This is a genomic window from Lentimonas sp. CC4, assembly GCF_902728235.1.
GTDB lineage: Bacteria > Verrucomicrobiota > Verrucomicrobiia > Opitutales > Coraliomargaritaceae > Lentimonas.
Genome location: NZ_CACVBO010000001.1, coordinates 1,666,046 through 1,778,219 on the forward strand (window position 1 = coordinate 1,666,046; position 112,174 = coordinate 1,778,219).

A 112,174-nucleotide genomic window follows, 5' to 3' on the forward strand; every position below is an offset into this window, starting at 1 on the left:
GAGCTTATCGATCGTGCCGTCGCTGTAGCGAAACATGCCGCTTTGAGAGCCGATCCATACGGTGCCATCCGCCTCTGTTAGCATGTCACGGACTTGTCCGCTTTTAGCGAGTAGATTGTTTTGGTAGAGTTGCCAGCTGCCCGATTGGTAATGGAGTAGGTCGTTGCTGCTGGTGATCGCCCAGATGGAACCGTTGAGGCCTTGCTCGAAATTGACGATGCGATTCGAGCCGGCACCCATCTCTCTAGGAGAGAAGGCTGTCACTTGGCCATTGTTGATACGGCTTAGGCCTTCCTGTGGATCGGCGATCCATAGGCTGCCATCATCCGCAAAGAGTGCGTGGTGGACGGATTGCCCGTTGAGCCCTGGAATTGGATATTCCGCGATTGCGTCATCGGTGATGTAGTAAAATTGATTTCCTCCGAGGAAGACAATATCGCCCTGCCAATCTTTAAATAGTGTGTAGTCGACGACTTTGGTGTGCGTGCTGGTTTCCCAGTGTGACATCTCGCCATCTTTGTAGCGGAAGAGGTAGCGGTGGTTCGTGTCGAAGGCCCATACACTGTCGTGTCGATCGACTAATACGTCAAAGGCGCCGCCTTTTAGTTCGGCATAGTCTTGGTGTGTGATGGCGTCGAATTCGACGCCATCGTAGCGGATCAGGCCCTCGAAGCTTGCAATCCAGAGGAAGCCACGTTCCGAGCGAGCCAGATAGTTCAACTGGTTCATCGGCAGTCCATCGTCGGACGTCAGGTTCTTGATGACGTAATCTTCAAGCGGGGTGATTGCGGCAACTGAGAGTGTTGACGAAACGATCGCTAGGAGCGCGACAATGAGCGTGCTACGCAAATGCCCGAGAATGCAGTGGATAAAGTGTGAAGTGGATAGTTGACTGGCAAACATGTGGAGTAGCCTGAGCGGTGCAGAGTCGGCCGATCACTGGGTGGGGATTTCCAAGTAGAACACATTGCCTTCGATGTCATCTCGTCCGTAGACGCCGATCTGGCCTTTATACAGGCCGACTAGACGTTTTACAATTGCGAGGCCAATGCCATGTGAAGAGCTGTTGCCCAGTGGGGCTTCGGGGCCTTTCTGGAATTTTTTGAACAGGGCATCCCTTGTTTCTTCAGGGATCGGCGCGGCTTGGTCATGGACTTCGAAGCGAAACCCCGTTTTGGATGAATTTAACGGATCCAGTCGGATGGTGATTTCCGAGCCATGTCGTGAGTATTTCACAGCATTACAAATGATGTTATCAAACATCTCGGTTAAAATACGGCGGCTGATGCGCACCAAGGGCTCGAATGCTAGATCATGCTTGAGTTGAATTGATTTTTCCTTCGCTGAAATCGAATTGAGTCGAACCAAATGGGAGATGACTTCGCCTGCGTTGGTCCGTGCTTCGGTGAGTGGAGCCGCTTCACCGTGCTTCTGTGTTTCTTCGTTGAGGATGTCATTCACTAGCTCAGTCATGCCGCGGGCACTTTCGCCCATAAGTTCGAGCATGGAGCAGAGCTCATCTGTGCTGCAGTTCCCGCTTTTGATGTCTTCGATCATTATCGGGGCCAGACCCTGAATCGCACTAGTCGGGTTCTTTATGTCGTGCGCGAGTGTGGTGAGTAGCTCCGTTTTCGTCTGGTAGAGCGTGCTGAGTTGCTGCTGGATGACGTGCAAGTTGATGTGCGTGCGCACACGGGCTAGCAGTTCTTCGCGGATAAAGGGCTTTTTGATGTAGTCCACGCCGCCAGCAGCAAAGGCGCTGACCAGATCGGTGACTTCTGTGGCTGCCGTTAAGAAAATGACAGGAATATGCTCGGTTTGCTCTTCGGCCTTGAGTTGTTTGCAGACACCCAGCCCATCAATCCCAGGCATCATGACATCAAGCAGGATGAGGGTGGGTTGTTGTTCTTTAGCGGCTTCGAAGGCTTCTTCGCCATTGATCGCAAAGATAAAACGCATGCCCTCTCGTCGTAGAATTTCGCCAACCAGTTGCAGATTTTGTGGCTCATCATCTACAATCAGGATTTTGGTTTCTTCCGTGGCTTGGGGGGAGCATTCCATCCTATTCGTGTGTTTTAAATACTAAGTAGTGGGTGGTATTCCTTAGTCTTAGGCCGAATCTAAGCGAATTACGAGGGTTGATTCTGGGTATATTACGTTAAGTTTTTTGCCCATAACGTTGAGTTTGTGCTATTTTTTCCGGGCTTCAAACTCGGCGGAGTCCTTTAGCGATGTTTCGGCTAAGTTTTTCTTAATCTCGCAACGCGTTTTTTTCCAGAAATGGTGGTGTGGGCATGCGCGCTCGTCAGAGCATTGTGCCATCCCGAGCAGGCACCCTTCAGTCCACTGCTCGCCGTCGATTGCACGGCTCACATCCAGTAGGCTGATCTCTTCTGCTGGGCGTGCGAGTTGCACGCCACCGGTGTAGCCACGTTTGCTTTTGACCAGTCCAGCTTCGCTGAGGCGGCTAATGATTTTCGCTAGATAGAAGTTTGAGACATCGGATTGCGCTGCGAGGTCTTTGACCAGCATCGGTGGGCCATCAGGGCCTCCGAGGCAGCTCAGTGCGCGTATTGCATAGCCAGTTGTGGTTGAGAGTGAAAGCATGGTAGGTATTGTTTGGAAAGAAGAGTAAGGACGGACTGTCTGAGGTCGATGTGAGGCATTCCAGCAAAAAGTGCACCGTTATTGAAGACGCATTACAATTTTTTTCATAGTAAACACAGCTCCAACCGTTTGTCTATCACTAGCTTGATTTAGGGTTTTTCGGGGGGATTGTTTTCTTTTTTCAAAGCGTTGATCTTGTGGAACCGAGCTGTTGGACTTCTGTCGAACTCACTGAACCAATCTTCTATTATGAAACCTACCTTATTTCTATTCTTTAGTGGTGTCATTGTCTCGTCGTTGTTTGCGGCGCAGAAAAATCCAGAACTTCGAGTCGTCGAAGACTCTAGGGCAGTGGCGTCCATTGGTGAGACGCCAGTGGTTTCCTATGCAGATGTGCTTGATAAAGCCACGCCGTCGGTCGTGGCAGTCTATACGTCGCGACTCGTTCAGCCCTCATATTATCAACGTGCCCCTCAGGGCTTGCAGGACTTGTTGCGTCAATTTGGTCGGCCAGCACCACAGTCTCAGTCAGACGGATCGAAAGAGCGTATGGAGCAAGTCGGGGTCGGTTCGGGGGTGATACTTTCGGAGGACGGCTACATTGTAACGAATTATCACGTGATCCAAGTGCAACGTGGGCGAGCTGCGGATGAGATCCGTGTGCGCCTGAGTGATGATGTCGAGTATGTGGCCACGCTGGTTGGATCGGATGAAAAAACAGATGTGGCTGTCTTGAAGATCGAGCCAGAAGAGTCGCTGCCGGTTGTGACAATTGCGGATAGTGCAAAGCTACGCGTGGGTGACATCGTATTTGCGATTGGGAATCCGCTGGATGTTGGGCTGACTGCGACGCAAGGCATCGTTTCTGCACTCGGGCGTGACTCAGGAGGGGAAATTTTGGGGCCTGGTTCGTATGAGAATTTCATTCAGACAGATGCGTCGGTAAATTTGGGTAATTCCGGCGGTGCGTTGATCGACGCTGCGGGGCGCTTGATCGGGATCAATACTGCGATTGTGTCTGGCTCCGGCGGGAGTATCGGTATTGGGTTCGCGATTCCTTCGAACATGGTGCTAAACGTGGTAACGAATTTGATCGAGTCGGGCGAAGTGCCACGCGGGTTGCTGGGTTTGATCCCCGTCAATTTGACTCCGGATTTGGCAGATGCCTTTGAATTGCCATCCACGCGTGGCGCTTTGGTGAATCAAGTAATCGTGGATTCGCCGGCAGAGATGGGGGGCATCCGCCATGGCGATATTATTATGCAAGTTGATGATGTTGATATCAAATCGGCTCCGCAGCTTCGTCTGGCAGTTTCTCAAATGCGTCCAGGCCGTAAGGTCGAGGTGACGCTGATTCGTCAGGGCGAGACGCTGACGTTGCCTGTCGTGTTAGGCAGTTTGACTGGTTCCGTCGCCAGTTTAGAAGTGGAGCAAAGTATACTCGAAGGCGTGCAGTTGCTGTCGATTGATAGTCGACTGCGCAAAGGTTGGTCGCTGCCAGATGACGTCGATGGCGTCGGCATTGGTGATGTGCTGCCAGAGTCGCCATACTCCGAGTTATTGGCTCGTGGCATGGTGATCGTCGAGGTGAACGGAAACGCCGTGACGACTACCGAGGACCTTGAAGCGCAACTGCAAGTGGGAGCGAATCGCCTCTATATCTGGAGCTCTGGCACGAATCACTTCATCGCCCTGTATGTTCAGGAATGATGGGGGGAGCTGAGACTTGAGAGCTGAGACTTGAGAGCTGAGACTTGAGAGCTGAGGCTTGAGAGCTGAGTCTTGAGGAATGATGGTGAGGCTTGAGAGCTGAGACTTGAGGGGGGAGCTTTGAAACCTAAAAACGGCTGCGGCTCATGCGGATCTGTTGAATGTGTGGGTTTCTTTGGGAGGGATGGCCTCCGCGCCGTCTGCCGAGCCTCAGCACAGAACCAAATCACTCAACCCATGCAGCAGCACACTGCAAGACGAGGCAGAGCTCGTCCCTCCCGAATGTGTTGGGCGAAAAATCAGAATTCTTGATGCGCGGTCGTATAGCACTCTGGACGAAATCGAGGAGAGCAGATCGCGTAGAAGATTAAGTCAGCGTCACCTGTATTAGTTATCCGTTGCCGGGTGTCTGCTGGGATGCGGACGACGTCGCCTGCGTGCACGTCAGTCGGCTCTAATTCGCCGACTTCGACGCGGCCTTCGCCGGAGATTATGAGATAGCGCTCGGCGGTGCCTTTCAGCTTGTGCCACTCGGTGGTGACATTTGGTGCTACGCGTGCGCGGGCGATGGACACCGCAGGATCATCCGGATCGTTGGATACTTCCAGGATCGAGCAACGCTCGGCGGTTTCAAATTCGTCGGACTCGTCGCTTCGCTGGATGGTCGGCTGCATCCGATTATTCCGCACCGACGGTTTTCCAGAGTCCTTCGACCATTGTCGCTTCGACGCCGTCGGTGGTCACTGCTTTGCCGAGGGCTTCCATGCTGACGAAGCGCAGCTTGCCAGCGCGGTTCTTTTTGTCCTTCTGCATGGCTGCCATCAGGTCAGTGATGGGCAGTGGTGCGTTTAGACGAGTCGGTAGGGCGCATTTTTCGATGAGCGCATTGGCGCGATCGATGTCAGCTGCGTCGACTTGACCGAGTTGCACGGAAAGTTGGGTGGCTAGGTTGAGGCCGATTGCAACAGCCTCGCCGTGTAGGTATTGACCGTAGCCTGCGACGTTCTCGACGGCGTGAGCAAAGGTGTGTCCTAGGTTGAGCAGGGCGCGGCCACCGCTCGCTGCGGTTTCCTTTTCGTCGTCAGCAACGATCTCCGCTTTGATCGCGCAGCAACGACGAACGATGCCGGCCAGCTCTGGGGAGCTTGCGGTGAGTGTGTTGACCTCTTCGAGTTCTTTGAAAAACTCAAAATCGTAGAGCATGCCGTATTTGATGACTTCGGCCATGCCGGCTGCGAATTCACGTGGTGGCAAGGTCTCGAGGAGTGCGGTCTCGATATAGACTGCTTTGGGCTGCCAAAAGGCGCCGACGAGGTTTTTGCCTTCGGGCAGGTTGATCCCTGTCTTACCGCCCACCGAACTATCGACCATCGAGAGCAGGGTGGTGGGGATTTGATAAAAATCGATGCCGCGCAGATAGCTGGCTGCGACGTAGCCTGTGAGGTCGCCGATCACGCCGCCACCGAAGGCGAACAGTGCGCAGTCGCGGTTCATTGAGTCTGCCGCGAGAAAGCTGAGCGCTTGGCTGTGGAACTCCACCGACTTTGTTTGTTCGCCTGCTGGCAGGTTGAGGATTTCGTCGGGCAAGAAGCCTGCATTTGCAAGCACATCGGGCTGTGCTGCGAGCACGTTGGCGTCGCTCAAGACACGAACAGTGCGGCCTGCGGCGCGCAGTGCAGCCACGTCATTTTTCAATGCTGTCAGGCTATCGCTAAAGTGAATCGGATAGGCTCGCTCGGCGAGTTCGACGGTGAGTGGTGCGGTGGACATGTTGGGCTTTGGCGGTGACGAAAGATTGTCTAGAATGTGGGTGTTTTGGGCGTTGCGCGGTCTTCGCAAGCAAAGCCCCTACGAATCCTCTTCAGTAATGCCAAAGATAGCGTTGGCGTAGTTCTTCGCGGAGAAGGGCTGTAGATCGTCGGGCTGTTCGCCGAGGCCGACGAAGTAGATCGGTAGCTTGAGTTCGCGGTAAATACCGACGAGTGCGCCGCCGCGGCTGGTGCCGTCGAGCTTGGTGATGATCAAACCGGTGAGTGGGAAGCTTTCGTTGAAGACGCGTGCTTGCTCGATGGAATTCGAGCCGAGACTGCCGTCGACGACCAACCAACTGTGGTGGGGCGCTTCGGGGTCTTGCTTCTCGACGACGCGCTTCAGCTTTTCGAGCTCCTTCATTAGGTTGCTCTTGGTGTGGAGGCGACCAGCGGTATCGAGGATCACGATGTCGCGTCCACGATTTTTGGCGGCTTCATAGGCATCAAAGGCGACAGCGGCGGAGTCCGCGCCGTGGTGACTGGAGACGATGTCGATGTTGAGCTTTTCGGCCCAGTGCTTGATTTGCTCGTTTGCCGCTGCGCGGAAAGTGTCACAGGCGCCAATCAGCAGGCTGTATCCTTCGTTCTGATACAGGTGCCCGAGCTTGGCAGTCGTAGTGGTTTTGCCAGAGCCATTGACGCCGATCAGGGCAATGACTTCGGGTTTGTGTTGACCCACGGTGATAGTGCCCTCGGCACCTTCGAGCACACGGGTAAGCACAGTCGCGCCGATCTTGGCGGCGTCTTCGCCACGGATTTCTTTGTCGGCCTTATACGCAGCCTGGATCTCTTCGATGATTTCCTCTACGGTTTCGACGCCAAAGTCGGCGGTGTAAAGGGCTTCCTCGAGTTGATCGAGCGCGTCTTGATCCAGCTTCGCGCCGGTGAAGACTTGATCAAACGCCTTGTGGAAAGTAGGGGTCTGGCGCTTGAGCCCCTCTTTGAACTTTTTAAAGAGACTACGCATCGGTCGTGGTATTAGTCCGCTGCTTTACGCAGTGGTCGTGTGATTTTGCCCTTCATCTTGTCGAGGATGCCGTTGATGAAGCGCTTGGAATCCGGATTCGAGAAGACCTTAGTCAAATCGATCGCTTCATTAATGCTGACGATTGGCGGGATGTCGTTGCGGTAGAGCAGCTCGTAAATGGCGAGGCGCAGGATCGCTAGATCGACTTTGGCAATGCGGTCGAACGTCCAGTTGTTGGCATGCTCGGCGATGTGCTTGTCGATTGCTTCGACATTTTCGATGGTTCCGAGCGAGAGCGCTTCGGCAAATGCGTAGTAGGCGCGGTCTTCCTCTTGGTTCTCAAAGAACTGGCAGATGTCGTCCGCAAGGACTTCCGGCTTGTTCGACTCCCATTGGTAGAGGAACTGCACGGTGCTCATGCGGTTTTCACGGCGTTGTGAGCGGCGGGTTACTGGTGGTTCGTTGTCTTCCATTTTTTTGTAAATTGAGCCATTTCGAGGGCTGCTTGGGCAAATTCTTTGCCACGGTTGATGGTGTCTCCGGCGCGTGCCTCGGCTTGTGCGAGGTTGTTCACGACGAGAATGCCGTTCATGACGGGCACCTTTTGATCGATGCTGATATTGAGTAAAGCGGTGGCGGTGCTGTCGCCGATAATTTCGTGGTGATTGGTATCACCTGCAATGACGACGCCGATGACGATGATCGCGTCGAATTGAGAGTGGTGTGCGAGCGTAGAGGCTGCGAACGGGAGTTCGGCGGCACCAGGCACGCGTTCGACGATGGGAGCGTCGGCACCTGCGGCAGTCAATGTGGCCGTGGCGTGGTGCACGAGCGAGTCGACCAGCGCTTCATTATAGCGCGAGGCAATGATGGCAATGCGTAGGCCGCTGCCGTCTATTTTTTGGATGCTTGGAATGTCGAGACTCATAAGGGTGGATCACTAAGAACATCGAACATCGAACATTCAACGTCGAACTTCGAATACCTCGCAGCGGATTTGTAGACCTTCTGTGACACACTGCACCCCTTGGGCTCAGGGGGTGGCTGGCGTTTCAGTGTTATTCTGAAAAACAGACTACTTCGATGTTCGGCGTTGAATGTTCAACGTTCAGCGTTCGAATGTCCTTGCGGGCGGATTTTGAAAAGAGATATGATTTTTGGTTCATTATATATTCAGGATCTAGAAGTGAGGAGTCAGTAGTTAGTCATCGGTCGTGAAGCGCGTAGAGTGTTGATCGCTTCCGCTAAGTTGACGAACGATCAATACTTCAGAAAGCATTGATACTCAGCTTCTAACTCCTGTCTTCTAACTTCTAACTACTCTTTTAAGGTTCATTATCTCTATGTGTGCCCGTGCCTCCAGTCGTGTTTATAATCAAGCCGCTCTCGAACAGTGGTTCGACAATGTTGGGCTCGATTGGGAGGCTTCGTTCTCGAAAGAGGCACTGCGCTGGGGACGTGAGATCTATCATAAAGGACAGATCTCTGGTGTCGAACTCGCTGATCAGGATGCGATCATCAATTGCACCTTTGCGCGTAAGGATACGTGCTACGCGGTGGTGGAGTGGAGTGCCGAGGGGCCGAATGTGCGTTGCTCGACTGATGATGATGCACTGGGTGATGCCGTCGCGGTAGGCGGGTTGTATGAGATTGAAGAGCTGATCGCGGACGAGATTGACCCGCTGCCGTATGAGCCTGCGCCGAAACCTTCGGCGAAAGAGCTAGAGGATTTAGAGATTGTGGAGGCGGCGATTGCTGCTGGCATTAAGAAGAATAAGCCTGCGGAACCCGAAGAGCCGGCTGCGCGTCGTTTAACCCCACGCCTGGAAGGACTAGGCTCGGGGATGCGGATGACGGCGTATTGGGTGAATCCTGACTTTAGTCGAGAGGCCGCCTTTCAAGCTGAAGGTGCGAAGATGAACAGCTCTGAGCGTGAGATGCTGGTGCGTCTCACGGCGCTGGGCAAAGAGGTGGGGTTTAAGTTTCGTCGCGAATCGAGTGACTTTTTAATGCGGGATCCTGAGCGGATTGCGGCGTTCTTCTCGCATGCCCGCAAGCGTTGGGAAGAGGTGTTTGGGTATATGGATCTCGATTTGGATGCGCAGAGCCTGGCCGAGGGCGTGAAGCAGGTGAAGATTATCGGACGCGTGGAATCCGCGGGTAAGGCGGATATGCGTGTGGACTGGCGGCTGAAGTTGGGCAAGCGTTGGTTAGATCCCGAAGATGCGGAGCGCTTGGCCAAGGCTGGTCGCGGCACGCATATTGTGAAAGGGCTCGGGCTGGTGCGAATTGCCGACGAGCAGACTGCAGCGCTGGCTGAGTGGCGCGTGGCGGCGGCTTCAGGATCCGAAGCGGCGCAGACATGGCCGCGGTATATGGTCTTTTCCTTGTTCGGAGAACGCGGCGCTGAGTTGGACTTGGAGCAAGAGTTGCAAGAGTGGCGCGCTGCGTTGGGGCCGAAGCAGGCAGAGTTTGATGGCTTGCTCGAACCAGCCCCCGGCGAGGTCGTGTTGCCTGATTTCTTGCGCTCGTATCAAAGGCATGGTGTGCGTTGGATGGCTAATTTGCGCGCGCAGAGTTGCCATGGTTTGTTGGCAGATGAAATGGGCTTGGGTAAAACGCTACAGGTGTTGACCTTGCTCAATGCCTATCCGTTTGAGGATAAAGATAGTTTGATCGTCTGTCCTGCGAGCGTGGTGCCGGTGTGGGAGAGCGAGGTGGCGCATTGGTATCCACATCTGGATACAGCAGTGCTGCGTAGCGGCGAAACCTTTGAAGGAGGGGCGGGACAGAAACCGAAGCTGTGGATCGCCAGTTATACGCAGTTGCGGCGGCATAAGCATTTACTCGATGCCACTGAGTTTGGCTATGCGGTGCTGGATGAGGCGCAGCAGATTAAAAATCCCGAGGCGAAGGTGACGCATGCCTGTTGCGCGATTAAAGCGGAGTGCCGCATCGCGCTCACGGGCACGCCGATTGAGAACCGTTTGCTCGATATGTGGACACTGTTCCGCTTTATTATGCCTGGCTTATTGGGCTCGCGTCGGCGATTTGAGGATGCGGCAACTTCGCTGGATCTGTCGGTGCGTAAGACACTGGAGCAGACGTTGCGTAAGCAGATTGCGCCGTTCTTGCTGCGCCGTAAGAAGGACACGGTGGGTAAGGATCTACCGCCGAAGGTAGAAATGGATTTGATCTGCCCGATCACTGATGTGCAGCGTCAAGTCTATGAAGGCCTGTTGAATAAAGGCCGCGAGGATATGGGCGATGATTTACAGGTCGCGATGCAGGCGAGCTCGATGAATTTCTTTACTTTGCTGACACGCTTGCGGCAGGCTTGCTGCGATCCCGGTTTGATACCAGATGTGACTGCTGATCCGGTGCATAGTGGTAAGATCCAGATGTTGCTGACGCGTTTGGGCGAGGCGCTGACGGGCAACGGTGCGCGTAAGGTGGTGATTTTTAGTCAGTTCGTGCAGTTGCTCAAGCGGGTGAAGCCGCTGATTCAGCAAGAGTTCCCAGAGGTGGCACTACTGGAGCTGAATGGGCATACGAGGAATCGCGCGAAGCCAGTGGAGACATTTCAGACGAAGGACGGGCCCGCAGTTATTTTGGTCAGCCTGAAAGCGGGCGGCACGGGGATTACACTACACGCGGCAGACTACGTGTTTTTGCTCGATCCGTGGTGGAATCCGGCGGTGGAGAGCCAAGCTGTGGATCGCGTGCACCGTATTGGGCAGCGCAAGCGGGTCTTTGTATATCGTATGATCACACAGGGCACCATCGAAGAACGTATCCAGCATTTGAAGTCGGAGAAGCGCGAATTGTTTGAAAATACGCTAGGCAATCTCGGCAGCGCGAAAGATTTACGTGAGCACTTTACCGATCTTCAGGAACTGGCGAAGTTATTGCCGACGGAGTAGTGGCGGAGGGCTGAGAGTTGAGACCTGAGACCTGAGACCTGAGACTTGAGACCTGAGACTTGAGACCTGAAGGGGGAGGCTTTGAGAGAATACGCGTTAAGTGGGAATGTGTGTTACTTTGGGAGGGACGGCCTCTGCGCCGTCCGCCGAACCTCAGCACCAGCACACTGCAAGACGAGGAGCTCTTGCCTCCCGAATCGCTTGAGGCACGAGATGTTGCAAGACTCCATGATTTTAAGGCCTTTGCGCGGTTTTCGCAAAGCAAAGCCCCTACGTTTGAGTCTGAGCGTCTTCGCTTGTCTCGGTGCTGGCTTTGAGGGCAGCGGCTTTTTTTGCGACGTTGTCTTGGCGCTTTTTCTCGAAGAAAGCTTTGAGGATGTCGTGGTTGAGCTCTTGGAGCACGCCGCTGACGGATTCGAAGTTGTGATTACTGTCGGGGAGGGCGCCGAGGTCGAGGGCTCCGCCGACGCAGCCCATGCGAGGGTCGGGGAGTCCGTAGTAAACTTTACCGATGCGGGCGATGACGAGCGCGCCGGAGCACATCGGGCAGGGCTCTTTCGTTACGTAAAGGGTGCATTCGTTGAGTCGCCAATCGCCGATAAAACTAGCCGCCTGCGAGATTGCGAGAATTTCGGCGTGGGCGGTGGGGTCATTGGTGGAGCGGGATTGATTGTGCGCGGAGGCGATGATCTGCCCCTTGTATTCGATCACTGCGCCGATGGGCACTTCGTCCTTTTTCCATGCTTCGATCGCCTCGTTGTAGGCGTGCGTCATGAAGTATTCGGCATCGCGCTTCAGGGCGGATGGGTAGATTTTTTCGAATGGGCAGTCTATTTGCATGGTGTGATGGGTGGGAACGGTGGACGGTTTGGTGTGTCGGAAAAAGTGACAGAAATGTAGGAAAAATGTGCTAACTTTCCTGTCTTCAAACTTTTAACTCGTCTATCAGTTAGAGAGAGTCCTTGACTTTCGGTGTCAATCCGCTTCCCTCCCCGATTTCTTATTGATCATTTATGGCTAAAGCACAAAGCGAAGACTACGTAGAAGTCGAAGGCAAAATCGTTGCCGTTCTACCAGGCACCATGTTCCGCGTGGAGTTGGCAAACGGGCACCAAGTGCTCGCGCACATCTCTGGAAAGCTGCGTAAGCACTTCATTAAGATCACGACCGGTGATACTGTGAAGATGGAGATGAGCCCATACGATCTGGATAAGGCACGCATCGTTTACCGTCTGCGTAATGCTCAGGTGGCACGTAATGCTCCACGACGTAGCTTCGGCCCGCGTCGTCGATAGTCTTCATTCAATCTCGAATATTCAGAAAGCAACGTATGTCGGTGCTTTTTTTGTGTCTGTAGGTTGCTTAGTAGCTCTCGTGGCCTCGGTTCTTGGAGCCGGGGTCGAGCGGGGGAAACCCCAACACGGTGTCTAAGCGTGTGCTAGCAATGGTGAAGCAAGATAGACCTCGTTGGCACGAGTTCTCTACGCAAGGTGAGAATTTTTGTAGAGATGTGTCGCGAGTCACGTCTACGTGTGTGCTAGCAGTGGTGGCGAGGTGAAGCTTATCGTCACGTGCTTCCCCTGTCTGTGGCGATGGGTTGTGTTGATCGGGCGGTATTTGGTGCCGAGCTTTAAGGCTCGACGTGAACCGGCATGCCAACGTGTGTGGCGTCGAGCACGGTTTGGGCGTTCCAGTTGGCTAGGCGGAAGCAGCCGCTGGATTCGGTGCGGCCGACTTTTTCAGGTTCTGGTGTGCCGTGCATTCCATAACTTGGTAGGTTGAGGCCGATCCAAGCGGTGCCGACCGGGTTGTTGGGGCCGGGCTGAATGATGAATTTACTGGTGATGCCTTCGCGTTGCGCCGTGCCGGTGAGAATATTGGGGTTGAACGTGTAGTTGGGTTGATCGACGCGGACTTTGACACGCAGCTCGCCACTCGGGCGTTTATCCACGCGCCGGGCGATGCTCACTGGGCAGTGAAACAAGAGACGATGCTCGGCGCTGAAGATGCGAAGTGTGCGTGTCGATAAAGTGATCTGAATATAGGCGGCAGGTTGGCCGACACGGAAGGGCGGCACGTGGGGGATCTGGATGTGGTCGCCCGCTGAAAGCAGGTCCCAATTGACCTCAGGGTTGAGACTGACGATTAAGTCGGGGTCGGTCTGTGCTTGTTCGGCGATCATCTCCAAGGTCGAGTTGAAGCGCATTTTGTCGAGTTGGCCGCGTGCGCGCCAGCTCTGGGGCTTGGCGCCGACCTGGGCAAAGTCTTCTATGGAGAGGGTGCGTTGAATCAAAACGGGATCTTCGATTCTGAGCAATTCGGCAGTCGCCTCGTCGAAGGTGCCTGTTTGTGGCAAGTCGTGGGCAGTCTGGTAGGCGAGTAGGGCGCGTTTCGTTTGTGAGCCGGTTGCGCCGTCGATAGAGCCAGGGGAGAATCCCTCGCGGGCGAGCGCGATTTGTAGTTCGGTGGTGCCTACGATGGCGCGTGATGTGATGATTGGCTGGCTCTTTGTTGCGTTCTCGACGAAGGTGCGTAGCTGTGGCCAGTAGTAATAGAGGGCGACCGCTATGCCGAGGATGACGAGTATTCGTATGAGCGAATACAGAATGCCGCGGCTTTTCTTCTTTTGGGTCGGGCGGCGTCTTGCTTTGGAGGCGCGCTTGGTTGTTCGTTTCTTAGCCAAAATGTGCGTTTCGGGAGTCGTTTTATGAGAGCGATCGCCAGCGTGGGTGCAATTTACCTTTAAAGCAAGGCCCTCAGATGAGCGGTGCTGAAATTACGTGTTTTTAGAAGTAAATAAAACTCATTCAACGAGGTTGCATTTCTTGGTAAAATCACAATGTTGTTACTGAACCCTTCTATTAACTAAATGAATATTATGAAATTTATAAATCTCTTAGCTCTTCTTTTTGCAGCACTCGTATTCGCAGGTTGCGCTTCAACTGATGATGCGGCACCTGCTGCGGATGCTGCGGCACCTGCTGCGGATGATGCGGCTCCTGTAGCAGAAGCTCATACAACGGAGACTGATGGTTTGCTGATGGATCGCTACAAATCTGGTGAGATCCCTGGCTACCGCGATGAGCACAAGCCTAAGACTGACGCAAACTAGTTTGTAGTCATCATCTTTATACTAAAACGCCGTCTTTCAGCTGAAAGACGGCGTTTTTTTGTAAATATAACGATCGATCAATCGGGCGAGCCCTGAGGCTCGCCCGAGGATCGTGGAGACTATTTCGAGCTAAGCTGCTCGAGAATCTTGTAATTGCGCTGAATCATTGCGGACGGATCTTCGAGCTGGCCTGCGGCGACGCGGGCGTTGTCTAGTAGTTGTTCGCTGATGAGAGTCGCGAGGGCTTCATCGGAATCACGTAGCCCAGCGAGGTTCTTGACCAGTGGGTGACGTGGATTGATCTGCAACTTGACGGGAGGCTCTGCACCCAGCGCAGCGGCATCGCCGGCTTGCTGTTGCTGCATCGCCTTCATCATCTTACGCATTTGAGCGGTCATCATCTTGTCCGCGTTGACGATCATCGCCGGGCTACCGACGAGGCGGTCGCTGGCTGTCACTTCGCTGACGTTTGCACCGAGCTTTTCTTTGATGAAGGCGCAGAGTCCTTCGGTTGCGTCAGTCGCGAGTGCTTCTTCCTTCTCGGTGTCGGTGTCTGGCGCGATGGCGTCGAGATCGATATCTTCAGAGTCGGCAGAGATGAAGTTCTTCTCTTCAAAGGCACGAGCATGGCTCATGACGAACTCATCAATCGGCTCGTAGAGGTAAAGCACTTCGATGTTACGCGCCTTGAAGGCTTCGAAGTAAGGGCCAGACTCAATTGCTTGGCGAGTTGCGCCAGAGAGATAGTAGATCTCCTTCTGACCTTCAGGTGCACGTGAGAGGTAGTCGGCGAGGCCAGTCGTGGTGCCTTCTTCAGTGTAAGAAGATTCGTAGCGTAGGAGCTTGAGCAACTGGTCGCGGTGTGTGAAGTCAGTGGTCACACCTTCCTTGAGGAAGACGCCGAAGGACTTCCAGAAGTCGTTATACACTTCAGGCTCTTTCTTGGCTTTTTCTTCGAGAGTCTTGAGGAAGCGCTTGGTGATGACCTTATTGAGCTTCTGGATCAGCGCGCTGTCCTGCATGGACTCGCGGGAGATGTTGAGTGGCAGATCCGCACTGTCGACCACGCCGCGCACGAAACGGAGCCAATCGGGCAGTAGATTCTTTGGATCGCTGTCGATCAGCACCTTGCGGCAGTAGAGCGCGACGCCTGGTTCCATGCGGCCGAAGCCGAAGCCTTCCATGTTTTCCGTTGGAGCAAATAGGAGGGTGTTGATTGAGATCGGTGCGTCCGCTGCGAAGTGCAGGTGGAAGCGCGGCTCGTCAAAGGCGTTGGCCTGGAATTTGTAGAATTCAGTGTATTCCTCGTCGGTGATCTCGTTCTTGCTCTTCAACCAGAGTGCTTGGACGGTCTTGAACTCGTCGCCATCCACCTTGATCGGGAATTGAACGAAGCTGGAGTAGCGTTTGATGATGCCTTCGAGCTGATCCTTCTTGGCGAAGTCTTTGTATTCGTCCTTGAGAGTGAATACAATGCGTGTGCCGCGGCGTTCGCCTTCGACCTCTTCGATTTCGTAAGCGCCATCGCCGTTACTAGACCAGCAGAGGCATTGGCCTTCTGGTTGCCAAGTGCGGGTGTAGACTTTGACCGAGTCAGCGACCATGAATACTGAGTAGAAACCCACGCCGAACTGACCGATTAGGTTCTCATTGTGCTCGCCGCCTTCTTTGAGGGCGTTGAGAAAGGCCTTTGAGCCTGAGTGTGCGATGGTGCCGAGGTTCTCGATCAGCTCATCGTGTGTCATGCCAATGCCGAAGTCTTGAATGCTGATGGTGCCAGCTTCTTCGTCGGAAGTGACTTGGATCTCTAGGTCGAGATCAGCATCGAAGACGTCTGCCTCGGAAAGTTGGGTGTGGCGCAGCTTCTCAGTGGCATCAGATGCATTCGAGATCAGCTCACGGACGAAGATTTCTTTGTCCGTGTAGAGGGAGTGAACCACGATATCGAGGACTTGTTTGACCTCCGCTTGGAATTCGTGGCGTTCAGGTGTTTGTGTGCTCATATGTATGTTTTCTTGTGTGTTCGTAAAAAATGAAGTGGGGGACGCTAATCAGCTCTGTGCAAAAATCAAGAGCTCAGCTGGAGATCTTTGTTCCGTTGTTTTGTGCGTTTAGTTTAATCGCGAATCGAGCGAGAAATCCTGTGGTTCACCAATTGTGAGGCGATCAAAGCTGGGGTGGCTCGGGTTGAGCAAATAGTTCTGCTCGTGAGGCACGATGCTGCTGGGCACTTGTAGGGCAGGTGTGGTTTGTGATTGCCTCCATGCGTCGCCCCAAGCACGCGTTTGCCCAAGGTGCCACGGCAGGCCGCCTGAGATATGATCGAGTTTCGAGTAGTCTTCAACCTGTAGTCGTTTGACTGGCAGATCGATGGAGAATGCGCTCAGTTTTGGTAGATGCCCTGCTGGATCGATATGCACGAGAATTTCGAGCGTGGCCAGTGAGAGGCTGCCACTTGCATAGACCACGCGTTGCCCGCGGCTATTCCAGCGCCCGCCAAAGCGAAAGGCTCCTTCGCCGTCGAAAGCACTTTTGATGTGCTCGGTTTTTACCAAGCGCCAAAGGCGTATTGTGCTAGATGTAGACACCGTGCTCGATGCGCCCGATCAAATCTTCGACCTCGCGTGCGCCCATTTCAGTCTCGGCGAAATCAAGTGGTCGTTGCCCTCCTAGGGCACGTGCTGGACGTGTCAGCCAATCGCGCCCCGTCGGTTGATCGCCATTAAACAGTGCAGCACTCAACCAAAAGAGGCGGGCATAGCGCATCAATCGATCGCTGTGGTCGCTGCCGAGTGGCTCCTTCTTTGCGCGGCGACGGCTCAAAGTCGCTGTGGAAATACCAATTTTTTGTGCCATTTCCTCGACAGTGAGCCCCAGCATTTCACGCAGACTGTCAAATTCTTCGACGGGCAGGCCTGCTATGATTCGTTCCACCCACTGGGTGGGGCTGTCTTGGTAAGCCGCTTGCGCTTCTTCGACTAAGAGATGGTCGATTTCGCTTTGCTTGTGTTTCATGTGAAATAATTAAGCGTATCATTTGATGGGTGTCAAGCCGATGAGTCTCGATATTCTTTGGGGGTGTAGTCGGAATTTTGGGCGTAGCAAAAATATGCAGTGTTCCGCAGCCCGATGGTTTTCTAGCTATCTAGAGAATCGAGACTGATTGGACTTGGTTTGTCTATAAGTTCGAGTATCTCAAAGACCATTGAAAGGCGACTTGCCCTTAATGTAAATACGACAGCATGTCGCGTTGAGTCGACCTCGATGTCTTCGTTGGCTGCAACATCGACCAACGGGTATAATCTATTCATGACTTCCTCTGGTTGAAGATGGGTCGGTTGAATTGCTATCTGTCTCCGGGGTTCATTGATTAGGCTCTTGGTTGGGGATATTTCAATGGTCTTGCTTCCTTCCAAGTGTGAGTAGGATATTGATCCGCAACTTAGGGCAATCTGAAATAGCTGTCTCCAGGTTAGATTGCCTAGTTTCAGGGCTGTGTCGAAGTCCTTGAAGTTTACGAATTCGATGAGAATGCCTTCTTGCTCCGCTACTTGTTGGATTAACTCTTTAACCGAACCGACATGATCCACAGAAAGGCTGGAGCCTTCAGGGTAGATATACCCAATAGGGACCTCTTCTTTGGGAAGTAAGACCTGCTCTACCTCGCAACCTGCAAAGAGAAGTAATGAGATGAGTATCAGGAGGTGTTTCATTTTATTTCCCGAAGCGCGCCGCTCACTATTTGATTCGATCGAGCTAGCGTTTTTCAATTTTAACTGCAGTGCCGTAAGCCAGCAGCTCGCACATGCCTTGTGCGATTGCACTGGTCGTGAACCTCACATTCACAATGGCATCCGCTCCTTGTGATTTCGCTTGGTGAATCATACGGCTCTCTGCTTTCTTTCGTGCGTCGATCAGCATTTCTGTGTAGCCCTCGATTTCACCGCCCACAATCGTCTTTAGGCCGGCCATGATGTCGCGTCCAATGTGTTTTGACTGCACCATGTTGCCACTGACGAGACCTAGTGTGTGGGTGATTTGGTATTCTTCAATTGTGGGTGTATTTGTGAGTATCATAATTGTTTTTTTAGGTGATGCTGGCGTGTCAATCATGTTTAAGTGAAACGCGAGCGTATGGGGATTACTTGTCTAGTTTGTGTTTGGCTGCTTCCAACTGGCGAAGGCGACAACGTAGAGCATCACAAAAATTGCACCGGGAATGACGGCTAGCAAGGCGAGTGCCGGAGGCCATCCAATTCTCTTGAAAATCTGCCAAAATGGGATCACTCCAATAATCAACCAGATTAAATTGAGGATCAGTATTTCAGGGCCACTTATGTTCTGTATGAAAGCTAGTGTGTTCATTTTTGTCTGAGAGTTAAATCGCGCGAGGCTAAGTCTCGCACATTATCGTCGGCCTTCATTGAAAGACCGTTTAAGGGCTTCCTCTGAAAGGCCTTCATTCTTTTCTTTTGGGCCTCCTATGAGGAATAGCACCATCCCTAAGGCGTTCAGCATGAGCAAGACGAGTGTCCAACAAATCTTATCGGTCGGATTGCAGTCTTTGTTGTTTAAGTGAGCGAGTAATGTCCAAAGCCACGCTAGCTCTAGCACTACGATGATCGTGATTATCCAAGAGTTATCCATGTAGATTTCATTTCTCCGTTTGGCATGACCAGCATTCGGATAGATATCCGTCGACGACACTTTTGCATACGGGGCATTCCCATTCTGGGTGTTCTGTAACGTCGTGATTTAAGTATTCTTCGATGATCCGTTGTGCTTCAGGTGCATTGGCGTCATCCAAAACATAAATGCTTGGGTATAGGATGGGGATCGGGATTTCTGTAATATTTGAACCCGTCCAGTTTTTCAAAAGTGTCGGGATTCCAGCGCCGTTTAAAATTCCGTCGATGAGTCCGACGGTTGAGCTGTCATGGTGGCTGTATACTTTTTTCATAGAGGGTGCTTTCTTGGGGTGGGCGTGCAGGGTATCAATGAGTGAGTGGAAGCGGAACTCATTGGTTGTCCGATTCGTTGGGTTCTTTTATTTCTTTTAAACTGACCTCATCGACTCATTTCTCATTATTCATTTTCACTGCGACTTCCGTCTGAATCGTGGGTTATGAAAAATGGATAGCCGGGCATGTTCATTGTCGTCGTAATCGAGCCTCCTACTAGTTTCTGGATATAATTCCTTCTGCTCAGGCTGTTATTCGAGCCTTTAAGCTATATTCCTCGTTGGAATCTTGTCAAACGTTTTTAAGTTCATGTAGGGGTGGTGAACTTATTACATAGTATTCTGTTTTGGATGATCAGCGATTTTGAGATGTCATGCTTCAGTGGTTACTGAAGGGGGGAGACCTGTGTTGCTGCGGGGAACAGACAGGACGTAGGTCTTCCGGAGATGGCGTAGCAATGTCTGTGTCACTTCGCTTGAGGCGCTATTTGTTTGTGAAACGGGCAAGATGCGGGACTGTGGTGAGAGATGCGTTCACTCTTACAGGAAAATCGGAAAACTTTGTTGTTGGCAGCGCCTATTGTGGCGGGGCAGCTGAGTCAGATGCTTCTGGGCTTGGCCGATACGGTGATGATTGGACAGGTCGGCACGGTGGAGTTAGCGGCTGCGGCATTTGTGAATACGATTTTTCATGTGGCTTTTGTGCTGGCGTTTGGGCTGTTTGTCGCGATCTCGATCCAAGTGGCGCATGCGTATGGAGGGAGTCGGCTGGTCGATGCGGGTGAGTCACTGCGGCATGGGCTGTTCGGGTCTGTTCTATTAGGCGTGGTGTTGGCGGGCTGTTTATTGGTGTGTTTGCCGTTTCTGGATCACTTCGGTCAGCCTGAGGAAGTGGTGGCACTGAGTCCGTCGTATTTGGTATGGTTGTCGCTGTCATTGATCCCGATGGTGCCGATGTTGGCGCTGAAGAGTTATTCGGAGGCCTTTCACAATCCGTGGCCGTTGCTGTGGCTGATGCTGGGGACGGTGCTGCTGAATATTGGATTGAACTATATGCTGATATTCGGGCATTGGGGAGCGCCTGAGATGGGATTGACCGGTGCGGGGCTGGCGACCTTTTTAGCGCGAATCGTCGGTGTGGCTGTGGTCGTGTGGTATGTGCTGTGCTCGAAGCGATTGTCGGTAGGATTGCCGGAGCGCTGGTGGGCTCCGCTACAGATGGCGAATTTTAAGAGCTTATTGCGGATCGGAATGCCTGTTTCGGTGCAGATTGTGATCGAGTTTTCAGCATTTGCGGCCTGCGCGTTATTGATGGGGCAGTTTGGTAGTGCTGCGTTGGCGGCGCACCAGATCGCGCTGACGTGCGCGACCACCACCTTTATGGTGCCGCTGGGCTTGTCGATGGCGCTGACGATCCGCGTGGGGCATGCGCTGGGCGGTGCGAAGAAGGCGACTTGTGTGCGTATCATTCTCGGGGCGGCGCTGATGGCTGTTGGAGTGATGACTATCTCGGCGAGTTCGTTCTTTTTCTTTGGCGAGGCGATTGCGGGTCTATTTACCAATGACGTGAAGGTGATTGCTTTGGCTGCGTCGTTTTTGACGCTGACGGGCGTGTTTCAGATTTTCGATGGGGTGCAGGTCACTGTGATGGGTGCGTTGCGTGCGATGCATGACGTGCTGGTGCCGACGGGGATCAATGCGGTATCGTTTTATGTGTTATCGATTCCGATTGGGATATATCTAGCCTTTTATTTGAAAGTTGGGGCCGTTGGTTTGTGGATCGGCTTGGCAGCGGGCTTGTGTATTTCGGCGTTTATTTTGTCAGCTCGCTTAGGGTATCAATTGAAGAAGCTGTAAGAGTGGGGGCTTGTCTGGGGCGAAGGAACGATTCAAGTTACTGGCATGGCACGTTATCGATCATTTTTATTTCCAGAGGCTACGGTGGGTGAAGGTTTCCTGACCCTCGATGCTCGTGAGAGTCATCATTTGGTGCGAGTGTTTCGTGCAAAGGTTGGTTCGACGATCGAAGTGCTAGATGGTAAGGGCACGCGTTATCTCGGCACGATTGAGATCGCGAATGGTAAGGCGGTGCGTGTTGCGGTGGAGTCGGTCGAGTCTGTGCCCGTGCCGAGTCCGCGTGTGACTTTGCTCCAGTCCGTGCCGAAGGGGAAGGCGATGGATCTGATTCTGCGTATGGCGACGGAGATCGGTGCGTCGGTGATTCAACCAGTGTTTACCGATCAAGGGGAGCATGGTGCACCGAAAATGGAGAAGTGGCAGCTGACGGTGATTGAGGCCTGCAAGCAATGTGGGCTGAGTTACGTGCCTGAGTTGCCAGAGCCGTGCCGTTTGAAGGATTGGTTGGAGGCGAGTCCAATCAAAGACGGTGAGTTGCGTGTGGTGGCGAGTTTGGAGGAGGGCAGTCGGCCTTTACTCGAAACATTGCAGCACGCGGGCTCATTGGACGAGATCGTGGTGGCCGTCGGACCGGCAGGTGATTTTTCCGTGGCGGAGTATGATCTGCTGCGCGAGTCCGGATTTAAAGCCGTTCGCCTGGGAGCCAATGTGCTGCGCACCGAGACGGCGTCGGCCTATATCCTAAGTGTGGTGGATCAGGCGACGCGCATCGAATATTGAACGCTCACTTCGAACGTCGACGGAGGTCTGCGGCACGACTGAGCTCGCCGAAGTCCGGAGGTGGCGTAGCAATGAAACTCTCTGTCGTCAGTTGCGGTGAACCTGGGCAAATTGAATGAATGCGCTTTGTTATTCAAAATTGGACGTTCAATGTTGAGCGTTCAATGTTTGTGCCGCTCAACGCTAAAGGCGCTTCAGGTTTGGGCAGTTTCCCATGAGCGTCGGTGATGTGGAATCATGCGAGATAGAGGCACTAGGTCAGCTCGAAGGCGAGCAATGTGATGTCGTCCTGCTGATCGGTCGTTCCTGTGAATTCCTCGACAGTTTTGTAGAGTATGTTGAGTGTCTCTTGGATTGGCTGATCGGCATGCTGCAAGAGGCAATCTTCGAGTCCTTGGCGTGAGAATTCTTCGCCTGCTGGATTACTCGCTTCGAGGATGCCGTCGGTATAGGTGTAGAAGCGGTCACCTTTTTCCAGTTTTAGGTTGAACTTGTCGGACGCCGTGCCACCTGGGAGGCCCATGACCATACCGGTGGGGAGAAATATCGATTCGATTGTTTTAGTAGCTGCTCGGTAAACGAGGTTGAGTGGATGTCCACAATTCGAGAGGTGCAAGGTGCGGCTGCCGTCCTCCTCTCTGCGGCTAAAGTGACCTGCCATGCCGGTGACGAAGCCAGATTTTAACAGGCCAGTTATCTCTTTGTTGACTGCATTGAGGAAAGCGGCCGGATCGTCCTGATAGACTTCGCCTTGATGCGCAGTTAGATATTTTAGCAGCACGGTGTAGAATGCGGCAGTCACACCATGTCCACACACATCGCCTAAGTAGAAGAGTAGGCAGTTGTTCGGGTTGCGGGGGAAATTGACGAGGTCGCCGCCGACGGCTGTCATCGGTTTCCAGAGGTAGGCGATGTTAATGTTTTTTATCTTAGGCACGCGACCTGGGATCATCACGCTTTGCACCTTATGAGCACTTTCGTAGTCGGCGCTCATGATCGCGTTTTGCTCGCGTAGTCGCTGCTCGCTTTGCGCTAGTTTCTCTTGTGCGAGCTTTTGATCAGTAATGTCGCGTGAAATACCGAGAATCCCTGCGAGTTTGCCAGAGTTCAGGTGTAAAGGTGCTTTGCTGGAGGTGACCCAAGTGGTGCTGCCATCGGGCCAAGTCTCTTTTTCCACGATGTTAATTAGTGGCTTGTCGGTCTCGATGATCTTTTGTTCGTCGTCGAACGCTTGTTGCGCGTGTTCGATTGAGAATAAGTCAAAGTCTGTCTTTCCCTCCAGTTCATGGCGATCGGCGAAGCCGTGCATGTCGGCGAGTGCCTGACTGACTGCTACGAATCGACTCTGTTTGTCCTTAATGTAGATGCGATCTGCCGTTTGCTCCATGAGGCTTTCAAAGAGGCGCTTGGGGGACGCTTTGAGGAGCATACTATTTTCGTCGAGTTCTGTATTTTCCGGCTTGTTCATCTCTGGGTGCTAAGCCTTGCGGTTGTTCATTCGCTTGGCAATGTTTCCTGACGGATCATTTGTATTATTTCATTTAAAATTCTGCTGGCCATGAACTGTTGTTTGGGTGCATTTGTTGAACCTTATGCGAGCAGTCATTCAACGCGTCTCTCAAGCTTCTGTTGTGGTGGAAGGCACTACGGTGGGACAGATCCATGCGGGTGTCTTGGTGTTCCTCGGAGTGGGGCAGGATGACAGTGCCGAGGATGTATTATGGCTGGTCGGGCGCATTGTAAAATTGCGTATTTTTGAGGATGATTCAGGGCGGATGAATCATTCGTTACTTGATATCGAGGGTGAGGCGCTAGTAATTAGCCAGTTCACCTTATTTGGGAGTTTAAAGAAAGGAAATCGACCATCCTTCAACCGTGCGGCCTTACCTAAGCAAGCGGTTCCGCTCTATGAACAGTTTGTCCAGGAATTGTCGGCTGCTCTGGGTAAACCAGTGCCCATTGGGTGCTTTGGCGAGCACATGGATATCGAAGCGCATCATGACGGGCCGGTGACGCTGGTGGTCGATACTAAGGAGCGTAGTTTCTAATGGCACGCGTGATCGGTAAGGCATTTTTTAATCGGCCAACGTTGGACGTTGCCCGCGAGTTGCTTGGTAAGCAGCTTTGCCGGCGCTTGGATTCAGGTAAAATTATTCGTGCACGAATTTGCGAAACTGAGGCGTATGATGGCTTCGAGGATCGCGCTTCGCATGCGAGCCAGGGACCTACGACGCGCAATGTGGTGATGTATGGCCCCCCGGGACGTGCCTATATCTACCTTTGCTACGGTGTGCATTGGCTGCTCAATGTCACCACTCGAGAGAAGGGTTACCCTGCCGCGGTTCTTATTCGAGGAGTCGAGGGCGTTGAAGGGCCCGGGCGTTTGACCAAGCACTTTCAGATTACCAGCGCGTTTAATGACAAGCTACTGACTCGCGTCGGCGGTCTGTGGATCGAAGATGTCGAAGCAGAGGTGAGCGCCGACGAGATCAGCGCGACACCCCGTGTGGGAGTCGATTATGCGGGAGCTGAATGGGCGGCGATGCCGTGGCGTTTCGTCTGGAAGCCTTAAAGGAGTCGTTAGAAGTCAGGTGGTAGGAGCCTACTATCAGTGACCGATGCATACGATGCAGTTCGCCAAATTAGGGTCGACTACTCCACCGTCACCGACTTCGCCAAATTACGTGGCTTGTCTACATCGCAACCACGCTCAAGTGCGACGTGGTAGCTTAAGAGTTGAACCGGAATACTCATGAGGATCGGTGTGACGATTTCGTGGCACTCTGGGACGATGATGGTGTCGTCGGCCAAGTCTTCCGGCATTTCGCAGTCTTCCGTTGCGATGCAGATGACCTTGCCCTTGCGCGCTTTGACTTCTTGCAGGTTGGCGAGGCTCTTCTGGAAAATTTCACCACTGGTAGCGAGGAACACACTCGGGCACTCTTCGCAAATCAGAGCGATCGGGCCGTGCTTCATTTCAGCTGCAGGATAACCTTCGGCGTGAATGTAGGAGATTTCTTTCAGTTTGAGTGCGCCTTCCAGAGCGATCGGGAACATGAGTTGGCGGCCAAGGAAGAGGCAGTCTTCGTATTTTGCGTATTTCTTCGCGATCGTTTTGATTTTCTCGTTCTGCTTGAGGATCTCTTCGACCTGCTCGGGCACTTTCTTGAGTGCTTTGACGATGTCGATACCGTCGCCATAGCTCAGGTCGCGCAGGCGGCCTAGATAGAGGGCGAGCATTGCGCAAATCATGATTTGCGAGGTAAATGCCTTGGTCGACGCTACGCCGATTTCAGGTCCAGCATGTTGGTAAATGCCACCGTCGCTTTCGCGGGCGATGGTGGAACCGACGCTGTTATTGATTGCAAGTGTGCGGTAGCCCTTACGTCTGGCTTCGCGCAGTGCGCCGAGTGTATCAATCGTCTCGCCTGATTGGCTGATCGCGATGACGAGGGTATTCTTATCGAGCGGTGCGTTGCGGTAGCGGAACTCGGAGGCGTATTCGACTTCGACCGGAATGCGGGCAAAGCGCTCAATCAGATATTCCGCGACCAAGCAGGAGTGCCATGCGGTGCCGCAGGCTAGAAAGAGGATACGGTCGACTTGGCGCAGTTCTTGCGAGTTGAGGTTCAATCCGCCAAAGACTGCGGTGCTGCCGTCGTCTGAGAAACGTCCGCGCATGCCGTTGTTCAATGAATTTGGCTGCTCGAAGATTTCCTTCTGCATGAAGTGATCGTAGTCACCGAGCTCAGCTTCGGAGGTATCCCAGTCCACTTCGTGAATGACTGCTTCGACGCTGGCGCTGCTGACGGTGGTGATGGAGAAGTCGTCTTCCTTGAGGTGCACGACCTCGTTGTCGTTGATGTAGACGACGTTTTGTGTGCAGTGCGTGATGGCATTGACGTCACTAGCGAGGAGGTTTTCGCCTTTGCCTAGGCCGAGAATCAGCGGTGAGCCCTTACGAGCGCCAATGAGTTCTCCCGGGAAATCGGTGCAGATGACGGCGATACCGTAGGTGCCTTCGACGTGGCGGAGGCTCTTGCGCACCGATTCAAGGAAGCGGTTTTTATCTTTAGCCTCGGTTTCCTTCGCATAGTGATAGGCGATCAGGTTGCAGAGTGCCTCGGTGTCTGTCTGAGATTGAAAGCTGTAGCCCTTCCCGGTCAGGAATTTCTTCATGCCGTTGTAATTCTCGATCACGCCATTATGCACGAGTGCAATTTTTCCATCGCTACTAGTGTGTGGGTGCGCGTTGGCTTCGGTGACATCTCCGTGGGTCGCCCAGCGTGTGTGGCTGATGCCGAGCGTGCCGCCGAGATCATCGCCCAGAGCCGTTTCCAGCTCGACGACGCGCCCTGTGCGCTTGGTCTGTTTGATGCCGTCATCTGTCCAGACTGCAACGCCGGAGGAGTCGTAACCACGGTATTCCAGACGCTTGAGTCCGTCTAGCATCACACTTCCCGCTCGATCGCGGCCGATATATCCAACTATTCCACACATAAAGCTTCAATTCAGCGCCAGATACGCTACTAATCAAGATAATTGGAAACTCTATTAACCCCGAATACTTATATATGAAGAAGCGTAAGATTATCTGCATTATCATGGGAGGCGGCCGCGGCTCTCGTCTAAGCCCTTTAACTAAAGAACGTTGCAAACCAGCTGTCCCTCTCGCTGGTAAGTATCGCTTAGTCGATATTCCAATTAGTAACTGTTTGAATGCGGGAATGAACCAGATCTACGTGTTGACGCAGTTCAACACCGCTTCGCTACACCGACACATCCAAGAGTCCTACAAGTTCGACTATTTCGGCGGTGGGTGCGTGGATATTTTGTCTGCGGAGCAAACTGATTCGAGTGATGGTTGGTATCAAGGCACTGCGGATGCAGTTCGCCAAAACATGAATCACTTTGGAGGCACCAGTGATGACGATTTGTATGTGATTCTTTCTGGCGACCAACTGTTCCGCATGGATCTTGCAGATGTTGTGCGCGAGCACGATGCGTCTGGTGCGTCGATTACGATTACTGCCAAGCCGCTTGGACTCGATGAGGCAGAAGGGCTCGGCTTGATGCGTATCAATGATAATCTTGAGATCACAGAGTTTGTTGAAAAGCCGACAGACCCAGAAGTGATCAAGGGACTTTCGGTGGGTGATAGTGTGCGTCAGAAAATGCACAACCCTGGTGATAAAGATTACTGCTTGGCCTCGATGGGCATTTATGTGTTCAACTCCAAGGCGCTTAAGGATGCGCTTGCGACTGATTCGACTGACTTTGGTAAGGAAATTATCCCTGGGCTGCTTGGTGAAGAGAAGATGCACAGCTACGTCTTTGATGAATACTGGGAAGATATCGGAACCGTTAAGGCGTTTTTCGATACGAACTTGAGCCTCACTGATGCGATTCCTCCGTTTAACTTCTTTGATGAAGAAGCGAAGATCTATACACGTGCTCGTCTGTTGCCTGCTTCGAAGTTGAACTCTTGTAAGGTTGATCGCGCAGTGGTGGCTGACGGTTGCATCGTGACGAATGGTTCGCTGACGCGTTGCTCGCTCGGTGTGCGTTCGGTCGTGCATAGCGGAGCGGCTTTGGAGAACGTTGTGATGATGGGCGCTGATTGGTTTGAAACCACAGACGAGTTAGAGGAGAATGCCGCGCTTGGTCGCCCTTCTATCGGCGTCGGCGAGGGCAGTGTCGTCAAGCATGCGATCCTTGATAAGAACGTCCGCATCGGTAAGAATGTGGTGCTTGATCCAGCTGGGCTTCCTGATAAATTTGGCGAAGGCGTGGATATTGCGATTCGCGATGGTGTGCTGGTCGTTTGCAAAGGGACTGTCGTGCCCGATGGTTTCGTGTTGAAGGCATAAATTTCGGTCACTTTTCGTTTTTTTTACTAAGCCGCGATTCGTAAGAATTGCGGCTTTTTCGTTGCTATTTAGGGCATTCGATTGCATGATTTGTATCGCAGTAAAACGAACGATTCTTGTTTTCACCCCAACCCCATATCGACGATGAAGAACCTACTTATTTGCACTGATGGCTCAAATTATTCTCAAGAGTGTTGCCGTTATGGTGCATGGCTTGCCAAGCAAACGGGAGCCAGCGTCGAGGTGCTGTATGTCACGGATTTACGGCAGTTTGAGGTGCCCGTGGTGGGTGATTTGAGCGGTAGTTTGGGGATTCAGCCATATGAGGGAATGATCTCGCAACTTCAGGAGGTGGAGGAGCACAAGGCTAAGTTTGTCGAAGAGTCTGCGATGGGCGTGTTCGAAGCGGCGGGAATGACGGAACGCGTCACGTTTCACCATGAGACTGGCATGTTAACCGATGCGATCGAAAGCTACGCCGAGCGGACGGATCTAATATTGATTGGTAAGCGTGGCGAGAATGCGAATTTTGCGACTGAGCACTTGGGCTCGATGTTGGAGCGTGTGGTGCGTGCTGCGAGTAAGCCGTGCTTAGTCACATCGCGGGACTTTCGGCCGATTGATAATGTGGCGATTGCGTATGATGGTGGCGATAGTTGTCAGAAGGCACTCGAATTTATGGCCAAGTCTGAATTGTTCAGAGCGTTTAATTTACATGTGGTGACTGCGGTCGAAGGGCATAAAGAAGACGAAGCCGCAGCACAGTTGGCCGAAGCAGAGCGCGTTATGAATGCGTCTGGCCTGTATCCTAATTGCCAAGTGCTGAGTGGCGAGCCCGAGGTGGCGATCGCAGACTATGTGAAAAATTCGAAAATCGATTTGTTGGTCGCAGGAGCCTATGGACACAGCCGGATTCGTGACCTATTGATCGGTAGCACAACGACTACATTACTGCGTCGTTGTCATGTGCCAGTGCTTTGCTTCCGCTAAGCGCTGGTCGATGTCTGCTTGCGCCGTGCGATTCGAATGATCAGTGCGCCTGCGATAATCATAAAGATCGAGTAGAACTGGCCGCGACTGAGCCCCATGATGAGTGCGGCGTCTGGCTCACGGAAGAGCTCTCCGACGATACGGACGATGCCATAGCCGATGAGGAACTCGCCGCCGAGTTGTCCTGCAGGCGGGTTCGTGCGCCAGAAGCGCCATTGCGCGTAGGCAAAGAGTAGGGCGCCTTCGAGCACTGCCGCATAGAGTTGTGACGGGTGGCGTGGTTCCGGCGCGAAGATATGCAGTGCCGCATTATAAACCGCTGGGCTGTCCGGGAAGATGACTGCCCATTTGACGTCAGTGACACGTCCCCAGAGTTCGCCGTTGATGAAGTTGGCAATGCGCCCAAAGCAGAGACCCAGTGGTGCGAGGGTGACGATGACATCGCCGAGCTTGAAAAAAATATATTTATATTTTCGTGCAAACCAGACCACCGCGAGTAGCACACCGAGGAAACCACCATGGCTGGCCATGCCGCCTTGGTTCACTTTAAGGAGCAGGAGCGGATTTTGTAGAAATGCCTCCAAATCGTAGAGCAGCATGTAGCCGAGACGACCGCCGACGATCACCCCGAGTATCACTGCAGTCATGAGCGTGGCACGCGCATCTGCGTCGATGGCGAACTTACCTTTGGCATTATAGATGCGCAGGAGCGCCCATGCGGCGAGAAATCCGAAGAGGTAGGAGAGCCCGTAATAGCGGATGCCATCCAGCCCGATTGAATTCTCGGGGAAGCGTATAAGGAAGGGGCTTAGGTCGTGCACCCAGTAACTGCTAGTCGTGGCCATGGTTGAATTTGTATAGGTGCTGCGCCGCTGAGGGCAAGCACCGCGACTTTCTCGGCCACATTCTTTTCTGGCTTTGACTTTTCCCTGTGCGCTTCAATCTTCAAATGACATATGATGACGCAATTTCGCGTGGCTCTCGCGATCCTCTTAGGAGCCCTCTCAGTTAATACTACTTTATCCGCGCAGTCTGATAACTTGCGCGTCTCCGTTGCGAACTTGAGCCAAGATGTGAATCTGCTCGCTCAGCAACTCAAAACCATGCGCCTCGAAATGGAAGACATGCGCCGTGAGAACGCAAAGCTACGTGCTCAAGTCGCCGCGGCCTCGTCGAACCGCGACACGCAAGCACAACTCTCTAGTATGTCCTCTGCGATTGAATCGCTGCGTCGCGAGTATCGCCAAGCCGATGAAACGCAGAAGAAACAGATCATCTCTGAGGTGACGCGCCAAATCAATGTGCTGGGCAAAGAGGTGGATACGAATTTCAAGAACATGGCCGAGGTGGTCGGTAGCACGCCGAATGTGGCGCCTCAGGTTCATTTCTCCGAAGACTATCCGCAGACTGGTAAGCCCTATGTCGTGCGTAGTGGCGACACTCTCAGCGGTATCGCACGCAAGCACGGCTCAACAGTGAAGCATATTCAGAATGCCAACAAAATCACAAATCCCGCAAAGGATCTACGTGTTGGCGAAACCATTTTCATCCCGATTGCACAATAATTATGGCAAGTTCTAAAAGCAGACTCGGCCGTGGCCTAGGTGGCCTCATTTCTGGCACGACTGGTGCAACCGCCAAAAAGGCGGCTCCGACCAAAGCCGCCCCTCCAGTAAAGAAGGCTGCAGCAAAACCAAAGGTTGAGCTTTCGGCACTGGCACCTGAATCCGCGAAAACTCCAGCGCCAGTGGTGGCCACAGCTGCGGTGTCTGCGCTCGGCTATCGTGATATTTCGATTAAAGATATCGTTGCGAATCCGTATCAACCGCGACGTGAGATCGATCCGAAGCATGTTGAGGAGTTGGCGAAGAGCATTCAATCTGAAGGCTTGCTGCAACCGATCGTCGTGCGTGCCAAGGGCAAGCAGTTTGAGCTGATTGCTGGCGAACGCCGTCTGCGTGCATTTGAGTATCTTAAGGAAGCGAATGTGCCGGCGCGTATTATTGAGGCCAGTGATGCATCGTCTGCGACCTTAGCACTGATTGAGAATTTGCAGCGTGAAAATCTCAACCCGATTGATGAAGCATTGGGCTATGCGAGCCTTGTGCGTGACTTCGATTTGACGCAAGAGGCAGTGGCTGAGCGTGTCGGTAAGGGGCGCGCATCGATTGCCAATGCGCTGCGCTTACTATCGCTAGGTAATGAGATACAAGGGTTTCTAAGTCGTCGTCTCATTTCGACTGGCCATGCGAAGGTGTTGCTCGGGTTGGAAAGTGAGGAGCATCGTCAATTGCTTGCGCGCCGTATCATCGAGACCGGCATGAGTGTGCGTGAGGCAGAGAAGCAAGTTCGCAATTTGAAGGAAAGCTCCGGCACCACCAAGCAGGCAAAAGCTAAATCGGCGGAAGCCCAAGCAACGGTGATCCGTGATCTAGAGAAGCGTATCGGTGAACACTTTAATACGCGTTGCATGCTCAAGCACGGCGCAAAGAAGGGGAAGTTGACGATCGAATATTTTGGCAACGAAGATCTCGACCGCATCCTCGAAAAGCTGGGGATTCAGGGGTAGGTCGATTGCTAGGAGCGGCTGCCGTCGTAGGATCAGTCATCGAGTATCCATCGACAGCACTGGCGTGCCATCGCTACAGCCGCTATAGGATCTGTCGCGAACTCGCGCGAGGTCTGTCACTCTCTTTGCGCGCGCTACTCAATTGTTCCCAAAAAGTGGACGATCAACCAAAAAAAAGCCACGGCAGTCATTGCCGTGGCTTTTTTGTAAATTTGAATACGTTACGAAGTTGGACTATTGCTTGATCGCTTCGATGTTGATCGTGATGTCAACGTCTGTGCCGACTGCTGGCTTGCCGCCGTTGATGCCCCAATCGGTGCGGTCGAGTTCGGTTTCGATTTCCCACCCAGAAAGCTGTGCGCCTTTCATACCTTCGCCTATGCCGAGTAGTTCGACCTCGAGTTTGATTACTTTGCTGACCCCAAGCATTGTGAGTAAGCCGGTGACTTCGAACTCATCCTTGTCGTCATCGTCGGCCACCCATTTTGTGGACTTGAAGGTGATCACTGGGAATTTAGCGGCATTGAAGAAGTCGTCTTCTTGCAGATGTGTGTCACGCTTCTCATTCGCGGTGTTGACGGATGGCACTTTAATAGTGGCTTCGACGCTGCTCTTGCTTGGGTCTTTCGCATCAAATAAAATGGTGCCTTCGAATTGATTGAAGGAGCCCGTGGTCTTTGAGACGAAGTGGCGAACCTCAAAATTAACCGAGGAGTGAACTGGGTCGATTTTGTAAGTTTCGATTTCTGCGTTTGCAGAGACTAGCGCAACTGAACTGGCGAGTATCGTGAGAAGTGCTTGTTTCATATTTATTGGGCAGCGTTTGGTAGGTTTTCCTGCGTGCCATCGACGCAGATGAGGAAGATCTTGTCACCTTGAGACCATGTTTTGAAGCTTTTGCCACCGTGCTCGTAGACGGCTGGCTGCTGCGAGTAAGTCTTTGGGCAGGTGTCTTTGCCTGTAGTGATCAGGTGGTAGACCGAGCCGTCTTGCTTGAAGCAAATCATGCTGACGTCGCAGTCGTTGAAATTAAAGGTGACGCAACCGAGGCTGGGCATGCCTTCGAGTTCGGTTGGCAGTTGGCCTGGACTGGGCTTGCCGGATTCGTCCAAGTATTGTTGGAGATCGGAGTGCTGCGGAGCCTTTTTCTCGAAGGGCGCGGTTTTCTTGAATTCAGTGATTTGATCCGCGAGGAAATTGACGAGACTAGGCACGCCAGCGGTGGCGATGACTGGACCGTTCTCGGGTGTATCGCTGTTGGCGAGCTGGGAAGGTGCTTTGCGAACTGGTAGCAGTAGGACGACGCCTGCGATGGCAATTGCCGCTGCGACTCCCATCCATGGGCGCAATGCGGAGCTGTGGTCTGAGCTGTTGGCAGGGCGTGGGAACGGGATGATATGCTCGTGTTCTTCTTCGTCTTCGACGGTATCGCCGATGAGTAGCTCCGCTTGAGCTGCGTGGGCACGCATGCCTACCAAGATCGATGCTTTCAGATCAGCTGGTGGCTCGATCTGGTCGAACTTGGCGGTGATTTCGCTATCGAGGGCTTGTTGCTCTGCAAACCATGCGTTGAGTGCGGCGTCTTGACTGAGCAACTCGAGTGCTTCCGCGATTAGCGGGTCGTTGCGATCCTCGATATTATCGGGGCGGCAGAGCTGGAGAATGTTTTGTGCTTCTTCGCGATCCATAGCTTAAAGTGTGTTGGCGGACGTTTCAGTCTCTTTGCGTTTAAAAATCTCACGAAGCTGGGCTTTGCCGCGAGAGAGACGTGACATGATGGTGCCAATGGGCACATCGAGGATCTCGGCGATTTCTTTGTAGGAGAGGTCTTTGAGATAGAAGAGCGAGACTGGCTCGCGGTAAATAGGGTCGACTTCTTCGAGGGCTTCGACGGCGAGATTGCCATCCATGGTCCGGCGCACGTGAGGCTCAATGGCACCTCCCGCATTTTCGAGCATTTCGGGCTCGTAGCTGTCCATGCGAGAGTCCTTACGTTTACGTTTTAGGAATTCGCGGTAAAGTGTGGTGAAGAGCCAAGACTTGACCTTCGATTTATCGCGCAGCGAGCTACCTTTTTCAGCGTATATGAAAAAGGCCTGTTGGGCTAAATCGCCTGCCTCATGCTCGTTTTTAGCTAGACTATAGCCGAAACGATAGAGCGGTTGGTAGTAGGCACTCACTATTTCTTCGAAGTTCAAATTGGTTTCTGTTGTCATGTGAGTGGCACCTATTGCAGCTTATTCCTAAAAAAAATGAAGTAACTGAAATAGAGGGCATTAAGGGGTTATAAAATGAGCATGGCATCGCCATAGCTATAAAAGTTATAGTTACGCTTAATTGCTTCTGCGTAAAGTTCCAATAGCCACTCGATTCCCTTGTCGTCACCAGGGCTTAAAAATGCTGAAACGAGGCAGAGTAGCGTCGATTTTGGAAGGTGGAAATTAGTGATCAGCGCATCGACTGCCTGTAGTCGGGCGGGCGGGTAGATGAAGATGTCGGCCTCCGCCTGCACTGAGCCAGAGGGTGTGAGGCAGGTGTCAGGCGCGGTTTTTGTGCGAGCCATGGCGTCTTCGATTGAGCGCACCGAGGTGGTGCCGACGGCCACGCGTGGGCCGGGCTCGGTTTGTTTGAGTGACTCGTAGGCACTGGCCGGGATCTCATACCACTCGTGGTGGATGTTGTGGTCGAGGATATTGTCTACCTGGATCGGGTGGAAGGTGCCGATGCCGACTTGCAGGGTGAGGTCGTGGAAGTGCGCGCCGCGGGCTTCGAGTTGGGCAATGAGGTCGGGCGTAAAGTGGAGTCCTGCGGTCGGTGCGGCCACGGCGACGCGTTTATCGTAGTCGGCGTAGACGGTCTGGTAGCGCTCGTTGTCGTTGTCGCGGCGTGGATCGTCGAGTGTGCGCTCGATATAGGGCGGCAGTGGCATAATGCCGAGACGCTCGGAAAGATCGGTCACCGATTCGTCGCGCACGGGGTGGAAGCGGACACGGTAGTTGCCATTTTCGCCAGCATTTAGCACTTCTGCGGTGTATTCACCTTCGATGCCGAAGGTGCCGCCTTGCAGTGTCTTTTTGCCTGGGCGCAGCAGACACCACCATGTGACGGCGTCCTCGGCTGGCTGTAGGAGCAGGCATTCGACCTTGCCGCCTGTCGGGCGCTTGCCGAACAGGCGCGCCTTCAGCACCGCCGCGTTGTTGCGAAAAAAGCGCGCGTTCGCGGGCAGATGCTCGCCGATTTGGGCGAAAGTGGTGTGTGTGACCTGTCGAGTCTTGCGGTCGACGACCATCAAGCGTGAGGCATCTCGCTGAGCCGCGGGCTCTTGTGCGATGCGTTCCATGGGTAGGTGATAATCAAATAGGGCGCTGTCCATTTGGAGGCTTTTAGAGAGGGAAATTGAAAGTGGAAAGCTGAAAGAGGGCGGCTGAAGCGGGAACTTTGTTTTTTACACTGTTTGGTATGATACCATTGAGTGTCATATCGTGTAGGTGTGTGTATTCGAGGGCTTTGTCGTTTTTTGAATAAGTCGCAAGTGGATTGTCCTTGTTGTAGGTTGATTTTTAGGCTAAGCATTTGGGCGATATTAAAATGAGAGTCGCAAAATCTATAACTGATTCAATCGCTGCCGTTCCGGGGGTTGTGCTAATTATTTTGGTGGTGATAGCACTGATTATTTGGAGCGATTCTGAATCGTTGCAGATGAGTGTGGACGATCTGACGCTTCGGGAGGTGACGCTCAGCATTGTAGATGCTGAGGGCGCTGCGCTCCAGGAAGTGACGGTCGGGGTCGAGCCGATGTATTCGTTCGATGAGATAAAGCCGCAGTATCAGATGACGATTTTGGGCGAAGGGCGTGTGCGTTTATCGATACTGTTTTCGTGGCAGTGCAAGATTCGAGTGGGAGCGGCAGATTATAAAACGATCACTCATGATTATGAAGAGTCGGATCCATCTGATCTGACGATCACTTTACGCCCTGCAAAGTAAATCGAGCCCTATGATCAATCAAATATTTAGCCTATTGGTGTTGTTCGCGTGCGGCGTGATTCTAGTCTTTGTCTGTGGGGTGTGGCTGCATTTCAGTATGAAGAAGGACAATGAAAAGAACCGCGATAAAGCGCTGAAGGTGCAATCTTCAGAGCCTGGTTCGGGCGACGAATTAAATTAATCAATACAAGGGAACGATTATGGGCTGGGGACGAACACTTTTATTGGGCGATGTCGGTAATCGCTTAGACATTCAGGATACGGAAGATGAGATTCGCCGTTTAAAGGGCGAGTTGCGCTCAGCGTATCGCAAAGATATGTCGCAGGATCAGAAGCTGGATGCGCTGGTGCAGGAGAATGCAGAATTAAAATTATACGTGGCCTCTATGATTCGAGTGCTCACTGCAAAAGGGGTGATGAGCCACGAGGAGCTCAACCATATGGTGGGCGCGATTGATGCTGAGGATGGCCGATCCGATGGTCGTTGTGATGGACCGATCGCTTAGTCCTTAATTGTATGACGAAGCAGCATCCATCATTACGAGCTGCAGGGCATCGTCCATGGCCATTGCCAGAGTTTGGTTGGCAATGGCGGCAGTCTTGGGTGGATTTGGGATTCATACATTACCGAGTGCCTGCGGCGGCGATTGAGTCGCGTTTGCCTGCTGGTGTGACAGTGCAGGAGTATGATGGTTCGGCTTGGTTGGGGGTGGTTCCCTTTCGAATGCACGATGTCATGTGGCGGTCGTTCCCTGCGATGCCATTGTTTTCCTCGTTTGGTGAACTGAATGTGCGAACCTATGTCGAGGTTGGTGGGAAGCAGGGTGTGTGGTTTTTTAGCTTGGATGCGCAATCATGGCCTGTTGTTTTCGGCGGGTGCCTGCTGTATCACCTACCTTACCATAATGCGAAAGTCCTGCATCAGTGCGTGGCGGGTGGTTTTGATTTTAGCAGTCGTCGCCTATCGGACGGTGTTACTTTTGACGGGGAGTTTCGTCCGTGCGGAGACGTCTTTTATGCGACTGCCGGGACCTTTGAACATTGGGCGACGGAGCGCTATTGCTTTTATTCTGCGACTAGAAGTGGTGCGGTCTTGCGCTTAGAGGTGCATCATGCGCCGTGGCCATTGCAAAGGATGGAGGCAGAAATGGATGCATCGGCTTTATTGGCATCAGTTGGCTTTACGCTCGAAGAGGATCAGCCGCGTTGTCATTTTTCGACCGGTGTGGATGTGGTTTCGTATCCGAAGGAAGTGGTGCTCGGCGGCAGCTAAAGCACTGGTCGTTCATGCGGGAATTTTCGGACAGAGCGCCTGTTCGGCTTAGGTTCATGTGTTCGAAATGGCTTCGCCAGTCCGCTACGAATGATGAGATTCTTTTGTAGCGGAACCCGCGAAGCGGTTTCGATCCGTGCGTGTGTGAGGCTTGGGTTGCTGTGTTCGAAATGGTTTCGCCAGTCCGCTACGAATGATGAGATTCTTTTGTAGCGGAATCCGCGAAGCGGTTTCGATCCGTGCGTGTGTGAGGCTTAGGTTCATGTGGTCGAAATGGCTTCGCCAGTCCGCTACGAATGATGAGATTCTTTTGTAGCGGAACCCGCGAAGCGGTTTCGATCCGTGCGTGTGTTCGGCTTAGGTTCATGTGTTCGAAATGGCTTCGCCAGTCCGCTACGAATGATGATATTCTTTTGTAGCGGAATCCGCGAAGCGGTTTCGATCCGTGCGTATGTTCGGCTTAGGTTGCTGTGTTCGAAATGGTTTCGCCAGTCCGCTACGAATGATGAGATTCTTTTGTAGCGGAACCCGCGAAGCGGTTTCGATCCGTGCGTGTGTGAGGCTTAGGTTGCTGTGTTCGAAATGGTTTCGCCAGTCCGCTACGAATGATGAGATTCTTTTGTAGCGGAATCCGCGAAGCGGTTTCGATCCGTGCGTGTGTAAGGCTTAGGTTCATGTGTTCGAAATGGCTTCGCCAGTCCGCTACGAATGATGAGATTCTTTTGTAGCGGAATCCGCGAAGCGGTTTCGATCCGTGCGTGTGTAAGGCTTAGGTTCATGTGTTCGAAATGGCTTCGCCAGTCCGCTACGAATGATGAGATTCTTTTGTAGCGGAATCCGCGAAGCGGTTTCGATCCGTGCGTCTGCTTTAGCTGCCGTGTTCACTGACCCACTTTTTAATCGTGCGCTGATCCACATCGAGTCGGCGGGCGGCTTCGCGGTAGCTGCCGGCATTTTTGAATGCTTGTTGCACGTAGATGTGATTCCATTCGGCGAGCGTGTGGTGGCTGCCTTGCAGGATGTCGTCGATCGATTCCGCTGCATGGCTAGGCACGGGAGTATATTCATCGCGCACGACGATGTTGCGCACGGCTTGCTCTAGTTCGCGGAAGTTTCCGGGCCATGTATAGTTGTTTGGAACATCGCGCTCAAGTGTATTCAAAATTCGACTACAAAGGTGTTGCGCGCCTTCGCTGCCAAAGAGTTTTGTGCAGATGTAATTGACGGATGTGCTTAAGTCTTCGGGGCGATCGCGTAGGATGTCGTGGAGTGCGACGGTGCTGACTTGGTCGCCGCAGAGTCGGTAGTAAAAGTCTTCGCGGAAACGTCCGTCGCGCATTTCAGCATGCAGGTCGCGGTGTGTGGCGGCGATCACTTTGCCGGTGAAGTAGGCTGGTCGATTATCGCCGATTGCTTGGAATTCGCCGGACTGTAAGAGTCGTAGTAAGCGCACTTGTGTGGCCTGGCTGACTTCACCGATCTCGTCGAGAAAGACGGTGCCATAACTACCAGCAGTGGCGAACAGTCCTGCGCGGTCAGTCATTGCACCAGTGAAAGAACCTTTGCGGTGCCCGAAGAGTTCGGACTCGATCAGTGTTTCCGAGAGTGCCGCGAGATTAACGGGGTGGAAGCTCGCTTGTGCGGATGTGATGAAGCGACCTGCTTTGATGTCGTAAGGGATGAATCGGGACAGTCCGATGGCGCGTGCGACGACTTCTTTGCCTGAGCCCGATGGGCCGAGAACGAGTGTCGGGAAGCGTCCGACTGCATCATACATCCATTGCTGATAACTCATCATGTCTTTGGTAAAGACACTCTCCCAAATCTGCATACGCATTTTTTTGATTGGCTGGCTTTGCCCTGCGATTTCGTGGTGGATGAAATAGTAGGCGCGTCTCACTTGGTAGAAGCAGGCAAGTAGGTGCTCGGGTCTGTTCCAAATGCGATCGGGTGCGTGGGCGATCAAAGTGTGGCGCTCGGCTATGCCGTCTTGAACTTTACGGAAGAGTGCGCGGTTCTTAGGGAGGTCTTCTTGATTACGCTGAATGAGTCGATCGAGGTCAGCGGCGACTTGGTGGTAGAGGCTGAAGAAAGCGAAGGACGGCAGCGCGTCGTTCCACTTCTTGGGGAGTTTACCAGCACTGCCTAGTTTGAGTAGTTCGGGTTCGGCCGCTTCAAGCCAACGGATCAGTGTGTGGAGTTGTGGTGAGAAGGTGGGCGCTTGGCTGGGTTCGGTTGGCGGTGGACCAAGTTCGGCTAGAATTTCGGCTTCTTTATCGGCCCGTGCATCGCTGAAGGGGTTGAGCACAAAGAGCGCGTGCACCCCTCGTAGTAGGGTATTTAGTTGGTCGCGAGTCATGGCTTTTTATGTAATGAATAATGACACATAATGCTATCGTAAAATGATGAATCGTTTCGGTGTGTTTTTATTGTAAAGCTTAAGTGTCTTGTTGTCAGCGCTTTGTGGTTTTGTGTGCGATAGTTGGCACGGGGCATGTTTAGAGAGTGTTGTTATGAAAAATAATACATACCTATCACTCACACGCACCGGACGTCGTTGGATCAGTGGATTACTGGTCGCTACCGTTTCGGTTTTTCCTGTTATTGGCTCAGCTGCTGGTATTCTAACTCCTGTCGGGAGTGCGGATCAGCCAGTTGAGATTCTCGATCATCATGTGGATGTTCGCATCACGGATGGGTTTGCCCGCACTGTGGTGCAGCAGACATTTTCAAATCCAAATCCACACGATGTGGAGGCACTGTATGCCTTCCCCGTTCCGGAATCGGCGAGTTTGTCTGAGATTACGATTCACTCAGGAGAGACTTTGTTGGAAGGTGAAGTCATTCCGCGCTCTGATGCCGAGCGGATCTATGAAGAAGAGAAATCCAAGGGTAATGACGTGGGGATGGGCTCGAAGGAAAGTTATGAGCGCTTCGAGTTTCACGTCTTTCCAATTCGACCAGGGGTGGAGACTTTGATCGAGGTGGTTTACTATCAGCCATTGAAAATTGATTTAGGAGTGGGACGTTATGTCTATCCTATCGAAGAGGGGGGCACGGATGATGAAGGTGAGTCGTTCTGGACACGTAATGACAAAGTGAAGCGCTCGTTCTCGGCTGAAGTCACAGTGCATTCCGGATATCCGTTGGAGGATGTGCGGATCAAAGGCTTTCCCGGTGATCCTGTTCCTGAGGGCTCCAATGCATTTAAATGGTCCTTTGATTCACCAGACGGCACACTCAATCAGGATCTGGTCGTGTATTATCGTTTAGCTCAGGATTTGCCGGGACGTGTGGATCTATTGACCTATAAGCCGGAAGGCGCTGAGCCGGGCTACTTCTTGATGACGCTGACTCCAGGCGTGGATCTTGAACCGATCACACAGGGGGCGGACTATATGTTTATTCTAGACTTATCGGGCAGCATGAGTGGCAAACTTGCAACGCTGAGCGCTGGTGTTGAAAAAGCGATCGGGCAGCTGCGTCCCGAAGACCGCGTGCATGTGGTAACGTTTGCGAACCGCGCTCGAAATGTGACACGTGATTGGGTGAGTTTGACACCTGACAATGTGGATGAGTTACTGAAAAAAATAGCGAACCTACAAGTGAATGGTAGCACAAATTTGTATGATGGACTGCGCCTTGGTTTGAAATCGATCGATAATGATCGCCCGACGAATGTGATTCTGGTGACGGATGGCGTGACCAATACTGGCTCGATTGATCCCGCTGATTTTCATGCCTTGATGAAGCAGCATGATGTGCGTCTGTTTGGTTTCCTCATGGGGAATAGTGCAAACTGGCCGTTGATGCGCACGATTTGTGAGGCTTCGGATGGTTTCTACACTTCGGTTTCGAATGCCGATGACATCGTGGGAAAGATTCTGATGTCGAAGGAGAAGATCGCTTACGAAGCCTTGCTGAATGTGGATCTGAAGGTGAAGGGACTACGCGTGAGCGAATTGACTCAGGACTTTTCGGGTAAAGTGTTTCGCGGACAGCAGCTCTCGGTGTTTGGTCGCTATGCAGAGGGCGGGCCGGCTGACCTAACATTGAAGGCCAGCAAGAGCACGGGCGATCAGGTGTATGAAACCACCGTGGATTTCCCGAAGCAGAGCATGGAGTATCCTGAACTCGCCCGGTTGTGGGCAATGAGTCAGATCGAGCAAATCGAGCTCGACCGCAGTATCGGTAAGGTCAGTGAAAAGGAATCGAAGGATAGTGTGCGCGATCTTGGCGTCGCCTATCAATTGGTGACGGATGAGACCTCCATGATTGTGCTGTCGAGCGAAGGCTTTCAGCGTCATGGGATTGATCGCAAGAATCAAGAACGTGTGGCAACGGAGCGTGCCGCTCAGGCTCAGCGTCAGCAAACTGGGGGGGAGTCTTCGACTGTGACTTCTACGCGCGTGGATCAATCGAAGCCGATGTTTAAGACGAAGGCTCCACGGATTGGTGGCGGCGGAGGCGGCGGTGCCTTTGGTATCGAGTCTGTGTTGCTAGTCGGCTTTGTCGGAGCTGGGGCTTGGATGCGCCGACGTGGGCGTAAGTGCTAATCATACTCAAACGCATCGTAATTTGTGAAAAGTGGCGCGGTTGATACGGATTTGCTGAGTGTGTGGGGAGGGACGGCCTCTGCGCCGTCCGCCGAGCCTCAGCACTCAACCACAGCACTACCACACCGCAAGACGAGGCGGAGCTCGTCCCTCCCTCACCGTTTTAGCTAAAGATCTAAGCATGCATCGCTCACAATACATCCTGCCCCGAGCTCCAGTTGGAGTTCGGGGCATTGCTCGTCAATCGGCTATCTGGGGCTGGTTGGCTTGTTTGCTGCTGCCGTTCATTGGTCTGCTTGTTTTACAGCCACTGGAAGGGTGTGCGCTGACGGTCGATGCGTTGGCGTCGCATCAGTGGCACACCTTGTGGACGGGACATTTGCTGCATTATACGGCCGAGCATTTTATTTGGGATGCGCTGATGTTTGTCGTCTTTGCTGGATTGCTGTGGAGGCAGGAGGGCATGCGTCTGTGGATTTGGATGCTGTTGGCTGCGCCGCTGATCTCGATCTTTGTGTTTTGGGTGGAGCCAGGCTTGCAGGAGTATCGTGGCTTATCCGCTTTGGATACGATGCTGTTTACTCGCTATTGCTTGGGACTGTGTCGCGGTGGTAGTTCGATGGATCGCTGGTTGTTTGGTGTGCTGCCAGTCGTCGGGGTGGCTCTAAAAATAGGCTATGAGTTTTGGAGCGGCGCGACTTTGTTTGTCTGCGACCTTGGGGTTGGGGTGGTGCCTTTACCGTCGGCTCATTTGGCGGGTCTAGTGCTCGGGTTAGTTTGGGGGCTACTTTCGCATATCACGTATGGTGAGTGAAGAACCAGTAGGGGCGCTGCTTGCGGCGCCCGCGAACGTAGGAGGCGTTACAGGACTTCGCTTGCTTGTGGCCTTTTCGCGGGCTTCGCAAGCAAAGCCCCTACAAATTACGACGCTTGCGAGAATCATACCCCTCAAAAAATGACCGCTCTTTTTGCTTCTCACTTCTGGGTTCAGGCTTCTAACTCCTGCGCCATGTTCACATTGCTCAAAGAATCCGGTTCGGCCCGTCGTGGTGTCCTCAAAACACGTCATGGCGACATTCAGACTCCGATTTTCATGCCGGTCGGCACACAAGCCACCGTCAAAGGGATGACGCCTGCGCAGATCGAAGAGGTCGGTTCGCAGATCATCTTGGGCAATACCTATCACCTTAATATCCGTCCTGGTTCGGATCTCGTGAAGGAGATGGGTGGGCTGCACAAGTTCATGAACTGGAAGGGGCCGATCTTGACCGACAGCGGCGGCTTTCAGGTGTTTAGCCTCTCGAAGCTTCGTAAGATCACCGAGAAGGGGATCGAGTTTCGCTCGCACTTAGACGGGCGTAAGTTGTTTCTTGGGCCGAAGAACTGTTTTGAAATTCAGAAGAACCTGGATACGGACATCGCAATGGTGCTGGACGAATGCCCTCCATACCCCTGTGAGCGGGAAGAGTGCGAAGCCGCAGTGGCACGCACGATTCGTTGGGCAGGTGAGTTCCTCGAGCATGCAACCGAAGATGGCTTCATTGAATCGGGGCACCATGTGTTCGGAATTATTCAAGGCTCGATCTATGATGACCTGCGTCAGCATTGTGGCCGTGAATTGGCGAAAATGGATTTCCCAGGCTATGCGATCGGTGGCGTGAGTGTCGGCGAGCCCGAGGAGGAAATGATTCGTCAAGTGGCAGCAACTGCGCCGGTCATGCCGAAAGAGAAGCCACGCTATGTGATGGGAGTCGGCACGCCGCCACAGCTTTTGAAGATGGTCGGTCTGGGAATGGACATGTTTGACTGTGTGATGCCTACGCGTCTTGCGCGTCATGCCTCGGTCTTTACTCCAGACGGTGTGTTGAATCTTAAGAATGAGCGTTTCAAGCATGATCCGAATCCGATCATGGAGGCGGATAATTATACGTGTAAGAATTTCAGTCGCGCGTATTTGCGGCACCTCGTCATGGCGAAGGAGTTGTTGGCGCACACGCTACTGTCGATTCACAACACCCACTTCTTCTTGGATCTAATGGAGCAGGCACGCGCGCATATTGAAGCCGATGATTACGCAGAGTGGAGCGCGGCTTGGATCGAACGCTACAACGCGGGCGGAAAGTAGGGTAGAAGCGTGCTTCCAGCCGCTTGCAGTGCATAAGAAAAGCGGCTGGAAGCCGCTTCTACGGTTGCTTGATTTGCCATCTGATTCTTTGATTGTAGCCGATGGACTACCAATATCTGAATCCATTTGTCGAGGTGGACAAGACTGCTGCAAATTTGCCGCATTGGAGGCAGGAGCACGTGACCTATTTTGTAACTTTTCGCCTGGCTGATTCGGTGCCTCAATCCAAATTGAGCGATTGGAAGTTGGCGCGGGATCGGTGGCTTTGTAATAACCCGAAGCCACATGATGATCAGCAGCGGGCTGAGTATTATGAATTGTTTTCAGCTCGTATGGAGCGCTGGCTTGATGCTGGAGAGGGTAGTTGCGTGTTAAAGCGGGAGGCGTGCCGCCGAGTCGTTGAAGAGGCTTTGAGGCATTTTGATGGTGAGCGTTATGACTTGGGCGAGTCAGTGGTCGCGGCGAACCATGTGCATGTTTTAGTTTGTCCTCGTGAGCCGCATTTCCTGTCGGAGATTCTCCACAGTTGGAGGTCGTATTCTGCGAATCAGATCAATCTATTGATCGGGCGTTCAGGTGCTTTATGGCAGAAGGAATATTATGATCATATTCTCCGTTCTGCGCATGCTGCATATCGTATCGAGCAATATATACAAAGGCATGCCGAGTATCGGTAGAAGCGGCTTCTAGCTGCTTGCTGTTATACTGGGAACAAGCGGCTTCCAGCCGCTTGCTGTTTCAGTAGAAGCGGCCGGAAGCCGCTTCTACTGTAGCACACTTGGCAACATCAGATCTGTTTCGCGACGGAGCCAATGGCACAGGTGTCGTGTAATCTGGGTGCAGGCTTCGAGGTGTTCGGGCTCGGCGGTGTTAGGTGTGGGTTGATTGATGAGTTGCTTGGCAACTTCGCGTAGGTGTTGCGGCAGTTGTGGCCACCAGGATTCGCGGACGGGATAGCCTTCGTCTTTGAGCAGTATGTAGACTGCTTTGAGAAAGACGATGCTTGGTAGGTCGCGTTCGGCAAAGGCATTGAGGGTGCGCTCGGTGATTTGGTAAAGCGCAGCGTGGTCGGCCATGTGTGGACCGTTCTGGGCGATGAGTGCGCAGAAGTCGGAGGCGTGCTGCAGTTTGCGATAGGATTGGCCGATGTGGCTGCGTCGGTGCACGAGTTGGTAGTCGTTGACGAAACGAGCGGTGCCTTGTTTCGATGTTTCCAAGTGGATGTCTGCAGTGTCGAACAGGTCGGGCGCGGCAGTTTGGTGCTTCGCTTTTGAGAGTCGCTTGAGGCAGAGAAAGGTGCCGCTCTCTGCTGTGAGGATGTCGACCTTTAGGTAGGACTCTCCGCTGGGAGCGATACGCAGCACGAGGGCGCGCTCGGTTACGGCAGGCTTGCTCATTCGGTGCCGCTGGCTTCGGCGGGATTGTTGATCGTCACGGCTTCACCATTTTCGCCGTTGGGCACGACTGCACCGCCTGAAATGATGAGCTTCATGCCGTCGGCAATGGTCATTTGCAGTCGTGTGACATCCTCCTCAGGTAGCATGAGTAGAAAGCCGCTGGTTGGGTTCGGCGTGGTGGGAACAAAGACGTTGACGATGTGCTCGCCCGTGACGTCCTGGGTTTCGCCTTTTGCGGTGCTGGTGAGAAAGCCTAGAACATAGCAATGTTTACGCGGATATTCGATTAACACGACTTCTTGAAAGACGGCTTTCTTTTGTTGGCTGAAGGTTTGGACGATTTGTTTGACTGAGCGGTAGACGGTGTTGATGAAGGGGACGCGGTCGAGTAGGTGCTCTATGCTGTTGAGAATAAAGCGGCCGATGAAAATGCGTGAGCTATAACCGAGTAGGGTGATCAGCAATAAGACGACGAGCACGGACAGCATCTCTAGTCCCATTTCCACGATGGGCATGTCGCGCAGTTCGGGGTCGAGGAACCAGAAGAAATATTTACTAGTGGGTGTGCCGATTCTATCGAGAAGGAATCGGATGACGATCATCGTCACGCCGAGTGGCAGAATGACGACGATGCCTGTGATGAATGCGTTTCTAAGAGAGCGTAACATATTGAACAGAAGGATGTCTGGAAACTGAAAGCGGAATATTCATGGCTGGCGAGCCTTCTTGAGCGCGTCCAAGGGATTGGTTTACCTTGCCATGTGGTTTTTGAGCTTTCTAGTGGGCGGTATGGAAAACCTGCACCACGATTACGATGGCCTGATTTTTGATATGGATGGCACGCTTGCTGATACGATGCCAACACACTTTGAGGCGTGGTCGCGCTCAATGAAGGAGCATGGGCTGGTGCTTCCTATCGATCGGTTTTATGCGCTTGGTGGTGTGCCTGCTTCGGAGATCATTGAGATGCTTGCAACAGAGCAGGGCAAAGAAGTCGATGCAGTGGCAATCGCGGAAGCGAAGGAAGATTTGTTTCTAGAGTTGCTGGTCGATGTGCAACCTATCGTGCCAGTTAAAGCGATTGCAGAATTTCACCGCGAACACATTCCTATGGCGATTGCGACTGGCAGTCCGAAGTGGGTGGCTGAGAAGATTCTTAAGACGCTGGGTATCCGTGATTGGTTTGACGCCATCGTAGGAGCTGAGTGTGTGAGCAACTCAAAGCCTGCGCCGGATACATACTTGCGCGCAGCTGAGTTGATCGGAGTGGACCCGAAACGCTGCCATGCGTTTGAAGATACGAAGCTGGGTATGGAAGCGGCGCAAAATGCGGGTATGGTGGTGATTGACATCCATACGCTGCTTTAGGGTTACGATTTACTTGGCTGGGCGCTTTTTAGTCGGCCAGGTATCGATGGCTGCTAGTTCAGTGAGCTTTGCGTTTAGGAGTGCTGCGAGTTGCTTGCAGCGTTCCGGTTGGCTTTTGGATAAGTCCTGGTTTTCACCTGGGTCGGTGGTGACGTTGTAGAGTTCGTAATGCACCTCAGGGTAATAAAATTTGAGGAGTTTATAATCGCCGTCGCGTAGTGCGCTGGCTGCGCGATCACCTGTGCTCTCGGGGCGTGGGCGCGGACTGTGCCATACGATAGGCGAGCGTTCAAACGATTCGCCTTTGATGGCAGGCAGAATGCTGACGCTATCAATCGCGTGTTCCGGTTCCGCTGGGAGCTCAGCGGCTTCAAGTAATGTGGCATAGACGTCTGTGCCTGTGACGAGTGCGTCGCTTTGGCTGCCAGGAGTGGTGACCCCTGGCCAGTTTATGATAAAAGGCACGCGTGTGCCACCTTCGTAGAGGTGCCCCTTGCCAGCGCGGAGTGGGAGGTTGCTGGTCGGAAGTTTACGCTTATTGCTTGCACCGCGGTTGGAGAGACCCCCGTGGTCGGATGTAAATAGGATGAGTGTATTGTCGGCAATGTTGAGTGTCTTGAGAGTTTGCATTACACGTTCCATACTCTCGTCTGTGCTACGGATCATCGCGGCATAGATGGCGTTGTCTTGCTGTGTTTTGGTTGTGCCGTCGCGTTGGATGAATGCTTCTTTGCCACGCTTACCGAGCTTGCTGGTGAAGTATGCCGTGTAGTCTTCTTTTGCTTCGATGGGAGTGTGCACAGCATAATGAGCGAGCACTGCGAAGAAGGGCTGGTCTGGGTCCTCCGCGACGTGGTTCTTTAGGAATTGTATGGTTTCGTCGGTGAGGCGATCTGTGAGGAATTCACCTTCGGGGGCATCTTCGAGGCCGGGGAGATTTCCACCGTGATGGTGCGGGTCTTTAGAATTGTTGTAAGGTGCGAAGTAGCTACTAGGGGCGCCTGCATGGCCACCGCCGATGTTGATATCAAAGCCTTGGGCTTCGGGCATTTCCTCGGGTGTTTTAGCGAGGTGCCATTTGCCTGTGTAAAAGGTGCGATAGCCGCCTGCTTTGAGCGCCTCGGCGAGCGTGAGCTCCTCGGGAGCTACATTGTAAGTGTTACCGGGGCAGCCGTCGCGTGCTGGGAATCGTCCGGTAAAGAAACCGTAGCGTGAGGGCACGCAGCGTGGGTGCGCGGAGTAGGCCTGAGTGTAGCGTTGGCCTTGTGCGGCCAGTGCATCGATAGCTGGTGTCTCGTAGAAGGATGAGCCGTAGCAGCCGACATCATAGGTGCCTAGATCATCGACGAGGAAGACTAGGATGTTAGGTTTCTGCGCCGCGGCGACAGCGCTAAGAGCGAGCGTGAGCAGGCCAATCGATAGGTGTAGGGTGCGTCTCATATAACGTGACTCTGACAGATTCGACTCTATCAGTGAATGCTTTCTCGCACTGATTTAATCACCGCGTTCAGTGTGAATGCGTCCTGCTGGGTTAGTCGATGTCTTCGGCAGGTTTACTGTATTTTACACGGTAGGTGCGTGGAGACATCTGCGTGTCGCGACGAAAGGCGCAGCTCAAGTTGGAGCTGTTGCTGTAGCCGCAATCCAGTGCGATGGAATCAATTTTTTCGTTTGTCTCAGTGAGTAAGCGTTTGGCCTCGTCGAGTCGTATGCGGCGCAACTCGCTGGCTGGTGTGCGGCCGAGGTGTTTCTCGAAGGCTTTTTCGAGGCCACGTTTGGAGAGGCCCGTGTATTCGATAATGTCTTCGATGGTAATTGGCTCGCCATAATGCTGTTTGATATAGCGGACTGCGGTGGCGACCGCGGGGTGCTCAATTGCGAGCATGTCCGTGCTTTGTCTGCTGACAATGCCGTGCGGCGGTATTAGTAGTGGCGCCTCTTTGTTGGTAATGTCTCCATTCATGAGACGGTCTAATTGGCGTGCGGCTTGGTAGCCGACTTCGGTGAGGCGTGTGCGCACACTCGAGAGTGGCACGGGCGATCCTTCACATAACAGCTCAGTGTTATCGACTCCTAAGATGGCGATCTCTTCGGGCACATGTATGCCAACTCGTAGGCACATTTCGATGAGACTCGCTGCCAGATTGTCTTGCCCTGTGAATACCGCAAGTGGTCTGGGCATGGCATTGATCTGCTTTAGGATGTCTGCGATGTGGCTTTCCCAGTCACCAAACATATTAGGCGGAGACTGTCTGATTTCGAAGATATGCTCATCCGGAATGCCATTCTCTTTCAGGTGCTTAATGAAGTATTCATGGCGTAATGAGTTCACCGCAACGGCCGGCCATTTGTAGTAGGCAAAGAATTTATACCCTCTTGCTAGGAAGTGCTCTGCCGCCAACTTGCTGATTGCATCGTTATCAACACGGACTCGGGGGGCGTCGCGTTGCATGTCCAAATAGCTGATGTCGACGACTGGCATGTTCAGGTTGTCGATGTAGCTGGCGGTGTCGTTGCCGTAGCAAGTAATGGCCCCGTCGCCTGGCCATCCGTGTGGAACGAACTGTCCGGAGATTAGGTAGGGTGAGATGTGCCAGTTCTTTTCACGGGAGTAGTTATAGATGCCGCGAACGACTCGTTCATCATACCAATCGAGGGCAATGATAATCGAGCGCTGGTTGAGCTTCGGGGCTTCGATATTAAGGGTAATATTCTTTTGTGAGGCTTTTTTTTGAGGGGGCATATTGGTGGTATGGGCACTTTCGCATGATATATCAATTGAAAAAGATGAATAAGCGCTTTTTTGCTGTCTGTGTCTTTTGTGCCGCTTTTACTTGTGGGCGCTTTTTCAGTCAAAATGGATATATTTTGATTGGAGAGGTGTCTTGATCGGGCGGTGGGGTATTGGCAGGGTTGAATGCATATCCTCGCCTCATGTCTTTGTGAGGTGCTGCAGCTATTTGCTAATAATAATACCCAGAATACCTAGAATATGAAATACGGCCACTTTGATGACGCAAACCGCGAATATGTAATTACGGATCCCCGCACGCCAGCGAAGTGGGTGAACTATGTGGGGACTTTGAATTTCGGAGGTTTGGTGGATCACACCGGTGGTTCGATGATTTGTGCTAAAGATCCTGCGTTGAACCGCATGCTTAAATATATTCCGCAGATGCCAGATTCGGATTTTAAGGGAGAGACGCTCTACCTACGTATTCGCCAAGCGGATGGTTCGTATAAAGTCTTTTCGCCGTTTTATGTGCCGACTCTTGATGCGCTCGATAGTTACGAGTGTCGCGTTGGTTTGTCGTATCAAAAGATTATTTCACGCTTTAGCGGTATCCGCACTGAGGTGACGATTTTTGTGCCTCGCGATGGTGAAGTGGTGCTTCGTGATGTTAAGATCACCAATGAAAGTGATGTAGCGCAGACTGTGGATGCGATTCCAGTGGTTGAGTTTAGTCACTTCGATGCGTTGAAGCAGTTGATCAATGCGGACTGGGTGCCTCAGACCATGCAGGTCGATGCAGTTGAGCAGGCAGGCGGATTAGTGATGCTGAAGCAGTTCGCGTTTATGAAACGTGAGCGTTTGGTTAATTTTGTGACTTCGAATTATCCGGTGGATTCCTTTCAATCGGATCGTGAGCTATTTTTGGGGAACTCTGGTTATGGAACATGGCGTTCTCCAGGTGAGCTGCAAAACGAGAGCCTGTCGAATTACGAGACTCGCCGCGGTAATAATATAGCAGCGCTTTTACACAAATTAGGAACTTTGCAGCCCGGTGAATCACGTCGGTTCATCACTCAACTCGGACAGGGCAAGCCGGACGCATTAGGGGATATTGCGGATCGGTATCGCGACGAGTCGGAGGTTGATCAGGCATTTGCCGAGCTGCATCTTTTTTGGAAGGATTACCTCTCGCAGATTCAATGCGACACGCCGGATGCGGCTTTCAACTCGATGGTCAATATCCATAACCCGCGCCAATGTCATACGACGCTGAACTGGTCGCGCTACTTATCGCTCTATCAACTCGGATATGGGGCACGTGGTATCGGATTTAGAGATTCTTCGCAGGACGTGATGGGCTGTTTTTCTAGTGCGCCAGATGATACAAAGGCGCTCATGCGTAAGCTGCTAAGTGTGCAACGCCCTGATGGTTCTGCGATGCACCAATTCTTCCCTCTAACTATGGAGGCGAATGAGGGCGACTCTCGTGAAGAGGGTGACAAGCAAGTGTATGGCGACGATCATCTTTGGATCGTTCAGTCTGTCTGTGGCTATGTGAAGGAAACTGGCGATTATGGATTCCTTGATGAGCAGATCACCTATTATGATAAAGTCCTCCCGCTCGCAGAGCGTGAGAGTGCGACAGTATTGGATCACTTGATGCGTTCGGTTGCCTATACGAAGGCAAATGTTGGGCAGCATGGTTTGCCGCTACTCGGTTTTGCTGACTGGAATGATACCGTCAATTTACCTGGCGAGGCGGAGAGTCTCTTCAATGCGAATCTTTATGGCGTGGCACTTCGCGAGTTGATCGAGTTACTTCGCCACCTTGGGCAGGACGCTCAGGCCGATACACTACAGGACGACTGGGAAGTTATGTGTGGGCGTGTGAATGAGCACGCTTGGGATGGTGAGTGGTATACTCGTTACTTTAAAGAAAATGGTGATCCCATTGGCTCGAAGGAAAATGCAGAAGGTAAAATCTTTACCAATGGTCAATCGTGGCCGGTTCTTTCTGGATTCGCGACAGAGGAACGTGCGCAGACTGCGCTCGATTCCGTTAACACTCACTTGAATACCGCAAATGGTATTAAGCTCAGTGGCCCAGGTTATACACGCTTCGACCCAGAGAAGGGAGGCGTGAGCACATATCCTCCAGGTGCTAAGGAAAATGGCGGTATTTTCCTTCACTCGAATCCGTGGATTATGATTGCGGAAACGATGCTTGGTAACGGTGACCGTGCTTTTGAATATTACAGCCAAATCAATCCGGCTACGAAGAATGACACGATGGAATCTTACGAGATTGAACCATACGTCTATGCCCAGAATATCCTCGGTGATGAGCATCCACAGTTTGGCCTTGGACGTAACAGTTGGCTTTCCGGCACTGCGTCCTGGACGTATCAAGCTGCGACGCAATACATTCTCGGAATTCGTCCATCGCACAATGGTTTGATTGTCGATCCATGTATCCCGAAGGCATGGGACGGCTTCCAGGTGACTCGTAAATACCGCGGCGCGACTTATGAAATTACTGTTAAAAACCCGTCAGGCGTATCCAAAGGCGTGGCATCGGTTATAATCGATGGTCAACCGACAGACAGTCATATCATTCCTTTCGCATCTGCTGGCAGCACCGTTCGCATCGAACTGACGATGGGCTCAGTCATCGTTCCAGCCTGACCGATATGGTTTAACAGCTTTATTGAGGTTGAATCACATTAAATCAAATAACCCCCTATTACCCCAAATTATGAAACATGTATTAAATTCAACACTTGTATTGATTACTAGTATGCTGCTTTCGCCCCTTTCGGCGGAAGTGTTGGAAACGTGGACCTTCTCTGAGGCCGATGGCACTACGATCGATGGGACCTCGAGTGATAAAGGAACATTACTCAGCACTGTAAGTCGATCGACTGCTGCTGTTAAAAAAGGCCGCATGGAATTCTTTCCAGATGGTGAGACCGATGGTGTTTTTTTGATTAATGCATTTGCGCAGGGGCCAGTGTCATCCGGAGTTTACGAAGTTTCATGGACGTATACTTCGGCGGCATTTGCGAACACACTTGAAGTCGATGGGTCTGCTAATATTGGGTTCGATTTTCGAGATACCAAGGAGACTCGGTATAAAGGAAATGATGATGGATTACTGGGCGGGGTGCGCCTTCGTTACGAGAAGAAGCATATTTTAATTCAATATTCTGCAGCAGGGGATGCGAATAGGTTTACGACGGTTGCTTCGATCGATCGTATTGTTTTGCCAGACCCGCTTAGTGTGCGGATTCGTTATGATTTGGATAACTCCGGAAAGCCTGGATCGATGCAGATCTTTCTTCAGCTTGGCGAAGAAGATGAGATTAATCCGGTTACCGATGCTGAAATCCCTGAAGGCACGGTGCTCAGTGGGTATCGCATCTTACAGCAAATTACCAATGGTAAGACGAATTGGCAGAAAGGTGACGTTGTATCGATTGATGACTTCACATTGTCGAAAGTTGAGTAACACGTGCGTTCTCGATCTCATTTAGCCCCCACATATTATGCGTGTTGCCCTGTTATTTCCATTTGTCCTGTCGGCGCTCGTTACGTTTGCTGCGGATCGTCCCAATGTGCTCTTCATCGCGATTGATGATCTAGTGCCGACCATCGGCGTCTATGGTGATTCTCTCGCAAAAACACCAGAGATTGATTCACTCGCATCACGCGGAACGACGTTTCTGAACCATCATGTGCAGTGGTCTGTCTGCGGACCATCGCGTGCGGCCTTGACGACTAGTTTAATGCCAGAAGAGACTGGTGTGATTGGGTTCAGACCGATACGTGGCGTGCTGCCAAATGTAGTGACACTGCCGCAGTATTTTCAGGCGAATGGTTATGAGACAGCGTGCTCTGGTAAATTTCATGACAATCGAACGGTCGGTGATTCGACTAAGGCATTGTCGAGCAAGGGGCAGTTCCCCGATGGTCGTCAGCTGGATGACCCGGCATCGTGGTCGATCCCATATAAGAATGGAGGAGGCAAAGGGTATTCGCCTAAAGGCCATAACGCCGTCGATTATGCGAATGCGAATGAGGCAGAGTTTGTTGACTATAATATTTTAAAGAAGGGCGAGGCTTTGCTCGATCAAATGGCTGCGGGCGATAAGCCATTCTTTTTAGCGGTTGGTTTCAAGAAACCACACCTAGCTTTTATCGCACCAACGCCGTATTGGGATTTGTATGACGATAATGGCAATGGTCGCTATGATGACGATTTTCCACTGCCTGATTTTGACGATACTCCGAAGAATGCGAGCGAGCAGATGGTAACGGTGTTAGCAAACAACTCAGAGCTGCAGAGTTACATGCCGTATAAAAAAACGGGTATGCCGACTGAGTCGCAAGTTCGTGAACTACGCCATGGTTACTATGCTTGCGTCTCATTTATCGATCATCTCGTCGGAGAGTTACTTCAGAAGCTGGCGTCCACAGCAGACCCTGTGCAGGGCGGAAAAATGATGGATGAGACGACGGTCATCGTCCTATGGGGCGACCATGGATTTTACCTCGGGGAGCATGATCGCTGGGCGAAGCACTCGATCACGGAGCGTGCGACAGCCGCTCCGTTAATTATCGTTGATCCGCGTAATCCGGTGTCAGGCGCTAAGACGATGAGCCCGGCGAACGCTATTGATTTATATCCGACGCTTTGTGAGCTCGCAGGACTTCCGCTTCCGGAGCAACCGACATCAGCCGACGTGGATGGCGGGCGTCCGTTACGTGGCACGAGCCTGGTTCCTGTGTTGAAAGACCCTGCGGCGAGTGTGCACGTCGGATCTGTGAGTCACTTTAATTCAAAGGGGCATAGCGCCTATGCATATCGGACAGAGCGCTATCGTTATATCGAATGGATAAAATCAGGCGCCGTTGTGGAGGTTGATTTATTTGATCTGCAAGACCAAGCGCAGGAGCTTGTCGATTTGGCCGATGATCCGAAGTATGCCGATCTGATTGATCAACTCGCCGGTGCATTACGTGCTGATCCTGCCACGCAGGGGATGAAGACCTTACAGCGTTCACGTCGATAGCACATGTGTGTGGTCGTCGCCCCTAGACTCCTAGAATTCCTATGTTCCCTAAACCGTTATTTTATTTCTTGTTGCTCAGTGCTGCGACGCTGTCTGCCGTGGATCGTCCTAATGTCCTCTTTATTGCGATTGATGATCTGGTGCCTACGCTTGGTTGCTATGGCGATGCGCTGGCCATCACGCCTGAAATAGATACGCTCGCAGGGCAGGGCACGACCTTTCTCAACCATCATGTGCAGTGGTCGGTGTGCGGGCCATCGCGTGCGGCGTTGACGACTAGTCTGATGCCCGAAGAAACGGGCGTGACTGGTTTCAAGGCGATTCGTCATCCGGATTATTTGCCGGATGTCATCACGATGCCACAGCACTTTAAGAACAATGGTTACGAGACGGCCTGTTCCGGAAAGTTTCACGATAATCGCACCGTCGGCACGCCAGGGACGACATTAACGAATAACCAGTATGCCGACGGTAATACCGTCGATGATCCTGCCTCGTGGTCGCTTGGTTGGGTCAAAGAAACCAATGTGTATAATCCAGTAGGTAAGCCGGCTGTCGATTATGCGAACGATACGGATGCGGACTTCACTGATCATATCATTTTAACCAATGGCTTATCACTAATCGATCAGATAGCTTCTGGCTCTAAACCATTTTTTCTAGCTGTTGGTTTTAAGAAACCGCATTTGGGATTCGTAGCGCCTACGAAGTATTGGGATCAGTATGATTCCAATGGCAATGGTGACTACACTGATGACATTCCGCTGCCGACTTTTACTGATCACCCTGCAAACGTTGATCCAGCATCCGCACTCGAAGCAACTTTAGATAATAATGATGAGTTGCGTGGTTATGAGCCCTTTGATGTTACAGGGTTACCGACCGATGCGCAGGCACGTGAATTGCGGCATGGCTATTATGCCTGTGTGTCGTTTGTCGATAAGTTGGTGGGAGACCTTTTAGATAAATTGGCGGCGACTGATGATCCGGTGCAAGTAGGTAAGAAAATGTCGGAAACGACAATCGTTGTTCTGTGGGGCGATCATGGTTTTTATCTCGGCGAGCATACGCGTTGGGCGAAGCATGGCGCGACAGAGCGTGCGACGGCTGCGCCGTTGATCGTGTATGATCCACGCAACCCAAGCGTAGGGGCGAAATCGAATAGCCCCGTCAATGCCGTAGATATTTATCCGACTCTCTGTGAGCTCGCTGGCTTGCCGATACCTGAGCAACCGTTGAGTGATACAGTCATAACCGGCCGTCCATTACGTGGGCGCAGTCTCGTGCCAGTGCTGAATGATGCAGATGTTTCGGTGAATGGTGGTGCGATGAGTCAGTTCAATAAGAATGGACTGAGTGGCTATTCGTATCGCAGCGAGCGCTATCGATTGATCGAGTGGGTGAATGGTTCTGGCATCGTGGCCGAGCGTAATCTGTTCGACTACCAAGGAGTGGGAGGCTTGGAGACCGTCGATGTTGCTGCGGATGCCGATTATGCGTCTGTGCTACACCAACTCTCTGTTGCTATGCGAGCAGAACCAACCACTCAAGGAATGGCTGAATTACAAAGCTCCGCAGCGAAAGCCCCTCCTGCAGATCTAGGCGTGCCGTCGCTAATGGTTGCAGGTTCGAGCTCAACTCAACTCGAGTTAAACTGGCCAGCAACGAGCACCGTCACCTATCGCGTGTTGAGTAATGACGATTTGGTGTCGCCTTGGTTGGAGGTGAGTGGCTTTGAGTCGGTCGTCGGTGGAGCGGCTTCGGTCACGATGTCGGGAGCGAAGCGATTTTATACCGTCGAGGTGGACGATAACCAAGCGCCGCGTTTCGCTGCAGATCCAATTCTTGCAAGCAACGGGACTGTGGATGCGTCGTATTCGGCAACTATTGCGAGCTCAGCAACAGATCCAGATTTGGGAGCGTCATGGACGTATTCGAAAGTTTCAGGGCCAGCGTGGCTACAGGTTAGCACCGCGGGGGCGCTGTCTGGCACTCCCTTAATCGCGGATCTGGGGGCCAATTATTTTATGGTGTCTGCGACGGATGAGCTCGGTGCACAGCAAACTGCAGCGTTACAGGTCACGGTGGTGGAGGCTTCGGTTTCGGGCACGATGGATACTTTTACTGTCGTAGCTGATACCTATGCCAAGGAGTCGGCTCCGACTGCACCTTGGGGAGGAGTGAACTATATTGAGTTAAGGCAGATGGATGCGAGTAACTTTGAGCGAATTGGTTACCTCCAGTTTTCCGTGGCAGGAGTGGGCACGGTGACGTCGGCGAAGCTCTGGCTGCATTCGAGCAGTCTGACTTCTCAAGTTCAGGCATTGGCGACTTCGAACTATTTAGCCGATGGAACGACTCCATGGACTGAGTTGAATCTGATTTGGAATAACAAGCCAACCGTCGGACTTGAGTTAGGCAGCGGCGCTGCGGTCGTGGGTGAATGGTTCTCGATTGATGTGACTTCGTATATCACTGGGAATGGCACGTTCTCGATCGCACTGGATGAGCAGGCGAATAATGTCGGGAAGCTGGATAGTAAGGAAGTTTCGTCGGGGACGTTGGCTCCATACTTAGAGGTCGTCTGGGAGTAGGATTGAACAACTAAAGTCAGGGATTAATACATGAAAAAGGCCGTCGGATTATCCGACGGCCTTTTGCGTAAAGTTTATGTTGCTGTGATTACTGAGAGCGACGACGGAGCATCACGAAACCGAGCGCGCAGATTCCTGAAAGTAGGGCGTAGGTGCCTGGCTCGGGGACGGCCGAAATAGTGAAGGCTTCAATACCTATTGTGCCTGCGGTAGCCTGGAGCGTGAAATTGGTATTTGCATTAATCAAGAGGGGGGTTGAGAAATCAAAAGTATCTAATGTTCCGTTTGATAGAGCTGAATTCGTAATGGTCGTGCCTGCGAAATTAAATACTTCTCCGCTGTCGAAGGTCGTGAAATCGAGTTGATATACTTCGACATCTTGATTGAACTTGAACGTTACAGATTGGTTGAATACTGCTTCATATGCATCTGTATCGGCGTCGCCTGTTGCATTGATTCCCATGGATGTTGCAGTGCTATTCAAAGTGGGATCTGAAGATCCAGTATCCGAATTTAATCCGACTACCGTGAGGGTGAGTCCTGTGAAGGTTGGGACAGAGACCGTTGCTGTGGCCGTTCCGAGGTCGGCAACATCAATTCCATCTACGAGAATACCAATACCTCCCGCTCTGTTATCCAATCCCATTATAGTCTGAGAGTGGACTGTCTGTAATACGATTATTGCGAGTGTGGAAATCGCGTAGTGTAATTTTGATACTCGCATATAATTGATGTGTCGGATATTTTATAAATGATTCAGTGATGTGATCTTACTTTCAGGTCCGTTGCTAAAATCAGTCGATGAGTTGTAGTCAAACAGTTGAAATCGTGTTTTATGCAAGAACAGTGCCAGTTGGCAATATTCGAATTTTAGGGAGTAAATATCACCATCTGACTGTCAATTAGTTACAAAACTGTGACTTCTTTCTTCGGGAGTGTTGAGCATGATCAGGACCTGTTGGTTTGCGCATAAAAAAGCGGAACGCTTGCACGTTCCGCTTTTGAAATTTGAGGTCTAGATCAACCCGAGCACCATTTTGCCTTCTTCGGTGATCATGTCTTGGTTCCAAGGTGGATCCCAGACGATCTCGACTTCGGCTTCGCTGACACCAGGGACGGTTTCGAGGCGCATCTTGGCGTCTTCAGCGATGGCTGGTCCCATGCCGCAACCGGGAGCGGTGAGCGTCATGTCCATAGTGATCTTGTAGCCGCCTGCTTCGTGCTCGACTATTTCGAGTGAGTAGACGAGCCCTAGATCGACGATGTTCACGGGGATTTCCGGGTCGAAGACGGACTTGAGGGCTTCCCACAGTGCGTCTTTTTCCGGTGGCCCCTCGTGGTTTTCGGCAGCGGCGTCTTTAGTCGTTTCAGTGACTTCTTCACCGAGCGCATCGGCATTCGCACCGCTGATGCGGAACATGCCGTTGTGCGTCATCACGGTGAAGTTGCCGCCGAGGCGGTGTGTGATGGTGACGGTCTCGCCTTCGGGCAAGGTCATCGGTGTGCCTTGCGGGATGAGCGTGACTTCAACCTCGCGAGTGAGTGTTACTTGATCGTCCATTTTGAGAATTAGGAATTAAGAATTAGGAATTACGAGATAGCCGAAAACTGGCTAACTGAAAACCGCCCAACTCATCTGTTAGTGAATCTTAGATTCGAATTTGTTGCGGATCAGTTCGCGGAGGTTGTCAGCGAGCTCGTCGCTGTCGACCTTCTCGATGACTTCCTCGAAGAAACCAAAGACCATGAGTTTCATGGCATCGCGCCTCGCGATACCGCGCTGCATCATGTAGAAGAGCTCGTCGGCATCGACGTTACCAGTGGTCGCACCGTGTGAGCATTTTACATCGTTGGCTAGAATCTCTAGACCAGGCAGTGCGTTTGCCTCGGCGGTTGGGTCGAGGAGCAAGTTGCGGTTGGTTTGATACGCGTCGGTTTGCTGCGCATTTTCTGCGACCTTAATCAAGCCAGAGAAGATGGTGCGGGCATTGTCGAGCAGTGCATTCTTATAGAGCAGGTCGGACACGGCGTTGCCGGCGTTGTGCGTCTGGAAGGTGCGTTGGTCAAACTCTTGAGTCTCTTCGGCGACGGTGAGCGAATACATCTTTACGTCGGCACCTGGGCCATCGATACGTGTTTGATTCTCAAAACGTGCACGCTTCGCGCCGATGTTGACGGCGAGGTTCTTTACCAAGGTGTCGCGGTCGGCGACGGTGGTGTCGAGCTGGAAGGAGACGGTTTTCTCATTCCAATCCTGCACAACCTTGCGGAAGATATTCGCGCCGCTGGCTGCATGGATGTTGGACACCGAGATGCTCATCGCTTCGTTCTCTTCGGTTTCGGAGAAGAAGATATCAACGACGGATGCCTTGGCGTTTGCCTCGGCGATGATCAATGTGTGCGGGAATACGGCTGCCTTTTCGCCACTGGTCCAGTAGTAATTGATGAACGGCTTCTCAATCTCAACGCCCTTAGGGACGAAGAGGATGGAGCCTGCTTTGACGAGTTGCGCGTGCAGGCCGAAGTATTTTTCCGAGCCAAGCTCTGTGGATTCTTGAAGAAAGTATTTCTCCATCAATTCCGGATGCTGAGCGACGGCTTCGAGGACGGGCAGGTAGATTACGCCTTGTGCGGCGAGTTCTTCGCTGATGCCTTCGAACTGTGCTTGCGCGTCGTCGGCGAAGACGAGTTGCCCTGCACGGTCGCTGACGAGGTTCGAGCGTTCGACGAATGCTGCGAGCTTGTCGGCGCTCGGTGCTGCGGCGGGTGCAAAACCGTCGATGCTGAGTTTGCCGACGGAGGCGAAGCGCCAGCGCTCATCGCGAGCGGTCGGTGCTGGGAGGATGTCGAACTGGGCTTTACCTTCGCTACGAAGCGTGGTGAGCCATGTGGGTTCCTCGGTGAGAGTTGTATTTGTTGGATTTTCCAAAGTGGTATTCATTCGATGTTCAAAGTTGAATGTTCAATGTTCGACGTTCGTCGGGGTTACCCGACGCTGCCTTCCATTTCCATATCGATGAGGCGCTTCAGCTCGACGGAGTATTCCATCGGGAAGGCTTTCATGAGATCGTTGACGAATCCATTCACCGCGAGGCTCATGGCTTCGCCTTCGTTGAGGCCGCGTTGCATCATGTAGAAGATCTGCTCGGCGCTCACTTTGGAGACGCTGGCTTCGTGCTGCACAGTGTTGTTCTCGCCGCGAGTTGTAATCGCAGGATAGGTGTCGGTGCGGCTGTTCGTGTTGATCAGCAATGCGTCACACTCAGTATTGTTCTTACAATTCTTGAGGTGCTTCGGCATGTGAACCTGACCGCGATACGTGGAGCGACCTTTGCCGATCGAGATCGACTTGGAGATGATGTTACTCGTGGTGTTGTCCGCGAGGTGCATCATTTTTGCGCCGGTGTCTTGGTGTTGGCCGTCGTTAGCAAGTGCGATGGAGAGCACTTCGCCGCGTGCGCCTTTGCCCTTCAGGACGACACCAGGATATTTCATGGTGAGACGTGAGCCGATGTTGCAATCGATCCATTTCACTTCGGCACCTTCGTCAGCCATGCCACGCTTGGTAACGAGGTTGAAGACGTTGGAGGACCAGTTCTGCACGGTGATGTATTGGATCTTGGCTCCCTTGAGTGCGACGAGCTCAACCACGGCACTGTGTAGCGTAGTGGTTTCAAACTTCGGTGCGGTGCAGCCTTCCATGTAAGTGATCTCAGCGCCTTCGTCGGCGATGATGAGCGTGCGCTCGAATTGGCCAAAGTTTTCCGCGTTAATACGGAAGTAGGCTTGGAGCGGTTGCTTGAGCTTCACACCCTTTGGCACGTAGATGAAACTACCACCAGAGAAAGTCGCGCTGTTCAGTGCGGAGAATTTGTTGTCCGAAGTCGGGATAACCTTGCCGAAGTAAGGCTTAAAGATTTCCGGATACTTGGCGAGGCCTTCAGTCGAACCGACGAAGATCACACCTTCTTTCTCGAGGTCTTCCTTCATGCGAGAGTAGGAGGCTTCCGAGTCGAACTGTGCTTCCACACCAGCGAGGAACTTACGCTCTTGCTCGGGAATGCCGAGACGCTCGAAAGTTTCCTTCACATCGTCGGGCACATCGTCCCATGAGCGAGCAGGCTGCTGACCTTTGGAGAGGTAGTAGCGAATCTCGTCGAAGTGGATGTTTTCTAGATCTTCGTCGGCCCACTTAGTTGGCATCGGCTTCTTGTTGAAGATTTCGAGTGCCTTGAGGCGGAAGTCGAGGATCCAAGGATCTTCGTCTTTGACCTTGGAGATGTATTTGACGGTCTCTTCGGTGAGACCGATGCCAGCGTCGAATTCGTAGTTTTCAGGATACTTGAAGTTCCCTTTCTCGGTATCGACGTTGATTGCTTCGTCTTGGATGTCTGTATCTGACATAATTTAAAATGGCTAATGGATGATGACTAATTGCTTAGTCAGTTACGCGTTTGCGCTTACGAATGCTTCTTTGACCCAGTCGTAGCCCTTGGATTCGAGCTCTTTGGCAAGTTCAGCGTCGCCACTGTGGACGATTTGGCCGTCATACATGACGTGCACAACGTCTGGCACGATGTAGTCGAGCAGGCGCTGGTAGTGAGTGATGACAAGGAATGCGCGCTCAGGGGAGCGCATCATGTTGACACCTTCGGAAACGATACGGAGGGCGTCGATGTCGAGGCCGGAGTCGGTCTCATCCATCACACAATACTTCGGCTCGAGCATGGACATTTGTAGGATCTCGCAGCGCTTCTTCTCACCACCGGAGAAACCTTCGTTGAGCGAACGTGCGGTGAACTTACGATCCATTTTGAGCGCATCCATTTTGGCGTAGAGCTCCTTGTAATATTCGACTGCGTTGACGTCTTCGCCTTCCGGGAGGCGTGCTTTACGAGCGGCGCGGATGAAGTTGGCGATCGAAACACCTGGGATTTCAAGTGGGTATTGGAATGCGAGGAATAGGCCGGCCTTCGCGATTTCGTCTGGCTCTTCGCCAAGAATGTTGACGCCGTCGAGGAGGATCTCGCCGCTTTCTACAGTGTAATCTTCGTGGCCAGCCATGACCTTTGCCAATGTGCTCTTACCGGTGCCGTTTGGCCCCATGAGTGCGTGCACTTCACCCTTTGGAATGGTGAGGTTGAAGTTTTTGAGGATGGCTTGTCCGTCGATGGAGACGGATAGGTTTTTGATTTCGAGCGTGTTCATGGTATTTATTTTCGAGTTTAAGTGTTGGTTGTTAAAAAGTGTTCTAAGTTTCAGCGTTTCAATCTTTCAGTTTTCAGCTTTTCCTTGTTCGTGGCAGTTGCCGCAGCAGCCGTCGTAGGCGATGTCGATGTGCTTTGCGGAGAAGCCTTGGGGGAGTGCAGACATGAGCGTCGCAATGACTTCCTCGGATAGATCGATGTCGATGATTTCGCCGCTTTCTCTGCAATAGAAGTGGGCGTGTTGCGTCAGGTTCGGGCAGTAGCGTGTCGGCTCGCGCTCGAAGTTGACCTGCCGGATGAGGCTCGTTTCAGTGAGCGTTTCGAGACAGTTATATACTGTGGCCAGCGAGATCGATGGCATGTCTGCGCGAGCGCGGGCATAGACTTCGTCCGCAGTCGGGTGATCACGCTTCTCCAGCAGTAGGGCGAAGATGTGCTCGCGCTGCTTGGTCGAGCGCTGTCCGCTGCGCTCCAGAGCGTCGTCGAGAAGCTCTTTATATTGTGGTGAAAGTTGCATGTGTGGTTGCTTGGTCGTCGAAGGTAGGTGTCTCTTTGTTGAGAATGATTCTAAATCGCAATAGTAATGAGACTGGGTAGCAATAAAGTTCGAAAGTTGGAGATAGCAAGTTTAATTGGAATAATTCTAAATAAGAGCGCGGATAAGTTTTTCTAATGCTGGGAGGTGTCGGAGTTAGAGTGCTGTTTTGAGCAAAGAAAAAGGGACACCCTCGATAACAGGGAGCGGACTCGTTGGACAGTGAATCACTGCGATGGAATGAAGCTCAATTGCGTTGTGGCACGGGCCTCTCGGAGAGAGCCTGTTTTGCGTTGTCGAAGGCATGCTCTGCTGCCATTCGAACAGCTCATGGTTACAAACCACCCGGAGGCGCATGCACCACAATGTTGAATCGGAGATTCCCCCAGTGCGCTGTGAGCCTCAACAGCTATCCCGCTAATCGACGATGAACCAAGAAAAAGCCCACCGTTACCAGTGGGCTTTGAAAGAGGGGGGTGACTGACAGGACGAAGGACTGCGGCCTGACTGAGCTAGCCGAAGTCCGGAGATGGCGTAGCAATTCTGTATCACCTCGGGAACAGACAGACAGGAATGTCTGTGTCACACTTTGTCGCTGAAGCCGAGGGCTTCGCTGTCAAATACCATGTCGGCGACACGGGTGGCAGGGCCTGTCATGCGGACTGCAAAGTCGTCGCCAATTTCGATGGCAATTTTGCCTCCGGGCATGTGCACGGTGATGTCGCGATCGCAGAGGCCGATACGGTGTGCAACGGCGGCAGAGGCGCTGCTGCTGGAGCCGGAGGCGAGCGTGTAGCCTGCGCCGCGCTCCCAGATCTCGATCTGAATGTTGTTGCGGTCGATGACCTTGAGGAATTGCACGTTGGTGCGATTTGGGAAGGTGGAATCGACTTCGATGGCTGCGCCGTCTTTGCAGGCGAGTGCTTCAGAGATTTCTGGTAGTGGCACGACGCAGTGTGGGTTGCCGATGTCAGCAAGATAGACGGTGTAGTTGGTGCCGTTGATCATGAGCTTTTGACCGATGTTTTGGTCGGCTTGCTCGGGGCCATCGACGGGTATGTGATCCATTGCAAAGCTGACTTTACCCATGTCGACGGTGATCGAGGCTGCGCCGTCGCTGATTTTGCAGGTGACGACTCCGCCGAGCGTATCGACGGTGAACGCATCGTTTTTAACTTTGCCGATGTCGTAGAGGTAGCGGGCGAAAATACGCAGACCGTTACCACTCTTCTCAGCTTCGCTGCCATCTGGATTCATGATACGTAGGCCGAAGTCGGCTTTGTCGGTTGGCAATGGTCCGTAGAGGATGCCGTCGGAGCCGAGGCCGAAGTTGCGGTGGCAGATGCGCACTGTGTCTTGCTCGTTTGGCAGTTGAGCGGCGTCTTTAGGGTCGAGGACGAGGTAGTCGTTTCCGAGTGCGTGGTATTTAGAGAATTTCATAATGATAAGAGTTTATTGGTTTGGACGTGCATTTCAACCTGCATCGAGCAGTCGAGAGCCTGATAACTGTGGGCGGCTATAGGCTTGCGGACTGTTCGCATGTCTTGAATGCTGTGTTTTTCGATAATTTGTCAAGATCAGCAAATATATGAAGCGAATAAAGGTGCCAGAGTCGACCCTCTCAGAGAAATTGAGCACTGGCTATTTTGGCAAGGCTGAGTGGGGTATGGTTTTTCTGGTGTTCCCATTGTTCATGGTCATGGACTTTCATTCGATGGGCTATGGTGGCGTGTTGGAGCCGTTGATGTTGCCGTTTGCATTGGTGATAGCGATTGGAGCAGGCTTGCGGTTGCGATTCGCAGGCGCTTTGGGAATCTCGGCGATGTTGCTGCTCGTGTTGATCTATGCGTGGGTGCGCGGATTGGGCACGTTTGGGGAAGGCACCTTTGCGGACCATCTGTTGTTCGCGGTGGGGTTGTTTGTTTTATTTCTCTCGGCTATGTTCTTTTGTGCGATTGTTGCGGGGTATCATCTACGCAGCGCGGAGATTTCGACAGAGCGTGAGTTTTTGATGCATCGAGTGTTGGATGCATTGCCGATTGGCGTGTGGGTGCGTGCCCCGAAGGGGCAGACAGTGTTTGTGAATGAACGTTGGGCGAGTTTTTCTATGCTGTCCGTAGAGGAGATTATGGACTCCGATTCTCCAGCGCCGCCAGTGTATCTTGGCGAAGAGTGGGAGGTGGAGCGGCAGGAGTTGTTAAATTCGGATGATGGTGCCATCCGCTATAAGCACGTGGATTTAGTGGATAATCATGATCGTTCCTGCTCAATGACATTGCTCACTTTGAGGGTTTTTATTGATGATGTTTTGGGCGTTGGGACCTTGTCGCTATTGGTGGATGAGACTGCATTACGTATGTATGAGGAGCAGATCCGGTTGAGTGAGAAACGCTTGCGGATGGCGTTGGATACTGTGGAGATGGGGTTCTGGGAGCAGGATTTGGCCACGCGTGAAATCTATCGAGATACGAATTGGTATCGTATTCTAGAAGTGGATGCCGCAGCTGTTACAGGAGAGCAGGAGGAGTGGCAGGGGCGTATTCATGCTGACGATCGTGCCCGTGTGCTGGAGGCGTATGAGAATTTCTCACGTCATGGCGCGGAACCTATAGAGGTCGACTATCGTATTTGTAAGGGCGAGAGCGATTATATCTGGGTGCATGACCGTGTGATTGTTCTGGATCGTGATGTGGTGGGGCGTCCCACTCGTATGATGGGAACCATGCAGGACATTTCTGCACGTAAGCAAATCGAGCTCGATTTGAAGCATGCGAAAGAGCGCGCGGAGGCAGGTAACCAAGCGAAAGGGAATTTTATCGCAACGATCTCTCATGAGATCCGCACGCCTCTGAATGCTATTATTGGATTATCGAGTTTCTTAAATGAGAGTGATCTAGATGAGGAGCAGTTAGATTTATCGAAGACGATTTATTCGAGCGGCAAGAGTCTATTGTTTCTGGTCAATGAGATTTTGGATTTCTCGAAGATTGAGGCGGGACGTTTGGAGCTGGAAATGCAGGAATTTCCGCTACATTTGTGTTTTGAAGAGAGTGTGAAGCTGTTCCAGGCAGGGGCGGCGGATCGCAATGTGGCTCTTGAGCTATCGATGGATGCCTCGTTGCCAGAGTTTGCTGTGGGCGACATGGAGCGACTACGCCAAGTGGTGCAAAATTTACTGTCGAATGCTTTGAAGTTTACAGATTCGGGTAGCGTTGAGATAGTGGTGCGTCCTGTGGAGTTGAGTGAATTGCCGGCAGAACGACGTCCCGATGAGCTAGGGGCCATTGGTTATTTAGACGAACTTGACCATGATTATTTAGAAGTAGTGGTCTGTGATAGTGGTATCGGAATTCCGGCAGATCGTCAGGAAGTGCTCTTTGAGGCCTTTAGCCAAGTGGATGCATCGACCACACGTAAATATGGAGGCACGGGCTTGGGGCTCGCGATCTGTAAGCGCTTAGTCCACGCGATGGGTGGGAAAATTTGGTTAGAGAGCAGCGAGGGGTGTGGTGCGCTCTTTGGTTTCGTGGTGCGGACGAAGTTGGTCGAAGAGGGGGCTACGGGTGGGCTCGATCCTATCCCAGTGGTGAAGTCTGAGGAGGAGGTAGAGCGCATCGTCGAGCAACACCCTTGTGATATTTTAGTGGTGGGAGGTCGAGATGAGACGGCCGCGCTGATGCAGACTTGCCGCCGCTTGGGGTATGCCCCGCATCATGCGCAGCATTATGATTTAACCGAGAGCGACTTCCAGCGCCGCCGTTATAACATCGTTTTTATCGAGATGAGCCAAGAGGTCGAGGGACTTGAGCTTGCTCGCCAACTGTGCTCTGTCGCTAAGATGAAGCGTCCAGAATCCATTTTAGGCGTGGTGCCAGATGGGCACTTCGTATCGAAAGAGCGCTGCAAACTCGTAGGTATGCAGCGCTTAATCGAAGGAAATCAGGATCTAATGACTATCCGAGAGGTGATACTGGATGTGCTTAATGAGCACGGTTGAACGCGCTCACGAGTGCATGTAAACCTGCGAGCTCGATGTTGGAATTGATTCCGCAACCGAAGTAGACTGAGCCATTGGTGTGTTGGATCTGAATGTAGGCTGCCGCTGTTGTCTTTGAGCCGCCGCCGATGGAATGCTGACGATAGTCGAGTAGTGTGAAGTCTTTCCAGCCTTTCGCTTGTAGGGCATCGACAAACGCGCTGATTGGGCCGTTGCCTAGGCCAGCGACGCTGTATGATTCTCCTTTGTAGCTGACTTGAGCCTGAATGCGCACTTCGCCGGTTTGGCTGAAGTCCTCGCGCTCGATGGAGATAAGCTCAAGTGGTGTGTTGAGATTCACGTATTCGCTCTGAAAAATTGCGTGCACCTCGTCGGATTTCAATTCACGGCTGCCTTTATCGGCTGCTGCGTTGACGACATCGCCGACTTCGGGGTGCATGACTTTGGGCAAATCGAGCCCGAATTCGCGGGACAAGATATACGCGACGCCACCTTTACCGCTCTGGCTGTTGATGCGGATGATGGCTTCGTAATCACGGCCGATATCTTCCGGATCGATTAACAAATAGGGGACTTGCCAGTGCGAGTCGGGCTGTGCCTCTTTCTCGCGCAAGTCCATACCTTTCTTAATCGCATCTTGGTGTGAGCCAGAGAATGCGGTAAAGACCAAGTCACCTGCGTAAGGGTGACGCTCGGGCACATGCATGCTTGTCACACGCTCATAGATCGTGCGGGTGCGTTCCAAGTTGCTAAAGTCGAGCTTGGGATCGACGCCTTGCGTGTAGAGGTTCAACGCGACCGTGACGATGTCGAGGTTGCCGGTGCGCTCACCATTGCCGAAGAGCGTGCCTTCGACGCGGTCTGCACCCGCCATCAAGCCGAGTTCGGTGGCTGCGACGCCAGTGCCGCGGTCATTATGTGTGTGCAGAGAGATGATTGCGGTGTTACGCGCTCTCAAGTTGCGGCAGAACCATTCGATCTGGTCGGCGTGCACATTCGGCGTGGCCACTTCGACAGTGGCAGGAAGATTCAAGATGATCTTGTTTGCTTCAGTCGGTTGCCAAACGTCGATGACCGCTTCGCAAATTTCTAAGGCATACTCGACTTCGGTGTCGGAGAAGCTCTCTGGAGAATATTGCAAGCGCACGTTTGTGCCAGGAAGTGTTGAGACGAGGCTTTTGATCAACTCCGCGCCTTCGATGGCGATCTGTTTGATCTGCTCTTTGCTCTTGTTGAAGGTGACGCGGCGCTGAAGCGGCGAGGTCGAGTTATACAAGTGCACGATGGCATTGGGCACGCCCTCTAAGCTCTCGAAGGTGCGTCGGATCAAATGCTCACGCGCTTGCACGAGCACTTGTAAAGTCACGTCCTTGGGAATGCGCTTTTCCTCCACCAAGCGGCGGATGAAGTTAAACTCGGTGTCACTGGCGGAGGGGAAGCCGACTTCGATTTCCTTGAATCCTGTGGCGACGAGCAATTCAAAGAAGTCGATTTTCTCGTCGACGGTCATTGGGATCGCAAGTGCTTGGTTGCCGTCGCGAAGGTCGACGCTGGCCCAGATCGGGGCAGTTTCGATCGTTTTGTCCGGCCAGGTGCGATCGGGCAAATTGATTTGCTGAAAGGGGCGATACTTGGTGATGGTGCCTGTTTGCATGTTCGTAAAATGGAAAAAGGTTGGATAATGGAGGTTTATTTCGAGCGTTCGAAGCGCGTGTTTCAGTTCGGCGCTTCAGTATTTAGTGGTGGGAGCATTGGCTCGCTTGACTATTATGGGCGGGCATTGAGCCCGCAGACGTATGACTTCATATCCCCTAAGGGAGAAGTTCAAGGGCTCCAGCTAGGAGTGTCGTCTCTACGAATAAAACGTGCATCGATTGGGAGCATTCATTGGTTTGTCGCTCTGTCAAGCGCGTGCTTGCTTCGAGCGCTACGGAGCGTGTATTCTTGAGTCTTGTTTGTTGGAGCAATTCCTTTCAAATTTCTATGACTGTGGCAGATATGAATTTAGACTTAAAAGATCGCACCATCATCTTGGGCGTTACGGGATCGATTGCGGCTTATAAGGCAGCAGATATTACCAGTCGCTTGACTGAGGCGGGCGCAAAGGTGTTTCCAGTAATGACCGCTTCGGCATGTCGTTTTATACAGCCGCTTACCTTACAAGTGCTCTCGCGCAATCCAGCAGCATCGGACATGTGGAACGAGGGCGAAGGCTGGCAGCCTGGCCATATTGAACTGGCAGATCAGGCAGATCTCCTGCTGGTTGCCCCGGCCACGGCGCATTGCCTCGCGCAGTTTGCTCAAGGGCTGGCTCCAGATTTACTCTCGTCGATTCATTTGGCAACGCGAGCACCAGTGATGCTCGCCCCTGCGATGAACGGCAAAATGTTGGCGCATGCTGCGACGCAGGCGAATATTGAGACGCTCCGCTCGCGAGGGTATCATTTTATAGCCCCGCAAAGCGGTATGCTTGCTTGCGGATATGAGGGCGATGGCAAGCTGGCTGCAGTTGAAACGATCGTTCAATCGGTCAAAGACTTTTTCGCTAAGGATTAATGGATAACGAAGATACGCAGCCTGAATCAGCAGCGGTTGATCCAAGTAAGGAACGCTTGAAAAATCGCCTTCTGAAGCCTGGAGAGAGTTTCGGCAACTTCCGTGTGGTGCGGTGTCTCAGTTCGAGCTTGTTGGCCAATTATTATCACATGCAGCACGTGCGTGATTTGCACGACGTGACGGTGTGTGTGTGCCATCCTCGGACCATGGAGGATCCTAAGCTTTTGAAACGCTTGGTAGGGTTGCAGGCGTCTATCCGAACGATCGATCACGAGGGCATTCCGAAGATTCAGGATTGTGCTGAGTTAAATGACCGGCACTGCATTTTCATGGATCCTGTCGAAGGGCAGAGCTTGAGTGAGTATTTCGCCGAGCATGCTCAGCCTGGTGAGACAGGGATCGGAGCTGAACGAGTGACTCTTGTCGTGGCGCAATTATTGGGGCTACTTGGCTTTGCGCATGCTCAGGGCGTGGATCATCGTGATATGGATACGGACCTGATCTTTATCAAGGCGGACGGATCGATTCAGATGCTCGGTATGGGAGTGAAGGCCACCTTTGGGCGTGACTTATTTGAGTCGATCGTCTCTGCGTCGGTGTGCCCTTTGGTTTCGAATGAGGCTCCCGGACGGATCGATTCATTTGATGTGATGAGCCCGGAGTATCGGCGTGGTATTAAAGAAGACTCTCGTGTCGATATTTATGCGTCTGGTTATATCGCGTATTGGCTCTTAACTGGGCAGAAGGTAAACCTGTCAAATTATACGGCTCCGTCAGCGCTGGTTGAAGGCTTACCGAAGGAATGGGATACACTTCTGGAGAGGGCGCTGAAGCGTATTTGTGAGGAGCGTTATCAAACGTGTAAGAGTGTTTTAGTAGATCTTAAGGAGACGGATAAGAGCGTCGAGTCGGAGCGAGGAGGATTAATTCAGCGTCAGATTGATTGTATTCGGGTGCCAAAGGGGATTGTCGACCGTGGTGAACTGGCGACTCGAGTTTACCGATTATCGGTGATTGGTTTGATTGGTGTCACTTTGACGGCTCTGGCTGCGTTCTTCTTGCAATCGTTATTTGAGGAAGGGCCGAGGCAGTCTGCGCCTGTGGCGGTGGTGATGGCCACTGAGGGCGCTTCACCAAATCTTAGCCTAAACCTTCTGCCTGTGGAGGCGCAGGTTCGTATTGTCGGCGTCCGAGATGTGTTTGAAGCGAAGTCAGGCAAACTCGATCTAGTGGTGCAACCGGGGAGTTATGATGTGCGTATTATGGCTCCGGGGTATGTTGAGCAGTTGTTGCCAGTTGCAGTTGGAGATGTGGCCTTGACGGTGTTGGATGTAGAGTTGGTGGAAGCTTCCGCTGATGTCGTGATGCAGACAAATAGTGGTGCGATGATTGTCCTGCTGACTGAGGATGGGACGGAGACTGAACTCGGCACAACAGATGCCGAAGGGAAGTTTACTTTAAAGCGCAGTGAGTTTTTGGGCACCAATCGTATTGAGATTCGAAAGAAGGGGTATTCGCCTTTGATCGTGGAAGACCTAGACGGTGATCGGGTGGAGGCTGCATTGCTTGAGCTTCCGTCGGGGTTGACTGTGCGCACTGAACCAGCAGGTGCGACTGTATTAGTGAACGATGTCGAAGTTGGGCGTTCTCCGGTCACGTTCGATGCTTCGGCTGGAGTGCGTGCTTATCGAGTGGTCGTCAAGCATGACGGTTATCGCCCTGCTGAGCGTCGTGTCGAGCTGGATCCTGGTGAAAATGAGGTGCTAGACTTTGGTCAGTTGGCGTATCGTTCGGCGGCATTGGATTTTAGCGTTACATTTGCGAACACTCCAGAGCAGGGCGTCTCTAAATTGATGGACGACTTGACGGTGGAGCTCGATGGGCAGCAATTGCAGTTGGATGCAGCTCAACTGAAAACGGTGCCAGAAGGTCCACATATGGTGCGATTGTTGCACCCTCTTTTTACTTCAGCGCTACAATCGGTAACGATGGCCGATAGCGAGGATCAGACACTGCGTTATGTCATGGTCCCCAAGCCAGCGCGAGTTGAGTTACGCATGCCTCCTGGTTTGGAAGTCGCTGTCAGTGTGAACAATCAGGCTGTTAATGCCGTCGAAGGCGTGGTCTCTATCGTGGCTAATAAACGTGTCGAAGTGCAGTTGCGCATAAAGGATTATCTTACGATGGCGCAGCGCTTCGAGCTGAAGCCAAATGAGCGTGCCGTGTGGGATGTGGTGCCAGCCCCGATTCCTGGTCCTGAAGCTGGATCTGGATGGACGATGCCCTATGACGCATTGAAGTTGTCGTGGATCGAGGCCGGGCAATTCTCAATGGGGAGTCCGTTGCGGGAGGGCGGACGTTTGCCGAATGAGGGGCCGCAGACTGAGATTCGTTTTAGTCGGGGCTTTTGGGCTGGAGTGCATGAGGTCACTCAGGCGCAGTATTTTAAGGTCATGGGCCGCAACCCTGCTTCAGTGACTGGTGCGAGTTTGCCTGTGTATAATGTGAGCTGGGAGGATGCGAAGCGCTATTGTGAGTTGCTGTCGAGTCAGGAGAAAGTGGCAGGGCGCTTACCTGATGGCTATGTCTACCGCTTGCCGACCGAAGCCGAGTGGGAGTATCTGGCTCGGGCTGGTTCTGAATCTCCATTCTCCTTTGGGGATCGAGCAGATGTTTCTAATGGGAACTTTCAGGGAGTCTACCCTGGGAACGGTCGCTATGAGTCTAAGGTTCCCGATCATTATGGTTCTGTCACTGTTGGATCGTATGCGCCCAATGCATTTGGAGTGTATGATGTGCATGGTAACGTCGCCGAGTGGACCTTGGATCGCTATAATGGGCGCCTTCCTGGAGGCTCACATGTGGATTTGCGTCCTCGCGAAGAGGGCCGACGTGTGGTCGTGCGCGGTGGAAGTTGGGAAGACTTCGCCGTTTGGGTGCGCAGTGCTGTTCGCAAAGATATCCGTGCCAATATGACGAGTAACGCGATCGGGTTCCGTGTCGTGCTCGCGCCTGCACTTTAAGCTAGAATACACCACGCCGTGACTGGGCCAGCGAATAATGCGCAGTCTACCAGCACGCGATAGGCTTCGGTCGACAGTCGGCGTTGGTAAGCATGAATCATGCAGAGTGTCCCAAGTGATAGCCCGATGGGCAGTGCCGCCTCGGGTGTGAGATAGAAGAGAGTTCCGCCGCAAATGAGCTTCAGTATCAGGGTGATTTGCGATGGGAGTCGTGCCATTGACTTCACTTGTAGCGCTGCATCAACACGTTTCTCTTTGAGTCCAATCATTAGGCAGTTGATTAGGCAGAGCAGTGTGAGTGCGGCTGACGGCATCCAGAGGGCCGCATTGGGCAGTAGAAATACAATCACGCCACCTACGAAAATCAGAGCGACGCATATTTCCTTCGGAAAGAACCGGTGGGAGAGTGCTTGGTTCAGTGCGGTGTAGAGTAGGCAGAGTGCGAGGAGTATGAAGCCATTGAGGAGTTCCTTATTTGAAAGTCCCGTGAGTGCGATGCCGATGTTTAGGGTTAGGGTGCCGCTCCAAACCGTCCACAGCACGTGTGTGTGGCGTTTCGCAAAACGGTGCCGAGTTGAGTAGAGTTGCTCGATCGGACGCTTGGTCACGTCGAACAGGCGATCCGCCATGTAGGTCAACCAGACGGACAAGCCGAGCACGATTTGGGCAGTCGCGCTGATCTGAAGCCCGAGTGTATTGGCAAAGACCACCTGCCATGCGAGCGCAATGAGCGCCGCATCGAGTGCGAGGAGGTTGGGCCATTGCCAGATGCGGATCGGGTGCATGCATCGAGCATGGAAGAGAAATTGAGCAAAGCGCAAACCCGAAGCAGTGCGGTGTTTTTAATTAACCTATATTCAGGAGTTAGAAGTTAGGAATCTAGGTTTATATTGACTTCTATCGACTCTTTTAAGGATCAAACGCACATTTTATATTGACGGACACGAACGCATATCCATTTTTTCCAATTTCCCCTTTAAGGGGCATTAGCTCAGTTGGTAGAGCGCTTGCATGGCATGCAAGAGGTCAGGAGTTCGACTCTCCTATGCTCCACCATTTTTCAAAAAAAGGCCGGAAGTCTTTATGACTTTCGGCTTTTTTGTGTTTATTTAAAGTGTGGATATAGTGTCAGTATTCCAGAGGCAGGCAGAGTGCTAGAGCACTTGCTTGGTGTATTTTTTACCGTTGGCGTCAACGAAGAGGATGCGTGTCTCTTGGATCGCCATCACTTTGAGATCAAGCACGAGGTTCACGGTATCGCCGACGGCGTAGGCTTTATTGTTGAGGATCACTTTGCTTGCACTGCCCGAGAGGCGGACGCCGGAGATCTTCGCGTCTGATAGCCACTGAATGATATCCATGCTTGGCTTGGCTGCTGCTGCGGCCTCGGCTGCTTGTTTGGCGGCCAGTGCTGCGGCTTCTGCTTCTGTTGCTGCTAGGGCCTCGGCTGCTGCTTTGGCTTCAGCTGCCTCCCTTGCGATACGTAGCTCTTCTAGCACACTGGGCGCACCTTGTTTGGTTGCGGCTGTGCTTGTTTCAGGTGCCGGGGCAAGTGGTTGAAGTGTTGCGGGTGGGCTTGGGGCAGGTGTCGTGACGGTTGCGCTTACTGGAGCTGTTGCTTGTTGAACGACAGGTGCGGGTTCGCTGCGCAGTAAGACGATGAGGAGCCCTGCGACAAGTCCGATGAGGAGTGCGATGCCTGCGACGAGTCCGACCAGTAGCCCTGACTTGCTGCCTGTGCCAGAGGCATTATAGCTCCGGTTTGTGGCTGCGGCGGCGTTTGCATTCTCCGCGGCAGTGGCGGGCTGGTTTGGGGAACGCTGGTTTTGCGCTTTGCGAAGAGCCTGGTTGATTAAAGACATTTGGGAATTAGAAATTGAGAATTAGGAATGAGGAGTTGGAGGTCACTGGTCTTAGGAACTGCCGATTCTTCATTCGTAATTCCTAATTCGTAATTCTCCGCTATCGGTGTAATCGATTGATGTCTTTGAGCGCTTTACGTGCATCCCACCAGTTGACGTTGGTGCCGTTACGGATGAACGAGGCGAGTAGGGCTTTATCGCAGATGTTGTTGATCATGCGAGGGATGCCTAGGCTGCTCTTGGCGATTTTCTTAATCGCTCGTGGTGTGAACTGTGGTTGGCCGTTACTACCTGCGAGGCTGAGGCGGTGCAGGATGTAGAGCTGGACCTCCGCGGGGTTAAGGTGCTTGAGATCGTAGTGCACGAGCACCCGTTGACGTAGTTGGCGTAGGCGCTCTTCCTTGAGCTTCACATTGAGCTCAGGCTGTCCCATTAGAATGATCTGGAGGAGCTTTTGGTCGTAAGTCTCAAGGTTGGAGAGCATGCGCAGCATCTCCATAACTTCGAACGAAAGGTTTTGCGCTTCGTCGATGATCAGCACGATCTCGCGGCCTTGGTGGATGCGTTCCATTAGGATGTCGTTCATGCTGTCCAGCAGATCGCTTTTTGAGCGAGCTTTCGACTCTTCGCCCAGCTCTTTCATGATGCCCTTGAGCAGCTGCGTTTCCGAGATCCTAGGGTTCAATAGCAGCGCGGTGTCGCACTTTTCATTGGCATCAAGCTCTTCGAGAAGCTTGCGGCAGAGTGTGGTCTTCCCACAGCCAACCTCACCGGTTAGCACAATAAACCCTTTTTTATCTTCGATGCCGTAGCGTAGATGCTGGAGCGCTTCTTCGTGGGTGGGACTGAGGAACAGGAAACGTGGATTAGGCGTGACGTGGAAAGGCATTTCCGAGAATCCGAAATAATCTTGATACATAGATGATGGAATCTTCTAGGCGAAGTGGAGATTTCCCTTTCCAATATTACGAAAATGGCCTTCTGTGTGGAGACTAATGTCGAAACCTCCACAGCGAAAAGAACGTGTAATCCTACTCATGATGGTTGGGGTGCTGTTGGCATTGATCGTATTCTTTAGCAGTCTCATGGTGCAGACGTATCGGGAATATAAGAATTTCAGAGCCCGCGAACTTAGGATCGAGGCCAAACTCACACAAGCTCGAAAAGAGTTTGAGCAAAAGGAGATGTATTTGGCGCGATTATTGGAAGATCCAGAGTTTTTAGAGCGAGTGGTGCGCGAGCGGCTTGGATACGCGCGTCCCGATGAATTGCTATTTCGCTTCTCTGACGAACCCTGATTCACTCCTGAGGAATAGGCTCTATTGAGTTTTAACCTAGATTTTACGTAAGAGGCGGATAGGGGTTTGCATTTTAAGTGGGGGTGATTAGTTCCTGTTAGCTCCGATTATGAATAATTCCGAAGCGACAGTATCTCTCATTCAATCATTCACGCAGGCCGGGCAGGGGCAGGTCTTTAGCTACTTCGATGAGCTCGATGCCGCGGGGCAGGCTCAACTCTTGGCGCAGGCAGCGACGATTGACCTCGCAGAGGTGGATGCACTGGTTGCGGAGCATGTTAAAGGCGAACACGCGAGTGCGGTCAATCTAGATGGCCTGACTCCGGCTCCTTACACCGCGCTGCCCGCGAATGGCGGTGATCAAGCGCAGTGGGATACTGCATTTGAAGCGGGTTCGGCGGCGATTGCGGCTGGTCGTGTGGCTGCCTTTACAGTGGCTGGTGGTCAAGGCACACGCCTCGGCTACGACGGGCCGAAGGGCACGTATCCAGTGACACCCGTTTCGGAGAAGACACTGTTTCAAGTATTTGCAGAGAAGATTGCACGTTCCGGTGAGCGATTCGGAGTGACAATTCCTTGGTTCATTCTCACCAGTGAGATCAATAATGATGCAACGATCGCAGCCTTTAAAGAAATGGATTTCTTCGGCCTCGATCCAGAGTCGGTGCATTTTATCGTGCAAGGCTTGGTGCCAGCGGTTGATTACGACGGCAAGATCTTGCTCGCTGAGAAATCTAAGATTGCGATGACTCCAGATGGTCACGGTGGTTCGCTGCGCGCGTTGGTGCGTAGTGGTGCGGTGGCGAAGATGAAAGAGATGGGCGTCGACTGCGTGAGTTATTTCCAGGTCGATAACCCAATCATTCAATGCATCGATCCGGCTTTCATCGGCTTCCACGTGCTCGGTAACTCGGAGCTATCCAGTAAAATGGTGCCGAAGGCTTACGCGCTCGAGAAAGTGGGGCACTTCTGTATGCAAAACGATTCCGCACTCGTAGTTGAATATAGTGACATGCCGAATGCCATGCAGGAGGAGACGAACGAGGATGGCTCGATCCGCTTCAATGGTGGCAGTGTCGCGATTCATGTTTTCGATCGTGAGTTTATTACCCGCGCTGGCAGCACGACGTCTGACTTGCAGTTGCCGTTCCACCGAGCGGATAAGAAGATCCCTTACGTCGGTGCGGATGGTGCGATTGTGACACCGGATGCCGCGAATGGTGTGAAGTTCGAGATGTTCGTATTCGATGCGCTGCCACTCGCGAAGAACCCGGTCATCATCGAGGCCGCGCGCGAAGACGATTTTAGCCCTGTTAAAAATGCCGAAGGCGTTGATTCCCCGGAAACCTGTAAGAATGACCAACGCCGTATGTTTGCTCGTTGGTTGAAGGCCGCGGGTGAGGAGATCGAAACAGATGAGACAGGCTTACCGCTTCTGACATTCGAAATTTGCCACCTATTTGCTGCGGATGAAGCTGACTTCGTCGCGCAATGGACGGCACTTGCCGAGAAACCCGCTATCGTCGATGGTCTGATCATCGAGTAATCCATTCTATCACTTAGCATCACTTATTAGTCATCCAAATATTATGAGTCTTATCGAAAAAATCGAAGCTGCAGGTGCCGCTGGTTCCTTGCTTGAGAGCACTGTTGTAAATTTGAAAAAATGGGCAGGTGCCGATTTTCTTCCTGAATGGGCAGGCGCCAGTATCGCTGAACTCGTGGACAACGGCGAGTGGGACGAATTGAACGACCGCTTCTACCAGAACCTTGCATTCGGCACTGGTGGTATTCGTGGTCGCACGATCGGTCGTGTCGCCGCCGTTGCCGAGACGGGCACACTGTCTGAAATGGGCACGCCCGAGCACGCAGCCGTGGGCTCGAATGTGCTCAACGATTTTAACCTCGTTCGCGCAACGATCGGCCTGTTCCGCTACGTTGAGAAATATCTCAAAGACACTGGCAGCTATGATTTGCCACGTTTCGTGATCGCTCACGACGTGCGTCATTTCTCCCGCCACTTCTGCGAGCTGACTGCATCGACATGGTCCAAACTCGGCGGTCAGGCACTTATTTTCGAAGGCCCACGCTCGACGCCTCAGTTGAGCTTCGCGGTTCGCCAGAACAAAGCGACTTGCGGTGCGGTGATTACTGCCAGCCATAACCCGTCGCACGATAACGGTTTCAAGGTCTATTTTGATGACGGTGCTCAAGTCGTATCACCGCATGCCGAAGGTATCGTGGACTTGGTCAATCAAGTCGAGCTGTCCGAAGTGCCAGCATTCCTTGATATTGATCTGGCTCGTGTGATTACATTGGGCGCGAAGGATGATGCTGCGTATCAAGCAGTGCTGGACGAGATGGTGATCGACCGTGAGGTCATGGAGAAGCAAGCGCCACAGGTCGTCTTCAGTCCCATTCATGGCACGGGCGCGATTAGCTCGGTTCCTGCATTGAAAGCACTCGGCGTCGATGTGGTCGAAGTGCCTGAGCAGATGAAGCAAGATGGACGTTTCCCTACTGTCAAATCGCCGAACCCTGAAAATGCGGAAGCCCTTGCGATGGGCATTGCGAAAGCCAACGAAGTCGGTGCGGACGTAGTGATTGCAACGGATCCTGATGCTGACCGTATGGGTGTGGCCGTGCGTGATCGTAATGGTGAGATGATTCTGCTGACTGGTAATCAAATCGGAACCATCCTTGCCGAGTATCGTATTTCCGTGCTCAAGGATGCAGAAATCATCCCTGAAGATGGTGGCGACAATGTTGTTTTCATTAAGACATTCGTGACGAGCCCGATGCAGGAAGCGGTCGCGGATTGGCATGGCCTGAAGACGATTAACACTTTGACTGGCTTCAAATGGATTGGCGCAAAGCTCGCTGGTTACGAAGCGCAGATGAAGGAAAAGTTGATGGAAGAAGAAGGCACAGCAGTCGATTACGACGCGTGTGATATTTGGACACGTGCGGATCTGCTGCTCGATTACTCCAGCTACTTCGTCTTTGGCGGTGAAGAGAGCTACGGTTATCTCGCGAGCGACAAGGTGCGTGATAAAGATGCCAATGCCGCTGTGGTGATGTTCTGCGAAGTCGCAGCTTACCTGAAGGCGCAGGACATGACTTTCACTGAGTTCCTCGATTCCTTGTATTTGCAACATGGATACTACGAAGAGAAGACCATTAACATCTACTACGAAGGTGCTGCGGGTAGCGCGAAGATCGCGAATATTCTAGCATCCTACCGCAACGATTCGCCGAAGGCATTTGGCGATGTGGCAGTCTCTGGTTTCACTGACTTCGGTAAGGATGAAATCATCGATGCGGATGGTGAGAAAATTCCTGCGCAGGACTTTTACTTCCTCGAATTGAGCAACGGCTACAGCTTCGCCGTTCGTGGCTCTGGCACCGAGCCGAAGATTAAGTTCTACGTGTTCGGCCGCAGCGATGTGCTTGATCCAGAAGACCTGATTAAGGTGAAGGCTGAAGCAGCCGTTGAAATGCAGACTATCCTTGCTGCGATTGATGCCGATGCGCGTGTGCGTGCGGAAGGGTAATTCGACTGCCCAATGATTTACGAAAGCCGCGCCCTGCAAGGGGCGCGGCTTTTTTTGCGTAGAAGCGACACTCTTGTCGCTTTTGTTCGGTGTGAAAGCGACAAGAGTGTCGCTTCTACGTTTTATGGTCACGGATGTATTTTCGTATTCGTTCGAGAGATGAAGCGTTGCGGACGATGTGATCGTAGCTCTCTTTTTGCCAGATCGTTCCGTTGGTGCGTCGCACTTTGTTGATATTGCGTGCGGATACACCTTTCCAACTCTTTAGGATGCCGTGCAGTTCGTTGTCACGAGTGGGCACGACCAGTGCGTGGGCGTGGTTTGAAGCGATGGTGTAGCAGTCGATTTTGTAGCGGTCTTGGTCGAATTTGAGAAGACAGTCTTCGACGATTTGAGCGTAACTTGGATCGCGAAAAAGATTACTGCCGTAGCCGCGGTCCAGCCATACTTCGATTTTACGAGCGAAGTGTGTCTGGTATTCGTCGAGTTGTTCCTTGTTCCAAGGTTTGGGATTACGAGTCAACCATTGCTCAAATTCGTGTTTCCATTGGCTCAATTTCTCTTTGGGAATCGAATCTGCGAGCCTGAAGGTCACAAAATAGAGTGCGCCATCCTGGTGCCAATGCGGCAGGTTGGCTTCGAGCATTTCAACTTCCGCTAGAGGTTTGAAATACTCGAAGTCTTTACCTGCTTGTAGCATGTTTAAAAGGGGTAGAAGCGACACTCTTGTCGCTTTTTATTCGTGTAGGTTCTGTGTGAAAGCGGCAAGAGTGCCACTTCTACGTTTCTTTGGTTCTGTGGTAAAGCGACAAGAGTGTCGCTTCTACGATACCTAAAAGCCGTCCGTAAAAACGACTTCGTCGTAGCCCAACTGACCGCCGCGGACGTTGGCATCTTTGAGTGCTTTACCAATCGGTAGCATCATACCGATGACGTGGTGCTCGGGGAGGTTGATGATCTCGGCGACTTTTACGGGGTCGAAGCCGATCATTGGGCACGAGTCGTAGCCCATGGATTTTGCGGTGAGCATCAGCGTCTGAGCGGCGATGCCGATCGAGCGCATGGCTTCGTCGCGTTGCAGTGCTTCGTTGTCCTTGTAAAATGGCTCAATCATTGGCACGAGCATGTCTTGCACCGGTTGAGGTGCGTTGACCCAGTAGCGGGCGCCATCTTCGTAGGAGTGCAGATCGGCACAGAGCACGATGAGGACAGAGGCTTCGCTAATTTGTGCTTGGTTCCATGCGGCGGCTCGGATCGCGTCTTTCTTGGCTTGGTCAGTTACGACGACGAAGCGCCAGTTCTGCATATTAAAGGAAGTGGGGGAGAGCAGTGCCAATTCGAGCAGTGCTTGAATCTCACTCTCGGTCATTTTGTGGTCCGGATCGTAATGTTTAACGGAGCGGCGTTGGTGTATAGCAGTAGTAGTATCCATGTGGCTAGAGGTTGATTAGTTTTTCGAGAGAATCAAGTGATCTGCGATCAAAGCTTGCTTCGATTTAAAATTGGGCTCTGCTAGTGGCTCTTTTATTGAACCTCAACTACTACCAATTTATGAGTAACAAATTATACAGTTCTATCATCGAAACAGTCGGCAGCACTCCGTTGGTTAAAATCAACAACACTGCGGAAGGCATCAACGCCAACATCTACCTGAAGTGTGAGTTCTTTAATCCACTCGCTAGCGTCAAGGATCGTATCGGTAAGGCGATGATCGAAGCTGCTGAGCGTGATGGTAAGATCGGCCCAGGTAGCATCATTATCGAGCCGACTTCCGGTAATACTGGTATCGCATTGGCATTTGTGTGTGCGGCCAAGGGCTATAAGTTGATCCTGACGATGCCTGAGACCATGTCCGTTGAGCGCCGCGTATTGCTCCGTATGTTGGGTGCTGACATCGTGCTGACTCCTGGGCCGAAAGGCATGGGCGGTGCGATCGCACGTGCGGGTGAGCTCGTCGAAGAATACGGCGAAAAGGCTTACATGCCCCAGCAATTTGAAAACCCTGCAAATCCAGAAGCGCACCGCTTGACGACTGCCGAAGAGATTTGGGAAGCAACCGATGGCAACATTGATGCCTTTGTTGCAGGTGTTGGCACCGGGGGCACGATCTCTGGTGTGTCTGAAGTGATCAAGTCACGCACAGAGCTTTACACCGTTGCGGTTGAGCCTGAAGCGAGCCCAGTTATTTCTGGCGGCAAGCCAGGACCACACAAGATTCAAGGTATCGGTGCAGGCTTCATCCCGAAGAACTGCAACACTGATTTGATTGACGACGTGATCAAAGTCTCCAACGAAAATGCTTTCGCGACTGCACAAGCACTCGCAGAGAAGGACGGCATCCTCGGTGGTATCTCCACTGGTGCGAATGTCTATGCTGCGATGGAACTTGCAAAGCGTCCTGAGATGGCGGGCAAGACTATCGTCACTGTCGGCTGCAGCTTCGGTGAGCGCTACTTGAGCACACCGCTGGCTGAAAAGGCTCGCGAAGAAATGATCGCAGCCAGCGCAAGCTAAGTTCGATTCAAACTGATTTAAACAAAAGCCCCGACCGGAAACGGTCGGGGCTTTTTCGTCTTAAGGTTGAAGCACGCGGTCGCTTTAGTCGTTGGAGAATTCAACTCGAAAGGCGCCACGCAGTTGCCCGAGTTCGTAGCCAGTGGCTTGGTCTGCTGGATAGAGTTCGCCGAGCGTCGTTTGCAGCTCTTCTGAGAAGCTTGCCGGATCGCCATGGCATTTGAGGCAGGCTTCGCCGACCATGATGGGGTGGTGCACTGTGATCGTGTCACCGTCATGACTCACCGCTGGAGGCAGGGACGATGCACCAGTCGCTAGTAGCGCTTCCCAAGATTCCATGATACTGGTTGATTCGGTATCTGCCTGATTCGCTGAGTTGCGAACGCGCAGCGCGGTGCGGCTGACTTGGGCACCTTCGTGATCACCCGTGACCTGTTGTGTGATCGGTTGGGCGATCTGTTGACAGACTTGGAGCGCGTTAACCGGGCCGCCAGCTTGCATGGCCTGTTTGAGCTGTGTGCCCAGGCTTGTTTTTAGCTCACTAACAATCGCTTCACTGCGGTCGATGTAGGCTTGGTCATTCGCTGTGTTGTGATCTGAGCACCCACACATGAACGTGGCGACGGAGAGTCCTGCGAGTAAACCGAGCTGTTTCATTGCTTTAAAAGTGTAGGGCAATGCGTGGTTTGAGCACTCAGGGTGCTTATCCTAAACTTTGCACCCACTGGAGGTATTTTGCGTTTACACTCTCAGTCTTGGCAGTGATCCACTCTCCTTGCTCATCAGGGTGGTTGGCTGCCATATATGCATCAATCTTCGCGAGGTGGTCGCCGAGGAATTTTACAGTGAGGCGCAGTCCCCCGTGGTGCACGACAGCATTGCCGTCGGGATAGTATGATTGAATGGATTCGATCTGGACGCAGGCTGCTAATTTACGCTCGATGAGGTCATGGGCGAGGCGTTCTGCGACATCTTGATTACGGCAAGTGGTCCAACCAATGTATAATGTATTAATCATAAAACAATTTTGTTAAGTGCTGTGTTGTGGGTCAATCGACATGCATGCCTGAAGGTGCTTCATTCGACTGAACTATCCTATGTATTAGGTAGGCTTATATTGCGATGCTATTGGTCTTCTTGGTTTTGGATATGAGCAAATGGTTTACAGCTCGAAGCCAGCTTTGGCGATGAGCACGACGAACTCACCCTTTTGGCTACCTTTAGCTACGCGGTCGCATACTTCGCCTGCGGGGCCGGTGTGCACGGTTTCGTGTAGTTTGGTGAGTTCGCGGCAAACACTGATGCAGCGATCGGGCCCGAGCGTGGCGACTAGGTCATTGAGGAATTTGCCAATCCTATGGCAGGATTCGTAAATGATGAGGGTGCTTTCGAAGTCTTGTTGAGCCTCGAAGAAACGTTTGCGTGCTGCGCTTTTGGGCGCGAGGAAACCGACATAGTAAAAAGAATCGCTCGGTAGCCCTGAAAGGGAGAGGGCGGTAATGACTGCGCTGACGCCTGGGGCGGTGGTGACTTTGAGTCCGCGTTTGCGGCATTCGCGCACGAGTCGGAAGCCTGGGTCGCTGATGGCGGGGGTGCCGGCGTCGGCGATGAGGGCGATGTCTTCGCCTGCTTCCATGCGGTCAGCGATTTCGACTGCCATGAAGCTTTCGTTTTGTTCGCGATAATTGATGAGTTTGCCGTGTTCCTCAATCCCGAGTTTGCTCAACAGTTTTCCAGTCACGCGGGTATCTTCGCAGGCGATAGCGGTGCCTGCGCTGAGCACTTCGATGGCGCGGGCTGTGACATCAGAGAGATTACCGATGGGCGCAGCGACGAGCGTGAGGATTCCGGAGGTTGGCGTGTCTGACATAGTGGAGGACTTTAAGTGAGTTGGAGCAGATGTCACAAAAAAAGCGCCTGTATGAAGCTCATACAGGCGCTGATAGTAAAATGAATGGCTCGACTTAGCCGCCGAATCCGGGGGCGCCGCCTTCCCAGTCTGCTGGGCGAGACCAAGGTAAATCCTGATCATCGGGATTGGTGTCGAAGCAACCGCTAGTTGCCAGTGCACATAGCGAGAGAGCTAAAACGAGTAGAAGACGAGGGATCATAAGTGTTGTGTGAGCGCTAAGCAATTAGTGCAGGATCTTTACAGTGTCACCGGCATCGAGGTCTAGCTTGGTGCCTGGTAGAATGTTTGCGATCGCAAGAGTCTCAGTGACCTTGGTGATTTGAACTTTACCCAATGCAGTTAAGTCTTGGATGAGTGTGATTGTTGCTCCCATGGCTAGGCCAAGCTCTGGAGTGGAGTTGAGGACGATGATGCCATTTTCAGTGCTGATCGAAGCCACGGTGGTTGCTGTGCCGATCGATGCTGGTTGTGCGGCTGGCATCATGTTGGGTTTGAAACCAGCCTTTTGGTTGGCTGCAGTTGCGCTGCCTTCTGTGCGGCTGCTACTGCTGCGTGCCAGTGACTCAGCTGCCATTAGGTCTTGCTTGAGTGTGTCGTTTGCCTTTGCAAGCTCCTCGATGCGCTCATTGAGCTGAGCGAGTTCAGCTTCATTGCTAGCTTGGGCTAAGCTTTCTTCGGTCTTAACCAGATTTGCGCGTAGGCGAGTGGCTTCTTCTTCCAACTCAGTGATGGTGCTTTTTGTTTCGTTGAGCTGCTTCTGCGTGCGCGTTACTTCCTGCTTGGCAGTATACATCTCTGAGCGAATCGACTCTAGCTTGCCTTTTGTGTCGGCCAAGGACTTACGCTCTGTAGAGAGTTGTGCTTGGGTCGATGTGATCTGGTTGTTGGCCGTTTCAAGCTCCATTTGCACGGCTTGAGTGGCTGCTTGAGCGTTCACTAGCGCAGTTTGTTTTTCCGCAAGTTTGCCTTTGGACATGAAGAACAAGGCGACTGCTGCGGCTGCGGCGACGATCGCTACAATTCGAAGAATAATTGATAGACTTTTCATTTATGGTGTTTGGGGGCCCTCAATGGAAGGGCTATGCTGAGAAAAACTCTGTTTCGTGAATGGGGTTTTTGGCATTAGCGCTAACTCCACGGTTGTTAGCTGCCAATCGAAGCAGCAATTTAAAGATCAATTCACTTTGTGATTCAAGACCCAACTTCACTGCAATTGCATCTGCTGTTTGTGCGCTGCCTTCGCTTGATTTGATCTCGGCGACGATCTTTTGTTCAATTTCAAGAACGGTCGCAGCGGCTGCTTTACCTGCTTCTACGCCTGGCTGGTGGTAAGCGTTGATATTCACTAGGTTAGCGTAGAGGCCGACGGCGCGCTCGAAGAGGGCGATTAGTTGACCGACTGCTTCGGGTGTGACGTCCGTGATCGTGATGGTGATCGACTGGCGGCCGTTGTCATACAGCGCATCGCGTGTGCCGAGGAAGAAGCCTTGGAGGAAATCACCACTAGTGAAGCCTTCTTCGACCTCGATGGAGTCGCCTTCGCGATCCTTGAGCACTTCGATGAAGGTGGCGAAGAAGTTATGCACACCTTCGCGGAGCTGCTGCACGTAAGCGTGTTGGTCAGTCGAGCCCTTGTTGCCGTAAACGGCGATACCTTGGTGCACGACGTTGCCATCGAGGTCTTTTTCTTTACCGAGCGATTCCATGACCAGCTGTTGCAGGTATTTGGAGAACAGCATGAGGCGATCCTTGTAAGGAAGGACGACCATGTCTTTTGCGCCTTTACCGTCGGTTGCAAAATACCACATGAGCGCGAGAAGCGCTGCAGGGTTCTGTGCGGTTTCGGTCGAACGAGTCGCGTCGTCCATTGCTTTTGCGCCGGCAAGCATACGGTCGATGTCGAGGCCTTGGATCGCAGCAGGGAAGAGTCCCACGGCTGCGAGCTCGGAAGTGCGGCCACCGACCCAGTCCCACATCGGGAGGAAGTCGAGCCAGTTGTTGGCTTTCGAAACTTCGTGTAGCTTGCTGCCTTCGCCAGTAATAGCGATGGCGTGCGCACCGAAGTCGAGGCCCGCAGCGGTGTAGGCTGCGACTGCTTCGAGCATGCCGTTACGTGTTTCGGGTGTGCCACCTGATTTGGAGATAACCACGGAAAGTGTTTCGCCGAGTTGACCGTCGAGTGCGTCGAGCGTGCGATCGAGGCCGTTCGGGTCGGTGTTGTCGAAGAAGAAGAGCTTGATCTTGTCTGTCTTCGGGCCGCCGAGTGCGTCTGCGACGAATTGCGGGCCGAGGGCAGAACCGCCGATGCCGATGACGAGCAGGTTTTTGAACGCGCCGTTCGCGCCTTTGATTGCACCGCTGTGCACATCGGCTGCGATCTTCTTGATCTTCGTAACACAGGCATCGATCTCGGCAGTCAGTTCTGGCTGAGGTGCGAGGGCTGCATTGCGCAACCAGTAGTGACCGACCATGCGGCCTTCGTCTGGATTCGAGATCGCGCCGGCTTCGAGCTCTTGCATCGCTGTGTAGGCGGCTTGCATGCGTGGCTCCATCTCAGCAAGGAAGTTGTCGCCGAAGTCGATGCGGCTGATGTCGATCGCGAAATCGAGCTCGTTAAGATTGAGATAGTATTGTTTGAAGCGGTTCCAGGACATGACGGTGTGAAGTTGGTTGTTGGAAGTTGGTTGTTGGAAGTTGGATGTTGGAGCGGGTCTTCCCGCGCTACAGATTTTTATCAGTGACGGCACCTTCGGAGGCGGTGGCGACGGTGGCGGCGTATTTGCCGAGCACGCCGCGCTTCGAGCCTGCGCCGGTTGGTTTGAAGGCTGCCATGCGGGCGTCGTATTCAGCGTCGTCGATCAGTAGGTCGATGGTGTTTTTGACCGCGTCGATCTCGATTTGGTCGCCGCTCTTGACGATGCCGATCGGGCCGCCCTTCGCTGCTTCCGGTGTGATGTGCCCGACGTCGAAGCCGTGACTACCACCAGAGAAGCGTCCGTCTGTGATGAGGGCGACTTCCTGAATCAGGCCGCGACCTGCCACCGCGCTGGTGGGTGAAAGCATTTCACGCATGCCAGGGCCACCGACGGGGCCTTCGTTGCGAATGACAACCACATCGCCTGCGACGACGTCGCCGCGAAGAATGCCCACGAGGGCTTCTTCTTCGCATTCGTAAACTTTGGCTGTGCCCTTAAAGTGGAGACCTTCGTTACCTGTGATCTTACCAACCGCGCCTTCGGGTGCGAGGTTGCCGCGTAGGATGCGTAGGTGTGTCGTTTCTTTGATTGGCTGATCCCATGGACGGATGATGTCCTGCTCGTCGGGATAGCTTGGGTAAGGCTTCTCGTCTTTGAGCGATTCGGCGAGCGTCTCGCCAGTGACTGTCATGCAGTCGCCGTGGAGGAGGCCGCGGTCTAGCAAGATCTTCATCATTGGGCGGATGCCGCCGACGCGGATGAGGTGGCTCATGTTGTATTTGCCGAATGGCTTCACGTCTGCGAGGAGCGGGATGCGCTCGCCGATTTCCTTGAAGTCGTCGATGGTCAGGTTGACGTCTGCAGAGTGCGCAATCGCAAGCAGGTGCAGGATCAAATTGGTGGAGCCACCGAGTGCAAGGCATGTGGTGATTGCATTTTCAAAGGCCTTACGCGTCATGATGTCGCGCGGCTTGATGTCGAGTTCGAGTAGCTTAAGCACTGCCGCGCCGGCATTTTCGCAGTCCTTACGCTTCGCTTCGCCGATGGCGACTTGAGCGGAGCTGCCTGGAAGACTCATACCGAGCGCTTCGATCGCGCTGGCCATGGTGTTGGCAGTATACATGCCGCCGCAAGAGCCAGCGCCTGGGATTGCGTATTTCTCGACTTCTTTGAGTTCGTCGTCGGTCAATTCGCCCTTTGCGTGCTTGCCGACTGCTTCGAAGACGGAGACGATATCCATCGCGTTGCACTCTTCGTCTTTATCCTTTGGCAGGAAGCCGGGAAGGATGGTGCCACCATATACAAACACCGCTGGGCGGTTGAGGCGGGCGAGGGCGATCATGCAGCCAGGCATGTTTTTGTCGCAACCGCCGATCGCGACGAGGCCGTCGAAGCCTTCTGCTGCGACGACTGTTTCGATCGAGTCAGCGATGACGTCGCGTGAGACCAGGCTGTAGCGCATCCCTGAGGTGCCCATGCTGATGCCGTCGGATACGGTGATGGTGCTGAAGTTGACGGCTTTACCGTTCGCGGCGTTGATGCCGTTAGTGGCATGCGCTGCAAGATCGCCGAGGTGCATGTTGCAGGGAGTCAGGTCGCTAGGAGAGCTGGCGACGCCGATCTGTGGCTTTTTGAAATCTTCATCTTCGAAACCGACTGCGCGTAGCATCGAGCGGGCTGGTGCGCGGTCGTCGCCATCAACGACGATAGAGGAGTGTGGACGTGTGTTTTTGCTAGCCATGATAAAATTTGAGACGGATTAAATAGTCAGAAAATAGGATTCTCGTTGCAGAAAAGCGGAGATATCAATGAATAGCGGGAAGTTCGACAATACCCTTTTTACGCATAAGGGCTTTAATTCACCATTTTACTGCTAACTATTAACCATGGAATTTGATCTCAATAAGACGCTTGAAGCCCTCCTGCTCTCGACTGCAGAGCCGATTGACTTGAAAAGTTTGGGTAAAATCTTTGTGCGGTATCACTCTGAATTGGTCGAAGCCGCCGAACATGACAAGGCTGCTGAAGGGGAGGAAGGCGCGATCGAGCCGATTCCAGCGCGTGTCACACCAGGGCAAATTCAACAGGCGATCAAGGAGTTGATGGACGCCGCCGAAGTCGAGGATAAGGCATATCGCCTGATCGAAGGGCCGAACGGCTACCAGATTGTGACCGCGCCGCAGTTTGCCGAGTTTGTGCGTTTATTACGTGGCGAGCCGCGCCCGATGAAGCTCAGCCCTGCTGCAATGGAGACGATGGCGATTGTTGCATATCGCCAACCGGTGACACGTGCGGAAATGGAGGCGATACGTGGCGTGTCGGTTGATGGACCGCTGAATCGCTTGGTCGAGCTGGAGTTGGTGCTGGTGACAGGCCGCGCCGAATTGCCAGGGCGCCCCATTCAATATGGCACCACTGAAAAGTTTTTAGAATTTACTGGTATCAAGGAACTCGACGAGTTACCTGCCTCGGATGTGCTGAGCAATCATCAGATCGATGATTGGATGCGCCGCAGCGAGGAGCCGGAAGAAGCTATTACTGATGAAGATATGGGGCTGGCCAAGGAGCGAAACCCCGACGAGCTGCCGCTCGACGAAAAATTTGTAGAAGTGGACTGGCAAAAAGAGAACGCCGAGAGCGATGCTGCTCAAAAATCCGACCTAGAAGAGGAATCCCCGAATGTCTGAAGATATTAACGCCAAATTACTGCGTAATCGCAATGCGATCGACGCGATCGATAAAGAAGTCGTGCAGCTACTTAATGAACGCACGTGCCAAGATGGAGGCCTAAGCGAAGCGCAGGTGCTCGATAAGGTTGCGAGGTTGAACCCTGGGCCACTGTCGGATGCGACTTTGCAGGCTATTTATCGCGCGATGATGCTCGCAGGGCTTGCTCCGGATGCTCGTAAACTGGAGTGCGAGGTCGTCGATGCACTCGACTTAAAGATTGTGACGCTGCTCAACCAACGTGTGCAGCACGCCGGCGAAATCGGCAAAATCAAGCATGCCAACGGAGCCGATTACTACGATCCGACACGCGAAGCGCAGGTCATGGCAAAAGTCGCAGCGCTCAACCCTGGTCCGATCAATAACAGCACGCTCCAGTCCGTTTACCGCGAAGTCATTTCAGGCTCCATCGCGCTAGAGAAGAAATTGGTGATTGGGTATCTCGGGCCGGAAGCGACCTTTACGCATCAAGCTGCGATCTGTAATTTTGGAGTGAGCCTGGAATACCGTGCGATTAAAACGATCCCTGATGTCTTTGCTGAAGTCGAAAGCGGTAGCGCCGACTACGGCGTGGTGCCGATTGAGAATTCCACCGATGGCGCGGTGTTTCACTCGATGGATAGGCTTGTCGAATCCGATCTGCATATTTGTTCGCAGGTCTATCTGCCCGTTGAGCATTGCTTGATTTCACAATCACCGCTCGATCAAATCACGGAAGTGCGTTCGAAGGATCAAGCGCTCGGGCAATGCCGTGAGTGGCTACATGCGAATCTGCCACATGCGATCTTTGTCGATGTGGTCAGCACCGGAGAGGCGGTCTGCACCGCGAAGGACAACGCAAATATCGCTGCCGTCGCCAGTGAACTGTCCGCGCAGCGCTATGAAGTGCCAATTCAAGCGCGCAGCATTCAGGATCGCGACGATAACGTGACTCGTTTCTTGGTGCTTGGCAAGACCCGCGCCAAGCCACTCGGCGATGGACGCGACAAAACCAGCTTGGTGGTTTCACTTAAAGATGAGCCCGGCGCTTTGGAAAAGGCACTGCGTCCGTTTGGTTCACGAGGGATCAACCTTAGCAAGATCGAATCGCGTCCGACGCGTAAGCAGGCATGGGCGTATTTATTCTTCATCGACTTCATCGGCCACTACGACGAGCCGCACGTGCAGGAGGCGATCGCCGAACTCGAAGAGCACTGCTCGCTGGTGAAATGGCTTGGCAGTTATCCGAACGACAAGCGCGGGTAGATAAATAGCAGGGGTCGTGCTTGCGCGAACCGCGATACGTTTGAGGGCGTCGGTATACTTGTGGTTTTCGCAAAGACCCTACGAGTTCAGTCTTGTGGTATTTCGTGCTGCGTATCTTTCGAAATGAATCGAAAGAGCTTTTTGTTGATCCCTGTATTCGTTGCTTACCCGAAGCTTCGGAGAGTTTACGTAGGAGAATTCCGAAGTCACGATTACCGAGCTTTCCAGTTTGAGTGGTATCACAGAGCGCTCAATTGAGCGTAAGTAGCAGGTTGACGGTGTGCTCAAGGCTGAATCTTTACAGTATTTGTGAGCAGGGGTTCGCCGCTTTGGGCGGAGAGTAATTGCATCTTGATCAAACGCTCTTCCCAATTGATTTCCAACCAGCCAAAATGTGACTGATCGACTAGTTCTCCGACCCGCAGGTTATTTTTTTCGTTGCCGGGGTAGCAGGCGTTGAAACTGCTTGCTGTAAGGTCGAACAACGGGCGCTCGCCGTCAGGGTTCATCACCGAGAACTCGCCGCGATGCCTGTCTCCTGATAACAATACAATGGTTCCTGTTGTTTCACTAATGACTTGAAGCAGTCTATCTCGCTCATCAGGGAACATTCCCCATCGCCTCCACGAGTGCTCATTGGAAAGCACTTGGATTCCCGATGCTACAATGCGGACATCCGCTTCTTTTTGAAGTTGTTCTTCAAACCATTCCCATTGCGCGACGCCCATCAGTGTTTTCCCTGGTTGAGGTGCAAACTGTTCCTCTCTTGTTCCTTCCTGAAAGGGATCGCGAAACCGTTGCAAGTCCAACATGATGACTTGAACGCGCTGCGGCTGCTCGCCAAAAATCCAGGCTCCATAAATTCCAGTTCGCGAGCGACGGATATCTGCTTTTTGAATTAAAAAATGATCAAGGAACAGTTGCTCAGACTGCTCTGCATGAGGATGGTTCCGACCAGGATAGGGATCACCATAGTCATGGTTGTCCCAGGTCGGGAACGTCGGGATATTCTGGCGAAAAATGTGATACTGTGGAATGGCAGCCAATCTATCATAAGCCCTTTTTAAACGCACAGGATCCGAGGTGTTCCCGTAGTGATTGTCTCCGAGGAGCAGCATCATGTCAGGTTCCTGAGCTCGAATTACATCCCAAAAGCCTTGATCCTTCTTAGGCTTATTGCAGGACCCAAAGGCAATCTGGCGGATTGACTGGTTGGCGTAGACTCCATCGGATAGAAATTCAGTTGATGGCTCTGCAGGCTGGCTCTCGGCTATTCCAGAATCGGGCACAGCAATTATTGCAAGCACTCCTAGGATAAATACTTTTGTCAGAATATAATTGGACATGGATTTCGTGTTTTTCCGCATAAGGTAGAGCATCTGAGTTTGAGATATCTTTACCAGATCGTCACCTTAACTTGTTTGACAGCAACGGGATATTTACTATGACCTTAAGACCCAGATGGGCACTGGTCTTACATATAAAGTCCTCGTTCTGAACCGACTCTGGCAAGCAGTCAATATAGTTGGGGTTCAGCGCGCGTTTGGCCTTTTATTGCAAGACCATGCGCAAGTCATCTACACGGGCGATGGCAGCTTTCAGGTGATGGATTCCGCGGCATGGTTGGAACATTCTGCGGCGGCGGAGCCGACCGAGGCTGAAGGCTATGTGCAAACCGTGCGCCTTCGGGTGCGCGTGCCAAAGGTGCTGTTGTTGCGCGGCTACGATAAGTTGCCAGTGCAAGAAGTTCGCTTTTCGCGGGACAACCTATTTGAGCGCGATCACTATCGTTGCCAGTATTGCGGGAATCATTTTCCAGATCATCAGCTGAATATGGATCACGTGATTCCACGCGCGAAAGGCGGGCGCACATCATGGGAAAATATCGTGACTTCGTGTATTCCGTGTAACACGCGCAAAGCAAATCGCTTGCCGCATCAAGCGAGTATGCATTTGATGAAAAAGCCGGAACGTCCACGCTTTCGGCCGTTTATCAGTTCGTTGATCGATCAGACTTACGACGCCGATTGGGAGCATTTCATAAAGCTCAAGCAAGAAGCGTGAGGGGGAGGAGGGCTGAGACTTGAGACCTGAGACCTGAGACCTGAGACCTGAGACCTGAGACCTGAGACTTGAGGCTGAGGCCTGAAAGTAGAAGCGGCATCTTGCCGCTTTTTTTGGCGCTGGTGCCTTTCTTGTCTCTTAGGCGCATCGAGTGATGCCTATAGAGCGGCTTGGTATAGGCGTTGACTGTCCTGATTCTGTGGCGTTAGTTTTGGCTGCTTTGCTGGTCTGAGCGGATCATATGAATATACCCTAGGAATTATGAATCAAGTCACTTCCAGTGTCATTTCTCTACTATGTGCGGCTAGTCAGTTGTTTGGCACTGAATGCATACAGGTGGAGGATGTTCAATACGGTTCCAGTCAACTCCTTGAGCTCGCAGCGAATCAAGGAAGCTTTGCGGATACCCATGAGTTTTATATTGGAGCGCCGAGCGCAGATCAAAGCACGAAAATGTATGCGGGCTACAAACTGACTTACGTAAAGCGAGAGGGGCAGTTAGTCATTACTGTGATCTCGAACGCTTTCGAAGGTTTTTTCGAGATCGACGAGGGTGAATTCTCATCCATTGATGACAGCAGACCGCAAAAAACTTAAGTTACCCGCGATGAGTGCGAGTTGGGTCGAGGTCCCATTGAAAGGGCGTCAGCCACTGAAGGTGAGATGGGATGATGTCTCTGAAGCAGAAATCGAATCTAGCAATGTTGTGGCAACTCCGAAACCTGAGGCCCCCAAGGTTGGGTTTACGAATTAGCGATATTATCACCTTGCTTAGCTTCTCTTCATGCGAGCACTTCATTTCATATTAGGCTTGGTCTCCTCTGTTTTGCTTCTTTCCGCGACGGATGAGGGGGTATTATCGCAGATGTCTACTGCGGACTTGATTGAGTTCATGCAGACGCCACAGGAGCGGAGTCGTGCGGTGGGTGCGGCGAATAAACCAGGCAGTCAGTTGCCTGATGGATTTTGGGAGTTGGACGCGAATGCTGCGGCAACGAAGTTAGTCAATCAGCATCGATCCACTCAGCATCGTGGTGATTTTACATTGGGACTTCAAGCGGAAGTGCTTGAGGATATGAGCATGCCACGGCAAGTCGTCATCAATTTGAACAATGATGGCTGTTACTCGCGTGGCTCTTCACATTATCAGCTGAGTCTGACTGCTGAAGGGTGCGAGCTGATTTATGCTGCTGCACGCACTTCGGCAGGGCGGCCAGGCTATTATAACCTGACGCTTTCCGAGACGCAGTATACCTTTCGGCGTATCGCACTTGAACCAGTGGAAGCCGAGCATGTGTATCGAGTGATTCGCTATCTAGCTGAGATGCGTTTTGATCGAAAACAGCCTCGGTCGACTGAATCGGGGCCTCGCCGTTCGAGCTATAGCACCATGATGTCGACCGCTGATTCGCGTGGAGAGATGAAGTATTTTCTTTCGAATGAGGCAGATGCGAAAATTGTAACAGGACGGACATGGTCTGGGAGTGGTTTGATGCATAAGCGTATCGGGAGGTTTTTTAATTCAGAGGTAACGCTGAACTTTTCGTTAATGATTCTACGTTCGATTTTAGAACGTCCGGTCGGTCATCAGACGATTGCCTCCTTTGTGCCATGGGCGTTGGAAAGATATGATACTTCGGATCGTTACATTTCTGAATCAGTGGTGGGTATTGCGATCCTGGCTGCTGGAGACCATGCGATCATTGAGGCACGTCCGTATTTAGAGCGTATTGTCGCGGCTGGTTTGCTTGAGGATGCGCGGATTGCAATCCAGCAGATAGATGCGAACCAAGACTTGAGTGTGCTATCGAATCTTGCGCTTGAAGATGACACGCTTTCACGTTGGGCCTTTTGTCAGGTCGAAGCGAAGTATCCAGAGGCCTATTGTGAGATGCTTGCAAAGCGCTTGGAGGATGTGACTGGTCGCGATGCGCGGTCGCTCTTCTCTGCGATCAATTATGTCGATAAAGCGTATGCAGCAAATTTAGCGCACGAAGTGATTGCTGATGAACGTAGCGATTTGTTGGTTCGCGCGGTTCAAGTGTTGCAACGAGAGGGTTCCTTCGAAGGAGAAGTATTTGCAGTGAATTGGTTGTTAGACTATGTTTCGAATCCGCAGGTAGAGCGACAGATGAGGATCGAAGCACTGCGTTGCCTCATTCCGTATGAAGATCCTCAGCGCTATGCAGATCTTCGAATTGATGCGATCCTTGAGGCTCTTTATCGAGGAATCGCCAATGAACCGCTCGACTATACTTCAAGCGTTTATGCACAACTGCTGCTAAGGCGAAATTCGGATAAATACTTCGACGAATTCATGGCGAGGTTTCGTTTGGGGGAGGATAGCCGACAAATATCGACGTTGTTCGATGATTTAGCTGAAGCTGCATACGCGCAAGGTGGTCGTTTGCGAGCTGTGTATGTCGCTCAATTGGAGCGAGAGTTACGGTCCTCGCAACTTCCTGTTAATGAGATCTGTGCACTTATCCAGCGCCATCACTTTAACGAACTCGCACCCGCGCTACGTGATTACAAAGCGAGTCACCTAGGCACTGAGGGTGCGCGCTATGCCGATTTATTGCTGACGACATGGGAGACTTCCGAGCCGCTGATTCGCGCTAAGTTGTGGGCCATCTATGCTTATAAATATGTGTATTTTACCGGTTGGGGGCGAGCGCATGAAAACTTTAAGACCTTCGCTTTGCATTTTGATTCAGCCTATGTGCAATTGAGTGATGGTGATCGATCCGCATTGAAGGCATTTTCGGATGAGGTCTGTTTGCTGATGAGCAGCACGGTAGCAAGCAAGCGTCAACAAGGGATAGATGCGCATATGGCCGAACTGGCAAGCGAATCATCAAGATGAATTTTCAGCGACTATGAGACGTCTACTCACATTGCTACTATTGTTGAGTTCTGTTGCCTCTGCGGCGCCAGATGCTTCGCAATGGACAAAGCCCCGTAACATTCATACCGTGCTGGAGCAGCCATGCGATGACCGTGTGGAAGTGAAGAGGACGGCAGCAACGTCGGCAGCTGAAGGTGCGATGTATTCTCCGAACGAGGCTTATTGGCTTAAGATCCAGCCGGTGGATCCCGAGAGTGAGGAGCAGCGGCTAGTTATTTCAGGAGCCCATCATTACACGATTTTACTACGGGGTAGTTATATGAATTTTCCGACTCAGGCACACTGGATCAATGAAAAGCTATTGTTCATTCGTGTTTGGTGGGGGCGAGTGCTTGGCAGGGATATGATCTTTGATGTGGAGGCTGGTAAGTTCATCTATCAAGAAGGGGTGCACGATGGGACCATTCTGTATCAACAGACCCGTCAGGCGCTTGATGCTGCGGAAAGTCGGTAGTATTCCAACAGTGCCCTTACAGTGCGCTGCTTTCGAGGCTGCCGTCAGTCGTGACCTCATTTTGTTGGAAGACCTTCAAGGTGGTGCTGCACAGAAACGTGCTGAGGCGCTCTTGCATGTCGACGATTTCGTGATGCAGGGGGCAGGGCTCTTTATTGCCGCACCAGTTTGGGCCGAAGGGGCACATGATGGTGTCGCCCGTCTTTTCGAATTGATCGACGATCTGGTGTAGCGTGATTTCGCTCGGATCTTTGGCTAGGCTGTAGCCACCTTTCGGGCCTGGGGCTCCGGATACGAAGCCCGCTTGTGAGAGGACGACTAGGAGCTTCGCAACGAGTGGCTTGGGGAGCTCGCGGGACTTGGCGATGTCGAGTGAGCTCACACGTGTGGTGCCGCCATCGTAAGCTTCCGCGAGGAAGCTCATGGCGGAGATCGCGTTTTGAGCCGTTTTCCCGTATTTAATCATCTTTGTGCGTGTCTCCTAATGAGACTTCGCCAGAGAAAATGGGAATGGCGACACGAAGCGCAAGCGTATAGATGAGTCACCCGGCGCCCCAAATGCCGGCGGACACTTTCCATTCGGCTGAATTGAGGCGGTATTCTACAACTTAGCAGTCAACTTATACATAATGTAGAATAAAAGGTATTTAATTATTGATTGACTGAGTCCTAAGATGCGCTACCGTTACGGCGACGAATGGTGGGGCACTTTTCTGCAAAGGGCGAACGGTAAACGACCTAGGCCTAACTCGGATCAAACAGGAATATTAATATGGAAATACAACATCAAGAAGCACACGTGCACGAAGTCCTCGAAATGATGGAGGCTGATAACGGCGTCTACTCTCGCGAAACACTCCGTGCGGCAATTAACAGCAAATTTGGTGAAGCGACGCGCTTCCGCTCATGTTCCGAAAGTGGCATGGATGCCAATGGCGTAATCGATTTCCTTGATTCACGCGGCAAATTTACTGGCACAGCCGAAGCATTTAGCTTCGATACGACGCGTCGTTGCAGCCATTAGAGGTTTGGGGCGATGTGCTACTTGCGATTCAATATCCAGTCGCTGAAGTCGAACCATCCGACGAAGCGCTGATACTGCGAGTAGAGGTTTCCCATTTCTGGATCTTCTGAGGGGATGTAGACGCCAGTTGGCAGCTTGGCTCCTTGTTCGCGGTGGAAGCATACTTTATTGCTGGCGTTAGTGCCCGCGAATTGTGTGAGCATTGCTTCATCGTAAGCCCCATTCGCGACCATCACATAGTAGAGGTGCTTGGTGTCGATTCGTTGTTTACGTCGGTTCCACTTCTCTAGAGCGTCTTGTTCGTTTTCGTAGTGCAGGAAATGGATTTCACAGTTTCCGAGCATGCCGATCGGATAGAGTTTGTTGGCTTTGCGTTGCTGGTCGTGAATGGGATATTTTGATTCGTTTACGAAGCGAATCTCTTGTTCCATATATTCCTCGAAGTTCGTGACCAACTCTGTAAAGCACTCTGGCATCATGAACAACCCGACAAAGGGGGTATTATAGTCTCTTCCTAGAATCTAATAAAGGCGTCGGCCGAGGCAGTTATTCGAGATTAAGCAAAACTTCGTATTCCGCAATCGTTTGATGGAGCGCTTGAATCGCCAGCGATTGATTCGTCTTGTGCGCTTTTTAAGCATGGTGAAGTTAGATGGTTTGTTTGTTCGCCGTAGGGTGAAGTAGGTCAGTTACTCGTTGATCAGAGTGTGACGTTTTATTGTGAGCAATGAGAAAAGAAACTTGTCGGTCAATAGGGCTGAGGCTACTGATTGGGGTAATGTCTTGCCCCCACTATGAAATTTCTGTGCTGATCAGCACCTACAATGATCGTGCGTTGGTAGATAAGAAATTGCGGGAAATTGAGTCTCAAACCGCTTTTTCACGAGCCGAGTTTATTTTCGTCGAGCCGGCATCGCCAGGGAAGGAACGCGAGGTGTTGGAGCCTTTCTGTGATTCGCATGTGAATTGCCGGCTGATTACTTTTGAGGAGCGCTTAGGCTTATATGCTGCATGGAATGTGGGGTGGGAGGCTGCCACGGCGCCATTTGTCTGTATTTCGAATATGGACGATGCCATGCACCCGAAGTTGCTCGAGCGCGTGTTGACTGAAATGCCCAAGGCTCAGAGCGACCTGTTTACTGTGCTAATCGCGAAACAAGGGATAGATGGAGATCTCAATTCATTTGAGGAGAACCGCCTAAAGCAGTTGGATATAAGCCTGAGGCCCGGGCCTTTCTTTGTGTGGCGTCGGGCGTTACAGCAGGATTCTGGAATGTTTGAGGATCGCTTTGAAATTATAGGAGACAAAGACTTTTGGGCACGTGCAGTCTCACGCGGGCTGAAGATCGGGCTACTGCCAGAGGTGCTGTATCTATATACCAAGCACCCGGACCAGTTGTCGAAAAGTGACGCATTTAAAGCCCGTAAAGTTGCGGATTCACTCTTAGCAGAGAAGAAAGAGTATCCTCATGTCTGGCCATCAGGCTTGCAGCGTCAAATCGGCCGAATTCGTAGCTTGCGGAGAATTCCGCTATTGGGTGGATATCTCACCCGCAGAATATACGTCTAAATTGCATCGGGTCTGTTCGTGGGAAGGACGCTTTGGCGTGGTTCGAAATTTCTATGCTGAGAGATCGCCAAGAAAAAGGCTGGAGATGATGATCACCTCCAGCCTCTTATTTTAAATGATGTCGTGTTTACATAGAGCTTAATGCTAGGTCGCTCGTCGTTTAAAACTCAGGAGCGCCAGCTTTGCGGATTAGGATGTTTTCCATAATCAAAAACTGGAGGTCGGAGCCGTAGAGCATGTTCAACGCATCGGTTGGTGAGCAGACCATGGGTTCGCCGCGACGGTTCAGTGACGTGTTGAGGCAGACGCCGTGCCCGCGTAGACTCTCTAGCTCTTTAAGCAGGGCGTAGTAGCGGGGATTGGTGTCTTCGGTCACGATCTGTGCGCGGGCGGTGCCGTCTTCGTGCACGACTTCGGGCACGCGAGGCTTCCAGTGCTCGGCCATGTCGAAGGTGAAGGTCATATACGGTGCGGGGTGATCGGACTGCAGCAGATCTTCGGCTACGGTGTCGAGCATGCTGGGGCAGAAGGGGCGCCAGCGTTCGCGGTATTTGATCTGTTCGTTGATACGGTCAGCGACGCCCGGGTAGCTCGGATCACCGAGAATACTACGGTTGCCCAGTGAGCGAGGTCCAAATTCGAGGCGGCCTTGCATCCATGAGAGCGGGTTGCCTGCGGCCATGATTTGTGCGCCGGTCTTAGAAGGATCGTCGAGCATTTCCCACTCTGGTTTCGCGGGGTGCTGCTTGCAGGCTTCGATGCATTCGTCCGTGGTGTAAGCGGGCCCGAGATAGGCGTGCTTTTGTGGCTGAATCGTCTCTCCGGCTTCGACTGCCGCGTAGGACGCAGCGCCGATGGCGGTGCCGGCATCGCTGGCTGCGGGTTGCACGAAGAGTTCTTTGACGTAGTCGAGCGCCATGATGCGCTGGTTCAACTTAACATTGAGCGCAACGCCGCCTGCGAAGGCGAGCTTGCCGCCGTTTGTTTTGAGAATGTCGCCTAAATGATACTCGATCAGATGCAGGGCGACGTCTTCGAGGAGTTGCTGAATGGATGCGGCGTAGTCGATATACGGATCGTCAATTTCGTCGCCTTGTCGCTTGGGTCCGAGCCATTCGATGAGTTTGGGGCTAAAGTAGTAACCTTTGCCGTTTTCTTTATAGCGGCGGTTGCCGATGACGTTGACGTAGTCGGTGTTGACCTTGAACTCGCCGTTGCCGTATTCGATCAAGCGGGAGAAGTCGTATTTCTTCGGATCGCCGTAAGGTGCCATGCCCATGACCTTGAACTCGCCGTCGAGCATGTCGAAGCCGAGGAACTCAGTGAGTGCGCCGTAAACGCCGCCGAGTGAGTCGGGATCGTAAAATTCTTTGATCTTATGAATCTTGCCGTTTTCGGCGTAACCGAAGAAGGTGGTGGCGTATTCGCCTTTACCGTCGATGCCGAGAATAGCTGTCTTGCCTTCGAATCCACTGAGGTGGTAGGCGCTGCTGGCGTGTGCCATGTGGTGCTCAACTGGCTGGAACTTGGTCTTCGTCATGTCGAAGCCGAGTTCTTCGAGCATCGCGAGGGCGTTCTGCTTGTTGCGGTTGAAGCGGCGGTTACCGTTAAAGATCGCAGTGAGCGCACGGTCCGGTGCATACGCATAACGTTTCGCGTATGCCCAACGGCCAGGGTAGAAGAAGGGCATGGCCGCGAACGGATAGGCAACGATGTCGATATCGGTCGGTTTGAGACCGGCTTGTTTGAGGCAATACTTGGTTGCTTCGACGCCGGTTTTTCCTTTCGCATGCTTGTCGCGGATGAGGCGTTCCTCTTCGACAGCAGCGACGAGCTCGCCGTCAATAAAGAGTGCCGTTGCGGGGTCGTGCCCTACGGCACCTCCGAGTCCTAAAATATTCATGGTCTTGTGTTAGGTTGCTTCTTCGCGAAGCGCAAGTTCTCAAATTAGGCAGCGAGTCTGAAGTAGTGATTGAGGCTCGGCGGTAGAAAGGAATTAGAGATTCCAATTTGCGCCGTAAACTGGCGGTTTTATGAGCATTACCTATAGACCTGCATCGGATCCCTTGATCCTGTGAATATATTTATACAAATTGACAAAACAAATCTCATATTGTATAATTGGAGTATGATTGATCGGGATATAGAGCCATTGCTAAGGAAAATGGCTGCTCAGTTTAAGACGGTTGTCGTGACGGGACCGCGTCAGTCGGGTAAGACGACACTCAGTCGCAAAGTGTTTCCGCAGAAGCCGTATGTCTCTTTGGAGGCACCTGATGAGCGAGCGCGAGCGGAGCGCGACCCGCGTCATTTTTTATCTCGTTATCCTGATGGTTGTATCCTGGATGAGGTGCAGCGAGTTCCGTCGTTGTTTTCTTATTTACAGGGTGTCTTGGATGAGAGTTCACGGGCAGGGCAGTTTATTCTAACCGGATCGCAACAATTTGGTATGATGGAGCAGATCTCGCAGACTTTGGCTGGTCGTGTGGGTCTGTTGAGCCTATTGCCTTTTAGTTCAGGGGAGCTGGCATCGCACGGGGAGCTGGCGGAATCATTGGACGAGGTCATGTTTCGTGGTGCGTATCCGCCAATTTATGATCAGAAGATTGATCCTGTCCTTTGGCTGAACGCTTACATCGATACATATGTGGAGCGAGATGTGCGGCAGATTCTACAAGTTCAGAATACGAGTCATTATCAGCGCTTTCTTGCGCTCTGTGCGGGCAATGTTGGGCAGTTACTTAACGCCAGCCGTATCGGTGCGGACTGTGGCCTCAATCATGGCACTGTCCAGAGTTGGATTTCGGTTCTGGAGGCATCCTATGTGGCTTTCCGCTTGCAGCCGCATCATAGCAACTTTCGCAAGCGGGTGGTTAAAACACCGAAGCTATATTTTTGGGACGTGGGTTTGGCTGTGCGTCTGCTGGGGATTGAAAATGCTTCGCAATTGGCGACACATCCTTTGCGCGGTGCATTGTTTGAGAACTGGGTAATCGTTGAATTGGCTAAAGGACGATTCAACCGTGGCCAACGCAGCAATCTGTATTTCTGGCGTAATAACCTAGGGCTTGAAGTCGATGTGCTTGCTGAGCGAGCGGGACGGTTGTGTCCTATTGAAATCAAGTCAGGTGCCACCTTTGCGAGTGACTGGTTGGGCAATTTAAATAAGTGGCGAAAGTTGGCCGGCGATGTGTCGGGAGCACCTCAGTTGGTCTATGGAGGAGACTCTGACTGGAAGGAGGACGCTGTGGATGTGCTGCCTTGGCGAGCTGTTTCGGCTTTGGCAGAAGTTATATGAACTCGTAAGTTCTCAAATCGCGGGGCCGCCGCGCATTTTTTTGATGATGCGCTTTTGGGCATCGGTGAAAGTGTCTGTTTGGAAATAGGCTTTAGTAAAAGCGAGCTTGTGTGCTTCGGTGAGTCCGGGGGTGTGGCGCATGAAGTGGGCGCAGTCCTTACGGGTGCGATGTGCGGCGCTCAGGTGCTTGCGGCATTTTTCCATGTCGATCACGCAGGTTTCGAAGTTGCCGTCGTCTTTTGGACGAACAAAGAGGTGTTTGGCAGAGAAACAGAGATGCACCCAGCCAGCTTGGTGGATTTCACGTGCGCCTTTGGCGATTGCTTCGAGTGCTTTTTGAAAGGTGGCTTCATCCGGGGCGACATGGCCCCTCCAGCCATTGAGCCAGTCTGGCAGCGGGAACCAGTCGTCCAGTGCTTTGGTGATCAAGATTGCGCCGACGTCTGAGCCAGAGCGCCATTTGGCGAACAGCACCATTTCGGGGATCGAATTAGTGACGCTATCGAGTTGTTGGAGCACCTCAAATTCGCGCTCAAAGGTGAGTTGTTTGGTAAACAGGGTGTTGGCGGCGCGATAGAAGTGGTTTTGCTGGATTTTTAAGAAGACGGCTTCTTGATCTTGCGGCGCAGCTTCAGGATTGAGCACGATTCGGGTGACGCCGCTCCAGCCGCCACGGCGACGGTTGGGCTCTTCGAACCAGTCGAACTCGCGCGTGGTGACCGACTCGATGTCGAGCAGGCCGGCGTCTTTTAGGGCGCGTTCCCATCTCGGGGAAACCCACGTTTTTTTCGTTTCAAACATATCGACTCTATTGTTCCGCTAGGCTTTTGAGAAAGGCGGCTTGGAGTGCTGCTCGTTCTTCTGGGTTAACTTGGGCGGCATTCAGGTAGGCTTCAATAAAAGTCTGCTCGCCTGTCTTAGTAAAAAGGGCGTGATCTTCGGCGTAGCGCCCGATGTGAGCGAAATTACGGATCCGTTGCTTCGAGGTGAGTCCGCGGCGGCGAAAGCTGATGTCGACAATATCGATCAAGGCGAGGTCTTGCTCGGGGGTGACGAGCACGTTGCCGAAATGCAGTGAACGAAAGAGGACACCTTCAGCATGGAGTTTTGCTACGAAGCAGCCGAATTGCTCGATGAGCGTTTTAGCCTCTTCGCCTTCGTGCTCGCGTAGCCATTGTCTTAGTGTGGTGCCGGGCAGCTCGTGGTAGAGCACCGCGGTGCGCTCCATCTCGGGGAGTGCAAAGGTTTTTTCGGCTGAAATAGTCGGGATGCCGCGCTTGAGTAAGGCCTTGGCGTTGTGATCAAAGCGCTGGGCGTGGGGTGCCCAGAGTTGCGAGGAGAGTAGGCGTTTGCGACGAAACAGTTTTAAGATACGAGCATCGGGCAAGCGTAGCACTTTCAGGCCGAAGCTGTCTTGTTCGAGTATCTGGGCGCCTTGGGTCAGGGCCTCAAATTCGCGGTTACTTAGAGTTGGCAGCATGGGCTCTGGCTTGGCGTTGAATTGCTTGGCGTTCGTCCTCGGCGTCGAAGCGCTTGCGGCGGTAGTCGGAGATGGCTTGGGCGAAGGTATTCACCTCGGGCGCATCGATGGGTTGGTCGAGGTAGCCTGCCACGAAGCGTAGGCGCTCTTCTTGCGTGCAACGTAGGCGCGCGAGCTTGTCGAGGGTGGCACAGTCTTTCAGCGCACGGCGTTCTTGGTGGAGCGGTGATTGGGTGAAATCGCCCTTGGGGCAATCGATCCAAAACAGTTCGGCTTGGTCACCTTTGGCGCGGGCGAGGACGTTGCGCCACTTTAGATCTTGATGGTAGAAGTGATGTGCGTGAATGCTTGCGGTGGCTCGGCTGAGTTGGTCGATCAGGCTGTCACGCAGGCTGCAGTAGTCCGGCTGGCTGCGGTCGGGGCAGGTGCTGGTCATGAATTCGTCGAGGGTCTGCGTCTCTGGAATGGCCTCGGTAATGATGAATTCGTCGACGATCTTACCGATTGCATTCTTTCGCTGTCCCCATGCGACGACACGCGGGGAAGTGATGCCAATTGTGCTGAAAAAAAGCAGGTTGCGTGCTTCGATGCGGGCGATGCCTCGGCGCCAGAGTCGCTGGAATGGGGACTTCCGGTAGCTATAGACTTTGACGAAGGTGTGGACTTCGACCCCATTTTCGGTGAACGAGCGCTGAAAGACTTGTGAGCGATCACGCACCTTGGATGCATCGACTCCGAACGCATCCAGAAAGTTATAATCTTTCCGGAGTGCGTCGGTTTGAGCTGAAATGTCGTCAATGTTTACAGGCATTTTAAAGGAACGAATCTGAAAGGATCTTGCGACTTAACAAGACTAAAGGCGGGGGAGGCTACGCAGCAGAACTGTCTTTGTTTGTCCTTTTGAGGCTTTCAAATTTTTAGACTTGATGGCATGCCTCTTGCTAGCCCGCCGTTTCTTCGCGACAGCACAAAACGGCTTGTAAGCACACCCCTATGTTTAAAATTGAAAAAAACGATCATCGCTCCGGAATGGGAGCAGCACTTGTCTGCAGCGGGACTATTGGACATTGAAGCACTCACAACGCGTGAATTCGAGTGGTTTGAGGAGCCGAACTACCGGATGGGAGGGTGGAGTGCAGTCACTCGGCTCTGTCTGAACTCGGAAGTCGCAGAGGATAAACAAGTCGTGTTGTTTTTGAAGGTTCAGGAAAATCATTGTTATCGCACGATTCAGAACGGCATGCGCAAGCGGCTGAGCTATGAACGCGAGATGGATGCCTTTGAGGGGCTTAAGGATACAGGCTTGTTGCCTGACTTATTGCTTTTTGCCAAGTGGCGTAAAGGCAGAGACGTGGGTTCGATTGTGATTACACGAGCTTTGGACGGTTTTGTGGGGTTGAGGGAATGGCTGACGGATGTTCAGCTGACCAATCCGAATCCGGATGAGAAGGTTCGCCAAGTGATGGCTTCCGTGGGCGAAGCAGCCCGCGTCATGCATGCGACTGGGTGGGCGCATTTCTCATTTGAGCCACAGCACATCTTTATTGGTGCTGAGCAAGCGGGTAGCTATCCGATACGGTTAATCGACTTGGAGCGTGCTCGTCGGCCGTATCGCTCAAAAATATTTGTGACTGAAGATTTATCTCGATTGTTAAGGAAATCGGATCGTTTTTTCAGTCGTGAACAGAAGCTTCAGTTTCTGTTGGATTACTTTCAAACAGACACATTTAGCCCGAAGCAGCTCAAGTGGGTCAAAGAAGTCGAGCAGCGAGGGAGCCTCAAATCGACAGTCGTGGATGCTTAAGGGGGGGAGCGTGCTGCTTTTGTCACGGATCGCCCCATTTGTGCCGGCACGCATCATGGTTTGTGAAAAGTGTAGTCGAGTTCCTTTAGGTGCTCGACCGACATGGCTAATGGCCCCCTAGGTTGCAGGCGGGTGGCCACCTGCGATTTATGTCGCATCACAATTCTTGATGCGTGTGAGTATAAGAGTCTTTTTATGGATTGCATCAACTGGCAGTGAACGATTCTCCTAGAGCCCTTTATCCCATGTTTTGTTGTGGCATTATTCTTTATTAAATTACTCGGGCGGTTGAGTGCGGCTTCACCTGTATGGCTGATGCGGTGCTTGTGCGTATTGTTGGGGCGCATCGTTGGCATCTGTGCAGGTGAACGTGGCCATATTACACGGAAGAACTTGCATCACGCATTCCCTGAGAAAACTGAGCAGTGGCGCCGGCGGGTGTATTACGAGGCGTGTGCCCGCGTGGTGGAAATGGCTTTGTTTATGCCCGCGTCACGCTATTTTTCGGCATCGCGGATCGATTCGGTGCTCGAGGTCGATGCCGAGGTGCGTGCTGCGGTGGAGCGCTATATTTCTGGAGATAAGCAAGGGAAGCCGTTCGTGGTGATGTTGCCACATATGACGATGTCGGAGGCGGCGTCGCTCTTGCCGCACTATTTCCCCGGGCTGCCACAGGTGAATGTGGTGTTTCGCCCTTTGAATCAGCCTGCCATGAATGCATGGGTAGAGGAGACGCGCTCCCGCTTTGGGAATCGTCAACTCTCGCGGCGCTCGGGGTATAATGATGCGATGGCGGCGTTACGCCGAGGCGAAGGCGTGGCTCTACTGTTTGATCAGGATGCGGCGGGGCGCGGCGCGACGTCGCTCTTTATGGGGCGATTGGCTTCGCTGACAGATTTGCCTGGTTTGATGGCGCTGCGCTTTGATGCAGACGTGCACCTGCTGTTGCTGGAGCGCACGGAGTTTTGGCAAGCAAAGTTGACGCTGCAGCAGTTGCCGAAGTGTGAGACCTCGACCGAAATAGCGGTGCGGGCGCACAATTTATTGGAGGCCTATTTGAAGCGGGATGATCATTCTGCTCCCGATTGGTTGTGGTTGCATGGCCGATGGGGGCACCAGTCTGGTTCGAAGAAACGCTTTAATTTGCCTGAGAAGCGGATGGAGCTGGAGCAGACCAATACGATCAATGGCGAAGCCGATACTCCGCGTAAGACACGGTTGTGGGTGCGGATGCCGAACTGGCTGGGCGATGTGGTGATGGCGTTGCCGCTGCTGCGAGCGATTCGTAAGGCTCGGCCTGACTTTGAGATTACCTTGATCGGTAAGGCGGCATTTCAGCCCTTGTTTGATCGCCTCGACGTGGGGGATCGCTTTATCCCGCTGCCCAAGCAAGGCCGCGGTTACTTTAAAGCGTTTTATCAGCTGCGTCATGACTATCCGGATACATATCTACTGTTTACGAATTCTACGCGGAGTGACTTGGAGGCGTTTTTAACGCGTTGCCCACAGCGTATGGGTATGATTCGCCCGGGTAAGAAGCGGCAGTTACTGACGAAGCCGTATTACCTGCCTGCGGATATTGATGAAACGACGACGCACCAGACTGCGGTTTGGGAGATGATGCTGGAGCGCTATGGCTTGAGAGCGCCGTTGGATTGTGCGCCGCTACCACGTGAGGCTCCCTCCGGGCGTCCACAGGTCGCGATGATTTGTGGCACTGAGAATGCGCCGGAGAAGCGCTGGCCGATCAGTCATTGGCGGGCGTTGATCGAGCAGTTGCTCGTCGCGCAGCCAGAAGTCGAGGTGCTGCTGTTTGGCACCCCGGCGGATCGTGTGATTACGGATCAGGTGGCGGAGGGATTGCCTGCGGGCAGCATTCAGAATTTGGCGGGCAAGACGAATTTAGCAGAGTTTTGCGATGGGCTGAAGCAGTGTAATGCAGTCATCTGTAATGATACGGGTGGGATGCACCTTGCGAATATGATGGGCACGCCGGTCGTGGTGGTCTTTGGGCCGACAAATCCGGTGCGCACGGGGCCGATCTTTGATGCCCCAAAGCATATTTTACAGCCCGAGGGCTGCCCAGAAACGGGTGGTTTTGCGATCGAGGGCGTTTCAGCGGAGCGGGTGCTCGCCTCCGTATTACCTTACGTGGGGGGAGCGGCTGAATGAGTTTACTCCAAGAGTTAAACGGTCCGCTTAAGCTGCATGTCACGGAGCGAAGTGATGGCTTTGAGGCGACTGAATTGGAGCTGACTTTGTCTGAGGCGTTACGAATTTTGCCTGATCGGCGGGAGGTCTATGCGGGGCAGTTGCTCGGCGAGGGGCAAGCGGTGGTTGCGAAGCGTTTCTTGAGCCATCCGAAGCAGGCCCGCGATTGGCGCCGTGAGTGGGAGGGATTGGTGAAGCTGGAGGCGTTGAATTTGTCGGCACCGACGCCGCTCTGTGTCGCAGAGGAAGCGGAGGGTGACGCGGTTTGGGTGATGATGAGCCGGATTGATGGCGCGGTATCGGTGCAGGATGCGTTCCGCGATGGCGATGGCGATGAGCATGCCGAACTGGCAGAGCAGTTGGCGGAATTAGTGGATGCCGCACACCGTGCGGGCGTGCGCCAAGGTGATCAGCATGTGGACAACTGGGCATGGGACGGTGCGCGACTGTATTTACTAGATGCCGGATCGATTGAATTTTCGAAGCATGCGTTGCATGAGAAGGCACGATTGTTGGATTTGGCCGGGATTTGTGTGACTTTGGCACCTGCCGCGGAACGGGCCTTTCGTGGGGCGATCGATGCGGTATATTTGATCGATGATGTTGAGCTAAAAGGACGGCTCTTGTATGATTTGGAAGGTGCAATCGTCTCGCTGCAAGCTGAGCGCACCCGTCGCTATTTTAAGAAGACGCGGCGCAGCTGCACCGAGTTTGTCGCAACTCAGACAGATACCTATCGCTCGATGTGTCTGCGAACTGCCGACTCGGAGCTTATCGATGCGTTATTGGCTGATCCGGAAGCCTTCATGGATGAGGGGGAGCGGGTGAAGTCGGGCAACACCTGCACGGTGCAACGGTTTACGCGTGGCAGGCAGTCTTACATTTTGAAGCGCTATAACAAGAAGCCGCTGACCGATCGGGTGCGAAAGATGTTTGCGGATTCGCGTGCGTTGACAAGTTGGTCATCTGCGTGGGTGCTGGAGATGGCATTTATCCCGACCGCGCGTGCGGTTGCGGTGTATGAAGATACGAGTCAACGTTTACCAGGGTTACGCTATTTATTGATGGAGGAAATCGATGGCCAGCTCTTGCCTGATTATATTGAGGCGTGCGGCACGGCTCTGGCGCGTATCGAGGCGGTAGCCGATGCGTTTGCACAGATATGGGAGTCTCTGGGGCGTTTGCGTGCCGCACACGGAGATCTGAAGGCGACGAATCTGATTGTTGGCTCGGATGGGCGTTTGTATTTATTTGACCTAGATGCCTTTCGCTTTGGATTGAAGCCCGCAGCCTTTGAGCGCGGGCGTGAGAAAGATCTTCGACGCTTCATGAAAAATTGGTCAGATCAACCTGAGTTATTAGAATTATTTGAAACTAAGGTTCGGGAGGTGAATCAGTAAGATGGGCGACTCAATACAGCGTATTTTAATTATTAAGCCTTCGTCGATGGGGGACATTATTCACGGGCTGTTGATTGCGGAGGCGATCAAGGCGCAGTTGCCGAATGTTTCGATTGATTGGGTGGTGCGGCGCGAATTCTCGGAGTTGGTCGAAGCGGCTTCTGTCATTGATCACACATATATTTTTGAGCGTTCTGCCGGCGTCGGTGGTTTCATGCGTTTGATGCGTGAAGTGCGCACGCAGCGCTACGATGCGGTGCTCGACTTGCAAGGCTTGGCGCGGACGGGCATATTGACGCTTGCAGCACATGCGAAACGTAAGCTCGGCCGTTCGGATGCACGAGAGTGTGCGTGGATCGGTTATAATGAGAAGACGCCTGCGCTGCCAGCGGGGCAGCCCCCGCACGCGGTGAAGATCCTTGCGGCATTTTTGCCTATGCTTGGCTTGAGGGAAGAACTGCCGAGCTCGCTCACATTTGATATTCCGAAGGTATCGGTCGCATTGCAGGAGCCAGTTAGCGGTGGTAAGCGCGTGGTGCTGTTCCCTGAGAGTCGCCGTGCGGAGAAGAATTGGATGGGCTACGAGCCGCTGACGCGCTGGTTGCTCGAGCAGTCCAATGTCGGGCAAGTCGTCTGGTGTGGGCATGTGCCATTTGAGGCGTCGGAGCCTTTGGAGGACGAGCGTCTGATTAATTTGACGGGAAAGACGGGGATTGATCAGTTGCCTGGGCTATTAAACGCGGCGGACTGTGTGGTGAGTAATGACAGCGGACCGATGCACCTGGCTGCCGCCCTTGGTCGACCTTTAGTGACGCTGTTCGGGCCGACGGCACCTGAGCGGTTTGGTCCGTATCCGCCTGTTGCAGCGCGTCAGCGCGTGATTCGCCGAGCCGATGGCGACATGTCTTCAATCACACTCGAAGAGGTTGGCGAGGCCGTGTGTTCGATGCTTGAGGTGTAGCGGATTATGATTCGTTTATTTTTTGCCTTATGTGCCTATTCAGCGATTGCAGTGGAGCTTGGTGCTGCTGGGGCCGCCAACTGTAACTTGTTTATCCCTTAATTGCCAGAATCTTGGTTTTGCTACCATTTTGGCATTTTATGATCTTTCGGCGAAAAAGAAAGAGCATCGTCCTGTAGTCGTCTTGCGAATCAATGAAGCTAACCTCTCTTCGTGATCGAAGGAGTGGCTACGTTTCGGGGTTGTTGGGTTAAGACTTGCTTAGTCCGATTATTAGACGCTTCATAATTTTAATATATGCCCTTAGACTATTTAGACCATCCGGAATATCGATTGCGTGCCCGACCGACGCGCACGCGTTTTGGTGCCTGGCTGTGGAGTGAGTTAGCTCAGCTCAAGGCACCAAAAGGGCTTGGGCTGTTGTTTCGCGAGCGTGTGCACATTGAACCTGAATATCAGCAACTCATGCGGTCCGCTGGGCTGGATTGTGTGCGCTCGGTGTTCGAGACGAAGCAGGGCGACCTATTAACCAGCCAGGGGATCGGTGGCGAAGACGATGTTAGCCGAATCCGTTTGGATGATAAGGGGAACACTCGGACGTTTTATGTGAAGCGCTTCTGGAACCGTCGTTTGGAGTGTATCTTGGCGCGTGTGGCGCGTGGTTCGCTTTTCGGGCGATCAGTGATGCGTGCTGAGTTTGAAAAGATCCAGTCGCTTGGTAAAATGGGCCTGCGTATTCCACGAGTGGTGGGCTATGGGGAGCAGCGGTTTTGTTTTGGGGTGATTAATACCTACATGATCACGGAGGAGATTCCCGATGCGATGGGGGTCGATTTTATTGTGCACAAGTGGATGAGCGATCAGCCGATCGAGCAGCAACCAGCGTTGAAAGATGAGTTGCTCACATCGATTGCGTCTGCAGTGAAGACGATGCACCAAAACGGCTTCGAGCACCATGATCTCTTTTTGCGTAACCTGATCATTACTGAGCAGAACATGTCGAACCTGTATGTGTTTGATTGTCCGCGGGCGTATCGCTGGCCCGCGTTTATTATGAAGCGCCGCCGCAAGGTTGATTTGGCGATGCTGGACGCCGGGGCCACTGTGGCATTTAGTCCCGTTCAACGTATGCGATTTTTGCATCAATATCTCGGCTGTAAGCGTTTGTCTGCCGAAGGTAAGGCATTTGCACGGGATGTGTTAGAATATGCTGCGCCGATGCGTAAGAAACAGTTGCGCCGTTTGAAGCTGAGCTTACCTGCTGATTCCTAGTCCCGGCATAAAAAAAATGGCATGATTGGTCGCTTGGAGTCGTTGTAACTCCTGCAGCCAATCATGCCATCTGTAGGCCTCGCGGTGAGGCTGTAAGTTTGGCGTTTCTTTGAGGTCTTTTAGAAGCCGACTGCTAGGCTCGCTGCACCACCATATTCGCTGCCATCACTGAGGAGGCCGACGTAGCCACCCAACTTCATTGAAACGTTGTCATTGAAAGGGATGATCACTTCGGGCTGTAATTGCATGTCGCTGTAGTCGGCGTCGCCAAGGAAAGTGAGCTCCAATACTGGAATGATGTATTCTCCCATTTGTTCAAATACGATTGCAGCGCGAAGGTCAGCCCATGTGAAGCTGTCTTCGTCGTCTGGGTGTAGATCATCGGTGTCGTAGTAGTGACGGAAGCCAGCATTGAGCAATAGTTGAGAATCGTTGCCGAAGACTGAGATCGGGCGATCGTATTTGATACCGCCGACGGTGACTTTACCAGAGTGGTTGTAGAGGTCCTTGTCAGACGTGGTCGTGTCGAGGCTTTCGAGCACTTTACCCCAACCAGCGTAGTAAGCTGCATTGAAGTCGTCATCCTTTAGGTTGAAGAGTTGGTGTTCGAATTGTGCAATCGCGAAGTCGTAGAGACCGCCGTTGCCATCAATATCAATACTTTTTCCGAAACTCTCTGGTAGCTCTGGGTCTGTGCCTTTGGCGTCTCCATCGGTGTAGAATGGGATCAGTAGGCGCACTTGCATGTTTTCTAGGCTCTCACTCAAAAAGCGGAAGGGCACGACGACCTCGGCACCTGCAGTCCAACCATCAAAGCTATCGGCTTCTTCGAGCTCGATGTCACTGAAAGTGGATGCGCCTACTTCGATGCTGATCGCTTCTTGGGTTTGGGCGAAGCGAGTGTTGATCGGCTGGAGTGTGGAGTTGCCTGCGTTCGCAGTCAGCGTAGAGAGTGCCAGCACAGAGGTGAGTGCTGATAGTTTGAGTGTGCTTGATTTCATAGTATTGTTGTTTGTTGTTGGTTCCGCAGCATGGGCAGCGAACTGCGCGATCTGTATTGCTAACGGCGATGTAGATCAAAATTCAATCAATGGGTCAACTTGATAAACTATGGGGTAGATGCCATCTTTTCCGATTATCGCTTTGACGAAACCTGTCAGTCAGCTACTTCTGCTCTCTTTTCACCGACTCAGTCATGATTGATATTAAGCTCCTCCGCGAGCAGCCGGATTTCGTCCGCGCTGCCATTGCCAATAAAAAGTTCACTTGCGATATCGACGCCATCCTTGCGTTCGATACGACACGCCGTGCGAAGATCACGGATGCTGAGCAAGCACGTGCCGCACAGAAGGCCGCGAATAAAGAGATGGCTGCATTGCCGAAGGGCACGCCTGAGTTTATCGCCAAGGTGCAGGAAATGAAGGCCATCGCTGGAAAGGCGAAAGAGCTGGAAGCTGCGGCGAAGGAGGCAGATGAGGCCTTCCAGGAGGCATTTCTCTCGATTCCGAATCTTGCGGATCCATCGACTCCAATCGGAAAAAACGAGGACGAGAACGAAGTCGCTGCGACTTGGGGCGATGCGGATGCTGAGTTTCCAAATGCGCTGCCACACTTCGACATCCCTTGGTTTGAGTCGCGGGTCGATTTCGCACGTGGCGTGAAAGTTGCAGGCGCTGGTTTCCCGTTCTATGTCGGTGAGATGTCACGTCTCGTGCGCGCATTGGTCAATTTCTTCTTAGAAGAAGCGCGTCAAGCTGGTTACGAGGAAATGCTACCTCCAATCGTAGTGAACGAGGAAAGTGCGACGGCGACAGGGCAACTTCCAGACAAGGAAGGCCAAATGTATGTCGACCCGAACGAGGGTCTCTACTTGATTCCGACTGCTGAGGTGCCAGTGACTAATTTCTATCGCGACGAGATCATCGACGCAGATCAGTTACCGCTGCGTCATTGCGCATACACGCCATGCTTTCGTCGTGAGGCTGGCAGCTGGGGTGCGCATGTGCGTGGCCTGAACCGTTTGCACCAGTTCGATAAGGTTGAGCTGGTCAAGTGGACTGATGCCGACAGCAGCATGGAAGAGCTGGAGAAGCTACGCGGCGACGTGGAGCAACTCTTGCAAAAGCTGGAGCTGCCGTATCGCGTGCTGCGTATGTGCACTGGCGATATCGGTTTCCCGCATGCGAAGCAATACGATCTCGAAGTGTTCGCTGCTGGCCAAAAGCGTTGGTTGGAAGTCTCTAGCTGCAGTAACTTTACCGATTTTCAGGCACGCCGTGCGGGTATTCGCTATCGCGGCGCGGATGGCAAGCCAGTGACTGCTCATACGCTTAATGGCTC

At 52.6% G+C, this 112,174-nt stretch carries 105 protein-coding genes and 1 tRNA gene (2 of these 106 cut by a window edge); 48 read left to right on the top strand and 58 right to left on the bottom strand.

Going from position 1 to position 112,174, the window contains the following annotated elements; genetic code table 11:
* The 3 genes from GZZ87_RS07340 to GZZ87_RS07350 all read right to left on the bottom strand — a co-directional run.
* A protein-coding gene (locus GZZ87_RS07340) for a hybrid sensor histidine kinase/response regulator (protein WP_162027964.1) crosses the window boundary here: on the bottom strand, positions 1 to 903 show its beginning. It extends 2,646 nt beyond the left edge of the window; the window shows 903 of its 3,549 coding nt (coding positions 1–903); it begins with the start codon at positions 901 to 903; its stop codon lies off the left edge, out of view.
* Between the two features lie 33 nt (positions 904 to 936).
* Positions 937 to 2,061 (bottom strand): hybrid sensor histidine kinase/response regulator, encoded by a 1,125-nt coding sequence (locus GZZ87_RS07345; RefSeq protein WP_162027963.1) that lies wholly within the window; start codon positions 2,059 to 2,061, stop codon positions 937 to 939.
* 129 nt (positions 2,062 to 2,190) lie between these two features.
* Positions 2,191 to 2,607 (bottom strand): Rrf2 family transcriptional regulator, encoded by a 417-nt coding sequence (locus GZZ87_RS07350; protein ID WP_162027962.1) that lies wholly within the window; start codon positions 2,605 to 2,607, stop codon positions 2,191 to 2,193.
* 249 nt (positions 2,608 to 2,856) lie between these two features.
* On the opposite strand from GZZ87_RS07350, the gene GZZ87_RS07355 reads away from it, so the two are divergent.
* Positions 2,857 to 4,317: a Do family serine endopeptidase gene (locus GZZ87_RS07355; protein ID WP_162027961.1), complete on the top strand. Its 1,461-nt coding sequence runs from the start codon at positions 2,857 to 2,859 to the stop codon at positions 4,315 to 4,317.
* Between the two features lie 299 nt (positions 4,318 to 4,616).
* On the opposite strand, the gene GZZ87_RS07360 is transcribed toward GZZ87_RS07355, so the two are convergent.
* The 5 genes from GZZ87_RS07360 to ribH form a co-directional block, all read right to left on the bottom strand.
* Positions 4,617 to 4,991, bottom strand: a complete 375-nt coding sequence (locus GZZ87_RS07360; protein ID WP_162027960.1) for a cupin domain-containing protein — start codon at positions 4,989 to 4,991, stop codon at positions 4,617 to 4,619.
* 4 nt (positions 4,992 to 4,995) lie between these two features.
* The gene (gene aroB, locus GZZ87_RS07365) at positions 4,996 to 6,087 is read right to left on the bottom strand and encodes a 3-dehydroquinate synthase (RefSeq protein ID WP_162027959.1); all 1,092 of its coding nucleotides are present in this window, start codon (positions 6,085 to 6,087) and stop codon (positions 4,996 to 4,998) included.
* Between the two features lie 78 nt (positions 6,088 to 6,165).
* Positions 6,166 to 7,095 carry a signal recognition particle-docking protein FtsY gene (ftsY, locus tag GZZ87_RS07370; protein WP_162027958.1) on the bottom strand — a complete coding sequence of 310 codons (930 nt, stop codon included), beginning with the start codon at positions 7,093 to 7,095 and terminating at the stop codon, positions 6,166 to 6,168.
* A gap of 11 nt (positions 7,096 to 7,106) precedes the next feature.
* Positions 7,107 to 7,568 carry a transcription antitermination factor NusB gene (gene nusB, locus GZZ87_RS07375; RefSeq protein ID WP_162027957.1) on the bottom strand — a complete coding sequence of 154 codons (462 nt, stop codon included), beginning with the start codon at positions 7,566 to 7,568 and terminating at the stop codon, positions 7,107 to 7,109.
* Positions 7,544 to 8,023: a 6,7-dimethyl-8-ribityllumazine synthase gene (ribH, locus tag GZZ87_RS07380; RefSeq protein WP_162027956.1), complete on the bottom strand. Its 480-nt coding sequence runs from the start codon at positions 8,021 to 8,023 to the stop codon at positions 7,544 to 7,546. Before ribH ends, nusB begins: the two co-directional genes overlap by 25 nt.
* A 415-nt stretch (positions 8,024 to 8,438) precedes the next feature.
* On the opposite strand from ribH, the gene GZZ87_RS07385 reads away from it, so the two are divergent.
* Positions 8,439 to 11,018, top strand: coding sequence for a DEAD/DEAH box helicase (locus GZZ87_RS07385; RefSeq protein WP_162027955.1), 2,580 nt, complete (start codon positions 8,439 to 8,441; stop codon positions 11,016 to 11,018).
* A gap of 270 nt (positions 11,019 to 11,288) precedes the next feature.
* Here GZZ87_RS07385 and GZZ87_RS07390 read toward each other — a convergent pair whose 3' ends face one another.
* Positions 11,289 to 11,858: a nucleoside deaminase gene (locus GZZ87_RS07390; protein ID WP_162027954.1), complete on the bottom strand. Its 570-nt coding sequence runs from the start codon at positions 11,856 to 11,858 to the stop codon at positions 11,289 to 11,291.
* 173 nt (positions 11,859 to 12,031) lie between these two features.
* On the opposite strand from GZZ87_RS07390, the gene infA reads away from it, so the two are divergent.
* The gene (gene infA, locus GZZ87_RS07395; RefSeq protein WP_162027953.1) at positions 12,032 to 12,313 is read left to right on the top strand and encodes a translation initiation factor IF-1; all 282 of its coding nucleotides are present in this window, start codon (positions 12,032 to 12,034) and stop codon (positions 12,311 to 12,313) included.
* A gap of 335 nt (positions 12,314 to 12,648) precedes the next feature.
* Here infA and GZZ87_RS07400 read toward each other — a convergent pair whose 3' ends face one another.
* Positions 12,649 to 13,701, bottom strand: a complete 1,053-nt coding sequence (locus tag GZZ87_RS07400) for a L,D-transpeptidase (protein ID WP_162027952.1) — start codon at positions 13,699 to 13,701, stop codon at positions 12,649 to 12,651.
* 195 nt (positions 13,702 to 13,896) lie between these two features.
* On the opposite strand from GZZ87_RS07400, the gene GZZ87_RS07405 reads away from it, so the two are divergent.
* A complete protein-coding gene (locus tag GZZ87_RS07405) occupies positions 13,897 to 14,130 on the top strand; it encodes a hypothetical protein (protein ID WP_162027926.1) in 234 nt (77 codons plus the stop codon).
* 119 nt (positions 14,131 to 14,249) lie between these two features.
* Here the strand turns inward: GZZ87_RS07405 and htpG are convergent, their stop codons facing one another.
* The 7 genes from htpG to GZZ87_RS07445 form a co-directional block, all read right to left on the bottom strand.
* Entirely contained in the window at positions 14,250 to 16,133 is a 1,884-nt protein-coding gene (gene htpG / locus GZZ87_RS07410; protein ID WP_162027951.1) for a molecular chaperone HtpG, read from the bottom strand.
* Between the two features lie 108 nt (positions 16,134 to 16,241).
* On the bottom strand, positions 16,242 to 16,718 hold the full coding sequence (locus GZZ87_RS07415) for an RES family NAD+ phosphorylase (protein WP_244648109.1): 477 nt from the start codon (positions 16,716 to 16,718) through the stop codon (positions 16,242 to 16,244).
* Entirely contained in the window at positions 16,705 to 17,145 is a 441-nt protein-coding gene (locus GZZ87_RS07420) for an antitoxin Xre/MbcA/ParS toxin-binding domain-containing protein (RefSeq protein ID WP_162027950.1), read from the bottom strand. Before GZZ87_RS07420 ends, GZZ87_RS07415 begins: the two co-directional genes overlap by 14 nt.
* A 122-nt stretch (positions 17,146 to 17,267) precedes the next feature.
* Positions 17,268 to 17,843: a hypothetical protein gene (locus GZZ87_RS07425; protein ID WP_162027949.1), complete on the bottom strand. Its 576-nt coding sequence runs from the start codon at positions 17,841 to 17,843 to the stop codon at positions 17,268 to 17,270.
* Positions 17,844 to 17,886: 43 nt separating this feature from the next.
* Positions 17,887 to 18,207 carry a YbjQ family protein gene (locus GZZ87_RS07430; protein WP_162027948.1) on the bottom strand — a complete coding sequence of 107 codons (321 nt, stop codon included), beginning with the start codon at positions 18,205 to 18,207 and terminating at the stop codon, positions 17,887 to 17,889.
* A gap of 72 nt (positions 18,208 to 18,279) precedes the next feature.
* Complete coding sequence (locus tag GZZ87_RS07435; RefSeq protein ID WP_162027925.1) at positions 18,280 to 18,495, bottom strand: hypothetical protein; 216 nt, start codon at positions 18,493 to 18,495, stop codon at positions 18,280 to 18,282.
* 289 nt (positions 18,496 to 18,784) lie between these two features.
* Positions 18,785 to 19,090, bottom strand: a complete 306-nt coding sequence (locus tag GZZ87_RS07445; RefSeq protein ID WP_162027946.1) for a DUF2007 domain-containing protein — start codon at positions 19,088 to 19,090, stop codon at positions 18,785 to 18,787.
* A 528-nt stretch (positions 19,091 to 19,618) separates the two neighbouring features.
* Between GZZ87_RS07445 and GZZ87_RS07450 the strand changes: the two genes are divergently transcribed.
* On the top strand, positions 19,619 to 20,947 hold the full coding sequence (locus GZZ87_RS07450) for an MATE family efflux transporter (RefSeq protein ID WP_162027945.1): 1,329 nt from the start codon (positions 19,619 to 19,621) through the stop codon (positions 20,945 to 20,947).
* Positions 20,948 to 20,992: 45 nt separating this feature from the next.
* Complete coding sequence (locus GZZ87_RS07455) at positions 20,993 to 21,727, top strand: RsmE family RNA methyltransferase (protein WP_162027944.1); 735 nt, start codon at positions 20,993 to 20,995, stop codon at positions 21,725 to 21,727.
* 253 nt (positions 21,728 to 21,980) lie between these two features.
* Here GZZ87_RS07455 and GZZ87_RS07460 read toward each other — a convergent pair whose 3' ends face one another.
* Entirely contained in the window at positions 21,981 to 23,195 is a 1,215-nt protein-coding gene (locus tag GZZ87_RS07460) for a SpoIIE family protein phosphatase (RefSeq protein WP_162027943.1), read from the bottom strand.
* 124 nt (positions 23,196 to 23,319) lie between these two features.
* Between GZZ87_RS07460 and dtd the strand changes: the two genes are divergently transcribed.
* Together dtd and GZZ87_RS07470 are read left to right on the top strand one after the other, a co-directional pair.
* The gene (gene dtd / locus GZZ87_RS07465) at positions 23,320 to 23,775 is read left to right on the top strand and encodes a D-aminoacyl-tRNA deacylase (protein WP_162027942.1); all 456 of its coding nucleotides are present in this window, start codon (positions 23,320 to 23,322) and stop codon (positions 23,773 to 23,775) included.
* Positions 23,775 to 24,299, top strand: a complete 525-nt coding sequence (locus GZZ87_RS07470; RefSeq protein WP_162027941.1) for a DNA-3-methyladenine glycosylase — start codon at positions 23,775 to 23,777, stop codon at positions 24,297 to 24,299. Before dtd ends, GZZ87_RS07470 begins: the two co-directional genes overlap by 1 nt.
* Before the next feature lie 80 nt (positions 24,300 to 24,379).
* Here the strand turns inward: GZZ87_RS07470 and glmS are convergent, their stop codons facing one another.
* On the bottom strand, positions 24,380 to 26,227 hold the full coding sequence (gene glmS / locus GZZ87_RS07475; protein ID WP_162027940.1) for a glutamine--fructose-6-phosphate transaminase (isomerizing): 1,848 nt from the start codon (positions 26,225 to 26,227) through the stop codon (positions 24,380 to 24,382).
* Positions 26,228 to 26,301: 74 nt separating this feature from the next.
* On the opposite strand from glmS, the gene GZZ87_RS07480 reads away from it, so the two are divergent.
* Together GZZ87_RS07480 and GZZ87_RS07485 are read left to right on the top strand one after the other, a co-directional pair.
* Complete coding sequence (locus GZZ87_RS07480; RefSeq protein WP_162027939.1) at positions 26,302 to 27,597, top strand: glucose-1-phosphate adenylyltransferase; 1,296 nt, start codon at positions 26,302 to 26,304, stop codon at positions 27,595 to 27,597.
* Between the two features lie 144 nt (positions 27,598 to 27,741).
* Positions 27,742 to 28,587 (top strand): universal stress protein, encoded by an 846-nt coding sequence (locus tag GZZ87_RS07485; RefSeq protein ID WP_162027938.1) that lies wholly within the window; start codon positions 27,742 to 27,744, stop codon positions 28,585 to 28,587.
* On the opposite strand, the gene lgt is transcribed toward GZZ87_RS07485, so the two are convergent.
* Entirely contained in the window at positions 28,584 to 29,432 is an 849-nt protein-coding gene (gene lgt / locus GZZ87_RS07490; RefSeq protein WP_162027937.1) for a prolipoprotein diacylglyceryl transferase, read from the bottom strand. The genes GZZ87_RS07485 and lgt overlap by 4 nt on opposite strands.
* Before the next feature lie 111 nt (positions 29,433 to 29,543).
* On the opposite strand from lgt, the gene GZZ87_RS07495 reads away from it, so the two are divergent.
* Both GZZ87_RS07495 and GZZ87_RS07500 read left to right on the top strand, forming a co-directional pair.
* Complete coding sequence (locus tag GZZ87_RS07495; RefSeq protein WP_162027936.1) at positions 29,544 to 30,152, top strand: LysM peptidoglycan-binding domain-containing protein; 609 nt, start codon at positions 29,544 to 29,546, stop codon at positions 30,150 to 30,152.
* Between the two features lie 2 nt (positions 30,153 to 30,154).
* Positions 30,155 to 31,156, top strand: a complete 1,002-nt coding sequence (locus tag GZZ87_RS07500; RefSeq protein ID WP_178092124.1) for a ParB/RepB/Spo0J family partition protein — start codon at positions 30,155 to 30,157, stop codon at positions 31,154 to 31,156.
* Between the two features lie 234 nt (positions 31,157 to 31,390).
* On the opposite strand, the gene GZZ87_RS07505 is transcribed toward GZZ87_RS07500, so the two are convergent.
* The 4 genes from GZZ87_RS07505 to queA all read right to left on the bottom strand — a co-directional run bounded on the left by GZZ87_RS07505 (position 31,391) and on the right by queA (position 34,529).
* A complete protein-coding gene (locus GZZ87_RS07505; protein WP_162027935.1) occupies positions 31,391 to 31,963 on the bottom strand; it encodes a YceI family protein in 573 nt (190 codons plus the stop codon).
* A 2-nt stretch (positions 31,964 to 31,965) separates the two neighbouring features.
* Positions 31,966 to 32,844 (bottom strand): hypothetical protein, encoded by an 879-nt coding sequence (locus tag GZZ87_RS07510; RefSeq protein WP_162027934.1) that lies wholly within the window; start codon positions 32,842 to 32,844, stop codon positions 31,966 to 31,968.
* 3 nt (positions 32,845 to 32,847) lie between these two features.
* Positions 32,848 to 33,372 (bottom strand): RNA polymerase sigma factor, encoded by a 525-nt coding sequence (locus GZZ87_RS07515; RefSeq protein ID WP_162027933.1) that lies wholly within the window; start codon positions 33,370 to 33,372, stop codon positions 32,848 to 32,850.
* A gap of 68 nt (positions 33,373 to 33,440) precedes the next feature.
* Entirely contained in the window at positions 33,441 to 34,529 is a 1,089-nt protein-coding gene (gene queA / locus GZZ87_RS07520; protein WP_162027932.1) for a tRNA preQ1(34) S-adenosylmethionine ribosyltransferase-isomerase QueA, read from the bottom strand.
* A 215-nt stretch (positions 34,530 to 34,744) separates the two neighbouring features.
* On the opposite strand from queA, the gene GZZ87_RS07525 reads away from it, so the two are divergent.
* Genes GZZ87_RS07525 through GZZ87_RS07540 form a run of 4 tightly spaced genes read left to right on the top strand, consistent with a single transcriptional unit; the run spans position 34,745 to position 36,416 of the window.
* On the top strand, positions 34,745 to 35,143 hold the full coding sequence (locus tag GZZ87_RS07525) for a hypothetical protein (RefSeq protein WP_162027931.1): 399 nt from the start codon (positions 34,745 to 34,747) through the stop codon (positions 35,141 to 35,143).
* Between the two features lie 10 nt (positions 35,144 to 35,153).
* Positions 35,154 to 35,324 carry a hypothetical protein gene (locus GZZ87_RS07530; RefSeq protein WP_162027930.1) on the top strand — a complete coding sequence of 57 codons (171 nt, stop codon included), beginning with the start codon at positions 35,154 to 35,156 and terminating at the stop codon, positions 35,322 to 35,324.
* Positions 35,325 to 35,343: 19 nt separating this feature from the next.
* Positions 35,344 to 35,649: a hypothetical protein gene (locus GZZ87_RS07535; RefSeq protein WP_162027929.1), complete on the top strand. Its 306-nt coding sequence runs from the start codon at positions 35,344 to 35,346 to the stop codon at positions 35,647 to 35,649.
* 11 nt (positions 35,650 to 35,660) lie between these two features.
* On the top strand, positions 35,661 to 36,416 hold the full coding sequence (locus GZZ87_RS07540; RefSeq protein ID WP_162027928.1) for a DUF2071 domain-containing protein: 756 nt from the start codon (positions 35,661 to 35,663) through the stop codon (positions 36,414 to 36,416).
* A 599-nt stretch (positions 36,417 to 37,015) separates the two neighbouring features.
* Here the strand turns inward: GZZ87_RS07540 and GZZ87_RS19710 are convergent.
* Together GZZ87_RS19710 and GZZ87_RS07545 are read right to left on the bottom strand one after the other, a co-directional pair.
* On the bottom strand, positions 37,016 to 37,195 hold the full coding sequence (locus GZZ87_RS19710) for a hypothetical protein (RefSeq protein ID WP_206753325.1): 180 nt from the start codon (positions 37,193 to 37,195) through the stop codon (positions 37,016 to 37,018).
* A gap of 89 nt (positions 37,196 to 37,284) precedes the next feature.
* Positions 37,285 to 38,775 (bottom strand): sigma 54-interacting transcriptional regulator, encoded by a 1,491-nt coding sequence (locus GZZ87_RS07545; protein ID WP_162027708.1) that lies wholly within the window; start codon positions 38,773 to 38,775, stop codon positions 37,285 to 37,287.
* A 154-nt stretch (positions 38,776 to 38,929) separates the two neighbouring features.
* On the opposite strand from GZZ87_RS07545, the gene GZZ87_RS07550 reads away from it, so the two are divergent.
* From GZZ87_RS07550 to GZZ87_RS07565, 4 genes are all read left to right on the top strand, one after another.
* Positions 38,930 to 40,972, top strand: coding sequence for a VIT and VWA domain-containing protein (locus GZZ87_RS07550; protein ID WP_162027707.1), 2,043 nt, complete (start codon positions 38,930 to 38,932; stop codon positions 40,970 to 40,972).
* Positions 40,973 to 41,153: 181 nt separating this feature from the next.
* Positions 41,154 to 41,786 (top strand): hypothetical protein, encoded by a 633-nt coding sequence (locus GZZ87_RS07555; RefSeq protein ID WP_162027706.1) that lies wholly within the window; start codon positions 41,154 to 41,156, stop codon positions 41,784 to 41,786.
* Positions 41,787 to 41,981: 195 nt separating this feature from the next.
* Positions 41,982 to 43,097: a tRNA guanosine(34) transglycosylase Tgt gene (tgt, locus tag GZZ87_RS07560; protein WP_162027715.1), complete on the top strand. Its 1,116-nt coding sequence runs from the start codon at positions 41,982 to 41,984 to the stop codon at positions 43,095 to 43,097.
* 101 nt (positions 43,098 to 43,198) lie between these two features.
* Entirely contained in the window at positions 43,199 to 43,774 is a 576-nt protein-coding gene (locus tag GZZ87_RS07565) for a transposase (protein WP_162027705.1), read from the top strand.
* Between the two features lie 87 nt (positions 43,775 to 43,861).
* Here the strand turns inward: GZZ87_RS07565 and GZZ87_RS07570 are convergent, their stop codons facing one another.
* Positions 43,862 to 44,494, bottom strand: coding sequence for a recombination protein O N-terminal domain-containing protein (locus GZZ87_RS07570; protein WP_162027704.1), 633 nt, complete (start codon positions 44,492 to 44,494; stop codon positions 43,862 to 43,864).
* Positions 44,491 to 45,162, bottom strand: a complete 672-nt coding sequence (locus GZZ87_RS07575; protein WP_162027703.1) for a DUF502 domain-containing protein — start codon at positions 45,160 to 45,162, stop codon at positions 44,491 to 44,493. The genes GZZ87_RS07570 and GZZ87_RS07575 overlap by 4 nt, the downstream gene beginning before the upstream one ends.
* 121 nt (positions 45,163 to 45,283) lie before the next feature.
* Between GZZ87_RS07575 and GZZ87_RS07580 the strand changes: the two genes are divergently transcribed.
* The gene (locus tag GZZ87_RS07580; RefSeq protein WP_162027702.1) at positions 45,284 to 45,862 is read left to right on the top strand and encodes an HAD-IA family hydrolase; all 579 of its coding nucleotides are present in this window, start codon (positions 45,284 to 45,286) and stop codon (positions 45,860 to 45,862) included.
* Between the two features lie 9 nt (positions 45,863 to 45,871).
* Here the strand turns inward: GZZ87_RS07580 and GZZ87_RS07585 are convergent, their stop codons facing one another.
* Together GZZ87_RS07585 and GZZ87_RS07590 are read right to left on the bottom strand one after the other, a co-directional pair.
* Positions 45,872 to 47,302, bottom strand: coding sequence for a sulfatase (locus tag GZZ87_RS07585; RefSeq protein ID WP_162027701.1), 1,431 nt, complete (start codon positions 47,300 to 47,302; stop codon positions 45,872 to 45,874).
* Positions 47,303 to 47,393: 91 nt separating this feature from the next.
* On the bottom strand, positions 47,394 to 48,605 hold the full coding sequence (locus GZZ87_RS07590; RefSeq protein ID WP_162027700.1) for a DNA-binding transcriptional regulator: 1,212 nt from the start codon (positions 48,603 to 48,605) through the stop codon (positions 47,394 to 47,396).
* A gap of 249 nt (positions 48,606 to 48,854) precedes the next feature.
* On the opposite strand from GZZ87_RS07590, the gene GZZ87_RS07595 reads away from it, so the two are divergent.
* The 4 genes from GZZ87_RS07595 (at position 48,855) to GZZ87_RS07610 (ending at position 56,262) form a co-directional block, all read left to right on the top strand.
* Positions 48,855 to 51,281, top strand: coding sequence for a glycosyl hydrolase family 65 protein (locus tag GZZ87_RS07595; RefSeq protein ID WP_162027699.1), 2,427 nt, complete (start codon positions 48,855 to 48,857; stop codon positions 51,279 to 51,281).
* Positions 51,282 to 51,351: 70 nt separating this feature from the next.
* Positions 51,352 to 52,104: a hypothetical protein gene (locus GZZ87_RS07600; protein WP_162027698.1), complete on the top strand. Its 753-nt coding sequence runs from the start codon at positions 51,352 to 51,354 to the stop codon at positions 52,102 to 52,104.
* 37 nt (positions 52,105 to 52,141) lie between these two features.
* Positions 52,142 to 53,668 carry a sulfatase gene (locus GZZ87_RS07605; RefSeq protein ID WP_162027697.1) on the top strand — a complete coding sequence of 509 codons (1,527 nt, stop codon included), beginning with the start codon at positions 52,142 to 52,144 and terminating at the stop codon, positions 53,666 to 53,668.
* A gap of 41 nt (positions 53,669 to 53,709) precedes the next feature.
* The gene (locus GZZ87_RS07610) at positions 53,710 to 56,262 is read left to right on the top strand and encodes a sulfatase-like hydrolase/transferase (RefSeq protein WP_162027696.1); all 2,553 of its coding nucleotides are present in this window, start codon (positions 53,710 to 53,712) and stop codon (positions 56,260 to 56,262) included.
* 88 nt (positions 56,263 to 56,350) lie between these two features.
* On the opposite strand, the gene GZZ87_RS07615 is transcribed toward GZZ87_RS07610, so the two are convergent.
* From GZZ87_RS07615 to dapF, 7 genes are all read right to left on the bottom strand, one after another.
* Positions 56,351 to 56,908, bottom strand: coding sequence for a PEP-CTERM sorting domain-containing protein (locus GZZ87_RS07615; RefSeq protein WP_162027695.1), 558 nt, complete (start codon positions 56,906 to 56,908; stop codon positions 56,351 to 56,353).
* A 369-nt stretch (positions 56,909 to 57,277) separates the two neighbouring features.
* Positions 57,278 to 57,823, bottom strand: coding sequence for a putative Fe-S cluster assembly protein SufT (gene sufT / locus GZZ87_RS07620; RefSeq protein ID WP_162027694.1), 546 nt, complete (start codon positions 57,821 to 57,823; stop codon positions 57,278 to 57,280).
* 78 nt (positions 57,824 to 57,901) lie between these two features.
* Positions 57,902 to 59,203, bottom strand: a complete 1,302-nt coding sequence (gene sufD / locus GZZ87_RS07625) for a Fe-S cluster assembly protein SufD (RefSeq protein WP_162027693.1) — start codon at positions 59,201 to 59,203, stop codon at positions 57,902 to 57,904.
* A gap of 44 nt (positions 59,204 to 59,247) precedes the next feature.
* Positions 59,248 to 60,666, bottom strand: a complete 1,419-nt coding sequence (gene sufB / locus GZZ87_RS07630) for a Fe-S cluster assembly protein SufB (RefSeq protein ID WP_162027692.1) — start codon at positions 60,664 to 60,666, stop codon at positions 59,248 to 59,250.
* 42 nt (positions 60,667 to 60,708) lie between these two features.
* Positions 60,709 to 61,470, bottom strand: a complete 762-nt coding sequence (gene sufC, locus GZZ87_RS07635) for a Fe-S cluster assembly ATPase SufC (protein ID WP_162027691.1) — start codon at positions 61,468 to 61,470, stop codon at positions 60,709 to 60,711.
* A 66-nt stretch (positions 61,471 to 61,536) separates the two neighbouring features.
* Positions 61,537 to 61,986 (bottom strand): Fur family transcriptional regulator, encoded by a 450-nt coding sequence (locus GZZ87_RS07640; RefSeq protein ID WP_162027690.1) that lies wholly within the window; start codon positions 61,984 to 61,986, stop codon positions 61,537 to 61,539.
* Positions 61,987 to 62,586: 600 nt separating this feature from the next.
* Positions 62,587 to 63,444, bottom strand: coding sequence for a diaminopimelate epimerase (dapF, locus tag GZZ87_RS07645; protein WP_162027689.1), 858 nt, complete (start codon positions 63,442 to 63,444; stop codon positions 62,587 to 62,589).
* Positions 63,445 to 63,592: 148 nt separating this feature from the next.
* Here dapF and GZZ87_RS07650 point away from each other — a divergent pair, with 148 nt between their 5' ends.
* Complete coding sequence (locus GZZ87_RS07650) at positions 63,593 to 66,001, top strand: hybrid sensor histidine kinase/response regulator (protein WP_162027688.1); 2,409 nt, start codon at positions 63,593 to 63,595, stop codon at positions 65,999 to 66,001.
* Here the strand turns inward: GZZ87_RS07650 and leuA are convergent.
* A complete protein-coding gene (gene leuA / locus GZZ87_RS07655) occupies positions 65,985 to 67,655 on the bottom strand; it encodes a 2-isopropylmalate synthase (RefSeq protein ID WP_162027687.1) in 1,671 nt (556 codons plus the stop codon). The genes GZZ87_RS07650 and leuA overlap by 17 nt on opposite strands.
* Before the next feature lie 344 nt (positions 67,656 to 67,999).
* Between leuA and GZZ87_RS07660 the strand changes: the two genes are divergently transcribed.
* Both GZZ87_RS07660 and GZZ87_RS07665 read left to right on the top strand, forming a co-directional pair.
* A complete protein-coding gene (locus tag GZZ87_RS07660) occupies positions 68,000 to 68,557 on the top strand; it encodes a flavoprotein (RefSeq protein ID WP_162027686.1) in 558 nt (185 codons plus the stop codon).
* Entirely contained in the window at positions 68,557 to 71,580 is a 3,024-nt protein-coding gene (locus GZZ87_RS07665) for an SUMF1/EgtB/PvdO family nonheme iron enzyme (RefSeq protein ID WP_162027685.1), read from the top strand. Before GZZ87_RS07660 ends, GZZ87_RS07665 begins: the two co-directional genes overlap by 1 nt.
* On the opposite strand, the gene GZZ87_RS07670 is transcribed toward GZZ87_RS07665, so the two are convergent.
* The gene (locus GZZ87_RS07670; RefSeq protein WP_162027684.1) at positions 71,577 to 72,365 is read right to left on the bottom strand and encodes a hypothetical protein; all 789 of its coding nucleotides are present in this window, start codon (positions 72,363 to 72,365) and stop codon (positions 71,577 to 71,579) included. The genes GZZ87_RS07665 and GZZ87_RS07670 overlap by 4 nt on opposite strands.
* Before the next feature lie 195 nt (positions 72,366 to 72,560).
* On the opposite strand from GZZ87_RS07670, the gene GZZ87_RS07675 reads away from it, so the two are divergent.
* Positions 72,561 to 72,636, top strand: a tRNA-Ala gene (locus GZZ87_RS07675).
* Between the two features lie 98 nt (positions 72,637 to 72,734).
* Here the strand turns inward: GZZ87_RS07675 and GZZ87_RS07680 are convergent.
* Positions 72,735 to 73,442 carry a hypothetical protein gene (locus GZZ87_RS07680; RefSeq protein WP_162027683.1) on the bottom strand — a complete coding sequence of 236 codons (708 nt, stop codon included), beginning with the start codon at positions 73,440 to 73,442 and terminating at the stop codon, positions 72,735 to 72,737.
* Between the two features lie 100 nt (positions 73,443 to 73,542).
* On the bottom strand, positions 73,543 to 74,361 hold the full coding sequence (locus GZZ87_RS07685) for an AAA family ATPase (RefSeq protein ID WP_162027682.1): 819 nt from the start codon (positions 74,359 to 74,361) through the stop codon (positions 73,543 to 73,545).
* Between the two features lie 76 nt (positions 74,362 to 74,437).
* Between GZZ87_RS07685 and GZZ87_RS07690 the strand changes: the two genes are divergently transcribed.
* From GZZ87_RS07690 to GZZ87_RS07700, 3 genes are all read left to right on the top strand, one after another.
* Positions 74,438 to 74,740: a septum formation initiator family protein gene (locus tag GZZ87_RS07690; RefSeq protein ID WP_162027681.1), complete on the top strand. Its 303-nt coding sequence runs from the start codon at positions 74,438 to 74,440 to the stop codon at positions 74,738 to 74,740.
* Positions 74,741 to 74,849: 109 nt separating this feature from the next.
* The gene (locus GZZ87_RS07695) at positions 74,850 to 76,286 is read left to right on the top strand and encodes a UDPGP type 1 family protein (protein WP_162027680.1); all 1,437 of its coding nucleotides are present in this window, start codon (positions 74,850 to 74,852) and stop codon (positions 76,284 to 76,286) included.
* A gap of 43 nt (positions 76,287 to 76,329) precedes the next feature.
* Positions 76,330 to 78,294, top strand: a complete 1,965-nt coding sequence (locus tag GZZ87_RS07700; protein ID WP_162027679.1) for a phospho-sugar mutase — start codon at positions 76,330 to 76,332, stop codon at positions 78,292 to 78,294.
* Positions 78,295 to 78,409: 115 nt separating this feature from the next.
* On the opposite strand, the gene GZZ87_RS07705 is transcribed toward GZZ87_RS07700, so the two are convergent.
* Complete coding sequence (locus GZZ87_RS07705) at positions 78,410 to 78,994, bottom strand: transposase (protein ID WP_162027678.1); 585 nt, start codon at positions 78,992 to 78,994, stop codon at positions 78,410 to 78,412.
* Between the two features lie 132 nt (positions 78,995 to 79,126).
* Positions 79,127 to 79,726, bottom strand: a complete 600-nt coding sequence (locus tag GZZ87_RS07710; RefSeq protein WP_162027677.1) for a nitroreductase family protein — start codon at positions 79,724 to 79,726, stop codon at positions 79,127 to 79,129.
* A 119-nt stretch (positions 79,727 to 79,845) separates the two neighbouring features.
* Here GZZ87_RS07710 and cysK point away from each other — a divergent pair, with 119 nt between their 5' ends.
* Entirely contained in the window at positions 79,846 to 80,808 is a 963-nt protein-coding gene (gene cysK / locus GZZ87_RS07715; RefSeq protein ID WP_162027676.1) for a cysteine synthase A, read from the top strand.
* 84 nt (positions 80,809 to 80,892) lie between these two features.
* On the opposite strand, the gene GZZ87_RS07720 is transcribed toward cysK, so the two are convergent.
* The 7 genes from GZZ87_RS07720 to ilvD all read right to left on the bottom strand — a co-directional run bounded on the left by GZZ87_RS07720 (position 80,893) and on the right by ilvD (position 87,157).
* Positions 80,893 to 81,465 carry a DUF3365 domain-containing protein gene (locus tag GZZ87_RS07720; RefSeq protein ID WP_162027675.1) on the bottom strand — a complete coding sequence of 191 codons (573 nt, stop codon included), beginning with the start codon at positions 81,463 to 81,465 and terminating at the stop codon, positions 80,893 to 80,895.
* Positions 81,466 to 81,511: 46 nt separating this feature from the next.
* The gene (gene cutA / locus GZZ87_RS07725; protein WP_162027674.1) at positions 81,512 to 81,826 is read right to left on the bottom strand and encodes a divalent cation tolerance protein CutA; all 315 of its coding nucleotides are present in this window, start codon (positions 81,824 to 81,826) and stop codon (positions 81,512 to 81,514) included.
* 144 nt (positions 81,827 to 81,970) lie between these two features.
* On the bottom strand, positions 81,971 to 82,678 hold the full coding sequence (gene rsmI, locus GZZ87_RS07730) for a 16S rRNA (cytidine(1402)-2'-O)-methyltransferase (protein WP_178106582.1): 708 nt from the start codon (positions 82,676 to 82,678) through the stop codon (positions 81,971 to 81,973).
* A 94-nt stretch (positions 82,679 to 82,772) separates the two neighbouring features.
* The gene (locus GZZ87_RS19675; protein ID WP_178092117.1) at positions 82,773 to 82,919 is read right to left on the bottom strand and encodes a hypothetical protein; all 147 of its coding nucleotides are present in this window, start codon (positions 82,917 to 82,919) and stop codon (positions 82,773 to 82,775) included.
* A gap of 24 nt (positions 82,920 to 82,943) precedes the next feature.
* On the bottom strand, positions 82,944 to 83,768 hold the full coding sequence (locus GZZ87_RS07735; protein WP_162027672.1) for a hypothetical protein: 825 nt from the start codon (positions 83,766 to 83,768) through the stop codon (positions 82,944 to 82,946).
* 31 nt (positions 83,769 to 83,799) lie between these two features.
* Positions 83,800 to 85,374 (bottom strand): glucose-6-phosphate isomerase, encoded by a 1,575-nt coding sequence (locus tag GZZ87_RS07740; RefSeq protein ID WP_162027671.1) that lies wholly within the window; start codon positions 85,372 to 85,374, stop codon positions 83,800 to 83,802.
* Between the two features lie 67 nt (positions 85,375 to 85,441).
* Complete coding sequence (gene ilvD, locus GZZ87_RS07745; RefSeq protein WP_162027670.1) at positions 85,442 to 87,157, bottom strand: dihydroxy-acid dehydratase; 1,716 nt, start codon at positions 87,155 to 87,157, stop codon at positions 85,442 to 85,444.
* 145 nt (positions 87,158 to 87,302) lie between these two features.
* On the opposite strand from ilvD, the gene scpB reads away from it, so the two are divergent.
* Complete coding sequence (scpB, locus tag GZZ87_RS07750) at positions 87,303 to 88,103, top strand: SMC-Scp complex subunit ScpB (protein ID WP_162027669.1); 801 nt, start codon at positions 87,303 to 87,305, stop codon at positions 88,101 to 88,103.
* Positions 88,096 to 89,388 carry a prephenate dehydratase gene (gene pheA, locus GZZ87_RS07755; protein WP_162027668.1) on the top strand — a complete coding sequence of 431 codons (1,293 nt, stop codon included), beginning with the start codon at positions 88,096 to 88,098 and terminating at the stop codon, positions 89,386 to 89,388. Before scpB ends, pheA begins: the two co-directional genes overlap by 8 nt.
* A gap of 284 nt (positions 89,389 to 89,672) precedes the next feature.
* Here pheA and GZZ87_RS07760 read toward each other — a convergent pair whose 3' ends face one another.
* The gene (locus GZZ87_RS07760) at positions 89,673 to 90,734 is read right to left on the bottom strand and encodes an alkaline phosphatase D family protein (protein WP_162027667.1); all 1,062 of its coding nucleotides are present in this window, start codon (positions 90,732 to 90,734) and stop codon (positions 89,673 to 89,675) included.
* Positions 90,735 to 90,849: 115 nt separating this feature from the next.
* Between GZZ87_RS07760 and GZZ87_RS07765 the strand changes: the two genes are divergently transcribed.
* From GZZ87_RS07765 to GZZ87_RS07780, 4 genes are all read left to right on the top strand, one after another.
* The gene (locus GZZ87_RS07765) at positions 90,850 to 91,452 is read left to right on the top strand and encodes an HNH endonuclease (protein WP_162027666.1); all 603 of its coding nucleotides are present in this window, start codon (positions 90,850 to 90,852) and stop codon (positions 91,450 to 91,452) included.
* A gap of 261 nt (positions 91,453 to 91,713) precedes the next feature.
* Positions 91,714 to 92,049, top strand: coding sequence for a hypothetical protein (locus GZZ87_RS07770; protein WP_162027665.1), 336 nt, complete (start codon positions 91,714 to 91,716; stop codon positions 92,047 to 92,049).
* A 268-nt stretch (positions 92,050 to 92,317) separates the two neighbouring features.
* Positions 92,318 to 94,318 (top strand): hypothetical protein, encoded by a 2,001-nt coding sequence (locus GZZ87_RS07775; RefSeq protein ID WP_162027664.1) that lies wholly within the window; start codon positions 92,318 to 92,320, stop codon positions 94,316 to 94,318.
* Positions 94,319 to 94,331: 13 nt separating this feature from the next.
* Positions 94,332 to 94,814 carry a hypothetical protein gene (locus GZZ87_RS07780; RefSeq protein ID WP_162027663.1) on the top strand — a complete coding sequence of 161 codons (483 nt, stop codon included), beginning with the start codon at positions 94,332 to 94,334 and terminating at the stop codon, positions 94,812 to 94,814.
* A gap of 16 nt (positions 94,815 to 94,830) precedes the next feature.
* Here the strand turns inward: GZZ87_RS07780 and GZZ87_RS07785 are convergent, their stop codons facing one another.
* Positions 94,831 to 95,280 carry an Rrf2 family transcriptional regulator gene (locus tag GZZ87_RS07785; protein ID WP_162027662.1) on the bottom strand — a complete coding sequence of 150 codons (450 nt, stop codon included), beginning with the start codon at positions 95,278 to 95,280 and terminating at the stop codon, positions 94,831 to 94,833.
* 306 nt (positions 95,281 to 95,586) lie between these two features.
* Between GZZ87_RS07785 and GZZ87_RS07790 the strand changes: the two genes are divergently transcribed.
* Positions 95,587 to 95,838, top strand: coding sequence for a YecH family metal-binding protein (locus GZZ87_RS07790; protein WP_162027661.1), 252 nt, complete (start codon positions 95,587 to 95,589; stop codon positions 95,836 to 95,838).
* Positions 95,839 to 95,855: 17 nt separating this feature from the next.
* Here GZZ87_RS07790 and GZZ87_RS07795 read toward each other — a convergent pair whose 3' ends face one another.
* The gene (locus GZZ87_RS07795; RefSeq protein WP_280178263.1) at positions 95,856 to 96,359 is read right to left on the bottom strand and encodes a DUF1919 domain-containing protein; all 504 of its coding nucleotides are present in this window, start codon (positions 96,357 to 96,359) and stop codon (positions 95,856 to 95,858) included.
* A 257-nt stretch (positions 96,360 to 96,616) separates the two neighbouring features.
* Between GZZ87_RS07795 and GZZ87_RS07800 the strand changes: the two genes are divergently transcribed.
* Entirely contained in the window at positions 96,617 to 97,408 is a 792-nt protein-coding gene (locus GZZ87_RS07800; protein ID WP_162027659.1) for a glycosyltransferase family 2 protein, read from the top strand.
* Positions 97,409 to 97,568: 160 nt separating this feature from the next.
* On the opposite strand, the gene GZZ87_RS07805 is transcribed toward GZZ87_RS07800, so the two are convergent.
* Entirely contained in the window at positions 97,569 to 99,311 is a 1,743-nt protein-coding gene (locus GZZ87_RS07805) for a carbamoyltransferase C-terminal domain-containing protein (RefSeq protein ID WP_162027658.1), read from the bottom strand.
* A 261-nt stretch (positions 99,312 to 99,572) separates the two neighbouring features.
* Between GZZ87_RS07805 and GZZ87_RS07810 the strand changes: the two genes are divergently transcribed.
* On the top strand, positions 99,573 to 100,706 hold the full coding sequence (locus GZZ87_RS07810; protein WP_348534036.1) for an ATP-binding protein: 1,134 nt from the start codon (positions 99,573 to 99,575) through the stop codon (positions 100,704 to 100,706).
* Between the two features lie 12 nt (positions 100,707 to 100,718).
* Here the strand turns inward: GZZ87_RS07810 and GZZ87_RS07815 are convergent, their stop codons facing one another.
* The 3 genes from GZZ87_RS07815 to GZZ87_RS07825 are packed head-to-tail and all read right to left on the bottom strand — an operon-like array spanning position 100,719 to position 102,997.
* Positions 100,719 to 101,507, bottom strand: a complete 789-nt coding sequence (locus GZZ87_RS07815) for a lipopolysaccharide kinase InaA family protein (protein WP_162027656.1) — start codon at positions 101,505 to 101,507, stop codon at positions 100,719 to 100,721.
* Positions 101,508 to 101,514: 7 nt separating this feature from the next.
* Positions 101,515 to 102,186 (bottom strand): lipopolysaccharide kinase InaA family protein, encoded by a 672-nt coding sequence (locus tag GZZ87_RS07820; protein WP_162027655.1) that lies wholly within the window; start codon positions 102,184 to 102,186, stop codon positions 101,515 to 101,517.
* Complete coding sequence (locus GZZ87_RS07825) at positions 102,167 to 102,997, bottom strand: lipopolysaccharide kinase InaA family protein (RefSeq protein ID WP_162027654.1); 831 nt, start codon at positions 102,995 to 102,997, stop codon at positions 102,167 to 102,169. Before GZZ87_RS07825 ends, GZZ87_RS07820 begins: the two co-directional genes overlap by 20 nt.
* Positions 102,998 to 103,189: 192 nt before the next feature.
* Between GZZ87_RS07825 and GZZ87_RS07830 the strand changes: the two genes are divergently transcribed.
* The 5 genes from GZZ87_RS07830 to GZZ87_RS07850 all read left to right on the top strand — a co-directional run bounded on the left by GZZ87_RS07830 (position 103,190) and on the right by GZZ87_RS07850 (position 109,834).
* A complete protein-coding gene (locus GZZ87_RS07830; protein WP_162027653.1) occupies positions 103,190 to 103,990 on the top strand; it encodes a lipopolysaccharide kinase InaA family protein in 801 nt (266 codons plus the stop codon).
* 255 nt (positions 103,991 to 104,245) lie between these two features.
* The gene (locus GZZ87_RS07835) at positions 104,246 to 106,162 is read left to right on the top strand and encodes a glycosyltransferase family 9 protein (protein WP_162027652.1); all 1,917 of its coding nucleotides are present in this window, start codon (positions 104,246 to 104,248) and stop codon (positions 106,160 to 106,162) included.
* On the top strand, positions 106,159 to 107,601 hold the full coding sequence (locus tag GZZ87_RS07840) for a lipopolysaccharide kinase InaA family protein (protein WP_162027651.1): 1,443 nt from the start codon (positions 106,159 to 106,161) through the stop codon (positions 107,599 to 107,601). Before GZZ87_RS07835 ends, GZZ87_RS07840 begins: the two co-directional genes overlap by 4 nt.
* A gap of 1 nt (position 107,602) precedes the next feature.
* Positions 107,603 to 108,562, top strand: a complete 960-nt coding sequence (locus GZZ87_RS07845; protein ID WP_162027650.1) for a glycosyltransferase family 9 protein — start codon at positions 107,603 to 107,605, stop codon at positions 108,560 to 108,562.
* Positions 108,563 to 108,859: 297 nt separating this feature from the next.
* Positions 108,860 to 109,834 (top strand): lipopolysaccharide kinase InaA family protein, encoded by a 975-nt coding sequence (locus tag GZZ87_RS07850; RefSeq protein ID WP_162027649.1) that lies wholly within the window; start codon positions 108,860 to 108,862, stop codon positions 109,832 to 109,834.
* 119 nt (positions 109,835 to 109,953) lie between these two features.
* On the opposite strand, the gene GZZ87_RS07855 is transcribed toward GZZ87_RS07850, so the two are convergent.
* Complete coding sequence (locus GZZ87_RS07855) at positions 109,954 to 110,835, bottom strand: hypothetical protein (RefSeq protein WP_162027648.1); 882 nt, start codon at positions 110,833 to 110,835, stop codon at positions 109,954 to 109,956.
* A 194-nt stretch (positions 110,836 to 111,029) separates the two neighbouring features.
* Here GZZ87_RS07855 and serS point away from each other — a divergent pair, with 194 nt between their 5' ends.
* Positions 111,030 to 112,174: the 5' portion of a serine--tRNA ligase gene (gene serS, locus GZZ87_RS07860; protein WP_162027647.1), read on the top strand. 127 nt of this gene lie beyond the right edge of the window; only the first 1,145 of its 1,272 coding nucleotides appear in the window; its start codon is at positions 111,030 to 111,032; its stop codon lies off the right edge, out of view.

What these genes read in the sequence shown, in the direction of transcription:
- GZZ87_RS07345 (WP_162027963.1), bottom strand. Translation starts at nt 2,061, where the DNA reads ATGGAATGCTCCCCCCAAGCCACGGAAGAAACCAAAATCCTGATTGTA.
- GZZ87_RS07350 (WP_162027962.1), bottom strand. Translation starts at nt 2,607, where the DNA reads ATGCTTTCACTCTCAACCACAACTGGCTATGCAATACGCGCACTGAGC.
- GZZ87_RS07355 (WP_162027961.1), top strand. Translation starts at nt 2,857, where the DNA reads ATGAAACCTACCTTATTTCTATTCTTTAGTGGTGTCATTGTCTCGTCG.
- GZZ87_RS07360 (WP_162027960.1), bottom strand. Translation starts at nt 4,991, where the DNA reads ATGCAGCCGACCATCCAGCGAAGCGACGAGTCCGACGAATTTGAAACC.
- aroB (WP_162027959.1), bottom strand. Translation starts at nt 6,087, where the DNA reads ATGTCCACCGCACCACTCACCGTCGAACTCGCCGAGCGAGCCTATCCG.
- ftsY (WP_162027958.1), bottom strand. Translation starts at nt 7,095, where the DNA reads ATGCGTAGTCTCTTTAAAAAGTTCAAAGAGGGGCTCAAGCGCCAGACC.
- nusB (WP_162027957.1), bottom strand. Translation starts at nt 7,568, where the DNA reads ATGGAAGACAACGAACCACCAGTAACCCGCCGCTCACAACGCCGTGAA.
- ribH (WP_162027956.1), bottom strand. Translation starts at nt 8,023, where the DNA reads ATGAGTCTCGACATTCCAAGCATCCAAAAAATAGACGGCAGCGGCCTA.
- GZZ87_RS07385 (WP_162027955.1), top strand. Translation starts at nt 8,439, where the DNA reads ATGTGTGCCCGTGCCTCCAGTCGTGTTTATAATCAAGCCGCTCTCGAA.
- GZZ87_RS07390 (WP_162027954.1), bottom strand. Translation starts at nt 11,858, where the DNA reads ATGCAAATAGACTGCCCATTCGAAAAAATCTACCCATCCGCCCTGAAG.
- infA (WP_162027953.1), top strand. Translation starts at nt 12,032, where the DNA reads ATGGCTAAAGCACAAAGCGAAGACTACGTAGAAGTCGAAGGCAAAATC.
- GZZ87_RS07405 (WP_162027926.1), top strand. Translation starts at nt 13,897, where the DNA reads ATGAAATTTATAAATCTCTTAGCTCTTCTTTTTGCAGCACTCGTATTC.
- htpG (WP_162027951.1), bottom strand. Translation starts at nt 16,133, where the DNA reads ATGAGCACACAAACACCTGAACGCCACGAATTCCAAGCGGAGGTCAAA.
- GZZ87_RS07420 (WP_162027950.1), bottom strand. Translation starts at nt 17,145, where the DNA reads ATGAAACACAAGCAAAGCGAAATCGACCATCTCTTAGTCGAAGAAGCG.
- GZZ87_RS07425 (WP_162027949.1), bottom strand. Translation starts at nt 17,843, where the DNA reads ATGAAACACCTCCTGATACTCATCTCATTACTTCTCTTTGCAGGTTGC.
- GZZ87_RS07430 (WP_162027948.1), bottom strand. Translation starts at nt 18,207, where the DNA reads ATGATACTCACAAATACACCCACAATTGAAGAATACCAAATCACCCAC.
- GZZ87_RS07435 (WP_162027925.1), bottom strand. Translation starts at nt 18,495, where the DNA reads ATGAACACACTAGCTTTCATACAGAACATAAGTGGCCCTGAAATACTG.
- GZZ87_RS07445 (WP_162027946.1), bottom strand. Translation starts at nt 19,090, where the DNA reads ATGAAAAAAGTATACAGCCACCATGACAGCTCAACCGTCGGACTCATC.
- GZZ87_RS07450 (WP_162027945.1), top strand. Translation starts at nt 19,619, where the DNA reads ATGCGTTCACTCTTACAGGAAAATCGGAAAACTTTGTTGTTGGCAGCG.
- GZZ87_RS07455 (WP_162027944.1), top strand. Translation starts at nt 20,993, where the DNA reads ATGGCACGTTATCGATCATTTTTATTTCCAGAGGCTACGGTGGGTGAA.
- GZZ87_RS07460 (WP_162027943.1), bottom strand. Translation starts at nt 23,195, where the DNA reads ATGAACAAGCCGGAAAATACAGAACTCGACGAAAATAGTATGCTCCTC.
- dtd (WP_162027942.1), top strand. Translation starts at nt 23,320, where the DNA reads ATGCGAGCAGTCATTCAACGCGTCTCTCAAGCTTCTGTTGTGGTGGAA.
- GZZ87_RS07470 (WP_162027941.1), top strand. Translation starts at nt 23,775, where the DNA reads ATGGCACGCGTGATCGGTAAGGCATTTTTTAATCGGCCAACGTTGGAC.
- glmS (WP_162027940.1), bottom strand. Translation starts at nt 26,227, where the DNA reads ATGTGTGGAATAGTTGGATATATCGGCCGCGATCGAGCGGGAAGTGTG.
- GZZ87_RS07480 (WP_162027939.1), top strand. Translation starts at nt 26,302, where the DNA reads ATGAAGAAGCGTAAGATTATCTGCATTATCATGGGAGGCGGCCGCGGC.
- GZZ87_RS07485 (WP_162027938.1), top strand. Translation starts at nt 27,742, where the DNA reads ATGAAGAACCTACTTATTTGCACTGATGGCTCAAATTATTCTCAAGAG.
- lgt (WP_162027937.1), bottom strand. Translation starts at nt 29,432, where the DNA reads ATGGCCACGACTAGCAGTTACTGGGTGCACGACCTAAGCCCCTTCCTT.
- GZZ87_RS07495 (WP_162027936.1), top strand. Translation starts at nt 29,544, where the DNA reads ATGATGACGCAATTTCGCGTGGCTCTCGCGATCCTCTTAGGAGCCCTC.
- GZZ87_RS07500 (WP_178092124.1), top strand. Translation starts at nt 30,155, where the DNA reads ATGGCAAGTTCTAAAAGCAGACTCGGCCGTGGCCTAGGTGGCCTCATT.
- GZZ87_RS07505 (WP_162027935.1), bottom strand. Translation starts at nt 31,963, where the DNA reads ATGAAACAAGCACTTCTCACGATACTCGCCAGTTCAGTTGCGCTAGTC.
- GZZ87_RS07510 (WP_162027934.1), bottom strand. Translation starts at nt 32,844, where the DNA reads ATGGATCGCGAAGAAGCACAAAACATTCTCCAGCTCTGCCGCCCCGAT.
- GZZ87_RS07515 (WP_162027933.1), bottom strand. Translation starts at nt 33,372, where the DNA reads ATGACAACAGAAACCAATTTGAACTTCGAAGAAATAGTGAGTGCCTAC.
- queA (WP_162027932.1), bottom strand. Translation starts at nt 34,529, where the DNA reads ATGGACAGCGCCCTATTTGATTATCACCTACCCATGGAACGCATCGCA.
- GZZ87_RS07525 (WP_162027931.1), top strand. Translation starts at nt 34,745, where the DNA reads ATGAGAGTCGCAAAATCTATAACTGATTCAATCGCTGCCGTTCCGGGG.
- GZZ87_RS07530 (WP_162027930.1), top strand. Translation starts at nt 35,154, where the DNA reads ATGATCAATCAAATATTTAGCCTATTGGTGTTGTTCGCGTGCGGCGTG.
- GZZ87_RS07535 (WP_162027929.1), top strand. Translation starts at nt 35,344, where the DNA reads ATGGGCTGGGGACGAACACTTTTATTGGGCGATGTCGGTAATCGCTTA.
- GZZ87_RS07540 (WP_162027928.1), top strand. Translation starts at nt 35,661, where the DNA reads ATGACGAAGCAGCATCCATCATTACGAGCTGCAGGGCATCGTCCATGG.
- GZZ87_RS19710 (WP_206753325.1), bottom strand. Translation starts at nt 37,195, where the DNA reads ATGAACCTAAGCCTTACACACGCACGGATCGAAACCGCTTCGCGGATT.
- GZZ87_RS07545 (WP_162027708.1), bottom strand. Translation starts at nt 38,775, where the DNA reads ATGACTCGCGACCAACTAAATACCCTACTACGAGGGGTGCACGCGCTC.
- GZZ87_RS07550 (WP_162027707.1), top strand. Translation starts at nt 38,930, where the DNA reads ATGAAAAATAATACATACCTATCACTCACACGCACCGGACGTCGTTGG.
- GZZ87_RS07555 (WP_162027706.1), top strand. Translation starts at nt 41,154, where the DNA reads ATGCATCGCTCACAATACATCCTGCCCCGAGCTCCAGTTGGAGTTCGG.
- tgt (WP_162027715.1), top strand. Translation starts at nt 41,982, where the DNA reads ATGTTCACATTGCTCAAAGAATCCGGTTCGGCCCGTCGTGGTGTCCTC.
- GZZ87_RS07565 (WP_162027705.1), top strand. Translation starts at nt 43,199, where the DNA reads ATGGACTACCAATATCTGAATCCATTTGTCGAGGTGGACAAGACTGCT.
- GZZ87_RS07570 (WP_162027704.1), bottom strand. Translation starts at nt 44,494, where the DNA reads ATGAGCAAGCCTGCCGTAACCGAGCGCGCCCTCGTGCTGCGTATCGCT.
- GZZ87_RS07575 (WP_162027703.1), bottom strand. Translation starts at nt 45,162, where the DNA reads ATGTTACGCTCTCTTAGAAACGCATTCATCACAGGCATCGTCGTCATT.
- GZZ87_RS07580 (WP_162027702.1), top strand. Translation starts at nt 45,284, where the DNA reads ATGGAAAACCTGCACCACGATTACGATGGCCTGATTTTTGATATGGAT.
- GZZ87_RS07585 (WP_162027701.1), bottom strand. Translation starts at nt 47,302, where the DNA reads ATGAGACGCACCCTACACCTATCGATTGGCCTGCTCACGCTCGCTCTT.
- GZZ87_RS07590 (WP_162027700.1), bottom strand. Translation starts at nt 48,605, where the DNA reads ATGCCCCCTCAAAAAAAAGCCTCACAAAAGAATATTACCCTTAATATC.
- GZZ87_RS07595 (WP_162027699.1), top strand. Translation starts at nt 48,855, where the DNA reads ATGAAATACGGCCACTTTGATGACGCAAACCGCGAATATGTAATTACG.
- GZZ87_RS07600 (WP_162027698.1), top strand. Translation starts at nt 51,352, where the DNA reads ATGAAACATGTATTAAATTCAACACTTGTATTGATTACTAGTATGCTG.
- GZZ87_RS07605 (WP_162027697.1), top strand. Translation starts at nt 52,142, where the DNA reads ATGCGTGTTGCCCTGTTATTTCCATTTGTCCTGTCGGCGCTCGTTACG.
- GZZ87_RS07610 (WP_162027696.1), top strand. Translation starts at nt 53,710, where the DNA reads ATGTTCCCTAAACCGTTATTTTATTTCTTGTTGCTCAGTGCTGCGACG.
- GZZ87_RS07615 (WP_162027695.1), bottom strand. Translation starts at nt 56,908, where the DNA reads ATGGGATTGGATAACAGAGCGGGAGGTATTGGTATTCTCGTAGATGGA.
- sufT (WP_162027694.1), bottom strand. Translation starts at nt 57,823, where the DNA reads ATGGACGATCAAGTAACACTCACTCGCGAGGTTGAAGTCACGCTCATC.
- sufD (WP_162027693.1), bottom strand. Translation starts at nt 59,203, where the DNA reads ATGAATACCACTTTGGAAAATCCAACAAATACAACTCTCACCGAGGAA.
- sufB (WP_162027692.1), bottom strand. Translation starts at nt 60,666, where the DNA reads ATGTCAGATACAGACATCCAAGACGAAGCAATCAACGTCGATACCGAG.
- sufC (WP_162027691.1), bottom strand. Translation starts at nt 61,470, where the DNA reads ATGAACACGCTCGAAATCAAAAACCTATCCGTCTCCATCGACGGACAA.
- GZZ87_RS07640 (WP_162027690.1), bottom strand. Translation starts at nt 61,986, where the DNA reads ATGCAACTTTCACCACAATATAAAGAGCTTCTCGACGACGCTCTGGAG.
- dapF (WP_162027689.1), bottom strand. Translation starts at nt 63,444, where the DNA reads ATGAAATTCTCTAAATACCACGCACTCGGAAACGACTACCTCGTCCTC.
- GZZ87_RS07650 (WP_162027688.1), top strand. Translation starts at nt 63,593, where the DNA reads ATGAAGCGAATAAAGGTGCCAGAGTCGACCCTCTCAGAGAAATTGAGC.
- leuA (WP_162027687.1), bottom strand. Translation starts at nt 67,655, where the DNA reads ATGCAAACAGGCACCATCACCAAGTATCGCCCCTTTCAGCAAATCAAT.
- GZZ87_RS07660 (WP_162027686.1), top strand. Translation starts at nt 68,000, where the DNA reads ATGAATTTAGACTTAAAAGATCGCACCATCATCTTGGGCGTTACGGGA.
- GZZ87_RS07665 (WP_162027685.1), top strand. Translation starts at nt 68,557, where the DNA reads ATGGATAACGAAGATACGCAGCCTGAATCAGCAGCGGTTGATCCAAGT.
- GZZ87_RS07670 (WP_162027684.1), bottom strand. Translation starts at nt 72,365, where the DNA reads ATGCACCCGATCCGCATCTGGCAATGGCCCAACCTCCTCGCACTCGAT.
- GZZ87_RS07680 (WP_162027683.1), bottom strand. Translation starts at nt 73,442, where the DNA reads ATGTCTTTAATCAACCAGGCTCTTCGCAAAGCGCAAAACCAGCGTTCC.
- GZZ87_RS07685 (WP_162027682.1), bottom strand. Translation starts at nt 74,361, where the DNA reads ATGTATCAAGATTATTTCGGATTCTCGGAAATGCCTTTCCACGTCACG.
- GZZ87_RS07690 (WP_162027681.1), top strand. Translation starts at nt 74,438, where the DNA reads ATGTCGAAACCTCCACAGCGAAAAGAACGTGTAATCCTACTCATGATG.
- GZZ87_RS07695 (WP_162027680.1), top strand. Translation starts at nt 74,850, where the DNA reads ATGAATAATTCCGAAGCGACAGTATCTCTCATTCAATCATTCACGCAG.
- GZZ87_RS07700 (WP_162027679.1), top strand. Translation starts at nt 76,330, where the DNA reads ATGAGTCTTATCGAAAAAATCGAAGCTGCAGGTGCCGCTGGTTCCTTG.
- GZZ87_RS07705 (WP_162027678.1), bottom strand. Translation starts at nt 78,994, where the DNA reads ATGCTACAAGCAGGTAAAGACTTCGAGTATTTCAAACCTCTAGCGGAA.
- GZZ87_RS07710 (WP_162027677.1), bottom strand. Translation starts at nt 79,726, where the DNA reads ATGGATACTACTACTGCTATACACCAACGCCGCTCCGTTAAACATTAC.
- cysK (WP_162027676.1), top strand. Translation starts at nt 79,846, where the DNA reads ATGAGTAACAAATTATACAGTTCTATCATCGAAACAGTCGGCAGCACT.
- GZZ87_RS07720 (WP_162027675.1), bottom strand. Translation starts at nt 81,465, where the DNA reads ATGAAACAGCTCGGTTTACTCGCAGGACTCTCCGTCGCCACGTTCATG.
- cutA (WP_162027674.1), bottom strand. Translation starts at nt 81,826, where the DNA reads ATGATTAATACATTATACATTGGTTGGACCACTTGCCGTAATCAAGAT.
- rsmI (WP_178106582.1), bottom strand. Translation starts at nt 82,678, where the DNA reads ATGTCAGACACGCCAACCTCCGGAATCCTCACGCTCGTCGCTGCGCCC.
- GZZ87_RS19675 (WP_178092117.1), bottom strand. Translation starts at nt 82,919, where the DNA reads ATGATCCCTCGTCTTCTACTCGTTTTAGCTCTCTCGCTATGTGCACTG.
- GZZ87_RS07735 (WP_162027672.1), bottom strand. Translation starts at nt 83,768, where the DNA reads ATGAAAAGTCTATCAATTATTCTTCGAATTGTAGCGATCGTCGCCGCA.
- GZZ87_RS07740 (WP_162027671.1), bottom strand. Translation starts at nt 85,374, where the DNA reads ATGTCCTGGAACCGCTTCAAACAATACTATCTCAATCTTAACGAGCTC.
- ilvD (WP_162027670.1), bottom strand. Translation starts at nt 87,157, where the DNA reads ATGGCTAGCAAAAACACACGTCCACACTCCTCTATCGTCGTTGATGGC.
- scpB (WP_162027669.1), top strand. Translation starts at nt 87,303, where the DNA reads ATGGAATTTGATCTCAATAAGACGCTTGAAGCCCTCCTGCTCTCGACT.
- pheA (WP_162027668.1), top strand. Translation starts at nt 88,096, where the DNA reads ATGTCTGAAGATATTAACGCCAAATTACTGCGTAATCGCAATGCGATC.
- GZZ87_RS07760 (WP_162027667.1), bottom strand. Translation starts at nt 90,734, where the DNA reads ATGTCCAATTATATTCTGACAAAAGTATTTATCCTAGGAGTGCTTGCA.
- GZZ87_RS07765 (WP_162027666.1), top strand. Translation starts at nt 90,850, where the DNA reads ATGGGCACTGGTCTTACATATAAAGTCCTCGTTCTGAACCGACTCTGG.
- GZZ87_RS07770 (WP_162027665.1), top strand. Translation starts at nt 91,714, where the DNA reads ATGAATCAAGTCACTTCCAGTGTCATTTCTCTACTATGTGCGGCTAGT.
- GZZ87_RS07775 (WP_162027664.1), top strand. Translation starts at nt 92,318, where the DNA reads ATGTCTACTGCGGACTTGATTGAGTTCATGCAGACGCCACAGGAGCGG.
- GZZ87_RS07780 (WP_162027663.1), top strand. Translation starts at nt 94,332, where the DNA reads ATGAGACGTCTACTCACATTGCTACTATTGTTGAGTTCTGTTGCCTCT.
- GZZ87_RS07785 (WP_162027662.1), bottom strand. Translation starts at nt 95,280, where the DNA reads ATGATTAAATACGGGAAAACGGCTCAAAACGCGATCTCCGCCATGAGC.
- GZZ87_RS07790 (WP_162027661.1), top strand. Translation starts at nt 95,587, where the DNA reads ATGGAAATACAACATCAAGAAGCACACGTGCACGAAGTCCTCGAAATG.
- GZZ87_RS07800 (WP_162027659.1), top strand. Translation starts at nt 96,617, where the DNA reads ATGTCTTGCCCCCACTATGAAATTTCTGTGCTGATCAGCACCTACAAT.
- GZZ87_RS07805 (WP_162027658.1), bottom strand. Translation starts at nt 99,311, where the DNA reads ATGAATATTTTAGGACTCGGAGGTGCCGTAGGGCACGACCCCGCAACG.
- GZZ87_RS07810 (WP_348534036.1), top strand. Translation starts at nt 99,573, where the DNA reads ATGGCTGCTCAGTTTAAGACGGTTGTCGTGACGGGACCGCGTCAGTCG.
- GZZ87_RS07815 (WP_162027656.1), bottom strand. Translation starts at nt 101,507, where the DNA reads ATGTTTGAAACGAAAAAAACGTGGGTTTCCCCGAGATGGGAACGCGCC.
- GZZ87_RS07820 (WP_162027655.1), bottom strand. Translation starts at nt 102,186, where the DNA reads ATGCTGCCAACTCTAAGTAACCGCGAATTTGAGGCCCTGACCCAAGGC.
- GZZ87_RS07825 (WP_162027654.1), bottom strand. Translation starts at nt 102,997, where the DNA reads ATGCCTGTAAACATTGACGACATTTCAGCTCAAACCGACGCACTCCGG.
- GZZ87_RS07840 (WP_162027651.1), top strand. Translation starts at nt 106,159, where the DNA reads ATGAGTTTACTCCAAGAGTTAAACGGTCCGCTTAAGCTGCATGTCACG.
- GZZ87_RS07845 (WP_162027650.1), top strand. Translation starts at nt 107,603, where the DNA reads ATGGGCGACTCAATACAGCGTATTTTAATTATTAAGCCTTCGTCGATG.
- GZZ87_RS07850 (WP_162027649.1), top strand. Translation starts at nt 108,860, where the DNA reads ATGCCCTTAGACTATTTAGACCATCCGGAATATCGATTGCGTGCCCGA.
- GZZ87_RS07855 (WP_162027648.1), bottom strand. Translation starts at nt 110,835, where the DNA reads ATGAAATCAAGCACACTCAAACTATCAGCACTCACCTCTGTGCTGGCA.